Here is a 114,394-nt window from a genome sequence, read left to right as displayed (position 1 = left end):
CGCAAAAATATTAGTAGCACATCTTGCGCTGTCACACTCGGCACCATATCTCAAAAGATGCGTCCATCCGATCTTCAATCGGGGGCATGGCCGTGGGTTTTCTTTCAATTCTCTCAAGGGATCGGAATGACCGCTAAGACAATGCATTTCCGGGTCGACAATGGGGACATGATGCTCATAGTGCTCGATTCGGGAAAGAGAATTCTCGTCGATATCGACATCCGCGCGGACGCCGACGACGAAGACACCGATACGCCCGACGTGGCCGGGCAACTTCGCAAGGAACTCGAAGATCTTGGTCGCGACTCCAAGGGCCGGCTCTACGTCGACGCGTTCCTCCTGACGCATCCGGACCAGGACCACATCCGCGGGCTGAAGAACCACTTCCACCTCGGACCGCCCGAGGACTGGTCGAAGGTCGCCGACAAGATCGTGATCCGCGAGCAGTGGTCATCGCCAATCGTGTTCCGCCGTGCATCCAAGAATCACACACTTTGCGACGACGCTTGCGACTGGTCGGCTGAGGCTCGCCGCCGGGTCAAGAAATTCCGCGAGGAGGGGACCCAAGCCGACGGAAACCGCATTCTCATCATGGGCGAGGACGTCAACGGCAAGACCGACGACATCGGTTCCATTGTGATCAAGGTGGACGCGTTGTTCTCTACGATCGCCGGGTCGACCGACAATTCCTTCGAGGCCCGTCTGTTGGCACCGCTCAAGGCCGATGACGAGGCGGAAGAGGAGCTCATCAGCAAGAACGACTCGAGCGTAATCCTGCGCATCGACCTGAAGGTCTCGAATGTCGTCAAGGCCAGGTATCTGATCGGCGGCGACGCCGGCGTCGCTATCTGGGAGCGCCTGTGGAACCGCAATAAGAACCGTGCCGAGCGTCTCGAGTACGACGTCCTGGTCGCTCCGCATCATTGTTCTTGGCGCAGCCTGTCGTTCGACAGTTGGTCCGACAAGGGCGAGAAGGCGAAGGTCAACGAGGCGGCGCGCAGCGCGCTGGGACAGGCGCGCGACGGCGCACTGATCATTTCCAGCAGCAAACCGGTGAAGGACGACAAGGACGATCCGCCCTGCATCCGCGCCAAGCGCGAATATCTCGACATCCTGGATGGACCGAACGGCGAGTTCAAATGCGTCGCCGATGGATCTGGAGACAAGCCGCTGGTCATCGAGATCTCGTCAGCGGGGCCCCGGGTAAAGCGCACCGCATTCGCCGTCAGCGTGGCGGCCGGCACCGGCATCGGCAGCCAGCCGTTGGCTCACGGATGATCCGATGCCGGAGGCGACCGCGGACGAAATACCCGTACCAGTCAGACGGGCACTGCGCCTCATCGAGGCGCATCCTTCCGTCGTCCGCGTAACCGCCGACCGCGTCGAAAACTCGGCGGCGACGCTCGCCGTCGTCGAAATCCGCACAGAGATGGCGAACGCCTGGCGCGCCGCCGGAGTCAGCCCTTCCGGCGTGCGGGAGATCGAGCCGGTTTCCTTGCTCTTCACGGCGGGCTATCCGCTCGGAGCACCCGGTATCCACCTCCGAAGCGATTTCGATCGCAGTCACCCCCACATCCAACCGTCCTCGAGGGGCGGCCCTCCGGAGCCTTGCCTGGTGGCTGGTTCCCCGCGCGAGATCCTGCGAGTGCGCGGCATGGGGGGACTGTTCGAACAACTCGTCGATTGGCTCGATAAGGCGGCCATGGCGCAGCTGATCGATCCGCAGCACGGCTGGGAGCCGGTCCGGCGAGACGGCATCGACGACGTCATCGTCGCCGACGCAGGTTGGCTCACCCGCATGCCGACGCGCGACGGCGGCTGCTTGGCCTTCCCGGCTTGGTACTACTCGTACGGCACGGGCCCTATGACACACAGGATCGGGCTCTCCGAGACCGCGCCCGTCGCCTTGGGACAGAACATCGTCGCCGAATGGCGCTTCGTTCGGGTCGGTGAGACCGGCTACCGCGGCAACACTCACGCGTTGGTCGCCTGGTCCGGCAAAACCGCTGCCGGTCAGCCATTCGTCGCCGACCGATACCTTCCCGAGACCGTCTCATCCATCGACGAATTGCTCGCCAGAGCCACGGAATTGGGATGCCGTGAATTCCTGGAGCCGAAACTCGGCATCCTACAGACTCGCGTATCTGCATCCAAGCTAAGGATGGAGCAGCCAATCGCGGTCCTGCTGCTCGCCCGGCGCCCGTGCGACGTGATCGGGACGGGTTCGCCGATCGAGATTTGCCCATACGTGGTCGAACTGCGTGGCAAGGACGCGCTTGCGAAGGGCAGCGGCAAGCCGGTGCGGAGCGCGATGCACCGCGAGGAGGTCTCGCCGGAACTGCTAAGGCGCGCCGCCGGCGACAACGGGAAGGCGCTTCGGCCATGGACGCTCATCGGATGCGGAAGCATCGGCTCGAAGATGGCCGTTCACATGGCGAGATCGGGGCGGGGCCCGGCGGCCGTGGTCGACAACGGCGTTATGCAGCCGCACAATTTCGCCCGCCACGGGATCCTGCCGTCGGGGAACATGGTCGAGAGCTTCTGGGCGATCCCGAAGGCGTTCTACCTCGCGGAAGCTTTGGCACCTTTCAAGCACCAGGCGGTACCGCACGATGCGGACGTCGTCGCGCATGCGTTCGACAACCGTTCGATCACGGCCATCATGGCACCGGACAGTTTTGCCATCGTCAACACCACGGGCTCGGCAAGCGTGCGAGAGGCCCTGGTGCTGCCGGGCGTCGATGCTGACCGTCCCCACGTGGTCGAGGCCTGCATGCTGGGGGTCGGAAGCGTAGGCCTCATCTCGGTGGAGGGGCCATCCGCGAACCCGTCGACGACCGATCTGATCTGCGAGGCATACCGCTTGATCCATGCGGATTCCGTTCTGAGGGGCGAAGTCTTCAATACGGAAGCCGAGGCCATCGCGATCGGCCAGGGATGTTCCGCGATCACGATGCCGCTGTCCGACGGTCGGCTGTCGACGTTCGCGGCGCCGATGGCTGAGCACGTGCTCAGACTGCAGCGGGAAGGGCTGCCGGGCGCCGGCTGCCTGCTGATCGGTCGTCTCGACGCGGACGGCTTGAACCAGAAGTGGGCGCGCATGGAGATAGCACCGCGCGTCATCGTGGGCGATGGAAATGCAAGCGTGGTGCGCCTGAGCCCTGACGTCGACGAGACCATCCGTCGCGAGGTCGCGGCGCGGCCCGGCTCCGAGACGGGCGGAATCCTGGTCGGCCGCTATTCGGACGTCACCAACGCCTTCCATGTCGTCGGGACGATGCCGGCGCCTCCGGATAGCAGGTTTTCACGGGACGAGTTCGTGCTCGGCACCGAGGGATTGAAACCCATGTTGCAGGATCTGATCGAAGGATCGGGCGGCGCCCTGTACGCGCTCGGTACCTGGCACAACCATCTTTTCCCCAGCGGACCGTCGGGACGCGACGTGAAGACCGCGGCCAAACTTTCGATCAGCCAGTATTTCCCTCTTTTGATGCTCATCCACACGCCGACGGGCTATGTCCACTTCACCGTAGAGGCCCTATCCGCTGCCGGAAATCCGGTAGCGCCGGGTAAGGAGGGCAGGAAATGAACAATCCTCTCGATGCATACACGACGAAGGCCAGGCTTGTTCCGGCGGTCATCGCCGGCGCGCCTGCCTTCGCATTTGCCGCCATCTTCGTCTCATGGGGCAGTCTCGGACTCACGCACTTGATCGCCGGAACCGCGCTCACCGTCTTGTTCGCGGCGTTCGCCGACGTGGCGCGCAGGCGAGGCAAGGCGATCGAACCGAAGCTGATCGAACGCATGGGTGGACTGCCGACAACCACCACGCTGCGGCATCGCGACGACACCTACGATGACGATACGAAGTCTGGCTTCCATGCGTTCATCGCGTCTAAGCTCGGGAAGCCGGCTCCCACCGCATCGGACGAGGCTGCCGATCCGGCCGCGGCCGACAAATATTATGCCCGCGGCGCGACCTGGCTACGCGAGAACACCCGCGACACGAAGAAGTTCGATATTCTGCTCAACGAGAACATAAGTTATGGCTTCCGTCGCAATCTGCTCGGTCTGAAGCTTCCGGGTTTCTTCCTCAACGCCGTGATCGTCGCGATCTGCCTCGCGATCTTCTGGCATCGCTGGCCTGTCGACCTGTCGAACACCTTCGACGCGAAGCTGCTCGCCGTGGTGGTGATTGCGGTTCTGCACGCGATTTACCTCGCGCTGTTCGTCACCGAAGCAGGCGCGTTCGAGGCGGCGCGGACATACGCGCGACAGCTCCTGCTGTGTACTCAGTCGCCGCACTTGGGCGGCACTCCTAAGCCCCCTAGCAGCCCGAGATCCCGCAAACCGAAGTCTGCCTCCCAGCAAGGGAGCACGGAAAAGGCATCATCATGAAGCGGCTCGCGATCTATCTCGACGGTACCTTCAACACGCTCAACAACAATACCAACGTTTGGCGGCTGAAGAGCCTGACGGCGGAAACCAAAGACCAGCGCGTCTACTACAGCCAAGGCGTCGGTACGATCCGCGGGGAAGTCATCCGGGGCGGCGTTGCCGGTTACGGCATCGATGATGAAATCATCCGGGCCTACACGTGGCTGATCGAGAACTTCGACGACGGCGACGAGATCTTCATCTTCGGATTCAGCCGCGGAGCGTACACTGCGCGCTCGCTGTCGGGACTAATCAGCAAGTGCGGGATCCTGCGGCTCGGCGCGCCCTTGTCGATCGAGCAACTCTACGCCAGGTACCGTCTCTACGTCGCGCCGACCATCAGATCGCTGCTAGGAAAGCCACTGGCGCAAAACGCATCGCTCGAAGAACGATGGCTCACGAAGTATTCGAGGCCGACCAAGATCAAGTTTGTCGGCGTTTGGGACACGGTGGGGTCGATGGGCATCCCGGTCAGCAGCGCCGAAGCCAAGGTCCACAAGTACCGGTTCCTCGACACGCACCTTCGCCTCGACAACGAGTATGCTTTCCACGCGCTGGCTCTCGACGAACACCGCGCGGACTTCGAGGCGACCTTCTGGACGCGGACCGTCAAGACCGGAGAGGCGGGAGCGCCCGAACGTCCAATCGAACACGTGGAGCAGCGCTGGTTCGTCGGCTGCCACGCGAACGTCGGCGGCGGTTACGCCAGCGATCCGCTGTCGCAGCGTCCTCTGGTCTGGCTCATGGAAAAGGCCGGCGCGCTGGGGCTTGCGTACCGGGACAAGGTCGAGATCGATACGACGGAAGCCGCGCCGCCCATCAACGATTCATATCGCGAGTTCGGGAAGGGATGGTACCACTTCTTCTCAAAGCGGTTTTACCGCTCGGTGGGCACCCCACCTGAGAAGGGTACGGCCGCGACGACGTCGCGCATCAACGAGACCATCGACGGCTCGGTGTTCGATCGATGGCGCAGCGACTCGACCTACCGTCCGGAAAACCTGGTGGCTTGGGCGCGGGCGAAGCAGGTCGATCCCGCCGAACTTGTCGGCGCGGTCATGGCCGCCGACCCGAAGGTCGGCGTGGCATGACGCTCGACATCCTCAGGCTGACCGTCACGAAGGATCTGCTCCGCCGAATGCAGAAGGAGGAGCGCTCGCTCTTTCTCGCGCTGGGCCACGCATCGAACCAGGTCAACGCGCTCTGGAAGCTGGTCATCATCCTAACCAACGGCGATACCGAGGAACCCGTGAAGCAGAGACTGGAAGGCGCGCAGACGCAGGTCTTCGTGCGGCTCACGATCGGCGCGATGTGGGAGGCATGGCGCCTCGTCGAAGACCGCTTCCTGAAGAGGCCGCTCGGGCGCGAGTATCTCCCGTTGTTGGACGCGCCGGCCAAGGAGGCGCTGGATCGACTCAAGAAGCGGTTCGGAAAGGGAAGCGGCCTCGCGACGATCCGGAACAACTACGCCTTCCACCATCCCGATGTCGACGATATCGACGCGGCTTTCGAGAAGGCGGCCAGCGAGGCCGACAGCGAAGAAGCCGACTGGGCCGTGTATTTCAACAAAGGATTGCTGAACACGTTCTTTTTCGTTTCGGATTATGTCCTCGTCCACGGAATGTCCGAGGCGTTGTCCGAACCTAATGTCAACAAGGCGCACCGCCAGCTACTCGCGGAGATGGCTCCCGTCGCGAGCGACCTTTCGGAATTCGCCTTCGGATACGCCGCCGCTATCTTCCAACGCCACGTCGGCGCGGAGCTGACGATGAAAGTCGTGGCGAAGGTGGATGACGCGCCAGACATCGACGGCATGGGTAAAGCGCGGTGATGAACTCGGCCATGCCAAGTATGATCAGCGTGGGGAGGAATGGCTGGCTTCCGAAACTTGGCGAACTGGTTTTTGCGCCGGTCGCAACGGTCGAGCAAGAAATCCTCGCTGGCAACGCAGCTGCTGTCTCTCGCGTGCGCAGTGTCGATAGCACCCCTTTATCTCGCGCGAAGCACGCGCAGGGAGACGTAGTTTCTGCCTTGAAAAAGGCGAGCGGCCTCATTCCGTTTCTGCTTTGGATTGGATCAGGAGACCAAAGCAAAGAAAGCAACTTCGTGGTCACCCCTGATGGAGAACGAAACCTTTATATTGAAGCGATCGATCTTGGATATTGGTTCGAGTGGAAGTCAGCTCCTGGACAATCGCGATGCTGACCGCGTCGCAATTGAGTCACTGAGCGCCGGGCGCATCGGAATCGTGCAAACAATCTGGAATAGGCAATCCAGACGAGATTGCTGCTAGACTGGTGTCCCGCAAAAAGTTGCTTCGAAGCTGGCTTGCGCCACTGCTCCGCTAAGCAATGACGCTTACGCTCTTTGACTCACGCTTGCTCACCGTCTGAATGGTTGCTCGACGAGAATAGATAGGACTTGGCCGTAGACTGTCTTAGGTGTTGTCATTGATGTCATCCCAGATCCGCCCGGTAGCGATGGGGTCGAGCTTGTCTGCCTGCATCAGGGCCCATTCCTGCCAGCGTGTGATGCGATCCGGATTGATGCTTTCGGCCTGTATGGCGATGACGGTGGAGACGAGAGCCCTAATAGTCTGTGCGCGCTGGTAGTTCTCAGAGTTGTCAGTTAGGCGCTTCAAGCGGTCAGCCTCCAGCTTGATGAGCCGTTCGCGATCAGCCGTCTCGGCCTCTAGCTTTCTTTTGATTTCGGCTTGTCGCATCTCCTCACGTCGCCGGATGGAATCTTTATAGACCCACTCAAGATGGTCTACGGTATTGTGTCTCGCCGACCACGATGATTTCAGCATCGATCGTGCTGAGTTGCGCTTCCAGCGGCTGTTCGTCTGTCCACGCGATGCGATCGTCACTACCGTAATCTCGTGTGTGGATGATGACTCAATGGTTCTTGAGGCTCTGCAGGATTTCTTGGACGCCTCAGGCTTCGATGTCGCCGGATTTTCGTCGGCGGAGGAGTTTTTGGCTCTTGGTCGACTCGATGCGACATCGTGTCTGATTACAGACGTGAGGTTGGGCGGCATGTCCGGTCTCCAGTTGCAGGACCATCCGGCGAACTCGGGCTTGCGAATTCCGGTCATCATCATTTCGGCCTTCGCGGCTGACTTCGCTCGAGGGGGAACGCCACGACGACGCACCTGCGCCTGCCATCGTCCTCTCAATCTGCGAATATCCTCCAGTTCGCTAACGCGGTATTGCGCAATCAAAGTCCGCTGCCGGTGACACCTGAAGTCAAGCAGGTGAGCTATTGGGCGAACGTGTTCCCCGCGACGGTGCATGCGGCGGTAATCTGGACATTCAGCACGCTGCGCAAAAAGGGTGTCGAGAAGCCAAGCGTCGCGGTGCTGTCGCGGAGCAACTCGCTGATTTCCGAACTGTCGGTGATTCTTTCGGAACCTCGCACCTACAACGATCGGCCGCTTTCCATCGTCGAGCATGATGTTGTGTGGGATGCGGAGCTGTCGGCTGCGGCGGCGGTCGTCGTCGCATCGATCCTAGAGTGGCCAACCGGGCCAGCCACGGAGAACCTGGCGCGGACGCTTCGGGTGATCGCCGGCTTCTACAAGCTGAAGAACGCCGAAGAGCAAACCAACACGGCAGCCGAGAACGCCCGGAAATACGACGAGGCCGCCACCAAGGTGGCGAAGGGCGAAGAACCGCGGATCAAGGCCGCCAAGGCATTGGTCGCCGCTCAAGCGGCCGGTTTTACGTTGATCGGCGAGCCGGTGGCGGACTGGAAGGCGGCGCGTCGGCTGCTTCAGAATATTCCGGCGCTCAGCGAGCTGTTCCGCGAGGTGCGGCTTGTGCGCCTCTTTCGGGCAACGGATGCCTTGGCGTCGGGCTTGGAGAGCGCTGGCTCGCCTCAAGCAGTTACGCGGGCGCGAGCGATCTGGTGAAGCGCATCCTCGAGCAGGAACGCCTCATCGCCGCTGAGCGCGACTCTCAGGGCGGTTGTATCTTGATGAATATACACAAAGCCAAGGGCAAGGAGTTTGATGGAGTTGTCTTGGTCGAAGGTGCTTTTAAGTCCGGCTTCTTCGATGAGCGCAACGAACAACCGCCCTTCGAGCGCAGCCGTCGATTGTTGCGCGTAGGGCTAACTCGAGCGCGAGTGCTAGTAACAATCGTGCGGCCTACGAATGCACGATCGTTGGTGGATCCGGTAGGGCTGTAATGGCGCTTGTTCAGCCGGCTCATCTTGCTGCGCCGATATTGTGACCAATTGCTGTATCGGCAATGTTGCAACGCAGTTCGCAGTTGATCCAAGAGGACTATTCGAGAATAGAACGTTGCTCTGCCAGAGCCGCGGTCTCTCGCGGATCGTCATCCAGGTTGAGATCGGACGGTCCGATAGGGCCAGCCGTCGTTAGGCTAGACATGGGCAGTATTAGACTGAACCGTCGTGTGCGAATTCGGGGAGACTTGTTAGCCGCGGGACTGCCAAGCTGCACCTCTGGAAACAAAAAATATTTCAGTCGGTAGCTTGAAATAGTTTTTCAACAGGTGCATTTTGCTTCGACCTCAACTTTTCTACGAAGTCAAAAGGGTTGAATTGCTCGGATTGCTTATTTTCGATTGATTTTGAAGGCGAGGAGCGTCTCGTCTGTTCTTGCTACTGCGATAGGCGAGCCAACAATCCGCGCGATATGGTTGAGATGGCAATGCCTACGCAGCTTTCCATTTCGGTGGGTGCAACAGAAACAACTACTATTCTGATTAAACTAGGAACTCGATCGGTGTTCTCTCCGGAATACCTAGTCGCGGGTAGCTTGGCTGCGACTCGTGACGTTTCGTCTTCGTGTTCCAGCGAGCGCCGAACTTTGTAGATGCTAATTCTGCCGGTCAACAGGATGTAATTTGCAGCTTTAATTAATTGGGGAGGGCAACGATGGCTTCTAATTGCGTAATCGATATATCGCATCATAACGGGAGTCGTCTTCGCTTTGACAAAGCGCGAGAAGATGGGGTGCTCGGTATCATCCAAAAGGCGACGCAAGGCGAGTCCTATGTGGATGCAACGTTCAAACGGAATATGACCGCGGCGCTGGAGGCTGATCTTTTGTTTGGAGCTTATCATTTTGGCACCGGAGCGAACGGAGTATCTCAAGCTCAGCATTTCCTCGATACAGTGCAGCCAGACAAGAATACCGTAGTGGTTCTCGACTTTGAGGATAATCCGACGGGCAGTAGTATGACGCTTGAGGAAGCGAGATCATTCGTTACTCACATTCACTCGGAGCTTGGGAGATGGCCAGGGTTTTATAGCGGTCACACGATCAAAAGAGCTCTAGGGACCGCGATCGATCCTGTTCTGAAAAATTGTTGGTTCTGGCTGGCGCAATATGGCCCTACAGCAGTTGTGCCGCCGTGCTGGAATGAATGGACGCTTTGGCAATATACCGATGGAGGCGTCGGTCCGACGCCTCACAGTGTTAATGGCATTGGTAACTGCGATCGAGAATTTTACAGTGGGACAACTGCTCAACTGAAAAGCTGGTGGGGGAAATAGCACTTCCATCGATGAGTCTTCCTTCGGGTTTCCGAGAGAATAGAGGTTTTCAAAAAAACGGGGCTCGATTCTCCTTCTAAAGTTTCTTCGGAGGCTCCCTTTGGGAGCGTAAACGACGGATGTGAAGCGTCATCCCGGGACCTATGGGATGCCTTCTGTAATCGACGGCGCGGACGTCGAATTCGTTCCAGGACTATAGTCGCCTGTTTAGTCCCGCCGCGCGGTCATGTTTGGTTATAAGAGCGACCCCATGCGGTTCATTTCAGCAGGAACAGTTGTGCTTCGAAAAACGCGGGCGGCGCCGTTTCTCTTAAGCGCCATCCTCTCATCGGTATTAATCGTCAGCGGCGTCAATGCTTCCTTCGGCCAGACCTTGTCTCCGGGCAGTCCGATGAAGGTCTTTGGTCGTTTTAAGGCACCTTCATCGGACAAGCATAGTAAGCCTCGGGGCATAAGTGGGATGGGGTGTCTCGGAAAAGCGGATGATGTTCGTCGTGAGTGCTTTGTTGTCAACGACGAGGAACGCTTTGGAGAAATTGCGACGCTCACCAAAGACGGAATAAGCCCAACAGGAAAAACGGTTGCATTCGTCGAGAAAGGCGAACCTGGCAAGGCCGTGCTGGGATCAGCCCGCGATCCGAGATGTCGTGACGAGACGGGAAATGTTGCAAAAGGCAAGTTCGACGAATTGGATGGTGAAGGGGTCGCAATCGACGGAGAGTTTGTATACGTGGCAAGTTCGCACTCTTGCTCCGGTAGCGGTAGATACAAGCCCTCGAGTTATTTGCTCGCACGCTTTAAGTTGAATAGCTCGAGCAGCTTCCCAGCAACACCCTATATCGAGCGCAGCTGGCGCATTGCCGACGCACTGCTCGACAGCGAAGTTAAGGAGGCCTACGGAAAACCTAAGGGGGAAGGCACAAACATCGAAGGAATCGCCGTCATCGGAGGGCGTCTTTATGTGGGATTGCGCACACCAGTAACAAGCGAAGCATCTTTCATCCTTAGTGCTCCGACCAAGGAGTTATTCGCGCCCGGCGTCGGAAAATTGAAAGACGGTCTGACAAAGACTATCAAGGTGAAGCTCGGCGCGAATACCGGCATTCGTGACTTGGCCGCCCTGGGTAACAGCGACTTACTAATACTTTCGGGCCCTACACTCGAACAGAAGGATGTCGAGTTCAAATTATGGCTCCTTGAAAAACCCGATTCTGGCGCACAGCTACGGCCGCTAGCGACTTTCGTCAAATTTGAAACGGGCACAAAAGGTGAGATCGCCAAAGCCGAGGCCATAGCTGTCCTGAGCCACGACGCTGGGCGTCTGAAGGTTTTAGTGCTTTACGACAATATCGATGAGGCTGCCCCAATGCAGCACGAGATTTCGCTCGACGGCTATACGCGCCAGTAAGTTTGCAAATATTCAGTTCAGTTAAGATTGGAACACTGAATGAAGAACCTCACATTTGCGTTCGTTGTATTTGTTGCAGTCGTTACGAACTGCCGAGCGCGCGCCGACTGTTACACTGATTGGCAAGCCTGCAGATCGGACGCCATGGATGAACAAAATACATGCGTAAGCGACTGCAGAGGCGACTATGAATGTAGAGCGGATTGTCGCGACTCACTAAACTCGGACTTGCGCGCTTGCTCAAACAAAGCGAACTATTGCCTGCAGTCAAATCAGGTGCCGCGTCCGTATCCAGCTCCTTATCCCGGACCGGGGATGCCGGCTCCCTATCCCGGACCGGGGATGCCGGGCCCCTATCCCGGACCGGGGATGCCGGGCCCCTATCCCGGACCGGGGATGCCGGGTCCCTATCCTGGGCCGGGAACGTCCGGTCCATATCCAGGCCCGGGAATGCCGAGTCCCTATCCGGGCCCAGGAATGCCGGGTCCGCGTCCCGGACCAGGGATGGCGGGTCCTTATCCCGGACCGGGGATGCCGCCGGGTCCCGCAACACCAAAAACCCTACAGGGGCCGTGTCCTAATGAAGCGTATGAATATAAGGCGACGCGGCCGGGCAGTCCTCCAGTGAGAGTTCGGAAACCAAATGCGCCAGGATACTGCTGATGAGCCGAACTCCGAGTCTACGATGACGAATCGATCGCTTCGAAATTGGAGATCGAGTTTGATGTGGTCTAGTATGACGTCGCTCTTTCTAATGGGAGCGACTGTAGCGACCGAACATGCTCCAACAGATTTCGGTGTGGTCAGTCCGGAACGTCAGCAAAGCTGTCTCAAAGCATTTAGTGATCTTCCGATCGCATTTAGGGAGTCGATAATCGACCTAACCGACAAGGAGGAAATTTTGAGATCAGCGCCTCAACTACAAGCTTACGACGAATTTTGCTTGGAGCGCTGGGAGAGTTTACGTCCGAAAACTCGGGAGAGTTTGAAAGATATTGTGGGCTTTTTCTTTCTTGAGCAATCCGGCAGCAGGGAACTCACGTGTGCGGGATTTCGCATCAATGAAAGATACGTTGTTACCGCAGCCCATTGCCTATGGTGGAGGGGAGCTCAAATTGATCCAAAGAGACTCACCTTTCGTCTACTTTCGATTCCTGAGGTTGCCTTTGAGCCGACAGCTGTCGAAAATCCAAGAGATATCGACGATGACCGGCTTCTTACTGATCGCGAGGACTTCGCAGTATTGAGAGTCGAAACTCACGCAATCCCGCTCAACATTCCTATAAATTCCTTCCGCGAGCAGCTACCGTTTACTGATTACCTTCTGATCCCCGGCGTAAATCTTTACGATTATTGGATTCGGAACGCAAATTTGTCTGGCGACTGGCTTAAATCAGTTAGGGTCAACAAGGGGCGGTCCTGCTTTCGACATCAGTTCGATGATATTGATCAAGCTGTAGCCGCTCGATGCGTCTTTGATATTTGTCAAACTCTTGAAGCCATGAGTGGCTCAGCCATATTTGGATACGACCACGTTAGACAGATGGTTTTCATAGGGGGCATACATCTACGAGCGGGGCTCCTCGGAAATGATCCCATTATTCGCCAGCGCCGCGAATGCGGCGAACGAGAGTCATTCAACGTTGGCATCACCCTTCCAAAAGAGGTTATCGATTTAGCGGCGCAACCAGGGAAGTAGAGCATGCAGACCGCACTCCGTCTCGCAATCACAATTACGCTCGCAAACTGTTGCTTCGGATATTGTAAGGCCGACGTTACCGACAGTCCGCGGCTTTCAAGCGTGACACGCGTTCTTGCCGGTGGACGTGAAGCATGTCTAATAAACCCGCCCACCAAGCCAACCGAAACGGGACTTACAATTCTCGCCCCATTACTCGCTAGCCTTGGAAGCAAAGCGGCTGAGATTGGTTATGATGCCCTCTCCAACTACATTAGTGAGACTATAAAGGCTCAGGAGAGTTCGCTTACGGTGGCCGTTAAGAGCGCCTATTTCTATAGATTGAAGAAAGGGGCCGAAGGAAAATGGGGCGCCGAGCCAGCTTTGGACTGTATTGTCATAGCTCGCGGCCGCCCAGGGCCGATCGATGTCTTGGGTTTGAGGCTATTTGCTCAGCGCATGGATCCTCGGAGCCGCTTTAGCAAGGTTGATGAAAAGGGAGAAAGAAGTTTTCCCATTTTACAGACACTTGGATTTTCAGATTTTCCAGATCTGTATCTTGAATTCGCCTTCGAACGAGATCCTCTCGATACGGTATTTCGACTTCAGCCACGGGTTATCTATTACAAACAACCTTCCGTGAAGGCTGCTGCCGATGGCAAGCTTGATCTGAATCTTACCGTGACAATCTCACAGCCCGGATTATCTACTCCGTCTGCGGTTTTGCCGTTCAGACTAGCCGGAGTCCAAGCTGGCGCTGACGTTCCGATTGATGGCGTCAGCATCGACAATCCCTGGGCACCAATGCTCCCTCCACCAGATGAAAAATTCGCAAATAATGAGCGGGCAAAGTTGTTTTCAAGCTTGCCTAGCACTCCCTCAAACGTATCTATCACTCTGGAAGAGACCGGCTCAGCGAGTAGGTATCTTGTTTTCCTAAGTCGATTCTTGAACGCGAGCAAATCTGACATCAACAATTCTGCGACTGAACTCCTTAACCAACTAGCGGACAAGCTAGTAGCAAAGGAAGCGAAGTAGACGTTCCATAGCAGGTCGTAAGCCCGTGCTTTTCGGGGGATGCGATCGTTACCCACATCCGACACACGCACATCAAGCCCTCAGTCGATGTTTGATCCAGAGGCCGCGGACAAACGTGGCTCGAATGTGCCTTCGAGAAGGAAACGACGCCCGGATCTAGCCTACACTCGCCAACCCTCATCATCCCTCCCATGCATAAGAACGGCTAGCTGTCAGACATACTGAGCCAATTTGAGGTAATCGTCTGTGAGGACAGGTGACCGGATGGAAGAAGCTGCGTCTTGAAGGAAGGTATTCAGAATCCGACTAGCGTGAATGCGGCGTTCGAAAGATGGCCGTGCCGGCGCGCGACTACGGAGAGTTGCCAATTCGGAACTGATTAGGTCAGCCGCGGCTGCGGCACAATCTGAGGCGGAGAAGCAACCAGCAGACATGACAGCTTGTGCTAGTCCTAGTGTAGTGAGCCAACCTGCATAGATTAGCACGGCACCGTCTGTCTCATTGAGCCCAGAGAGTTCATCAATTGCAGCAGCATGGACTGGCGCCGCACCAAGAGACAGAAAAAGATCGGCTATTTCGTCACGTGTGGCTCTAGAGAGAAGGCAGCGGCCGAGGTGCGATAGGAGCGTCTCAGTCGGACCCTCGAAGATGCGGAGAATGCGAGCGTCTCGATAGATTTTAGCTACAGGCGTTCTCTCATCGTAACCACGGCCACCCAATAGTTGGACGCATTGATCAGCGACGAGGCCGCACCACTCTGACGACAACACCTTCGTTGCCGACGCAAGGTGGACGTTCGGCGCGCCGTGCGCTGAGACAAGTCGGCAGGATGCGCCCAGCATTGCCTTCACTACTTCCCGCCGGAGTACCATCCGTTCAAATAACTGCTCGACATAGCTGTTCTCAATCATGCGCAGCTTACCTATTCGACGATGGCTTGCATATGAGGCTGCGACCTGGATAGCACGCTCAAGGGCTCCAAGGCCCATAGCAGCCACACCGATACGCCCGCGGTTCATACTAGATGCTGCTGCTCCCCAGCCGTCTTGATCGCGAGAGAGCACGTAGGCACTCGGCACCTCGACATCCTGGAACTCTAGGGTATTTTGAATAATGCCACGTAGACCGAGTGTGCGATGCTCGTGCGTGACCTTTAGGCCCGGAGCCTGCCTATCAACTAGTACACAAACGAACCGACCTTTCGCATAAGGACCGGAGGCTCGCGCAAAGCAAACGATCCAACGAGCCCAGTCAGCGAGGCCGATCCAAATTTTGCGGCCGGAGATGCGAACTCTATCTTCGTGCATGAAAGCCGAAGCCTGTATATGCCGCGGGTCAGAGCCAGCTCCAGGCTCCGTCAAAGCGAAAGCGCAAAGGTCGCCGCGTGTTGCACCCCGCATGACATGCCTTTGTTCAGGGATGTGCGGTGCAGCTTCGATGCAGGGCAAGGCCAGGAAGTTATGGATGACGAGGGTAGAGGCAGCCGAGACATCGAAGGATGCGGTGGCGGAGATGAGGTCGATGGCCTCTTGCAACGGAAGAGCTAATCCGCCGTGCTCTGCTGGTGTAGTGAGCCCGAACAGTCCATGCCTTGCTAACGTGCTGTGTAGGGTCGGAGGGAATGCTCGACGGTCATCCGCGTCCGCGAAATTCAACTGACCCAGGTCATCGATCAAACTGGAATATAGCGTAGGTGCACGACCTGCAGCTGTGCGTTCCTGCGCCTCCCCAAACAGGGAGTAGATTTGACTGTTCATAGCCCCTCGAATTGTCTGGCAATATAAGGCCATAATGATTGCGCCCGCCCTTGGTGCCAATCATCCCGGTGGCTAGCTCGAGTACACATTGGTATACGGGGATGCGAGCGTATTATAAGCAGGTTGCCCCTGATCGGGATTTATCGCGAGGGCTGCGCGGGCTCACATCAAGATGCATCTTGTCTATATGACCTCTCAGAGGAAAACTCTCGTTGTAGTCAGTGACCTCCATTCTCCTCAAGATTCACGCAGAGTCATTGAGTGGTGATTCGTCCCGAAGAGAGCCTAGGGAGAGGTCCGTCATGCGCCCCATGGCCAGCAGAGTGAGATGATGCTCGCTTGAGAGGCGTTCACCGAAACGCAAGCACCTTCGCTTCTGGAGGCGCTTCGCGGCCTAGTCTTAGGAGGATATGCGATGTTCGGAAAGAAGAAGAAAATGCTGCGGAAGCACGAGACCCAGGAGGTTCAAGCCCGATTCGAGCGGAACGAGGGCGCAGGGAAGGACATTTACACCCGAATCGCTGATTTGAAGAACCTGCCGCGCGACAACCTGCCTGATGCGGTCTTTATGCTCTTCGTTGAGGCAAAACACCAAAGCGAGCTGATTCGGCAATCGATCAAGGAACGTACCCGCAATGACTTCAATTTCGTCGGGTTCGTCGTCGACGGCGATTTTGCGACCTACCTCGCTGAGGAAGCGGCGCATGCGGTCCGAGATCACGTTAGCAACCCGCAGACATTGTTGGAGGCGATGTCTGAGCAACTTCCGGATGTGCACTTCACGATCCAGCAGCAGGACGCAGTTTCAATGGTTGCTTCGATGATCCGTGTGCAGCGGCTGGAAGGCATCCTGGAAGGTCTGCGGCTTGCCGGCCTACTGAACAAAGCGCCAAACCGCCGCCGCACCAGCCCGCAGAAGAACGGGATTCTTTAGCAGGTCCATTTCAAGGCGCTTCTGGTGCCATAGCGGACACCCTCGACAAATCCGATCACGTTCGCATTTTTCTTAGTCGTCCGTTCTTTAATCGCGGAGCCGCGTCCGGCCGCGGAGCGCAAGCTGACCGGCAAGGAGGAGGCCCTGCTGGTGGCGATCGCATGCGCCAAGCCACCCGCCGGCCGCAAACGCTGGACGCTGACGCTTTTGGCCGACATGATGGTCAAGCTCACCGATCACGACAGCCTGTCGGGCGGGACGGTGCGCCGCCGGCTGGCCGAGAACGATCTCAAGCCGTGGCGCCGAGACATGTGGTGCATCCTCCAGGTCGATGGCGAATACGTCGCCCGCATGGAGGACGTGCTCGATCTCTACGCTGAAGCGCCGGATCCCGCGCGGCCTCTGGTCTGCTTCGACGAGGACCCCCGTCCAGCTGATCGGCGAGGTCCGTCAGCCGATTCCAGCCGAACCGGGACAGCAGCGCTACGATTACGAGTATCGCCGCAACGGCACCGTCAATCTCTTCGTCACCTTCGATCCGCATCGCGGCTGGCGCAACATCAAGGTCACCGACCGCCGCGCCGCCGTGGACTACGCCCAATGCATGCGTGAACTCGTCGACGTCCATTATCCCGGCGCCACTTGCATCCGTGTCGTGCAGGACAATTTGTCGACCCACAAGCCTGGAGCGCTGTATGAGGCCTTCGCGCCCGCCGAGGCCCGGCGCATCCTGCGCCGCCTCGAATTCCACCACACCCCGAAACATGCCAGTTGGCTCAACATGGTCGAGTGCGAGATCAGCGTGCTGCAGCGCCAGTGTCTCGGCCGCCGCATCGACGACCCCAAAAAGCTCCGAAAGAGATCGCACCATGGCAACGGCGGCGAAATAAAGCCAAAGCCCGCATCACAATGGATGTTCACAACCGACAAGGCTCGCGCCAAACTCGGCCGCGCTTATCCAGCCACCGCCAAAGAGTCAAAATCACTGTGATGAACCACTAGGTGGACCAGCTGCAGCCCAGAGCCCACGCGCGCGGGCCCACTCCTGACCTGTACGGAAGCGCAGCGAGAAACCTGGCTTCCCGCCAAGCCCGGAATGATCGAACTTCTCGCAAGGAGCCACATTCCATCGTGGTCTGGGAAAGGCCGAAGAAGGGTACGCTTCAGCAAGGCATTTTACCTGGTGGTCGGCGACTTGCTCAGCGCCGCCTTCACGCCGGCCTCAGCACTCATAAGGGCGAACAGCTTCGGCCCCGCACGTACACGTGCAATCGGGCGCGAGGGCCCGGCGGGTTCGGTGTGCTTGGCAGGCTCGGCAGACGAACTTCTCGCGCACGTGCTGGATCACTTTCGAACTCGGGCCTGAAAAAACTTAGGGTAGGGCTCGCCAATAATCGGCTCGTCAATATTTTTTATTGCCGGTGTGTGAGTTCGGGATGTTGGTATTTGTGTTGGTATCGGTGGGGAGGGTTAAAAAGAAATTCCTGTTAGTACAAGTAGTTGTACGTCAAAATCCATTACCTCGGACGTAATGGAATGGACGAAATTCACATGGTAGGTTTTCCACCATGAATGCACATGCTGCCACGGCGCGAGCCGAACGAACCCGGCCTCTCCATATTGGCGATCATTTGCGCGAATGGCGCCAGCGGCGCCATCTGAGCCAGCTCGATCTGGCGGGAGACGCCGAGATATCGGCCCGTCATCTCAGTTTTGTGGAGACGGGCCGCGCCGCGCCATCGCGGGAAATGGTGCTGAAGCTCGCCGAGCGATTGGAGGTTCCCTTGCGTGAACGCAACGTGCTCCTGGTCTCGGCGGGTTTTGCCCCGGCCTTTCCGCAGCGCTCGCTCGACGATCCCGCACTGAAATCTGCCCGGCAGGCGATCGATCTGGTGCTGAGGGCGCATGAGCCCAATCCGGCGCTGGCCTATGACCGGCACTGGAATCTGGTGACGGCCAACCGCATGGTGGCGCCACTGCTCGAAGGGTTGCCACCGCATCTGCTCGGGCAGCCCTTCAACATCCTGCGGCTCGCCTTTCATCCCGAGGGGCTCGCGCCGCGCACGGTCAATCTTGCCGAATGGAGCGCGCATCTTTTGGAGCGGCTGCATCGCCAGTGCGAGGCGACGGCCGATCCCGAACTGCTGAAGCTGTATCAGGAGCTGAAAGCCTATCGGATGCCGGCCCGTTCGGGGCCGATCTCGGCCGACAATGTCGCGATTCCCTTCAAGCTGCGCCACAATGGCGACGTGCTGAGTTTCATCTCCACCACCATGGTGTTCGGCACGCCGGTCGACATCACGTTGCAGGAATTGGCGCTGGAAACCTTCTTCCCCGCTGACGATCTGACTGCGGATCGGATGCGGCAGATGGCGGCCAGTTTGTAGGATGGGTGGAGCGCAGTATATCCATCAGACTGTAAGCGGGCATTGATGGGTTTCGCTGCGCTCCAACTATCCCAAATTTCTTGCGATTTACATCGCCGTGGATCCTCCGCATAAAGCATCGGCACGTCGAGCCGCATCCACGCCGCCGCGGGACCCGGCTTCTCCAGCGCGCCCTCGATCAACCGTACCGACACGTTCTGGAAGTAGCGCGCAGGCCAGCCGGTCGACCTCGCTGTCATCAGCGCGGTGGTCGCGCTGCCCTGCAGCACATCCGGCGACCACGGCCCGCCGGCATATTTGGTGGCGCGGAACAGGGGCTTTCCGGCTTGAAGGGCGCTCATTACAGCGCTCCGCGGTTCGAATCGACGCACGGAGTTCTAGAAAGGCTGGCCGTTCGCCACAATAACCGCGGAGGTGAAGTGATACGAGACATGCGGGGATCGCCCTTGTCTCCTTGTCCGATCGGACTACCTTCCGGTCATCATTTTGCGAGGACGTCCCGATGAGCACCTTAAAACCCCTCAAGATCGACATCGTTTCCGACGTGGTCTGCCCCTGGTGCTACATCGGTAAACGCCGGATCGAGAACGCGTTGGCGCTGGTGCCCGATGTTCCCGTCGAAGTGCGGTGGCGGCCGTTCTTCCTCAATTCCTGGGTGCCGCGCGAGGGCATCAGCCGCGACGAATATCTCACCGCAAAATTCGGTTCGGTCGAAGCCTACAAGGACATTGCCGGCCGCGTCGTCGCTGCCGCGGGGGAGGAAGGGCTGACCTATCGGCCGGAGCTGGTGAAGCGCCAGCCCAATACCATCGATTGCCACCGCCTGATCCATTGGGCTGAGGCCCAGGGCAGATCGGCCGAAATGAAGCAGCGCCTGATGGAATTGTACTTTCGTGATGGCGGCGATCTGACCGATGTCAACGTGCTGGTGCAGGCCGCGGCCGATGTCGGCCTCGACGCCGATGATGTCCGCAAGCGACTTGCCACCGACGAGGATGTCGCATTGATCTCCGGCCAGGCGCAGGAAGCGTCCGACAAAGGCATTTCGGGCGTTCCCACTTTCGTCTTCGCGCAGAAATATGCAGTGTCCGGCGCCCAGCCGGCCGAGCAACTCGCCCGCGCGATCCGGCAAGTCTCCGGCGAAATCAACGCGCAGGCCGCGGAGTAGCCAAGGGTTCCTTCTCCCTCGCCCCGCTCTTGCGGGGAGAGGGTCGGGGTGAGGGGCCTCTCTCCGCACAGCGCAGTGTAGCGCTTGACAGGAGTGCTGCCCCAAACAACAACAGCAAAAAACTTGGGGAGGCATCATGATCTACGAACTGCGCACCTACACCGTAAAGCCCGGCACGCTCGGCGACATGATCAAGGCCGCCAGCACGGTATCGCGCGATATCCGCAAGGACGGTTACGGCAAGCTCGAAGGCTACTGGTCGACCGAGATCGGCCCGCTCAATCAGGTCCTGCACATGTGGAGCTACAACAGTTTTGACGAGCGCGCCCGGTTGCGCGCCGAGCTTGCGAAAAACCCGCGCTGGACCGGCGAATATGTGCCGCTGATCCGCCCCTTGCTCGTACGTCAGGAAGTCCGCCTGATGAACGCGGTAAGGCCGCCGGTTGCCCCGGCATCGACGGGCAATGTTTATGAACTCCGCAACTACCGCGCCAAGGCGGCGGGCGGCCGCAAGCAATGGCTGGATGCGTTCACCGCGGTACTGCCGGAGCGCGAAAAATATTCAAAGATCGTGGGCCTCTGGACGACCGAAGCGGGTCAACCGAACGAAGCCTGCCACATCTGGGCATATCCCAGCTTGAATGCGCGTGCCGAAGCGCGGGGCAATGCGATGAAGGATCCGGCCTGGCAGGAATTCCTCGGCAAGGGGCCGGGCTTCCTCGAGGAGATGCACTCGACCATCATGCTGCCCGCGCCGCATTCGCCGCTGCAGTGAGTCGCTTACGTAGCCCGGATGAGCGCAGCGACATCCGGGACCGCTCTCACCTCACCCCGGATGTCGCTGCGCTCATCCGGGCTACAAGTCACGCCCCCTTCAGATAATAGTTCGCGCGTTTCCCCAGCGCGATCCGCCGCAATGCGCGGCGCATCGCCATCGAGGCGCGCAGCGGCTTTATCGCGCTCGTCACCGTGCGATAGAACGCCAGCTTGAGCGCATCGAGCACCGGCTGTTTGCCCGGAGGCTGCTGCGGCAGGCCGATGCCGCGCAGCATCGAGTTGAAGAAGTGCAGATCGTTCATCCGCCGCACTTCGCGTGTTTTCCAGGTGATTGCCATCGAGATCGAGTACGAACCTGCGGTGCGCACCCAGTGCGGCCATTGATACGGCACATAGCAGCCGTCGCCCGCGAACAGATGGAATTTCCTAGCCCGCGGCGCGAGACTCTCGTCATATTTGAGGTTGCGATGCTTGGTCATCGAGCGCTCGATCTCGTCGTCGGAGACGATCGAACGGTCGGTATTGTCGAAGATCGTGAAGAATTTTTCGCCGTGGATGTGCACAAAGAAATTGTCTTCGCTGTCGAGATGAAACGGCGTAGTCGAATTCGGCGAGGACACGAACAGAAAGCCCTCGACCTGCTCGAAGCCGGCATCGAGGAGGCTGTTAAAGCCGCGGGCGCGAGCAACGGACAGCAGCGTGTCCTCCAGCAGCGCCCGATATTCCGACGAATTCTCGACGCGCTTGAGCACCATCCAGGCGCCGGCGGTCTCAATACTTTTCACGACTTCGACGGGGTCGAGGTCGACGGTTGGAATCGCATCCGGATCCTGGCTGATCGCGACCTTGCCGGAATTGTATTCGATCAGGTCGCGCGGTAGTTCGGAAGCCAATTGCGCGATGCGCGGCAGCGTCAGCAGCGGATGGCCGGTGAGCTTGTGGCGGATCGCGAACGGTTTTAGCGGAAAGTCGCGGCGGAGCGCGTCATGGGCGGCCGTAATGACGGGCGCCATGGCGGTGAGCGTATTCATTAGGATTTCTCCCGATTCTTTCTTACGAAATGAATGAGACGTCGCGCCGGGTCGCGGATTGCGGATCGCAAGCCGAGCGCGGCGCGAATCAGCGCCACGACCGGATCGTTCCGCCGCAGGGGAATCAACACGTCGCCGATCGCAAGGCGTCCGCGCCAGATCGGATTGATCATCGGATGGTCGGGACTCGCGGTGGAATCCACCATGGCAATGGCTGGATCGGCGCAAAGATGCTGCGTGAGCTCCACCGTCAGTTGCACGCCCGGTGAAAACTTCGCAAAACGCTCGTCGACGCCGAGCTTGAAATAGAAGGCGCGGTCCTGATGGCGCAGCACGATCGCTGCCGCCACCGGTGTCTCGCCGGCGCGCAAGGTCACGATCTCGCACTGGCCAGTCTCGGCCAGCGCCGAAGTGGCGCGGCGGACGAACGCCGCATCGCCCTCATCCTGGCCGAGGGCAGTGCCACGCTGGCCCTTCCAGCCGCTGGCTTCGAGCACCAAGAATGTTTCGACGGCGGCGGCGATCTCGGCGGGTGTCCGCGCCACATCGAAATGGACGGCGCCGTGTTCGGCGAGGCGATTGCGCTGGCGGCGCAGTTCCTTCAGTTTTTTTGCGCCAAGCGCTTCGCGCAGCACTGTATCAGCGTCGGCGGTGGCATCGAGGCAGGCGCGGACATGCGACTGCAGCACCAGCGGCTGCATGCCGCCGCGATGCAGCACGTCGGTAAAGGCCTTCATGGCTGCGCCATCGATCGAGGTGGCGCGGAAGATCAACGCATGCGCGCCGGCCCGTCGGCCCCGCCGCAGGATGCTCGTGACGGCTTCCTCCGCCATCTCGCGATCGAGCAGCGGCGTGCAAAGCGTGCCGTAAGGATCGGCACTGACCAGAGCGGGCAGCGGGATTCTGTAGGCGCGCCACATCGAGATCACGGGCACCAGACCGATCAAGATGGATGGATCGTGCCACGCGCCGAGCGCGGCGGCATTGAGCCGCCCACGCGCCGAAGCGTTCACCGCCAATTCCCATTCGGGCAAGTAGTAGCCATTCGGCTCGGCGGCGCGTGTCGAGAGCGCGCGCCATTGGGGCACGGAGATGCCGGCAAGCGGCGTCAGCGCCTCGCCAATGCCTGGTACGTGAGCGTTAGCTGCATTGCCCGATGCACGGCGCACCATCGATGTGTCGGCAATATCTACCACTTCCCCGAACCCCCCATTCGCGATTTGTCCACCAACGACACGTCGCGGGTGCCGCTTGGCCATCGCGTTCACGGGGTGACGCTAGTGGAAAGAGGTGGAAAATCGCGGTGCTTCGAGGCTCGGATTTGAGTGATCGTGTTAACGGGTTGTTCAGTCTGATCGGAACGGCTCAGCCGTTACGCCACCTCGGCGGTCGCGACAGCGGTCAGGAATTTGGCTTCGAACTCGCTTGCCGGCATCGGCTTGCCGAAGAAATAGCCCTGTCCTTCTTCGCAGCCCATCCTGACCAGGTAGTCGGCCGTGGCGCGGTCCTCGATGCCTTCGGCGATGACCGACAGCCCGAGTTGCTTGCTCAGTCCGATGGTCGAATTGACGATCGCCGCGTCATCGGGATTGGTCAGCAAGCCCAATACGAAAGAGCGATCGATCTTGAGCCCGTCGAGCGGGAATTTCTTCAGATAGCTCAAGCTGGCAAAGCCGGTGCCGAAATCGTCGAAGGACAGGCGAACGCCAAGCTCCTGAATCTCAAGGAACGTATTCAGCGCGCCCTGCTCGTCGTGGAGCAGGATGTCTTCGGTGACCTCGAGCTCGAGGCTGGTTGGACTCAAACCGGTGCTGGCGAGCACCTGCGCGACCGAGATTGCGAGGTCGCCAGACTCCAACTGGGACGGCGAAAGGTTGACACCGACGCGGAGCTTGTGTCCTGCGCGTTCCCAGGCGGCGCCCTTGGCGCAGGCGGTTTGGAGAACCCACTCGGCGATCCGCTCGGAAATCGGAGAGGTATTGACGACCGGCATAAACTCCCCCGGCGAAACCAGACCACGCACGGGATGACGCCAGCGGATCAGGGCTTCGGCGCCGATCAATCGGCCGTCGGCCAGATGAAATTGTGGCTGGTAGAACAACTCGAACTCATTGCGTTCCGCGGCCAGCGCCAGCTCTGCTTCCAGTGTCAGGCGCGTCTCCAATTCGCGCCGGATCGAGTCTTCGAACAGCACGTGGCCGCCACGGTTGGTCGCCTTGGCGCGGCTCAGCGCCAGATGGGCGTTGCTGAGGAGTTCGTCCGCCGTTCGTCCATCGCCCGGGCAAACGGCAGCTCCAATGCTGACCTTGACGCGGAGGTGGCGGTTTCCGGCCAGCAGCGGCGCATCGAAGCCGTCGCCGATCTGTTCGGCGAAGCGGCTGAGGTTTTCTCCGATGTCGCTGGTCGGAACGGCGATGGCGAATTCGTCTCCGCTCAAACGAGCGACCAGACCCGCCGGCGGAATAGCCGCCATCAGTCGCTGCGAAATGGCGCGGAGCACGAGATCGCCACAGGTGTTGCCCAGCATGTCGTTGATCTGCTGGAAGCCGTCGATGCCGATCACCAGCAGCGCCACCTTGCGGCCGTCCGTCTCGGCCGCGGAAATCTTGGTCTCGAGCTGGGCGTGAAGCGTGTTGCGGTTGATGAGTCCCGTCAGGGTGTCGTGTTCCGCCAGATATCTCACTCTCTCGGCTTCGCGCTTGCGTACCGAGATATCGCGCAGGATCGCGCCGAATTGGAACCCGTCGGCGCCTTGCCAGCCGGAGAAGGAGGCCTCGACCGGAAACACCTCGCCATTGCGGCGACGTCCGTCGAACTCGACCACCGATCCGGCAGCCAGATGGGCAGCGCTCTTGATGGAAAAGGCGGATGTGGCGAGGGCTTCGTCAGGCGCGCAAATCTCGTCGAACGGCCGACCGATCATCTCTTCGGGCAGATAGCCGAAAATCGCGGTCGCGCCCGGATTCCATACCGTGATCAGGTAGTTGGCATCGGTACAGATCAGGCCATCGCCAAGCGACATGGCCACACGCTGAAAGCGGCTCTCGGCGACCCTGCCGAGCAGATCTCTGATGTCGATTTCGTCGAGTGCGATGGCCGCGATGTAGACGACGATCGCGATGTGAAACAGCGACGTATCCAGAATGAGCGGGAACGCCGCCTGGAGGGCAAATGCGCCTGCCTCGAGGGCGACAGCCGTTGCGCCGAGCAGGGCGACCCGCTTGCCGGCGGTAACTCGGCGCCACGAGAACAGCATCAGCAAGGCGAGCAACGCCAGGCCGGCCGCCGTAACGACGCCCGAGGTCCATTGCAGCGCGCGGTTCTGCAGCAGCGACTCCGCAGCCAGTGTCTGCAGCACGGGGCCGGATAGGATCTCGCCGTTCGGCACGCTGAAGCGGTCACCGAGTTCGAGCGCCGTGCCGCCGATGACGACCTTCTTGCCCTTGAGTTTTTGCAGCGTCGCCGGGTCGCCGCGCAGGACGTCGGCAAAGGACACTTTGGGGATGCCCGCAGTTCGGATGCTGAAGTCGATCAGGAACGGCGTGCGCGTTTCGTCGTATTGGCCGGCGAGCATGGCCGCCATCGACGGCAGGAATTTGCCATCCAGCTTCTCGCCGAACGGATAACGGCGGACGAGGCCATCACGTCCGACCTCGACATTGACCACGGCCGGCCACGAATGTTCGGCGAATTGCTTTAGCGGGCGATTGACGTGAAGCGTCGTCCTGTCGGTGCGGGGCTGCTGGAATGAGGGCAGTACGACCGATCCGCCGGCACTCTCAAGGGCTTCGGCAAAGTTTCGGTCCGACGACGCATCCGAAGGCGTGGAGAAGTCGACATCGAGTGCGATGTCCTGGACGTCCGCCTTCTGAAGCTGCCTGATCAGCTCGGCATGGAGCAGGCGCGGCCACGGCCAGACGCCAATCCTGTCGATCGACGAGGCGTCGATCGCGATCACCACGATGTCGCCACTGGTCTGCCGCGACTGCCAGGCGAACCGCAGGTCGGCCAGCGCATTGCGAAGCGAACTGTGCCAGCCGCCCGCCAGGACGATTGCCAGCGCAATCGTCACAAAAATATGCGCCCGATATCGTTTCACGTGATCACCATTCTGGTGTTTCGGGTTTGAATGGTTGTTCGGCTCCTGCAATCGATTCTGCGGTTAGCGGCCTCTTCCATGTCCGCTGTTGCCACGGCCGCTGCCGTTAGCCCCATTGCCGCTTCCGTTGGCGGCATTTTCGTTGCCGCCATTGCCGTTGCCGTTGCCGTTGCCGCTGTTGCCGTTGCCGCTGTTGGCATGGCCGCCGGCGACAGCCGCTACCGCGCTTGCATTTGCTCGACCGGCTACGCTGGCAGCGGCTCCGTTACCATTATCCCCTTGACCATTGTTGGCGGCGGCGTCCGTGCCGGGCGTGGATGAACTCCAGACCGTATTGGGCTCGGAGGCGCCCCGCGCCGCGCCGAGCGAAGCCGAACCGCCATGGGCGAGACCATTGGTGACGCGCTGGAAGTTCACCCGAACTTCGCCGATCGACGAGGAGATGCGAGTGACGCCATGCTTGGCGGGATGAGTGCTCGCATGCGTGTTCTGTCCGTTGGCCGCATGGCGCGGCGCGGAGAGGCCCGCACGCGGCACCGGCACTCGCCCGATGGAAGGTGCTCGCGGCTTGCCGTGTTCGATCGGGGCAAGCACACCAGCTCCGCCAAGCGACAGTCCGGTCTTGCCGCTCGCGAAGGCCGTGGCATGCTGCCCCGCCATCACTTGCGCGATCTGGCCTGACTTGAAATCGGCGACTTCGACCTGACCGCGGATCACGTCGACGGTGGTCTTGCCGGCGTTCACGGTGACGCGGAATTGCGTGCCCTTTACCACGGCGGCGAGATAGGGCGTTTCGACCTCGAAATGCTTGACGTTGCGCTTTTCGACGTCGAGCAGGATCGAACCCGCCTGCTGCACGATCGTGGTCGACAGCCCTTCCTTCTTCTGGACGGGCACCCCGACCACGGAATTCGGTGCAACCATGATCATTTCCTCGCCGCGCTTCAACAGGACGCGGCCGCTGCGGCCGGTACGAATGGTATCGCCCGGCTTCAACACGTCTTCCTGTTTGATCGATGCCTGCTGCACGCCGCTACCGCTAAGCCACACCTCGCCCGAGGACTTGCTGACCGTCCACTCGCCGCCATCGACCGCGTAAGCGGCAGAAGCCGTCACCAGGAAGAACATCGCCGCGAGTGTTCTCGAGACGTGAGGAAGCGCACGCATGAAACTCTCTCCGATTGCCGCTTTGTCCCGGACGCTATTGGAAATGTTTCAACATTGAGTGAGCGAAAGCCGTATTCTCCACGCAACGCACCAACGATTCGTTGACCATAATTTTCTATGAAAAATCAGATGGCTAGCGGTTCCACCTACGATCTCGGTTCCTCATCCGTACAATTACGGAAGCCGGTCTTTTCAGCTTTGTCCCGCGCAGTGATCGTCGGCCTCGGGCTATGGATTTCGGTTGCCTGCTTTTCAGCGCAGGCGCAGCAAGCGAACCAGCCCGCCTATGATCCGCGGCAGACCGAAAAGCGTTTCGAGGACCAGCAATCGCGCGAGGGCGCGAACGGGCGGCCGCGGTTGCCGTCGCCGCAATTCGCCGGGACGGAAGGGGAGGGAGACACCAGGCCGCTGTTCGTGCTTCGGCGCGTCTCGATCAGCGGCGCCGTTGCGATACCGCAGGATCGGCTGGTGACGGCGTATCAACCCTATATCGGGAAAAAGGTGTCGCAGGCCAACCTGGCGGCCATGGCAAATTCGGTCAGCGAGGTCTATCGCGCCGCCGGCTTTCACCTCAGCCGGGCGATCATCCCGCCGCAGGATGTCCAGAGCGGCGAGCTTCGCATTCAGGTCGTCGAAGGCAGCATCACGGAGCTGACATTGAAGGGAGACGGCGCTGACGAATTCGGCGTCCGGCCGATGCTCGATGCCGTACTGGCGGAACGGCCCTCGCGGCTTGCAACGCTCGAACGGCAATTGCTGCTGATCAACGGCAGGCCGGGCGTGCACGTCGTGGACACCGCGATCGAGGAGATCGGCACGACAACGGGCCATTTCCGCCTGATCGTCTCCGTGAAAACCTGGCACGTCTTCACATCGTTCGGTATAGACAATCTGGGATCGTCGTCGGTCGGACCGTGGCAAAGCTACGGAACGGCGGCGTTCAACTCCTATCTCGCGCCCGGCGACTCGCTCGTGCTGAACCTTTCGACCACGCCCGGCGATCCCAGGCAACTCGCGTTCGGCCGCCTGTCCTACGAAGTGCCCGTCGGCACCGACGGTGCGCGTATCGGTGCGTCCGGCTATTACAGCGAAGTCTGGCCGGGCGATTACCGTCATCTCTACAGTGACAATATCAAGACCGAGTCGTTCGAATTTCACGGCAGCATCGCTCCATTGCAGTCGCAGAAGTCCAGCCTGACGCTGACCGCGGCTGCGGGATTCACCAATGCCACCGAAAACGATGTGTTCGGCCCGATCTATGCCGACCGCATCCGCATCGCGAGCCTCACCTCGGACTACCGCCTGCAGGACGATTTCGGCGGCACCAATTATCTGACGGTGAATTATCGTCAGGGCCTCGACATTCTCGGCGCCTCGCACCGCGGCGACGACGATCTGTCGCGCGTCGGCGCCTCCGGGAAATTCTCCGCGCTGAATTTCTGGTTCACGCGCTATCAGACGCTGACGGATGCATGGTCGGTGAAACTCGCCGCCGCCGGCCAGGCGGCCTCGGGCCCGCTCTTCACCTCGCAGCAATTCTATCTTGGCGGCATCGCGTTCGGCCGCGGCTATGGCAGCGCCGAGATCAGCGGCGACAACGGTGTCGCAGGCACGGTCGAACTGCGCTTCGACCAGAAGACGAACCTGCAATATCTGAGCGGCTATCAGCTCTACGGCTTCGTCGACAGCGGCGTGGCCTGGAATGACGGCTATCGGCTCAGCGACGGTCTTTCGCTGACCTCGGCCGGCGGCGGCGTCCGCTTCTTCTTCGCCGAAGGCCTGCAAGCCGACATCGGCGCCGCCGTGCCGCTCAGCTACGGCGCACCGGACAATCCAGGTCGCGGGGCGCGCGTGCTGTTCTCGCTGACCAGCGCGCTCAAGCTCTGTCCGGTGCGGGCGACGACGCGGTGTTTGTAGCGCTAGACCGGCTCGTAGCTCTCGGTCGCGCCGGTATCCTCGGCTTCGACCTTTTGGCGATCGGCGATCGCGCCATCGGAAATCTCGATCCGGTAGGTCTGCGTCCCCAGCGGCTTGCCGGTCACCGAAACCACTTCGGCCTTCACACATGCGGTCCAGCCCGGTCCGCGGAGGTTCGGGCGCGGTTCGGAGACGCGAACCTGGGTAGGTTGGGAGGCCGCCACGAACACGGAATCCAGCTTCTGCCGCAGCAGCAGCTTGACGTCCGGTGGTGTCCCCAGCGCGGGTGGGTCGGGCGTCTTGCCGCGCATGAAGTCCGGCACCGGCGCGCGGACATCGGCAAAGCCGCAACCCGCAAGCGTCAGCGCAACGCCTGCCACCACCGCTATGTGAACCCCGATCCGCCGCATCGGAGGTTGTCTTACCGCAGAGACGCCGTTTCGGACAGGGGCATTGTGGTCCAGACAACATAACGATCCCGAGACTGTGATTCGCATCACTGCGCGGGATTTGGGGCCTGCAACAAGTTCGCCATTGAGTGGGGCCGCCGTCACGCCTCACATGGCGCGGCCGGCTTGAACCTTTGGCTCGGGGGCCGTGACCAATCCAAAGCCTGCATTGTCGGGAGGTGGCATCATGTTCCGTCACGCGCTGCTCAAATTGATAATTCCCGCGGCGGTTCTGCTCGGAGCCCATTCGGCTTCCGCCGAAAGTCGCCTCGCGCTGGTGATCGGCCAATCCGCCTATCGCTCGGTGCCCGCGCTGCCCAATCCGGCCAATGACGCCAAGGCGGTCACGCAATTGCTGACCGATTCCGGCTTCGAGGTTTCGACTGCCTCTGACCTTTCGCAAAACCAGATGCGCGAGGCGGTCAGCGAATTCGCCGGCAAGGTGGCGGCCAAGGGCCCCGATACGGTCGCCCTGGTGTTTTACGCCGGCCATGGGCTGCAGATCGACGGCGAGAATTTTCTGGTGCCGATCGATATCGATCCCAAGCGGGAAGCCGACATTCCGATTCAGGCGGTGCGGCTCAACGACATCCTGAACACGCTGACCTCGGTGCCGAGCAGGATGCGCATTCTGATGCTCGATGCCTGCCGCAATAATCCATTCCCCGACCTCAAGACCGCCGGCAGCGGGCTTGCGCTGGTCGATGCCAAGGTCGGCGCGCCCGGCACGTTCCTGTCGTTCTCGACCTCGCCCGGGGCAGTCGCGGAAGACGGCTCCGGCTCCAACAGTCCGTATACCACCGCGCTTCTCGCGGCCGGCAAGGAATCCGGGATTCCGATCGAGGAGACGTTCAAGCGGGTGCGTCTTGCGGTGAACAAGGTCACCGAAGGGCGCCAGACTCCGTGGGACAGTTCTTCGCTGACCGAGGATTTCCGCTTTTCCGGCGCATCGGTCGCAGGACCCAAGCCCGCCGCGCCGCCGAAGAAGACGGTTGCCGAATGGACGCGCGACCTGAACGGCAAGCCGGTCGAGACGGCGAATGAGTTGATCGTGGCCGACGGTACCGACGAAGCCTATGAGGCCTTTGCCGGCTTGTATCCGCAGACCTCGCTCGGGCGGCTGGCGCGCGAATGGCTGGTTCGGCACCGGCGCATGGTGGCGTGGAATAACGCCGTGCTGATCAATACCGCGTCCGGATATCGTTCGTTCCTGGCGAGATTCCCCGATAGCGATCTGGCCGCGACCGCGCGCAAGCTGGAGGAGCGGCTGCGCAACCGGCCCGACTTCACCCCAGCCGTCGCGGCCGCCAACGCCGCCGCGCCGCAAAACGTTGCGCTGACTTGTCCCTGCAACGTGCAGCCGCCGCGAGAGCCGCAGAAAGTCAACGCGCCGGCCCGGCGTGTCGAGCCCGATCCGCCGAAGCGGGTCGATCGCAAGCCGCCGCGTCGGCGCGAGCTAGATGACGACGTCGTGGTCGTGCGCCGTCCGCCCCCGCGCGAGGTCTACGAGCCGCCGCCACCACCGCCGGTCAGCATCGGCATCGGGATCGGTCTCGGCGGATTCGGCGGCGGCCGCGGCGGCCACTATGGCGACAGCCGCCGGGGTGGATACTGAAGCACCAATAGGATAATTGATCCCGCAAGCGTGGGTTGCGCTTGCGGGGGCAGGATGCGAAATGCGGTTTGTCTGTTCGCTTTGATCGTTGCGGTCCTCTGTGCGGGTAATCCGCTTCCTGCCTCTGCCTGGGAGCATTGGGGCGGCGATCGCGGCGGATCGCGGTTTTCGCCGCTCAAGCAGATCACGCCCGACAATGTCGGCAATCTCGTTCGCGCCTGGGAGTTTCGCACCGGCGATCTCGATCGCCGCGCGCCTGAGGTGATGAAGCGGACCAAGTTTCAGGCCACCCCGTTGCTTGTCGAGGACAGCCTGATCTTCTGCTCGCCCTTCAACGAAGTCATAGCGCTCGATCCCGGCAGCGGCGTGCAGAAGTGGCGGTATGATCCTGATATCTCGACCGCGCAACGCCCGGCCAACCGCTATACTTGCCGTGGCGTCGCCTATTGGGTCGACGACCGCGCCGCTGAAAATGCCGCCTGCCGCGCACGGATCTTCATGGGCACCAACGACGTGCGCGTGATCGCGCTCGACGCCAGGACCGGCATTCCCTGCGCCGATTTCGGCAACAATGGCGAGATCAAGTTCGCACTCGGCCCGTTGGAGTGGCCCGGCGAATTCCAGATCACGTCGGCGCCCGTCGTCGCCCGTGACATCGTCATCGTCGGCTCCGCCATTGCCGATAATCGGCGCGTCGATGCGCTGCCGGGCACGGTGCGCGCCTTCGATGCGCGGACCGGGCGTGCGCGCTGGGAATTCGATCCGCTGCTGCATGACGGCATCATCGCCGGCCACGCCAATGTCTGGGCACCGATGTCGGTCGATGAGGAGCGCGGGTTGGTGTTCTTGCCGACGTCCTCGCCGAGTCCGGACTTCTGGGGTGGCAAGCGGCCCGGCAACAACGATTACGCCAATTCGGTCGTGGCGCTGCGCGCCGAGACCGGCGAGCGGGTCTGGTCGTTTCAGACCGTGCACCACGATGTCTGGGATTACGACTTGCCGGCGCAGCCGACATTGGCGCGCATCGATACCGCCGAAGGCCAGCGCGACGTCGTGATCCAGCCCACCAAACAAGGCTTTGTGTTCGTGCTCGATCGCGATACCGGCAAGCCAATATGGCCGGTGGAGGAGCGCGCGGTGCCGCAAGGCGGCGCCGAAGGCGAACAGCTCTCGCCGACGCAGCCGTTTCCGACCCATGTCCCGGCGCTGCTGCCGCAACGGATCTCGCCCGGCGACGTGTTCGGCCTGATTCCGTTGTGGGACCGCGGGGCCTGCCGCGCGCAGGTCGCCTCTGCCCGCAATGAAGGCCTCTACACGCCGCCGTCGACGCAAGGCACCGTGGTGTTTCCAATGACCGGCGGCGGCGTGAACTGGGGCGGCGCCGCGTTCGATCCGGTCAGCCAAATTCTTTACGCCAATACGACGCGGGCAATTCACATCGTCAAGCTGCTTCCACGTGCTGCTGTGGCCGATGGCTTCAGTCCGCCGCCCGGGCACGACTTCGGGCGGCAACAGGGCACGCCGTTTGCGATGACCCGTGCGGTTGCGCTGTCGCCGCTGGGGATGTTGTGCAACAAGCCGCCCTGGGGCGAGATGGTCGCGGTCGATCTGAAGGCGGGGAAGATTCTCTGGCGATCGAGGGTCGGCACCACGGAAGATCGTGCGCCGCTCGGCATCGCCTTTCCCTTCGGCACGCCGCTCGTCAGCGGCGTCGCGATCACCGCCGGCGACCTCGTCTTCACCGGCGCGATGGACGCTTATTTGCGTGCCTTCCACGCCCGATCGGGGCGGGAGCTGTGGCAGGGCCGGCTGCCGGTGCCGGGTGTTGCCAATCCAATGACCTATCTGTGGAAGGGCGAGCAATATGTCGCGATCGGCGCCGGCGGTCATTCCGAGTCCGGCACCACGATCGGCGACAGCGTGGTCGCGTTCCGCCTGGCGCGACCGGGCGAGGCGCCCTCGCTGTGGTCGCGCACCATCGACCGGCCCGGCGGGCGATTTATGAGCGGGGCGATCGCGGTTGCGGTAGTTGTGCTGCTGATGGCGATGTTGGTGTGGCGCTGGTTGCGGAGCAGGGCGGGCGCATGAGTTTCGTCGTGCGTCATCGCGAGCGAATCTTGTAGCGCGGATGAGCGAAGCGACATCCGGGGCGGTGATAGAGTGGTCCCGGATATCGCTTCGCTCATCCGGGCTACGACTGAATACGGCTTCGCGATCTCGCGACGCATTGCGCCCGAGGTTTGCATCTTCTTTTTGCTCCCTCCAAACAGAGGGCGCAGGGAAGACCGGGTGCTTGCTGCACCCGCGATCTCGTGTGCAGAGTGCGCAAAAGAAAACGCACACGAGCATACAGGTACAGCGGGAGCATCCCGGCCTTCCCTGCGCAGTGGCTTTACGGCTTACTTCGAGCTCTCCCCGGCGAACGGCTTTCTTGCCACCGTCGCTGCGTAGGGCGTGACCCCTTGCGCAACTTGATGCCAGCACCGCGACATCAGGACCACACGACTTCGCCGTACGCTTCCTGCGCGTACGTCTTGCGCATTCAGCGTCCACCGCATCTCACCGCACGTTCGTGACGATCGCGACCCGCCCCTCAATCGGGTGAGACGGGCGGAGTCATGCCGCTGATTTGCCCGACATGTTAAGCGGAATATTTTTGATTCTTTTTGATTCCTGGGCTTGACACGATTTCGGAAAATCAGAATTGATTTGCCCGACGGGCCAATTGGCCGCAGCCGCGCATCGAATTTTCGCATCTACGCACACTGCAAATCAGCTCGCAGAACTGTAGGGTGGGCAAAGCCAACGCGTCGCGCGAATGCGCGCCCGATGACAGGCTCCGCGTGCTCACCATCACGAAGCGTGCTCGATGATAGGTTGTGGGCACGGCGCAAGCGCGCCTTTGCCCCACCTTAGGATTCTCTACAGCATCGCGAACGCGCTCGAGACCATCGCCACCGGCTTGTTGTCGGCGGCGGAAGAAAGCGTAACGCGGCCAAAACTCATGGTGCGCCCGAGGCGGACCACGCGCGCATCGGCCAGCACGTCGGAGGCGGAGACCGCGCGCATGAAATGCGTGGTCTGGTCGACCGTCGTCATTGCGCGATAGCCGCGGTTGGCGGCGAGGTTGGCGATCACCATCGCGGTGTCGGCAAACGCCATCAGCGCCTGGCCCGAGACCATGCCGCCATTGCGGCACAGTCGCTCCGAGAACGGCAGGCGCAGGATGGCGCCCGGCTGCCAGTCGGCACCATCGCCGGGCGCGGCAAAGTCAAAGCGCTCGATCGACAGGTTGAGATCCATCACCCATGGCGCAAATACCTCGCCGAGCACGCGCCTTGCTTCCGCGATGCCGAATTCCCCCGCTTGTGGCTGTTGTTGCATGAACGTCCGTTTCCTCGTCCGATCTTGTTGTCCGCGCATTGTAATGGTCACTGCGGCGAAGGGAACAGCAGCGGCAGGCGGCAGATGCGGTGCGGTCCGGAGCGATTGAGCGCTATCGCCGAAATATTGCGACACAGACGTCCCGGCGCGTCGAACCAAAGGCGAGGTCCACGCGTGCTTGGCTTGGCGGTTGCGCCGATGGTATCTTTATCGGAAATGCTGAAAGCAGGAGAGCGTCATGAGAATACTGAGCGCGGCCGCGATGGTGGTGTTGTTGACGGTGCCGGCCTACGCGCAGATGTCGACCCCCAACATCAACCTGATGCCGGAACTCCAGTCCAAATCGCCGGAGGAAAAGGAGCAGGATGCGATCAGGGAAAAGGCCTACAAGGATTCCTTGAGGAAGATTCCCGACGCCAAGACCTCTTCCGATCCGTGGGGCACCGTGCGCAGCACTGAAGCGCCCAAGGCCGCGGCGCCCGCCAAGAAGAGCAAGACCGGCAGCAGCAGCCAATAGCTCCTCGCCAAAGCGGCGGGTAGGATTCATTCGCCGTTACCCCTATATTCGACCTGTCGTCATCGTGTCTGGAGTTACGACATTGGTCTTTCGTCCGCGCGATCTCGCGAGCCGGATGGCCGGCCGGCGCAAGCCGGGCGACGGCTATCTGCGCGAGACTTTTACCTTGCCGCGCGACGAAGCAAGGGCGCGGGCGCGCGACTTCCTCAACCGTTATCCCAAGGCGGCCTATATGAGTTCGGTCGAAAGCTGGCGCGAATTGCCCAGTGGCGACATCGAATTCACCATGCGCCGGCTTGCCAGCGCCGATTAGGCGACGCGGTTCCACCCCGCCGAAATCAATATCGACTCTCCGATTTTTGCCGAATTCCGATAACCCGGTATTTAGGTGTTCCGCCTAGTATTTCGACGGACAGGAGAAATCATGGCGAGAGACCGCAAAGACCTCGGTGCCCGCAAGTTCGTTCGGGTCGACTTGCGCAAGCCGGGGTTCCTGATTCCGGCGCCCGATGCGGCCTGGATCAAGTGCTACATCCTCGACATTTCCGAGAACGGAGCATGTCTGGACGTGGGCGACCTCGCGGTTCCGAAGGTGTTCGGCCTTTCGCTCACGGCGGGTGGCGAGGTGCGGCGGGTATGCACGCTGATCTGGCGCAGGGGCGAGCTGGTTGGCGTCCGCTTCATCTCTGCCCGGGAGCTACGCCAAGGCGTCGCGCCGCCAAGTGAATCCGATACTGCTTCCCGGAAGGCGCACGCTGACTAATCTACCGATTGTTTAATCGGTACCCTGCAGGGTCTCGGCTACGAGGCGAATCCGGAATACCGGCGTTTTGGATTCATCCAGCAATTCCATCTGCCACTCGGCATTTTCAGCCAGTTTTCGGGAAACATCCGCGATCATGTCGCCGCAGACCCCGGTCATTTCTTTCCACGCCGCGTTGTGATCGACAAATTCCGCACCGTCATTGCTGACGCATGCATCCTCGCCATGTCGAACGCTGAAGAAAAAGATCGGCATGGCAAGCTGACCAACAATAAAATGGGCCGCCGTTGGCCCCGAAATCCCTATCCCCCGAGAGTGGATTCCTCGCCTTTCGAAAGATCAACTCCGGGTTTTTACGGGCCCAAGCACGTCGCCGGGCACATAAACCCGGTTACCGTTTAGCTCTAACCTGATGTAGTTGCTGAGAACTTCCCTGGAAGGTCAGCGGACGACGCCGGGGAACGGATTATTCCCGTTCGGCTTTTTTCAGCTCCCGATCAATCCGAAGTTGGACCCGCCGGATGGCAAGCAGATTGAGCTTGGCTTCGGTCTTGCCTGTAACGACCCTGTCGCCGATGCGGAATTGCCATTTCCAGATGCCCGGAGCGACCGCCGTCACGGTGTATTCAACGCCCTTGTGGATCATATAAAATCCCGCTGCGGCTCCCGACCGCGCCAAATCCAGACTTCTTACTTAAAATTGTAACAATTAATCAATGCAACTACGAGAGGCGATCGTGCGCCGGTTGGACCGCCGGTAGGAGCGGGAGGGATCGGGGTGTTCGCGCGGACCCCAATCAGGGCGTCACTTGGCGTGCCGCATGCTTCAGCTCGCGATCAATCCTCAATTGGACGCGGCGCATCGCCAACAGCGCTAGCCTCGCGTCGGTCTTGCCCGACCTGACGAGATCGCCGATCCGAAATTGCCACTTCCAGATCCCGGGGTTCCCGGTCTGGCGAGCGTATATTCTAAGCCTTTGTGGTTCATGGAAACCTCCCGCATCTACTGCAATAACGGGAGTGGAACCGCAAAGTTCCATGTTCCAGCTGCTGACAATGCCTTCGCCGCGACGCGCCCGGCCGAAATCCGCTCCCTTCCCATTGGGTTTCAACCCCCATTGCGCGTGGCCGAATTCCCTTGCCGAGCCCATTTTCCACCGCGGGCAAAAGCACTGCGCCGCGCAAGCGGAGTATGGTCGCTTGGCGGCGCAGGCCTATTCCCCGAGTGATGCAATATCCCAGGCAAGAAATTTGTCGGGGCGACATGAAAAAGGTTCAACGCGCCCGAGACAAATTTGCCGGGCGATTTGCACGCTGAAACGGGGGCTTGCGGGGACGTATCTGCTCGCGAGGACGGGGAGCCTCTAGATTTTCCCGCGTCGTCAGCGACCTCGCTGGATGGTCCCATGCGGCGGGGTCGTTTGGCTCGGCGTCGCCGACCGCGCGCCTCGGCGGACTCCATTCCGGTCCTACCTCGCCGGCGTGGCCGCCCGGGATGCCAGAGCCCGGCCGCTATTCCTGGCGCGATGGATAAGGCTGCCGCGGTGGAAGATGGGTTCTCGACGGCGCGTCCGGCCGGACGGGCTGCGGGACCCTTGAGGGCTCTGGCGTGCGGCTGAGGTTCAACAACCGTGTGAGGAGATAAGCGCCATGCTGTTGAAGCAGCAGCAGGATGGGTTCGTAGGCAGCGACGCTCACAGGGGCGGTCATGTGTATCTGCATGCCGCTAGGCATAGCGTGCAGTGCCTTGACGGAGGGTTCAGATGGAACTGCAAGCACGGATAAAATTGTAAGCGACGTCACCCGCGTCTCGATTTGCCCTCGATAACGATGAGGCCGCCCGTTCGGCGGCCTCATCGCGAGAGCTAGCTTTCCGGCTGCTCTACATCAGGCGCCCGGGGGCTGGCGTCGGGCGCCTCTTCACTCCTGGCCGAAAGGTCGGCGGCCTTGTCGAGAAAGCCCGCCGCGACGTCCGGATCCGTTGTGGCCATTGCGAATTTGAGAAAGGTCGCCGCTTGTTCCGTGAGATATTTCTTGCCCGGCACAGTTCTGGTTCCCCGTCACTACCCTTTGTCGCACCCGATGCGATTACGCACTGCGGCGAAATCCGTTCCGAAGAAAAGTACAAAAGTGTACTTAAGGCGGTGCGCTTGCGCCGATCGTGCGGTCGGCCTTGTTCGAGCGGGGGCGGCGAAGGTGCCAGCCCCACCGGCAGGGCGGTGCCGTCAATCCTCGCCCAAAGCTTCCCGGTTTCGTATGGATGAAATGAAGCCGGGTGCAGGCGAGGCAGACCACGGACACATGCGAATTGGGCTCGTCCTCCGGCGAGCTCGCCGGAAGCCAATGCTGTACCTTCGTGCCCAGCCGTGGGCATGTGAACAGGAGATGTCGACCGGTCACAGGCCGGAATACGCAAAGCCTGCGTGCCGGGTCAGCTCCGGACGCTTGCATAGTTCTGGGGTTGTCCGCGCAGCAAAGGCGAGGAGCGGGGCCATTCCCGTCGGGGCGCACCGTGGAGATGGAGATCGGAGATTCCCGAAGTTCCGGTATGGGAACACCGTGGTGTTACGGACTCCAAAAGTGCATATGGATAATTATGCTGGCTGTCGCCGGGGCTGCTTTTCATTCCGAACCAATTTGTACCGGCTGGGGGCCGCCGAGAGGCGGCCCTTTCAATTTGCGCGGGCGAGGCTTTTCGGCAGGCCGGCAAACAGAAGCGGCCTCTTGGGCGCTAACGGTAGCCCTTGCACTTTGTCTCTTCTTTATACTCGCCGTTGCGCTCCCATTTGCGTTTGATCTTGCAGGGGCCTCGGTAAAACTCCTGCTTGTACTCGCGTGCTTCGTTGTAGCTGCGACCATAGTAGCCGCCGCGATCATAGCCCCAGCGGCCCTTACCGCTTTCATCTTTCCACGGGTCGGCCAATGCCGGATTGCCGAGCATCGTTACACCGACGACCACTAAGGCCCATTTCATTGCCGTTCCTCTCCGGGGTACGGGCAATGTTAACCAGGCGGGGATAAATTGGTTCGAATATAAAAGGGGACCACCCTCCAAAATCAAAAGTGACCGCTAACTTTGGCTGGGGACGGAAAGGGACCAGCACCCATCTCGCAGTGCTGGCTAAGTAGGACACTCGGTACTGGCAGAAATAGGCCACTCGCAGATTCAAAGTGAGCCACTGTGAAAACGACAACGCCACCGAGCTGAATATTGCTCAGTGGCGGTGTTGCGTAGCTGGGCATTGCAATCCCCCAGCAAGGGTATGTCTGCGCACGTCGTGCAAAGGTTCAAAGGCCACTCGCAGAGTCCTTTGATTGGAATAAAAGCAGAGTGCGCCCCTTGGTGTAGTCGGGTGCGTTCCGCCGACTGAGCGCTCCGACCTAGAACGGCCTCAGATGTCCCCGAGCTGGGGCCGTTTCTCAAAGTGACGATGGATGGCGACCGCTTGCAGGCGATTGCAAATGTCGATGCCAAAGGTGCTCGCAAGTTGCTCAAGGCCATTCTAGCAAATCTCGATTTGCCAGGGGATGACGAAGAAGAGGCCGCCAACTGAGGCGGCCTTAATGCCTGTGCCGTTTAACCTCGAACGTGCACAAGACCATTAGGACTGGCCCTTTCTCGTTCCGAACCTCGATTGCCATCCGGTGACCCACACCTTGGCGGCGCGTGCGGACCGCATCGCGCATCATGTCCGCCAGTGAGTGGGCGGCCTCCACCTGCACGGCCTCAATTGTGGTGAGCTCCAAGCCTTCGTCATCAGGGGTGACGTCGTCCCCCTCGCGGATATCGAAATAGTAGCGGGGCACTGGCAGTGGCCTTCGTTAACAAGTGCCCAACGAGGCATCGCCGAAATCGTTGCCGTCAGATTAGGCCACTGCAAAAATCAAACTAAGCCACGGAGGTCGGAAACAGGCCAGTACCCGGACGCTCGAAAAGAACATATTGCGAACATAGAACAAAGGTGGTACATAGCTTCCTAGACGAAATCGAATCCCAAAGCCGCTCACCGCCGTTTTCCCGCTCGCGAATCCCCGCCATAAGGAGCACGTATTATGTCCGCTACTGCCCTGCGTATCGTTGAAGGATCCTCCATGGATAAGACCAAGGCCCTGTCCGCCGCGCTCTCCCAGATCGAGCGCCAGTTCGGCAAGGGCTCGGTGATGAAGCTGGGCAAGAACGATCGCTCGATGGATGTCGAGACGGTGTCCTCCGGCTCGCTCGGGCTCGACATCGCGCTTGGCGTCGGCGGGCTGCCGAAGGGGCGGGTGGTGGAAATCTACGGGCCGGAATCCTCCGGCAAGACCACGCTGGCTCTGCACACAGTGGCGGAAGGGCAGAAGAAGGGCGGTATCTGCGCCTTCATCGACGCCGAACACGCGCTCGATCCGGTCTATGCGCGAAAACTCGGCGTCAACATCGACGAGCTCCTGATCTCGCAGCCCGATACCGGCGAGCAGGCGCTGGAAATCTGCGACACGCTGGTGCGCTCCGGCGCGATCGACGTGCTGGTGGTCGATTCGGTGGCGGCCTTGGTGCCGAAGGCCGAACTCGAGGGCGAGATGGGCGATGCGCTGCCAGGCCTGCAGGCGCGGCTGATGAGCCAGGCGCTGCGCAAGCTCACCGCCTCGATCAACAAGTCCAACACCATGGTGATCTTCATCAACCAGATCCGCATGAAGATCGGCGTGATGTACGGCTCGCCGGAAACGACGACCGGCGGCAATGCGCTGAAATTTTACGCCTCCGTTCGTCTCGATATCCGCCGCATCGGCGCGATCAAGGAGCGCGACGAAGTGGTCGGCAACACCACCCGCGTCAAGGTGGTGAAGAACAAGCTGGCGCCGCCCTTCAAGCAGGTCGAGTTCGATATCATGTATGGCGAGGGCGTCTCCAAGATGGGCGAAATCCTCGACCTCGGCGTCAAGGCCGGCATTGTCGAAAAATCCGGCGCCTGGTTCTCCTATGACAGCCAGCGGCTCGGCCAGGGGCGCGAGAACGCAAAGGCCTTCCTCAAGGCCAACCCGGACATGACCGCCAAGATCGAGATGGCGATCCGCCAGAACTCCGGCCTGATCGCCGAGCAGATCTTAGCCGGGCCCGCCGAGCGCGACGCTGACGGCGAGGAGCCGGCGGACGACGAATAAGTTTTAGAAGTGCTTCAGGGGTTAAGGCCTGAAGTGACGGACGGGCGCTGCGGACGTTGAGTTGCCGACGTTCTCAGCGCCCGTTTTGTTTGCTGGTGTGGGTGGGTGGGTGCGATGAAGCCTCTGATCATGATCGGCTGGCCGATCCCGGAATTCACCAAGTGGCAGGCCTCGCCGAGGAACTGCGCACGCTCGACCGCAAGAATTTGCCGGACCGGCATACGGCTTACCTGCGAAGCGAGCTGTCGATCACCGAGTTCGGCAGGGCTGTTCTTGCCCGCAAGGAGGACTTCAGCCGTCACAACCCGATCGACCGTTGGTGGGGCGGCGCCAGGCTCACCAACGATAATTTGTGGCGCTCGGATCCGGCGCTTGTCGCGCCGTAGCGGCGCGACTGTGATCGTAGAATGGGTAGAGCCCCCGGGTCCGGCATTTGGCCGGACCGATGATAAACCCCGCGAAACCCATCGCGCCTATCACCGCAGATGCGGCGCGATGGGTATCGCTTCCGCTCCACCCATCCTACGAAGCTACTCCGCCGCCTGGGCGTAATCCGCCACCGGCGGGCACGAGCACACCAGGTTGCGGTCGCCATAGACGTTGTCGACGCGGCCGACCGGGCTCCAATATTTGTCGGTGCGCGAGACGCCATCGGGGAAACAACCCGTGGCGCGGCTATAGGCACGGTTCCACCCGTCATCAACAATGTCGTGCACGGTGTGCGGGGCGTGGCGGAGCGGCGAGGCTTCGACCTTCCAGCGGCCGATCTCGATCTCCGTGATCTCGCTCCTGATCGCGATCATGGCGTCGCAGAAGCGGTCCAGCTCCGCCTTGGATTCCGATTCGGTCGGCTCGATCATCAGCGTGCCCGGCACCGGAAAACTCATGGTCGGGGCGTGGAAGCCGTAATCGATCAGGCGCTTTGCGATATCATCGACGGTGACGCCGCTCGTCGTCTTCAGCGGACGCGGATCGACGATGCACTCATGCGCGACACGTCCCTTGGCGTTCCTGTAGAGCACCGGGAAATGCGGATCGAGGCGGCCTGCGATGTAGTTGGCGTTGAGGATCGCGATCTCAGTGGCGCGCCTCAGGCCTTCGCCACCCATCATCAGGATGTAGACGTAGGAGATGGTCAGGATCGAAGCCGAGCTGAACGGCGCCGCCGATACCGGCCCGACGGAAGCCGGCACCGCGCCGTCAGTTGAGGGATGGCCGGGCAAATAGGCGGCGAGATGCGCCTTGACGCCGATCGGTCCCATGCCCGGGCCGCCGCCGCCATGCGGGATGCAGAAGGTCTTATGCAGATTGAGATGCGAGACGTCGGCGCCGTAATCGCCGGGCCGCGACAGCCCCACCTGCGCATTCATGTTGGCGCCGTCGAGATAGACCTGGCCGCCATGGCTGTGCACGATGTCGCAGATCTCCGTGATGTGCTCTTCGAATACGCCGTGCGTCGAGGGATAGGTGATCATCACGGCGGCGAGATTTTTCGAATGCTTCTCGGCCTTGGCGCGGAGATCGTCGACGTCGACATCACCTCTGCTGTCGCAGGCGGTCACCACCACCTCCATGCCAGCCATGTGGGCGGAGGCCGGATTGGTACCGTGCGCGGAGGAGGGGATCAGACACACCTTGCGATGCGGCTCGCCGCGGGCCGTGTGATAAGCGCGGATCGCGAGCAGTCCGGCATATTCGCCCTGCGCGCCGGAATTCGGCTGCAGCGAGATCGCGTCGTAGCCAGTGATTTCGCACAGCCACTGTTCGAGCCGCTTGAACAGCGCGTGATAGCCGGCCGCCTGTTCTGATGGAGCGAACGGATGCAGGCTGCCGAACTCGGGCCAGGTCAGCGGGATCATCTCCGTGGTCGCGTTCAGCTTCATGGTGCAGGAGCCGAGCGGGATCATGGCGCGATCGAGCGCGAGGTCGCGATCGCTGAGCTTGCGCATGTAGCGCAACAGCTCGGTCTCGGAGCGGTGCGTATGAAACACGGGATGGACGAGGAAGGCGCTGTCGCGCTTCAGTTCGGCGGGCAACGTTTCGCGCGCGCCAAGTTCGACATCCGCATAGGACAGCTTGCCGCCGAACGCGCGCCACACCGCCTCAATCGTTGCGGGCGTGGTGGTCTCGTCCACCGCGATGCCGAGTGCGCCGTCTCCGATGCGTAGATTGATCTTCTCAGCGAGCGCCCGCGCAACGATCTCGCTCTGCTTGGGGCCGGCTGCGACCGTGATCGTATCGAAAAACGCCGGCGACGTCGGCGCAAAGCCGAGTCTTGTCAGTCCCGCCGCCAGTACCGCTGCGCGGCGGTGGATGATGCGCGCGATGTGTGTCAGCCCCTCTGGGCCGTGGTAGACCGCGTACATCGAGGCGATCACCGCCAGCAGCACCTGCGCGGTGCAGATATTGGAAGTGGCCTTTTCGCGGCGGATGTGCTGCTCGCGGGTCTGCAGCGCCAGACGGTAGGCAGGCGCTCCCCGCGAATCCACCGACAGCCCGACGATGCGGCCGGGCAGCGAGCGCTTGTGCGCATCGCGCACCGACATATAGGCCGCGTGCGGGCCGCCATAGCCCATCGGCACGCCAAAACGCTGCGCCGAGCCGATGGCGATGTCCGCGCCGAGTTCGCCGGGCGAGGCAATCAGCGTCAGCGCCAGCAGATCGGCGGCGGTGACGGCGAGCGCGCCCTTCGCGCGCAGCGCCGAGATCGCCGGCCGCAGGTCGCGCACCGCGCCGGATGTACCCGGATATTGCAGCAGGCCACCGAACACATCGGTGCCTTCGAGATCGGCGAGAGGATCGCCGACGATCAGATTCCAGCCCAACGGCTCGGCGCGGGTGCGCAGCACCGCGAGCGTTTGCGGATGCACTTCCGCATCGACGAAAAACGATTTTGTCTTCACCTGCGAGGCGCGCTCGGCCAGCGCCATCGCCTCCGCCGCGGCGGTGCCTTCATCGAGGAGGGAAGCATTGGCAACGTCGAGACCGGTGAGGTCGCAAATCATGGTCTGGAAATTGAACAGCGCCTCGAGCCGGCCCTGGCTGATCTCCGGCTGATACGGCGTATAGGCGGTGTACCAGGCCGGATTCTCCAAAATGTTGCGCTGGATCACCGTGGGCAAAATGGTGCCGGAATAGCCTTGGCCGATCAGCGAGGTGAACACCTGGTTTTGCGACGCCAGCTCCCGCATATGCGCCAGCGCCTCGGTTTCGGTCAGCGGGGGGCCGAGATCGAGCGGCGTCTTCTGCCGGATCGAGGAGGGTAGCGTCTGGCTCATCAGCTCGGTGAGGCTTTTCGCGCCGACGCTCTCCAGCATCGCGGCGATGTCGCTGGGCGAGGGGCCGATGTGCCGCCGCACGAAATCGGTGGCGGCTGCGGCGGTGGTCTTGAGCGGCGCATTCATGGGTATGTCCTCGTTATTCGTCGTCATGCCCCGCACTGGTCGTCATACTCCGCGAAAGCGGGTATCCAGTACGCCGTAGCGATTGAATCGAGAATTCCCGGCATACTGGATCGTCCGCCTTCGCGGACGATGACAGCGAGTATGAGATTGCCGGTCGCTTCATCATCTCAAGCCGTATGGGCCTCGTACGCGGCCTCATCCATCAGGCCGCCGAGCTCGCTCTTGTCCGCAATCTTCAGCTTGAAGAACCAGGCCTTGCCGCCGGCGTCGGAATTCACCAGCGCGGGTTCGGCGGCGAGCGCTTCGTTGACTTCGATCACCTCGCCGGAGATCGGCGCGTAGACGTCGGAGGCGGCCTTGACCGATTCCACCACCGCAGCGGCCTCGGCCTTCTTCAGCGTGCGGCCGACTTTGGGCAGTTCGACGAACACGACGTCGCCGAGCTGCGACTGCGCGTAGTCGGTGACGCCGATGGTAGCGACATCGCCGTCGATGCGGAGCCATTCGTGGTCTGATGTGAACAACGTCGTCATGAAACTTCCTTTAGCGTTTGCAAGTTCAGCGTTTGTAAGTGTTGGGAACGAAAGGCATGGCTGCAACCTGCAGCGGCAGGCGCTGGCCGCGCACTTCGGCAAACACCTGCGTGCCATTCTCCGCGAGCGCGGTCGGCAGGTAACCCATTGCCAGCGGCGTATTGAGGCTCGGGCCGAAGCCGCCTGACGTGACCTTTCCGATCGCCTCGCTCGAAGCGGAATCTACGAACAGAGGCGCACCTTCGCGCACCGGCGCACGGCCCTGCGCGCGCAAGCCGACGCGGCGGCGCGAGGCGCCTTTTTCAAACTGAGAGAGGATTTTTTCAGCGCCGGGGAATCCACCCGCGCGGGCGCCGCCGGCACGACGGCTTTTCTGCACCGACCATTCGAGCGCCCCCTCGACCGGCGTCGTCGTGGTGTCGATGTCGTGACCATAGAGACAGAGGCCGGCCTCCAGCCGCAGGCTGTCGCGCGCGCCCAATCCGATCGGCAGCACATCGGCGTTATCGAGCAGCGCCGTCACCAGCGCCTCGGCATGTTCGGCCGGAACCGAAATCTCAAACCCGTCCTCGCCGGTATAGCCAGAGCGAGAGACGAAGCAGTCGAAGCCGGCGACCTGGCGGGGGCCGCTATCCATGAACCGCATCGCCGACACGCCTGCACAAAGTTTCGCCAGCGCCGATTCCGCTTTCGGCCCCTGCAGCGCGATCAGCGCGCGCTGGCTAAGCGAATCGATGACGCAGGTCTCGGAGAGATGCGCGCGCAGATGCGCCTCGTCCTCGGTCTTGCAGGCGGCATTGACGACCAGAAACAGGTGATCGCCGAAATTCGCCACCATCAGATCGTCGAGAATGCCGCCGTCGTCCTTGGTGAACTGCGCGTAGCGCTGCCGTCCCGGCGGCACCGCCACGATGTCCTGCGGCACCAGCCGCTCCAGTGCCAGCGCCGCATCCTCGAACTTGCCGGATTTCGCCTGCAGCGCGAGCTGACCCATATGTGAGACGTCGAACAGGCCGGCGGCGCTTCGCGTATGCAGATGCTCCTTGAGGACGCCGGCCGGGTATTGCACCGGCATCTCGTAGCCCGCAAACGGAACCATCTTGCCGCCGCGCGCCACATGAAGCGCGTGCAATGGGGTGCGTTTTAGGGGAGATTCGTCGCGTACCAGCATCGTTAAGGCCCTCAGCGGGTTCCGGGGACCAGCCCCCGAAGAACCCAAAGAAAGCCCCATCTGTCGCTGTGCCTGAGAGTATTATCCCGTCGGCGGACGCCCCTTGGCCAATGCCTTCGGCGTCTCTTTCCAGATGCTATCTGTCACGCGGTCCGTTTGCCTGAGAGTTTCCGGGGCGGTTGCTCCTTCGGCGCCGGCGCTTAAGCCGATCTCTCCCGACGTGACGTCTTACAGATAAGAGGGAAACACAGGCCTGCCAAGCCTGTCAACGCGACCGCAGCATTATCAACGGGATGTGCGCGCCCATCTTGTGTGCTGCGGCAAGCCTATGATCCGCCTGCACAGTTTCTGGACACCGCAGGCCGCCTTGTCTAAAAGCGTTCCGCCGGAAGGTTAAGGGCCAGTTGCAGCCCGACCCGGCCCATTTCCGATTGGATGAACATGAGCGGCGTCAACGAGATCAGGTCGAAATTTCTGGATTTCTTTGCGGAGAACGGTCACGAGATCGTGCCGTCGTCGCCGCTCGTGCCGCGCAACGACCCGACCTTGATGTTTACCAATGCCGGCATGGTGCAGTTCAAGAACGTCTTTACCGGCGTCGAGAAGCGGCCCTACCAGCGCGCCACCACCTCGCAGAAATGCGTTCGCGCCGGCGGCAAGCACAACGACCTCGATAATGTCGGCTACACCGCGCGGCATCACACGTTTTTCGAGATGCTCGGCAATTTCTCGTTCGGCGATTACTTCAAGGATCGCGCGATCGAGCTCGCCTGGAACCTCGTCACCAAGGAATTCGGCCTGCCGAAGGACAAGCTGACCGCGACCGTCTATATCGACGACGACGAGGCGTTCAATCTCTGGAAGAAGATTGCGGGTCTCCCGGAGTCGCGCATCATCCGCATCGCCGGCTCCGACAATTTCTGGCAGATGGGCGACACCGGCCCGTGCGGCCCGTGCTCGGAAATCTTCTACGACCACGGCGACAAGATCTGGGGCGGCCCTCCCGGCTCGGCGGAGCAGGACGGCGACCGCTTCATCGAGATCTGGAATCTCGTGTTCATGCAGTTCGAGCAGCTCGAAGGCGGCGTGCGCAATCCGCTGCCAAAACCCTCGATCGATACCGGCGCGGGTCTCGAGCGCGTCGCGGCCGTGCTGCAGGGCGTGCATGACAATTACGACATCGATCTGTTCGTCGCGCTGATCCGGGCAATCTCGGATTTGACCGGCGCCGACCCGCAAGGGCCGCAGAAGGCCTCGCTGCGCGTGATCGCCGACCACCTGCGCGCGTCGTCGTTCCTGATCTCCGACGGCGTGCTGCCGTCGAACGAAGGCCGCGGCTATGTGCTGCGCCGGATCATGCGACGCGCGATGCGCCACGCGCAGCTGCTCGGCGCGCGCGAGCCCTTGATGCATCGCCTGGTCTGGGCGCTGGTGCGCGAAATGGGCCAAGCCTATCCGGAGCTGGTGCGCGCCGAAAAGCTGATCGAGGAAACGCTGCGCCTGGAAGAGACACGCTTCCGCAAGACGCTGGAGCGCGGGCTTTCGATCCTCGACGAAAAGAGCGCGGGCCTGAAGCAAGGCGACATGTTCGACGGCGACACCGCGTTCACGCTGTACGACACCTATGGCTTCCCGCTCGATCTGACGCAGGACGCGCTGAAATCGCGCGGCATCAGCGTTGACCAGGCGGCGTTTTCAGACGCGATGGAGCGCCAGCGCGAGAAGGCGCGCGCATCCTGGTCCGGCTCGGGCGATAGCGCCAGCGAGACCGTCTGGTTCCCGCTGCGTGAGAAGCTCGGCGCGACCGAGTTCCTCGGCTACGACACCGAGAGCGCCGAAGGCGTGGTGACGGCGCTGGTCAAGAACGGCAAGGATGCCGACAGCCTCAAAGCCGGCGAGAGCGGCGCGATCGTGCTGAACCAGACGCCATTTTATGCGGAGTCCGGCGGTCAGGTCGGCGATACCGGCCTGTTGACGGGAGAGGGCATCAAGTTCCGCGTCACCGATACCCAGAAGAAGGCCGGCGATCTCTTCGTGCACATCGGCACGGTGGAGCAGGGTACGCTGAAGGTCGGCGCTGCCTTGCAGCTCGAGGTCGATCACGCACGCCGGTCATCGATCCGCGCCCATCACTCGGCGACGCATCTGTTGCACGAAGCGCTGCGCCAGGTGCTCGGCGACCACATCGCCCAGCGCGGCTCGCTCGTTGCGCCCGACCGTCTGCGCTTCGACTTCGTGCATCCAAAGCCGATCACGGCGGAAGAGCTCGCCCGCGTCGAAGACATTGCGAACGAGGTGGTGCTCGAAAACGACGAGGTCACGACGCGGCTGATGGCGGTCGACGATGCCCGCGAAGCCGGCGCGCGTGCGCTGTTCGGGGAGAAATACGGCGACGAAGTCCGCGTGGTCTCGATGGGCAAGCAGGCCCGCGCCCACGGTCAGAACGCGCTCGGCTGGTCGGTCGAATTGTGCGGCGGCACCCATGTGCGCCGCACCGGCGACATCGGCCTGATTTCGGTGACCGGCGAAAGCGCGGTGGCCTCAGGCGTCCGCCGCATCGAGGCGCTGACCGGGCGTCATGCGCGCAAGCACGCCAATGACACGATGGCGATTGCACGGACCGCGGCACTGGAACTGCGCACGTCGGTCGACGATATGCCCTCGCGGATCGCGGCGCTGATGGAAGAGCGCAAGAAGCTGGAGCGCGATCTGTCGGATGCGCGCAAGAAACTCGCGATGGGCGGCGGCGCGAGCGTTTCCGGTTCGCATCGCACCGAGGATGATTTCCGTGAAGTCCAAGGCGTCAAGCTGATGGCGAGAAGCGTTTCGGGCATCGAGATGAAGGATCTGAAAAGCCTCGCCGACGCTGGTAAGAAGCAGCTTGGGTCAGGCGTGGTCGCGATCATCAATGTCGGTGACGATGGCAAGGCCGGCGTGGTGGTCGGAGTCACGCCCGATCTCACCTCGCGCTTCAGCGCTGTCGATCTCGTCAAGGTCGCGTCCGAAGCGCTCGGCGGCAAGGGCGGCGGCGGCCGGCCCGATATGGCGCAGGCCGGCGGGCCCGACGGCGCCAGGGCCAACGCGGCGCTGTCGGCGATCGAACAGGCCATGGCCGGGGCGTAGGCGCGGACAAATGCCGCATGCCCGCGGATGAGCAGCTCGCGCGATTGAATGAACAGCTTGCAAAATTGGAGCGCGATGCAGAAACGCCGCGGTCCGTCGGGTTGCGCGACGTCGTCATCATTGTAGCCACGACCGGGCGACCCAGTGCGGACGCCAGGTCGCGATACTGCGGTGCACCGTTCTATTGCGCGACCGGTTGCTGGCAATTCGGCCCCAGGGCGAGCATAGTTGCGGGGTCACAATTCCGGATAGGTTCATCGGCGTTGATGATATGGACTCTCGGTCAACGCTGTGATCCGCGGTTCGGACAACCGGAGTCCCGCCATGTCTCTTACGGTTTCCAGCGAAACACACCGCCAACGCAGCTTCAATTCTGCTGAAATGGGCGCCATCGCGCATCTCTACCGGGGCGAAGTCTACCGTTCGACGATCTGGAGAACGCGGCTCGACAACACGACCAACTGGGCGATCGTCACAATGGGCATCGCCCTGTCAACGACCTTTTCGAGCCCGGAGGCCTCACCGCTACCACTCCTGCTCGTAGGCCTGCTCATTGCCGTGTTTCTCGGCATGGAGGCGCGGCGCTATCGCTACTTTAATGTGTGGCGCGCCCGAGCCCGGTGGATGGAGACGAACTTCTACGCGCCAATGTTCACCGGTGAGGCCCGCGACGATAGCTGGCAGGCGGTGCTCGGGCGCGACTACACCGCGCCCCGTCATCACATTTCGTTTGCCCGCGCGGCTGGACGGCGGCTGCGTCGCAACTACGTCTGGATTCTCGCCGTCCAGGTGATTGCCTATTACGGCAAGATAGCGATCCATCCGACGCCTGCGTCAAGCTTGGCGGAATTTGTCGAGCGCGCCGCAGTCGGACCGATTCCCGGCTGGGTCGTTCTGATGGTTGGCTTTGCCTACAATTTCGGCTGGCTGGCGTTCGCGCTCGGCACGATGTGGCTCGACCAACGCGAGCACGGGGGCGACAAGGTAGCGATGGGTTAGCGGCAGCGCGAAGCGATATTGATTGTGGACCTGGACAGACGTCACAACGTGCGGAGTGGCGCTCAGGCCGTACCGGGCCCGGTAGCCGCTACAATCGCCGTCTGCCCGTGCATGGATGGCGACGCCGCGACAAAGAAAGCGGTAAAGCATGCGGCAATTGTTGTAACGCGCGCTCAAGTCTGGCGGCGGCATTAAGGCGGCTTAAACGAGCGCATCGCAAACCGGTTGTGCTCGTAGACTGCTTTCGTGATGGCCAGCGATGTCACCACCGCACCCAGCCTTTCGCGTCGGATACGGGATTCTGGCGGCCTTCGCGGAACCCCGGCCCTTAGCCGGCCGCTGTCGCAGCCATGCCAAATGCGATGAAAATGTCCTCGTGCACGGCACTGTGTGCAGACGCATCGTTGGCTAAGAGTCGACAGCCCCTCGCGTCACCACGAACACAGCGCATCGGTGGGCGGTAAGCTCGAAATAAACAGCCTCTGAATTGCCCGTTCCGGCCGCGTTCATATCAACCCGTTAAGGTCTCCACCCAGGAACTAAAAGCTAGTGAGCCCAGAGACGTAGTTCCCAGCTGCGCAAGCTACTCCAGCCGCTCAGGGCTCTACGCAGGGACAAAATGGAGGAGCCATATGGAGAAGTTTCTTATCTCGGCTGCAGCCATAGCAATCATGACCGGCGCTGCCTACGCTCAGGCGGAGTTTTATGTTGTGCAAGATACCTCCACGAAGAAATGCTCCATCGTGGACAAGAAGCCGACCACCGCCACCACTGTCGTTGTTGGCGACGGCAAGGTGTTCAAGTCGCGCACGGCAGCTGAAACCGGGATGAAGACCATGAAGGTCTGCGCGAACGGAAGGTGATGGCGGCGAGAAGCGTAACGCCCGCTCCGTCCGCTCGCATCGAAAAGTGAGAGGTCGTCGAAGCGGCCTCTCTATTCACCGGCATATATCAACAGGAGGTTCACACGATGTCGAAAGCAATGCGCAACTATGCGTTCGTCGCCGCAGCGGCAACCGCTCTTTTCGTATTTCCGATCTCGGCCTTCTCCCAATCCATTGAGGTTGGACCGGGAGGCGTCCGAGTGTACGACGGTCGAGGAGGGCAATGCGAGCAATTGCGGCGTGCTTGTGAAAACAAGGACGCGCTAGGGGAGCGGGGTGAAGGAAATTGCCGCAGATACCGGGAGACCTGCCAAAGACCGGTTCGCAGGGATGTGTGCGCCGAATTGAGACAAGCCTGCCTCTACAAGAACGAGTTGGGCGAACGAGGCGAAGGAAACTGCCGCAGGTATCGCGAGACTTGCAGAGGCCGCTTGTAAAGGTCGCCAATTTTTGGTGTGCAGAGTGGACCGGCATCGCTCGGACCGCCCCGCAACCCTGTCACCCCGAAGGCCGCCTCGGTTGGCGGCCTCGTTCATATGAGGACGAGCCTGCGACGTTGCCCAGTTGGCACATCGCGTTATCTCACCGCGCTGCGGAATTTGGTCGAGCACTAGCGGACCTCGATTGAGGTTGCAATTAAGCTCGATTTGTCAGTGCGCACCCTAGTTCGTTCGAAGGTCGCTATATCGGGGCAAGAGCGCGAAGCGCGTCTTCGCGCCACGTGTCCCGGCCATGATGGAGATGCGTTCAGCCTTTGCGCAGGAACACGTAGTCCGCGGAGTAGGGCACGTTGCAATAGGTCCCTGCCTTGTCGCAATCGCCTTCGAGCTTGCCGCCGGCCGTGTTGATCCGCTGCACGGTGGTGACGCCCGAGAGGATGCCGGTGCCGCGGCCCGACGTCACCTCCAGCTTGAGCCAGGGGATGTCGTTCGCCGTAGCGCCGGGCGCATTGCCGACCGCCTTGCCGACGACGGCGCTGCTGTCGATGTGTTCCCAGTTCGGGCCGGTGTAGTGGCGGCCCACGGTCTTGCCGTCGAGCAACAAGGTCGCGATCGGTTCACGGAACGCCCAGGCCAGTTTGCCGTCGCTGCCGGCCTTGCATTCGTAGACCTGCGCGCCTTCGGCGTGGAGCGTGAGCACCGTCTTTTCTCCCGGCGCCGCGATTGCGTCGGGAAGCGGCGTCTTGGCATGCACGCTCAAAAGCGTCGCCGATGACAAAAGCAGAGCGAGAGCGGTGTTTCGGACAATCGGCATCGCAAATCCACGGTGTTGGCCCCGAAGGACCAACACCATCGTCAGCCAATTATGCCGCCATCGCCTTCTCAAGATTGGCGGCGACCTTGTCGATGAAGCCGGTGGTCGACAGCCAGCGCTGGTCGGCGCCGACCAGGAGCGCGAGGTCCTTGGTCATGTAGCCGTCTTCGACCGTCTGCACACAGACCTTTTCCAGCGTGTCGGCGAATTTTGCGAGCTGCGGGTTGTTGTCGAGCTTGGCGCGATGCGACAGGCCGCGGGTCCAGGCGAAGATCGAGGCGATCGAGTTGGTCGAGGTCTCCTTGCCCTTCTGGTGCTCGCGATAGTGCCGGGTCACCGTGCCGTGGGCGGCTTCGGCTTCGACGGTCTTGCCGTCGGGCGTCAGCAGCACCGAGGTCATCAGGCCGAGCGAGCCGTAGCCTTGCGCCACCGTGTCGGATTGCACGTCGCCGTCGTAGTTCTTGCAGGCCCAGACATAGCCGCCGGACCATTTCAGGGCGGACGCGACCATGTCGTCGATCAGGCGGTGTTCATAAGTGAGCCGCTTGGCCTCGAACTCCTTCTTGAATTCGCGGTCGTAAATGTCCTGGAAGATGTCCTTGAAGCGGCCATCATAGACTTTCAGGATGGTGTTCTTGGTCGAGAGATAGACCGGGTAGCCGCGGAGCAGGCCGTAGTTCAGCGAGGCGCGGGCGAAGTCGATGATGGAATCGTCGAGATTGTACATTTCCATCGCGACGCCGGCGCCGGGAGCCTTGAACACTTCTTTTTCGATGACGGTACCGTCCTCGCCGACGAATTTCATCGACAGCGTGCCCTTGCCCGGGAACTTGAAGTCGGTGGCGCGGTACTGGTCGCCATAGGCGTGGCGTCCGATGATGATCGGCTTGGTCCAGCCGGGAACGAGGCGCGGCACGTTCTTGCAGATGATCGGCTCGCGGAAGATCACGCCGCCGAGGATGTTGCGGATGGTGCCGTTCGGCGACTTCCACATTTCCTTGAGTCCGAATTCCTTCACCCGGGCCTCGTCGGGGGTGATGGTGGCGCATTTGACGCCGACGCCGACCTTCTTGATGGCGTTGGCGGCGTCGATCGTGACCTGATCGTTGGTCTGGTCGCGGTGCTCCATTCCGAGGTCAAAATACAGAAGCTCGACATCGAGGAACGGGGTGATCAGCTTGTCCTTGATGTACTGCCAGATGATCCGGGTCATCTCGTCGCCATCGAGTTCGACGACGGGGTTGGTCACCTTGATTTTTGCCATGACGGAAGGGGCCTTTTCTCGGAAAACCGCGCATTTCGGGCGGGGTGGGATGATTATAGGCGGCCTATAGCACTGCAAACCGGCGGGCGAAAGCCAAGCCGCTATGCAGTTTCAGCCGATCTTTTGGATCAAACCGCCGCCTGCGTGGCCGTGCCCGCCACCACGTACCAGGTCACGAACAGTCCGCAGATCAGGGCGCCCGGCAGGCTTGAGCCGGTCCGTCGCCAGGTGAAGGTCGCGATTACGGCGCAGATCGCCAAGAGCGGCACGAACTGGATGGCGACGATGGTCGAGAGCGGCACGAAGCCGGGATCGGGCAGCGGGTTGAACAGCTTTCCGGTGAGCCAGAGCACGGCGTATTGCCCGCCCACGAGCACGATGAAGCCGAGCGTCAGGGCGAGGATATTGGTCAAATAGAGCGCGGCCCGGCCGGCGGCCATGGTCGAGAAATTGCGGTGCAGGACATGCAGCGCGATCACGAAAAACGCCGTGAACGGGACCACATAGATCAGGAAGATCAAAAACTGCTTCGCGCTCATCAATTTCACCGCGACCGTCCAGAAGCGGAAGTCGATCTTGAAGGCGAGGTCGGCGAGCCAGAGCGCTGCATAGCCGATTGCTACCGAGGCGATGGCGATCACGACCGACTGGAGGACGACGCCCGGCCGGCTGGCGCGTTTGGGCGCGAAGCGCATCAGCGCCAGCGCGATCAGGCCGTTGGTGGCGGCCCAGACCAGGATCTGGTTGGTGATGCCCTGCGGCAGCAAGGCGGACGGTTTTACGAAGGTCGCGCCCAGCGCGAACGCCGGATAATAGGTCAGTGCGGGGATGAAGGCCGACAGGATGAAGGCCGCGGTCCAGCGGCGGCCGCTCGCCGCGGTATGCTCCGGCATGGTGCCATCGGCTATTTCTGGCAGCCGCAGGCGGGAATACATCGGGGCTTCCAGGAGCGCGTCGAAGGCGCCGATCAAGAGCGCCACGAAGCCGATCAACGCGACCAGCGTGCCGATCTCCTTGCGGAACCAGATCTGGTCGTCGACCGGGCGCGGTGTGCCGCCCTGTAGCGTTTTGGCGAACCAGTCGAGGCTGTAGCCGATGGCCTCATGGGAAATGTGTTCGGCCGGATGGGTGATGGCGGGGGTATGGAGCACGCGCGCCGTTCCTTGTGTGACGTCGCCATAGACTTTGCCCGGTTCCACAGGGCCTTGGGTGCCAAACATCGCCCATAGCTTCGGGCTCTGGGTGACGTCGCGGGCCTTATCGATGCCCCACATCAGGGTGGAGAACTCCTCATATTTGGCGAACACCAGCGCGACATTGCGCGGCCAGCTTGGCGTGCCTTCGGCGGCGAACGGCTTGCCGGTCGACGACCCCTCCAGCACCATCGACTTGTAGTCGTTGGGCGCAGCGGTGGCCGCTGCCAGCACCGTCCAGCCGCCCATCGAGTGGCCCTCAAGGCCGATATTGGTCTTGTCGACGAATTCGAGGCTGCGCAGGTAAGCGAGCCCGTCGGGGCCGCCGAACCCGTTGGCAAAGGCGGGCGGGTCGCTATAACCATGACCGGTCTGGTCCAGCGCCAGGACCACATAGCCGCGGCGGGCGAATTCGATCGCAAAGCCGTCCTGGGTTTCGCGCGAATTGATGTAGCCGTGGACCGCGAGAATGCCGGGGGCTGGGATCTGTGGCGTGGCGCTGGGCGGGGTGTAGAGCAGGGCGCTCATGGTGTTGCCCTTGGCGCCCTTGAACCTGACATCCTCGATCCGGATGCCGCCCGCCGTCTGGGTGAAGTGGGCGAGCAGACCGCCCGCCAGGATCAGGATCACGCCCAGAATCGCCAACGACCACCTGCCGCGCATCGGACGTCTCTCCTGGATTCCCTCGCCGTTGAACTCGGCTTTGGGGCTGGTTTGCAGCTTCGCTTTGTTTGTGATTGTTAGCCTATCCGAAAGTCTAATGCGCGCAAGCGACGTTCCAGACGAGGCCCAATTGAGGCTTTGAGCGAACTAGCGAAAACGCTACTAACCCGATTCCCAGGCTCGGGAATTCCGGCCGCCTTTCTAAAACGGGCAAACATGAGAGTGTGAATCGTGCGCGCATCGCGCGCGGATTCAAATGTTCAGAAGTTGAATCAACTTCGGAAGTCGAATCAGAAAGTGAAGTGGAGAATGTCCGGCACCGATAAAACCAAGACTGGTTTGGACTTAGCCGGACCAATTGTGATCCTCGTCGAGCCGCAGCTCGGCGAGAACATCGGCATGGCCGCGCGCGCGATGGGCAATTTCGCGCTGTCGCGTCTGCGGATCGTCAATCCGCGCGACGGCTGGCCGAACATCGCGGCGCAGCGCTCGGCGGCCGGCGCGGACCAGATTCTGGAACAGGCCGAACTGTTCGACACCGTCGAGCAGGCGGTAGCCGATCTGACGCTGTTGTTCGCCACTACCGCCCGCGCCCATGACCAGGCCAAGCCGGTGGTCGCGCCGGAACAAGCGGCAGCCGAGCTTGTGGCCCATGTCGGAGGCGGCGGCGGGGCCGGCATCCTGTTCGGCCGCGAGCGTTACGGACTCCAGAACGAGGAGGTGGCGCTCGCCAACCGGATCATCACCTTTCCGGTCAACCCCGGCTTCGCCTCCCTCAATCTGGCGCAGGCGGTACTCTTGATCGGCTACGAGTGGTTCAAGCTGTCGACCGGGGGCGCCTTGCCGTTCGCGATGCCGGAGCGGTCCGAGCCGGCTTCGCAACATCAGATGCAGGCCTTCTTCGACAATCTGGTCCGGGAACTCGACAAGGTCGAATTCCTCCGCCCGCGGGAAAAGCGGGAGACGATGCTGGTAAACCTGCGCAACATCTTCACCCGGATGGACCCGACCAAGCAGGACATGCACACCCTGCACGGGGTGGTGATGGCGATCGCGGAAGGCCGCAAGGGCCCGGCCAAGGGCGGCGTGCTCGACGGCGAACAGGCCACCAGGCTCCGCGCGTTATTGGCCGAGCACGGACAGGGGCCGGCGGTTCCCGGCGACAGCTCGACCGTGCGCGGGCTGGCCCGGCTGCTCCGGCGCAACCCGACCGACGCCGAGCGCATCCTGTGGCAGGCGCTGACCCGCGACCGCCGCTTCGCCGGCCAGTTCAAGCGCCAGACCCCGGTCGGGCGTCACATCCCTGATTTCGTTTCCTTCGTGCATCGGCTCGCGATCGAACTGGTCAACCCGAACGAGTCGGACACAATCGTCGCCGACCGCGCTGGGCGGAAGGCGTGGCTGGAGGCGCGGGATTACCGCGTGATCGAGATGCGGGTTGCCGATGTCGAGGGCGATCTGGCGGCGGAACTCGATCGGCTGGAAAAAATGGTCGGGTGGGCAAAGGCGCGTTAGCGCCGTGCCCACCATCTATGCCGTCCCGCTACAATGTTATGGTGGGCACGCTTCGCCCACTCTACGATCGCTGTCCCTTGAGGGACAAACGGAGTAAGCTCATCTCGCTAGGACAGCACGTCGCAAGACGCCAATCGTGGCGATTGCTTTTGACCGCGATCTGGTCCCGCTCGCATTGATCGAGCATTCGACGCCCAAGGAGCAATTGAAGCGGCTGCAGTCCGATCGACAACGCAAATCGGAGGTGTGTGCGATGGCTACATCTGACTGGCGTCTCGAAGGCGAATGGATCAAGAACTGCAATTGCGCGTTTGGCTGTCCGTGCGATTTCAACGCGCGGCCGACCCAGGGCTATTGCAAGGGCCTGGTCGGCATGAGGATCACTAAAGGGCACTTCGAGAAAACAAATCTCGATGGCCTCGTCTTCGCGGCCACCGTCCATTTCCCTGGCGCGCTGCATGAGGGCAACGGCCAGCTGCAGCCGATCATCGACGAGCGGGCGACGCCTGAACAACGCGACGCGCTTTTCAAGATCATGTCGGGCCAGAACTCCGCCGAAGGCACGCTGTTCCAGATTCTGAGCCTGATCGTAACCAAGATGCATGAGCCGTTGTTTGTGCCCATCGAGTTTTCATTCGACAAGGATGGACGCGTGGCGCGCGTCGTGGCGAAGGGCGTGCTCGAGACCGAGGTCGAGCCGATCAAGAATCCGGTGACCGGAGAGCCTCATCGCATTCAGGTCGTGATGCCCGAGGGCTTCGAACACCGGGCTGCCGAGGTCGCCTCGGCCAACATCCGCTCGACCGGCGCGATCGAGTTCGACACCACGGGATCGCACAGCTCGCTGGCGAACGTCGTCCAGACGCCGGAGGGCGTCGCGGCCTGATGCGGGATTGGAGACGGCATTTCGACGTGCCGTTTCGGTGGCGGAGGTTAAGTCCATGTCCGGGACCTCTGCGCTTGAACAGACCTTGCGCCACGATCGTCTGATCGTGGCATTCAGCGTGGCTGCCGTGGTCGCCTTCGCCTGGGGCTATCTGGTCGCGGGCGCCGGCATCGACATGAGCATGGCCGACATGCCCATGGACCCCGAGCCATGGTCGCCCTCGCAGGCCGCGCTGATGTTCGCGATGTGGTGGGTGATGATGATCGCAATGATGGTGCCGAGCGCGGCGCCAATGGTGCTGTTGTTTACGGCGATCAAACGCAGGCGTGCGACGGACAATCCCATCATCTCAAGCTGGCTCTTTCTCGCCGGCTATCTCTTGATATGGGCCGGCTTTAGCCTGGTCGCGGTCGCGGTGCAGTGGGCACTTGAACAGGCCGGACTGCTGTCCAGCATGATGGCGAGCACCAGCACCATGCTCGCTGGGACCATCCTGCTTGCCGCGGGGCTCTATCAGCTCTCGCCGATCAAGCGCGCCTGCCTCCACTACTGCCAGAATCCGGTATTGTTCCTGAGCCGCTATTGGCAACCGGGCGTCATGGGCGCGCTGCGCATGGGTTTTCGGCACGGCAGCTACTGCGTCGGCTGTTGCTGGTTTCTGATGGCGCTGCTGTTCGTTGCCGGCGTGATGAACCTGGTGTGGATCGCCGCGGTGGCGATCTATGTCGCCTTCGAAAGACTGCTGCCGGGCAGCCAATGGCTCAGCCGCGCCGCGGGCATTGGTCTGATTATTGCCGGCGGAGTTGTCCTCGCGCACGGCCTGACTGTCACGGCTTCCGCGTCCCTGTAGCTCTTAGACAGCGACTAGCTCCGCAGGGTTACCGGCTCTTTTCGTCTTCTTCACTTTGGCAGGCCCGAACAGATTACCCGCGGCAAGACCTGCGGTGTCGGCGACGCCGGGATCGCGCGAGACCATGGCGGCGATGATGGCGCCGTCGATCAACAGCGCGAGCTGGTGGGCGAGCACCTGCGGCTCGGCGGCACCCATTTCAGCGACGAGCCTTTCGATGTGCGCCAGCACCACCTTCTTGTGGCGCAGCGCGATGTCGCGGAACTGCTTGGCATCCTTGTCGTGCTCGGCGACCGCGTTGATGAAGGGGCAGCCGTAGAAGCGCTCCTCCGCAAACCAGCGCCTCAGCGCCGGAAAAATCCGCTTCAGCTTCGCCTGCGCATCGCCACCGCCATCCTCCATCGCGCCGATGAACCATTCGCGCCAGGCCTTGCCTTCGCTTTCCAGCACGGCGTTGACGAGATTGGTTTTCGATCCGAACAGTTTGTAGAGCGTGGTCTTCGCGGTGCCGGCTTCGTCGATGATCGCGTCGATCCCGGTGGCGTTGATGCCGTTCTTGCAGAACAGATGCGTCGCCGCGCTGAGCAGGCGTCCTCGCGCGGATTCCTTATCGCCTGCGGCCGACGCTCCCGGCGGCTCGTCGACGATGTAGGGCGCGAGGTTGCGGATGTAGATTTACGAGCAGTCGATGAATTCCGGCTTCGGGCAGTCCTGCCGCGGCTATTACCTGCTCACCATGCTCGGCTATCCCAAGGTCAAGGTGCTGCATGGCGGTTACGATGCCTGGGTGGCGGCCGGCCTGCCGGTGACCAAAGACGTGCCGTCGCCAGTGAGCACGTCGTTTTCGGTTCTGCCTGAAGCGGGCGACATCCTGATCGATGCCAAGACCATGCTTGCCGCCGTTGGCGAGCCCGGTATCGCCTTGCTCGATGTGCGCGACATCGACGAGTGGATTGGCGAGAGCTCGTCGCCGTACGGCAAAGACTTCTGCCCGCGCAAGGGACGCATCCCCGGCGCCGTCTGGCTCGAATGGTACCGGATGATGAAGCCGACTGCGGAAGGGCCGCGCTTCAAATCCAAGAACGAGATCCTGGCGGAATGCGCCACCGTCGGCATTACCCAGAGCACGCCGGTCAATCTCTACTGCTTCAAGGGCGCGCGCGCTTCGAACACCTTCCTTGCGCTGAAGAACGCCGGCGCGAAGGATGTGCGGATGTATTTCGGCTCCTGGAACGAATGGTCGCGCGATCCGTCGCTGCCGATCGAAGAGGGCCTGCCGATGGAGGCCAAGCTGACCAAGGCGGCATAACGACGCGTCAGAGGTTGCAGTCTGATTCCGGCGAATTGGACTCCAACAAGGCGGCCTGCGATTCTTGAAGCGATGGCGCGAACTGATGGAACCGCGCCATCGCTCCGCTCTGGCGTTCCGATCTGCGATGCGTATAATCGCGGCGCAGGTGGTGGTCGCGCGGATGTCGATGTTCTCAGGCAGATTAAGTTTCGCATTGGTCGCGGTGATGCTGTGCCTGGGCGCGCGAGCGGCCCACGCCCAGGCCTCGCCGGTGAATTACTGGATTCCCGGCTGGCCGATGGGTTTTAGCGGCGATGGGGGCGAGAGCCCGAACGCTTACGGGAGCTTTCCGAGTTTCGACTTCCGCGACGTCGGAAACGGCTCTTCCTATGCACGCTACAATTTTTCGAACGGTTGTCGGCAGTCAGCGTAGCAATTTGGGTTTCAACGGCATCAGCCAGAATGCGTTCGGCGGTTTCGGCTCGCTCTATAGTGAGGGCGTGCAGTTCGGCTACAGCCTCAAGAATAGCGGCTTGCCCGTCACCTTCTATGCCGGCTTCGATACGCTGAAATACAATACCGGCATCGGTGGCCCGTTCGCGCCGTTCGACTCCAAATCCGGCACGCTGCCGATCTCCAGCGTGAATGCCGGCGTCGAATTCCAGGCGACGTCGAACCTCAGCCTGTCGCTTGGGGTCGGCTACGTCCAGCAGTCGGGCCGGATCGACAGCGAGATCAATTCGCTACCCGGCGCCTCATCGTTCGCCGTCGGCGGCCGCCGCTACTAAGGCATGAACTCCTAACTAGGTCAGGTCCGCTTTACTCTCCGAAGGCGATTGTCAGCCAACATTAATGCATTCGCTTTTGGGGCCATGAGGAGACATCCCATTGGCTCCTCTGCGCAGCCAACCGCGCTGCCACTCGGCTCCCCCGCTGCAAGCACCATTCCGGCGCAAAGGTCCTTTATTTGCGCAATGAAGTTTCAGCCATCTTCTTGTCGCCTCATTGCTCGCGAACGCCAGCTTTTCTGAGTCCCTCGACGATGTCGTCGTACTCACGACGAAACTGCGGATTGCTGGAACGTGCGTAGCCTATTCGCTGGAACCACTGGACCGTGAAGTCCGGCCGGATTGCGTTCAATTCGGCCAACATTTGCTGGGCCATTTCCAACTGGCCGGTGGCTCCATAAGCTGAAATCAGATCCGCATACGGAAACCAGTCCAATTTGTTCAAATTGATCGAGCGCCTACATTCCTCAATGCCTTCGTTATATTGGCGAAGATGCACGTGAGCATGACAGAGGAAGAAGCGCCAAGTGCCAGCGGCCGGATCTTTGGGGCTTAGGCGCAAAGCGATCTGAACTGGGGAGAACGCTTCGCGCGCGCGTCCCGCCGTGAGAAGTCCGATTCCCTTTGATGCGTACGCGACCGGCGAGTTAGGGTCGATTTCCAAAGCTGCATCGTATTCAGGTAGCGCTCCCTCGGGATTTCCGTGTTGCAAAATGCTTCCCTTGGCTATGTGCGCGCTTGCGGTCGCCGGGCGCTTTGCGAGAACCTGATCAATTAGTTTGATCGCCGTCTTCTTGTCCTCGACCACGGACGTTGACCATCCGTTTATCACGCCACTGGCTATGCAAAACGCTTTCCCGAGCATCGCATCAATGTTATCCGGATCGAGGCGCAGCGCGCTATCGAACAAGTTGTTTGCCTGCGCGTTTGTTACCTTGGTCCGCGGCTCATAGAGCTTTGCCCAGCCGCGCATGTTGAAATCCACAGCATCTGGATTCGTTGACTGGTCCATTTGGCTGCGCCGGCTTTCGGCCTGGACGAGTTCGACGTTGAGAGAGCGGGCGAGCCGCGCCGTGACCTGCTCCTGCAAGCCTGCAAGATTTGTCCGATCACCGTCAAAGCGGTCCGACCAGACGTCTCGGCCAGTCGACAGGTCGGAAAGTGACACATTCATACGGACTTGACCTCCGGCCCGCTGCACCGCGCCCTGTATGGCCCAGCGAATGCCAAGCTCCTTGCCGAGCGTCTTAAGATTGACCTGCTTGTTCTTGTAGGTAAAAGCCGTCCCGCGCCCAATCACGAATGCACCGGGCATCTGTGCGAGGTCGGTCGTCAGGTCAGTCGTAATACCGTCCGCGAAATAGTCCTGCTCCGGATCGTTGTTGAGGTTCGCAAAGGGCAGGACGACAAGAGACAAGCGGGGAGCGATATCGGGCCGGGCCGCTGCCTCTCTCTGTGTCTTTTGCCCTTCCCGCAAAACGTCAGTGCGGACCGTCTTCAAGACGACGAGGCCACCGGCCACCGCACCGACGACTGCAATTGAGGCAAGCGCGCCGCCGACAGGTGTCAAACGCGCTCGGATCCGATTCATAGAACGACGAGGCGTTGAAAGCGCGCCTTGTCTTGCGCGTTCAGTCTGGGTGGCCGGGCCAGGTCCATCCCTGACCACGCTATAGGCCCGCACCGAGCGGTCGATATTCTTGAGATTCTGCTCGCCTAGATCGGCGAACTCAACGCCGACCTTGCCCTGGACTTGATCGTAGGCAGAAGCCGAGATGCAGATGCCGCCCGGTTCTGCGATACCCTCCAACCGCGCCGCAATGTTAACTCCGTCTCCAAAGATGTCGTGGGGCTCGACGATTACGTCGCCAATATTGATGCCCACACGGAAAGCAATGCGCCTATCTTCAGCATCTCCGATTGTCAGTTCGCCAACGCGGGTCTGGCACTGTACAGCCCCTCGAACCGCTTCGACTGCACTTGGAAACTCTGCCAACAACCCGTCGCCGGTATTCTTCACGATGCGCCCGCCGTGTTCGGCAATTGCGGGGTGGACAGCCTCCATTAGGAGAGCAGTCAGTTTGGCATGCGTGGCCTCTTCGTCTTGGTGCATGAGCCGCGAATAGCCAGCCACGTCGGCGACTAAGATCGCCGCCAACCTGCGCTCGACCCGGTCTGGCCGCTCTTGCATCATGCCTGCGATCCAACCTAGACGTGATCTTGTACAACAGGTCACATGGGATGCCCATACTGTCGCAATTGGGTAATAAGCCGCCGATCACGGTCAAGCCGCACGCCTTCCGCTTTGCCGTGGGAAGCCGACATGCCCCAATTAGCCACCCGAGCCGCGCGCGTTCGCAATCCCCAGCGCCTTGATGCGAGAAGCCAGCGTGGTCGGCCTGATGTCGAGCATTTCCGCCGCGCCGCCGGGGCCGAACACTTTTCCGGAGCAGGCCTGCAGCGCGGCGAGAATGTTGGCGCGCTCGTGGGCGCGCATTTCCGCTGATGTCATGACCACGGGGTGGCTATCTGCTTTCGCGCGTGCCGCAGCGGGGGAGGGCTGCACGCTTGGCGCGTCCGGCAGGTCGATGCGCAAACGGCCGTTCTGCGCCAGGATCGCCGCGCGTTCGATCACGTTCTGCAGTTCGCGGACGTTGCCGGGCCAGTCGTAGCGCGAAAGCTTGCGCGCATCGCCCTCCGACAACCGCAGCTCTGATTTCAGCGCCTTGCTCTCGCGCGTCAAGAAATGCTGCGCCAGGAGCGGAATGTCCTCGCGCCGCTCGCGCAGCGGCACCGATTCCACCGGAAACACGTTGAGGCGGAAATAGAGGTCCTCGCGAAACCGGCCGCGCTGCACTTCCTGCTTGAGGTCGCGGTTGGTGGCGGCGATCAGGCGCACGTCGACGGCGCGGGTGCGCTCTTCGCCGACGCGCTCGAAATTGCCCTCCTGCAGCACCCGCAACAGCTTGCCCTGCAGTTCGAGTGGAATTTCGCCGACCTCGTCGAGGAACAGCGTGCCGCCGTCGGCAAGCTCGAACCGCCCGATGCGGTCGCGCATCGCGCCGGTGAAGGCGCCGCGGACGTGGCCGAAGAACTCGCTCTCGAACAACTCGCGCGGGATCGCCGCGCAATTGACCCGGATCAGCGGCCGGTCGCGGCGGCTGCTGGCCTCATGGATGGCGCGCGCGATCAGTTCCTTGCCGGTGCCGGACTCGCCGGTGATCATGACCGCGGCCGTCGTCGGCGCCACCAGCTTGACCTGGCGTAGCGTCTTCTGGATCGCCTCGCTCTGGCCGATGATGCCGCGCGGATTGGTCTCGATGCGGATTTCTTCCTGGAGGTAGGCGTTTTCCAATTCGAGCCGTTCGCGCAGGCGGTCGACTTCGGCGAGCGCCGCATGCAGCTTCTCGTCGGCCTCGCGCCTTTGGCTGACGTCGCGGAACACGATCACGGCGCCTACCACGACGCCACGATCGCGGATCGGCGTCGAGGTATATTCGACCCAGACCGGCGTGCCGTCTTTGCGCCAGAATACCTCGCCATCGACCTGATGCACGGCGCCATCGCGAAACGCGGCGTAGATCGGGCAGTCGTGATCGGGGTAGTGCCGCCCGTCATGGTGGGTGTGATGAACGATTGGGTGGATTTCCTTGCCGACCAATTCCTCAGCGGACCAGCCCAGCATCCGCTCGGCCGCCGGATTGACGAAGGTGGTCTTGCCCTCGGCGTTGACGCCGTAAATGCCTTCGCCGGCGGCGCGCAGGATCAACTGGTTTTCCCGTTCGATGTCCTGAAACACGCGCTCGACCCGCTGCCAGGTCGCAATGCCGCCGCGCATATGGTCTTCGGCCGCCGCGTCGACATAGCGGCGGCGGCGCGCATCGAGATCGCTCATGGTGAGCAGCACCAGCGAGCGGCCGTCGCTCGGCAACAGCGAGCCGGCATATTCGAGGCGCAGGCTTTGTCCGGTGGCGTGCCGCGGGGTCAGCGCGTTGGTCCAGTAGGCGCCTTTGTCGAGCACGGCCTGCGTGAAAACGATCAGTGCGGGCAATTGTCCGCTGTGGAGCGTGCTGACCTTGGTCTGCCGCAGCAAGGCGCGATCATAACCGAGCAGGGTGCAGGCCGCCGGATTGGCGTCGAGGATCTGGTCGGCATGGGGATCGAGCAGCAGCGCGGGCTCCACTGAGAATTCGAACGCGGCGGCGCGCAGTTCGATGTCCTGCGGCGGGGCGGTTGAGCCGAGGGCCAGATCCATCCGGTCGGTACTCCGAAATCTCGTAATTCAACTACGACATTTCGTGTATCACGAATTTTCGTAGCCGCCAACGTCAGCAGAATCCCTGCGATCTCAGAGCTATCGCCGCAGAACGGGGCTGGCATGTGCCTTGCTTAATTAGGGTGCAACGTCGCGCAGGAGGGCTGATGTCTACCTTCGACAACCCATTCGATCCCAATCGCCGTCTTCATGCCGGTGGCTGTTGCTGTGGCCAGCATGTCAGCGAGGCCGAGCACCAAGCCGCCCAACTGCAGGTCCAGTCCGCCATCGAGAGCGAGCAGAAGCGCTACGAAGGCGCGGTCGCCTCCGCCGTAATGCGCGCGATGTTCCCGCAGGATGTCGCACGGCGCGCGTTCCTGAAATCGGTAGGCGCGGCAACCGCCGCGGCGGCGCTGTCGCAATTCTTCCCGCTCAAGACGGCGACGGAAGTGTTCGCGCAAGGCGGGCCGCTGGAGAAGAAGGACCTCAAGGTCGGCTTCATCCCGATCACCTGCGCGACGCCGATCATCATGGCGGCGCCGATGGGGTTCTATGCCAAGAACGGCCTGAACGTCGAAGTGATCAAGACCGCCGGCTGGGCCGTCATTCGCGACAAAACCATCAACAAGGAATACGACGCCGCCCACATGCTGTCGCCGATGCCGCTCGCCATCACCATGGGCGCCGGCTCCAATCCGATTCCCTACACCATGCCGGCGGTGGAAAACATCAACGGGCAGGCGATCACGCTGTCGATCAAGCACAAGGACAAGCGCAATCCGAAGGACTGGAAGGGCTTTAAATTCGCCGTGCCCTTCGACTACTCGATGCACAATTATTTGCTGCGCTACTATCTCGCCGAGCACGGCATCGATCCCGATGCCGACGTGCAGATCCGCGCGGTGCCGCCGCCGGAAATGGTCGCCAATCTGCGCGCCGACAATATCGATGGCTTTCTCGGGCCCGATCCGATGAACCAGCGTGCAGTATTTGACGGCGCAGGCTTCATCCACATCCTGACCAAGGATATCTGGGAAGGACACCCGTGCTGCGCCTTCGCCGCGTCGAAGGAATTCGTCACGTCGATGCCGAACACCTATGGCGCGCTGCTCAAATCGATTATCGAAGCCACCGCGTACGCGCACAAGGCGGAGAACCGCAAGGAGATTGCCGCGGCGATCGCGCCGGCCAACTATCTGAACCAGCCGCCGATCGTGCTGGAGCAGATCCTGACCGGCACCTTCGCCGATGGGCTGGGCAACATTGTCCAGCAGCCGAACCGCGTCGATTTCGATCCGTTCCCGTGGCAATCCTTTGCGGTGTGGATCATGACCCAGATGAAGCGCTGGGGGCAGATCAAGGGCGAGATCGACTATGCCGGTGTTGCCGCGCAGGTCTATCTTGCGACCGACGCGACGCGGCTGATGAAGGAGGCCGGGCTGACGCCGCCCACGGCGACGACCAAGAGCTTTTCGGTGATGGGCAAGATGTTCGATCCGGCGAAGCCGGAGGACTATCTCGCAAGCTTCAAGATCAGGAAGGCGTCGTGATGGCGGGCGCGCAACTACATTTGCTTCTGTCGTCCCGGCGAACGCCGGGACCCATACGCCGCGTCGCCTCTTTTGGGCACGATGTCAGAGGCCTTCCTTCATTACGAACGCCGCGGAGTATGGGTCCCGGCGTTCGCCGGGACGATGGGCTGAGAGACTATCCCCAATGACCTCATCACTTCGCTTCCGCGCCGCCGTCGTCTCGATCGTGCTGTTCGCGGCGTTCCTCGGCATCTGGCATCTCGCCACCCGTTCGACGGGCGCTGTCGGCAACATGTCGCCGGAATACGCCAAGCTGATGGGGCTGACGGCGACGCAGGGCAAATCGGCAATGCCGGGCCCGCTCGATGTCGGCGCCAAATTGTGGGAGCACCTCAGGCAGCCGTTCTACGACAACGGGCCGAACGACAAGGGGCTCGGGATCCAGCTCGGCTACTCCATCGCGCGCGTCGGCCTCGGGTATTTGCTCGCGGTGATCGTCGCGATCCCGCTTGGCTTTCTGATCGGCATGTCGCCCTTGATCAGCAAGGCACTCGATCCGTTCATCCAGGTGCTGAAGCCGATCTCGCCGCTCGCCTGGATGCCGCTTGCGCTCTACACCATCAAGGATTCAAGTATTTCCGCGATCTTCGTGATCTTCATCTGCTCGGTTTGGCCGATGCTTTTGAACACCGCGTTCGGCGTCGCCGCGGTGCGCAAGGAATGGATCAACGTCGCACGCACGCTGGAAGTCGGCACTATAAGGCGCGCGTTCACGGTGATCCTGCCGGCCGCGGCGCCGACGATCCTCACCGGGATGCGGATTTCGATCGGCATCGCCTGGCTCGTCATCGTCGCGGCCGAGATGCTCGTCGGCGGCACCGGCATTGGCTACTTCGTCTGGAACGAGTGGAACAACCTCTCGATCACCAATGTCATCATCGCCATCCTCATGATCGGCATCGTCGGCATGCTGCTCGACCAGATCCTGGCGCGGTTCACGCGCATGGTCACGTTTCCGGAGTAGGTGATGACCGACAAATTCATTTCCATCGAGGGCATCGCGCGGCGCTATCCGGGCGCCGGTGGCGGCGAAACCACCATCTTCGAGAATCTCTGGTTATCGATGAACCGCGGCGAGTTCGGCTGTGTGATCGGCCATTCCGGTTGCGGCAAGACCACGGTCTTGAACATCCTGGCCGGCCTCGACCAGCCGAGCGAAGGCGCGGTCATCGTCGACGGACAGGGCATTGAAGGCACGAGCCTCGACCGCGCCGTGATCTTCCAGAGCCACGCGCTGTTGCCGTGGCGCACGGTGCTCGGCAACGTCGCCTATGCCGTGAGCTCGAAATGGCGCAAATGGGACCGCGCCAAGGTGAAGGCGCATGCGCAGAAGTTCATCGACTTGGTTGGTCTTACCGGCTCCGAGCACAAGCGCCCATCTGAACTGTCGGGCGGCATGAAGCAGCGGGTCGGCATTGCGCGGGCGCTCTCGATCACGCCAAAGATCATGCTGATGGACGAGCCGTTCTCGGCGCTGGATGCGCTGACCCGCGGCACGCTGCAGGACGAAGTGCGGCGCATTTGTCTCGAGACCGGGCAGACCGCTTTCATGATCACCCATGACGTGGACGAGGCGATCTATCTCGCCGACAAGATTTTTCTGATGACCAACGGTCCCGGCGCTGTGCTCGCCGAGATCGTGGAAAATCCGTTGCCGAAGGACCGTGGCCGCATCGATCTGCACCGCCATCCGCTCTACTACGCGCTGCGCAACCACATCGTCGATTTTCTGGTCAGCCGTAGCAAGACGTTCGCCGCCACCGGACCGATCACGATCCGCGCAACGTGCCGGTTGTGCGGCCGGGCAAACCGGAACTCATCATTACATCGGCAGACCAGGATTCCATAGAGGCCTCATGGCCGGGCTTGTCCCGGCCATCCACGGCTTCCTAGGGAACGCGAAACAAGTACGTGGATGTCCGGGACAAGCCCGGGCATGACGGGTGATAAGGAGACGAACATGAAACGTGAAGACCTCACAGAAAAGCTGCTCGACATCAAGCGCGAGAAGGGCTGGAGCTGGAAACATATCTGCGGAAAGATCGGCGGCTATTCGGAAGTGCTGATCGTAGGCGCCATCATGGGCCAGATGAAACTGACCAAGCCGCAGGCCGCCAATGCTGGCGAGCTGTTCGGCCTGTCGAAAGCGGAAATCGCGATGCTCAACGAGGTCCCGATGCGCGGCACCGGCACGCCGATGCCGCCGACGGACCCCTTGATCTATCGCTTCTACGAAATGGTGATGGTCAATGGCCCGGCCTGGAAGGCGCTGATCGAAGAGGAATTCGGCGACGGCATCATGTCGGCGATCGATTTCGACATGGCGATCGACCGCGTCGCCAATCCGAAGGGCGACCGGGTCAAGATCACGATGTCAGGGAAATTCCTGCCGTACAAATACTACGGCGCCAGCGGGAACGTGCCGGAGTATGGGTTTAAGGAGGAGTGACGTTACCGTCGCGACGTGACGGCAACGTCATTCCGGACGACGCGAAGCGGCGATCCGGAATCTCGAGATTCTAAGGTGCGCAATTGCGCACCATAGTTCGATGCTTCGCATCGCCCCGGAATGACGGGGGGATCACCCGAACGCCGCCCGCAGTTCCCCGATTGGCGCCATCTCGCGCACATAGGTGAACGCACCCCGCTCCTTCATCTCGCGGGCGCATTTCAGGAACGCCGCCAGCGCGTAGCGCTCCATCGCGCCGCCGACGCTGATGCGCTTGACGCCGGCCTCGGAGAGTTGCGGAAGCGTCAGCATCGGATCGGCAAATCCCATCACCAGGTTGAATGGCTTGCCGACCGACGACACCGCTGTGCGGATCGTGTCGATGTCGTAAAGGCCGGGCGAGTACAGGACATCAGCGCCAACCGCCTCGAATGCCTGCAGCCGCTTGATGGTGTCGTCGAGATCCTTGCGGCCGTGCAGGAAATTCTCTGCCCGCGCGGTCAGCATGAACGGAAAGGGCAGGGCGCGGGCCGCTTCGACCGCCGCTTGCACGCGTTCGACCGCGAGCGAAAAGTCGTAGATCGGCTTGCGCGGATCGCCGGTCGAATCCTCGATCGAGCCGCCAACGGCGCCAGCTGCCGCCGCACGCGCGATCGCCTTCGCTGCGGTTTTCGGATCGTCGGCGCCGCAGTTCTCGAGGTCGGCGCTGACGGGAAGGTCGGTTGCTTCCGCGATCACCCGGCAGTTCTCGATGATGGCATCGAGGCTGACGGTCGCGCTGCCGAGCGTGTTGGCAAGGCCGAGGCTCGTGGTCGCGAGCGCCTCGAAGCCCATGGCTGTAAGCAGTTTTGCAGTGCCGGCGTCCCAGGGATTGGGAATGATGAACGCGCCCGGGCGCGCATGCAGCGCGCGAAAGAGTTCTGCCTTTTGCATCTGAGTTCGCATCGTAGCTCCGCTTGGGTTATCGGCTGGTTCTGGTTGGCAGCGAAACTAGCGACCTGGCAGGCATCAGCCAAATTTGTTATTTCTCTGGACATCATCAGCGTTTTGCATGGACGGAAGATGGACAGCGATGCGCTCAATACGTTCCTGACGGTTCATCGCCGCGGCGGCATCTCCAATGCCGCAAAAGTCCTGCACCGCTCGCAGCCGGCGATTTCGCGGCGTATCGCATTGCTTGAACAGGAGCTCGGCCTGCCGCTCTTCGAGCGGATCGCGGGGCGGACCACGCTGAGCGATGCCGGCAGGGTGATGGTGCCTTACGCGGAGCGCGCGGTCGCCGCCGCCCAAGATGCGGAGAATGCGGTCCGCGCGCTGGCGCGGCCGAACTCAGGTCCGGTCGCGCTGGCCGTGGTCGGTACGCTCGCCGGTGGGCGGCTGTCGGCGATTCTAAAGCGCTTCGCGGCCGAGCACCCGGAAATCGAATTGAGCCTGCGTACCGCGACCAGCGCGGAGGTCAGCGACATGGTCCGGCGCGGCGAGGTGACCATCGGGCTGCGTTATGACCGCGACCGCTCGCGCGATCTCGACTGCGAATTGCTGGTCTCCGAACGGCTGCAGGTGGTATGCGCGCTGGATCATCCACGCGCCGGCCGCCGTGTCGCCAAGCTCGCCGATCTGCGCGGCGAGCGCTGGATCGCATTTCCGGTAGTGCCAGGCAGGCGCGAGATCACGGCCGCGCATGTGTTTGCACTGTTTCAGACACATGGATTGGGTGAAATCGACTGGACGCCAGTCGACAGCCTGACCGCGCAGAAGCGGTTGGTCGAGGCGGGCCTCGGCATTGCGCTGCTATCGGAAAGCAATGCCGCCGAGGAGCTGCGACACAAGACGATTTCGACCATCGGCGTGCGCGATCTCAAGGCAAGCCACGACGTGGTCACAGTGACGCGCCGCGGCGGGTTTTTGAGCGCGGCGGCGCGACGATTGATCGAGATTGTGCGGAAGGAATACCGCGGGATAAAGGCGCTCGGATTTTAGCGCCGTCATTCCGGGATGGTCCGAAGGACCAGACCCCAGGGGTGCAATTGCACCCCGGGGAATTTCGAGATTCCGGGTTCGCCTCTTCGAGGCGCCGCGGAATGACGCTGCCGCCCTTAGGTCCCCGCCTTCACCTGGGCGATGGCCTGCGCCATCAGTTCGTCCATCTTGGCGCGCACTTCCGGGGCTGATATGGCGATGCCCTTGGCGGCAAAATCCTTCACCACCTTGTCCTGGACGTCCTTGTCGCCGGCTTCCTCGAAATCGGCCGCGACCACGTCCTTGGAATAGGCGGTGGCGGCATCGCCCGAAAGGCCGAGCTTTTCCGCTGCCCAAAGACCGAGCAGCTTGTTGCGGCGCGCCTCAGCCTTGAACTTCTGCTCCTCGTCGAGGGCGAATTTCTTCTCAAAACCTTCCTCGCGCTTGTCGAAAGTGCTCATTCTTCGGTTCCAATCCCCGCAAATGGTAAATAAGGCCGCGTTGTCGCGGCCCGATGGACTACCTAGATAAAGGGGGCGAATCGGTAAAACAACGGTCCGTTAAGCCGCAGGCAATCGGGATAAGTTGGGCCCAATCGGGCCGGGTCGATTGTGCTGGATGGGCCAATCGGATAGGTTGCCATCAGGCGAGGTTCTTGTTCTGTTTCCGGTCGCTTTGTTCAGGACCTGGCCTTCACGGCAGCTCCGTCGTGGTCGCAAACCCTTGTCATCCGGAGCACACCAATTTCATGGATTTCAACAAAACACGGTACATCCCAATGAGCCGTCGACGCCGTATTTATGAAGGCAAGGCCAAGGTCCTGTATGAAGGTCCGGAGCCGGGAACCCTGATCCAGCACTTCAAGGACGATGCGACCGCGTTCAATGCCAAGAAACACCAGGTGATCGAGGGCAAGGGCGTCCTCAACAACCGGATTTCGGAGTACCTGTTTCAGCACCTCAACGATATCGGGGTGCCGACCCATTTCATCCGCCGCCTCAACATGCGCGAGCAGCTGATTCGTGAGGTCGAGATCGTGCCGCTGGAGGTGGTGGTGCGGAACGTCGCGGCCGGTTCGCTGTCGCAGCGCCTCGGCATCGAGGAGGGCACGCAACTTCCCCGCTCGATCATCGAATTCTATTACAAGAACGACCAGCTCAACGACCCCATGGTCTCCGAAGAGCACATCACCGCGTTCGGCTGGGCGACGCCGCAGGAAATCGACGACATCATGGCGCTTGCCATCCGCGTCAACGACTTCCTCACCGGGCTGTTTCTCGGCATCGGCATTCGTCTGGTCGATTTCAAGATGGAATGCGGCCGGCTGTTCGAGAACGAGATGATGCGGATCATCGTCGCCGACGAAATCTCGCCCGACTCATGCCGGCTGTGGGATATCAAGTCCAACGAGAAGCTCGACAAGGACCGCTTCCGCCGTGACCTCGGGGGCTTACTTGAAGCCTATACCGAAGTGGCGAAACGTCTGGGCATTCTGATGGAGAACGAGCGTCCGGCCGGTTCGGGCCCGGTGCTGGTGAAGAGCTGAGAAGAACTGGGGCAAGTCTCGTGAAGGCACGCGTTACCGTTACGTTGAAATCCGGCATCCTCGATCCGCAAGGCAAAGCCATCGAAGGCGCGCTAAAGTCGCTCGGCGTCGATGGCGTCGCCAGCGTCCGTCAGGGCAAGGTATTCGACATCGAACTGTCCGGTTCGGACAAGGCCAAGGCGGAAGCGGCATTGAAGGATGCCGCCGACAAGCTGTTGGCGAACACCGTGATCGAGAATTACGCTATCGAGGTGAAAGCCTAGGAACGACCAGATGGCTGATGTAACGCCCGAACTCATGTTTGAAGTCCTGAAATCGCTGCAGGCGCCGCTGGCGCAGGTCGATGGCAAGATCGATGAATTCAAACAGGAGATGCAGGCGTCGCGCACGTCTCAGAACCGCATTCGCCGAGAAATCACGGGCGCCTTCCAAGAGATTTCAGGAGTTCATGCGACACTGGTCCGGCACGAAGACCGTCTGGATCGTATCGAGCACCGCCTCGAGTTGAATGACGCTCCGACGTTGTAAGATCTGCCGCCAGCTCACAGCCACCCCGTGCGGCGGAATCGCCAGTACAGTCCGGTGCAGGCGGTGAGCATCAATCCAAGCACCAAGAAATATCCGTAGTCCCATTCTAATTCAGGCATGTGCTTGAAGTTCATCCCGTAGATTCCGGCCAGCGCCGTCGGGACAGCGATGATGGCGAGCCATGAGGCCAGCTTCTTGGAGACCGCCGTCTCTTGTGCCTGGCCGACCAGCAGGCTTGCCTCGAACGCGAACGCCAGCACCTCGCGCATTGAATCGGTGCGCTCCTGAATGGTCCTGACGTGGTCAGTGACATCGCGAAACAGCGGCTGCATGGTCGAGCGCACCATCGGCAGATTGTCGTGTTCGAGCCGGCGGCAGACCTCCACCAGCGGGCCAATCGCGTTGCGCAGCCGCAGCAGATCCCGGCGCAGCATGTAGAGACGTTCGATCTGGGCCCGCGTGATGGTATGGGCAAGCACGTAGTCTTCGATCTCCTCGACCTCCTCGTGGATCGCGTCCAGCACGGGGGAATAGTTGTCGACGATGAAATCGAGGATGGCGTAGAGAATATAGTCCTCTCCGCGCGCCAGCGCGCGGGGGCAGCTCTCGCAGCGTTCGCGCACCGGTGCATATGACGTCGATGCCCCATGCCGCACCGAGACCAGGTAGCCTTCGCCGACGAACAAATGGGTTTCGCCGAATGCGATCCGGCCCTGGATCATTTGCGCGGTCCGCGCCACGATGAACAGCCCGTCGCCATATTGCTCGATCTTGGGGCGCTGATGGGCGTGGTTGGCGTCCTCGATCGCGAGATCGTGCAGGTCGAACTGCTGCTGCACGCTGGTCAGGAGTGCGAGATCAGGCTCGTAGAGGCCGATCCAGACGACGTGACCAGGCTTGCGGCGCCAGCTCGACGCCTCCTCGATGGCAATATTGGCGATGCGGCGGCCATCGACGTAGACGCCGGCCGCGACGACGCCTTCGGAGCTCATCGGTTCGGTCGCAGATGTCGCCCGCGACGGGACATTCATGGCTTCCATCCCTGCGCGATTGTTGTTGAGTGTGGCTGCAATGCAGGCCGTTTTGGCGACGCTAGCACTGGAAAAACCGGCGTCAAATGGTTATGTCTTTGCTGCGTCGGCACTTCTGCCGACGATTCTCGTTGTCCAGCCGGGAACCACCATGAAATCCGCCGTCCTCGTCTTCCCGGGAATCAATCGCGAGCGCGACATGGCTCGGGCGCTCAAGCTCGCCTCGGGGCAGGAGGCGGCGATGGTGTGGCACGCTGACACCGCGCTGCCCAAGGGGACCGATCTCGTGGTCGTGCCCGGCGGCTTTTCCTATGGCGACTATCTGCGCTGCGGCGCCATCGCGGCGCGGGCGCCGGTGATGGATGCCGTGCGCAAATTTGCCGCTGGCGGCGGTCTCGTGCTCGGCGTCTGTAACGGTTTCCAGATCCTGTGCGAAGCCGGCCTGTTGCCGGGCGTCCTGATGCGCAATGCGCGGCTGAAATTCGTCTGCAAGGACGTGCATCTGCGGGTCGAGCGCTCGGATACGCCGTTCACCCGCGGCTACAATGCCGGTCAGGTCATCCGCGTGCCGGTCGCCCATGGCGAGGGCAACTACGAAGCCGATGAGGAGACGGTGAAGCGGCTCGAAGACGAGGGGCGGGTGCTTTATCGCTATTGCTCCGCAGAGGGCATCGTCGATGAGGAGTCCAACATCAATGGCGCCGCGCAGTCGATCGCCGGCATCGTCAACGAGGGCGGCAATGTGCTCGGCATGATGCCGCACCCGGAAAATCACGTCGAAGACATCATGGGCTGCACCGACGGCCGCGGCCTGTTCGCGGGCCTTGCCGCGCATCTGGAAAAAGCCGCGTGAGGTTCTTCGTGTCTCGCCTGACGATTGTCGTTGTGGCGCTGCTATGCGCCGTGGCAGCCCGCGCGCAGGATTATCCCAAGCGTCCCATCACCATGATCGTGCCGTTCGCGGCCGGCGGCACTTCCGACGTGATCGCGCGTGTGGTTGCCGAGGAGATGGCCAAGTCGCTCGGGCAGCCGATCGTGATCGAGAATATCGCGGGCGCCGGCGGCTCGACTGCGCTGACGCGTGCCGCGCGCGCGGAAGCAGACGGCTATACCATCGCGATCGGCAATGCCGGCACCAGTGCCGCGACCTATACGATCTATCCGAAACTGCCGTTCACGCCGGAATCCTTCGTGCCGATCGCGGTCGTTGCGAAAACCTTCGGAATCGTGGCGCTGCGCAAGGATTTCCCCGCGAAGAACCTGCAGGACTTCATTGCTTACGCGAAGAAAAATCCCGGCAAGGTCAACCTCGGCCACGCCGGCGTCGGCTCCTCGAATTTCCTGATCTGCAAGAGCTTTGTGCAGGCGGCCGGCATCGACGTGACGCTGGTCGGCTATCGCGGCGCGGCGCCGGCGTTGACGGACGCGATCGGCGGCCAGATCGACGGCGTCTGCGACGCGGCCGCGTCGGTGTCGCAGGCGATCGATGACAAGCTGGTAAAGGGCCTCGTCGTCGGCTCAACGGTGCGGCTTGCAACTTTGCCCGATCTGCCGACTTCCTCCGAGGCTGGCCTTCCCGAATTCGAGGCGCAGGGCTGGAACGGCCTGTTCGCCCCAAAAGGCACGCCGCCTGCGATCATCGCGAGACTGAACGCCGCAGCCAAGACCGCTGTCGAGGGCGAGACGGTGAAGAAGCGTTTTCACGATCTCTCCACGGTTGCCCCCGACGCCAACGAGCATGCGAGCGAAGTGCTCGGCCAGTTGGTGACGCGCGACGTCGAGAAATACAAAAAGCTGCTGGAAGACAAGAAATAGCACCCAGCGATCATGCAATGAAAAAGCCCCGCCGAGCGGGGCTTTTTGTTATCGGCCGGTGGTCGAACCCGGACCTGTCGGCGACAAGGTTGAACCGCTCGGTGAGGGGTTGATATGAGTGTTCCCCGACGGGTTCACTGGACTGTTTCGGCCGGCTGCGGCGCTCCCGGCATCGTTGGTCATGCCGGTGGTGGAATTTCCGCCTGCTCCACTGCCGGCGGTCGTTCCGCTGGTGGAGGATCCTGCCGCACCACCTGCCGCCGCGCCGCCCGTGCCCGAACTTCCGCCGGCGCCGCTGCCGCCGGCTTGCGCCAGGGCGAAGGTGCTCGTGATTGCCAGCGCCATGGCCAATCCCATTGTTGCGAGTTTCATGATTGCTCCTGTTCTGGTTGCATAACGGCGCAACACCGTGCGCTCGCATGCGTTCCTGTCTGTCAATCACAGTTCGTTGCTGTTCCGCCGTGATCACCACTGGCCACGAATGTGGAATCGGAGCGATATGTTTCGTGCTCAAACCACAACTGAATCGGCCGAGGGCCATCTACTCTATGCCCGCGCTTTAGCCGAGGTCGGACGCGAGGCACTCGACGAATACCATGCGCTCGTCGCCTATTTCCCCGGGGCCGAGGCCAGGTGCTTTACGGCATGCTGCTGCGCATGGCGGGACGTACCGCCGAGGCCAGGATTGTCTTCAACGAATTGCTGCTGCAGATGCGACGCGCGCCGAAATATTTGCGCGAAGCGCAAGCTGAGTGGCTTGCGATCCGAAACAATTATTGGGCTGATTCACCGATGGCCTTCATCCGGCTTTCGGCTTGCCGCGCAGGCGCTCGATCCATTTGCGATAATGGTCGCGCGGGATGGTCATCGCAGCGACGCCCGCCATCACGAGGATGAGGCCGAGCGCCAGATTCGGCGGCACGGGTTCGCCGAGCAGCAGGACCGACAGGCCGACGCCGATCGGGATCCGCAAGTATCCCTGCGCATTGGTCGTGAGCGTGCCGAGCCGCGTCAGGCACATGTAGAACAGCATCAGGCCGAAGGCGCTTGAGAATATTCCCATCGCGGCGATGGCCACCAGCGCCTCGGCTGTCGGCCGCAAGGTCCAGGGATGATCGACGATCAGCGCGAGCGGCAACAGGACGGTGCCGCCGAACAAGAGCGAGCCCGCCGCAACCACCATCGGGTCGTAGTCGGTCAGCTTGAGCCCGAAGATCGTGGCGCAGGCGAAGGAAACGGTCGCGATCAGGATGACCATTTCGGCGAACAGGTTGCTGGAGAGCCCGCCGAGCGTATCGAGGCCGATGGTCACGGCGGTACCAGCCAGGCCCAGAATGGCGCCGATCAGCTTGAGCGGCGTCGCCGGTTCGTGCCGGGTGACGGCCCAGGTGATGAGGAAAGCGAAGATCGGGGTGGTCGAGGCCAGCACCACGGTCGGCGCTGCCGCCACATATTGCTGCGCCCAGGTGATCATCAGGAACGGAATGGTCGAATTGATGGTCTGCTGGAACGCAAACAGCTTCCAGGCCTTGCCGTCCGTCGGCAACCGTAAGCCGCGGGCACGCAGGATCACGAGCAGAAAGCCCGCCGCGATCAGCGAGCGCGCCGAGATGAAAGTGACCGGCGGGATTGAGCCGAGGCCGATCTTGGTCAGCGGATACGTCGAGCTCCAGCAGCACGCCAGGGCGAGCAGCAATCCATAGTCGCGCCAGCCGCGACGGGCATGTGGGTCGTCATGTGGCAACGGCGCCGGTGCCAGTCGGCTTCTTCCACTTCACGCGCTTGATGGTACCTGAGAAGGTGAACAGCGACCGCTCGCCGGATTTCAGCATGCCGCGCAGGAAGATCAGCGAGCCGCCGGCGCGGGTGATTTCACCTTCGCATTCGACCAGTTCGCCCTCGCGCGCTGCGTCGAGAAATTCGCAGGCAAACGATACCGTCACGCCCGGCCCCTCCAGCACGGAAGAGGCAATCGCAAACAGGCAATAGTCCGCGAACGACATCAAGCAGCCGCCATGTACGTTGCGCATGCCGTTGAGGTGCTTTTTCTCGACCCGGAACGCGCAGCGTACCTGGCCGTTTTCGTCCATTCGGTGCCAGAAAGGGCCGTTATGGGTCTCGAAACTGTCGCGGGTCCAGGTCCGCCAGCCCGCAAATTCGCCCTTGGTTTCGACGTGCAGATCGGGGCGGTGGTGGAATGCGTTTTTGGGAAGTTCGTTCACTAAAAATGGCCTTCAATTGGATGCTTGAGCCCTTAAATCCGATCCGGGAACGATGTGCAAACACCGATACCGCAAGGCTCCCTTCGCAAAGCTCTGGACAGGGCGGAAATGCCCCATAAAAGGCCTTTTCGCCCCCCGTCGATCTTCCTATTAAGGCACCCATGAACGAGCCCCAGATCACCCCCGAACTCGTCGCCAGCCACGGGCTGAAGCCCGACGAGTATGAGCGCATCCTCAAGCTGATCGGGCGGGTGCCGACATTCACCGAGCTCGGGATTTTCTCGGCCATGTGGAACGAGCACTGCTCGTACAAATCCTCCCGAATCCACCTGCGCGGCTTGCCGACCAAGGCGCCCTGGGTGATTCAGGGGCCGGGCGAGAACGCCGGCGTGATCGACATCGGCGACGGCCAGGCTGTCGTCTTCAAGATGGAGAGCCACAATCACCCGAGCTACATTGAGCCCTATCAGGGCGCGACCACAGGCGTCGGCGGCATTTTGCGCGACGTATTCACGATGGGCGCGCGGCCCATCGCCTGCCTCAATGCACTCTCGTTCGGTGCGCCGGAGCATCCGAAGACGCGCCATCTGGTATCGGGCGTGGTGGCCGGCGTCGGCGGCTATGGCAATTCCTTCGGCGTGCCGACGGTGGGTGGGCAGGTGCGTTTCCACACCCGCTATGACGGCAACATCCTGGTCAACGCCATGGCGGTCGGCCTCGCCGAGACCGACAAGATTTTCTATGCGGCGGCATCCGGCGTGAACATGCCGATCGTCTATCTCGGCTCCAAGACCGGCCGTGATGGCATCCATGGCGCCTCGATGGCGTCGGCCGAGTTCGACGAGAATTCCGAGGAAAAGCGCCCGACCGTGCAGGTCGGCGATCCCTTCGCCGAGAAGCTCTTGCTCGAAGCCTGCCTCGAGATCATGGAAAAGGGCTGCGTGATCGCGATCCAGGACATGGGTGCGGCGGGCCTGACCTGCTCGGCGGTCGAAATGGGCGCCAAGGGCGACCTCGGCGTCGATCTTGATCTCGACGCGGTGCCGACCCGCGAAACCGGGATGAGCGCCTACGAGATGATGCTCTCGGAAAGCCAGGAGCGCATGCTCATGGTGCTCAAGCCCGAAAAGGAGAAAGAGGCCGAGGCGATCTTCAAGAAATGGGGGCTCGATTTTGCCGTGGTCGGCTACACCACGCCGACCAAGCGCTTCGTGGTGAAACATGGCGGCGACGTCATGGCCGATCTGCCGATCAAGGAGCTCGGCGACGAGGCGCCGGTGTATGACCGGCCGCATGTCGCATCCGAAGCCTTACCGGTGGTGCACGCGCGCGAAGTGAAGCCGCCGCTCGGCATTTCCGCGGCGCTGGAAAAGCTGATCGGCACGCCCGAACTGTGCTCCAAGCGCTGGGTGTGGGAGCAATACGACCACGTCATTCTCGGCAATACCGTGCAGCGCCCCGGCGGCGACGCTGCCGTGGTGCGCGTCGGGGACGGGCCGAAGGGGCTTGCGCTCACCGTCGACGTCACGCCGCGCTATTGCGAGGCCGATCCGTATCAAGGCGGCATACAGGCCGTCGCCGAAGCTTGGCGCAACATCACCGCGGTCGGCGGCCGGCCGCTCGCGATCACCGACAATCTCAATTTCGGCAATCCGGAACGGCCCGAAATCATGGGCCAGTTCGTCGGCTGCCTGAAGGGCATCTCGGAAGCCTGCACCGCGCTCGATTTCCCGGTCGTGTCGGGCAACGTCTCGCTCTACAACGAAACCAACGGCCGCGGCATCCTGCCGACGCCCTCGATCGGTGGCGTCGGACTGCTCGACGATTTCACCAAATCGGCCACGTTGGCGTTCAAGGCCGCCGGTGAAGCGATCCTGCTGATCGGCGACACCCAGGGCTGGCTCGGACAGTCGGTCTACCTGCGCGATGTCTGCGGGCGCGAAGAGGGCGCGCCGCCGCCGGTCGATCTCGCGGCCGAGAAGCGCAACGGCGACGTGGTGCGCGGCATGATCCACGCCGGCACGGCGACTGCGGTGCATGACGTCTCCGACGGTGGCTTGCTGATCGCGCTGGCCGAGATGGCTATCGCCAGCGGCATCGGCGCGCAGCTATTGGCGGCGCCTACATCGATCGTGCCGCACGCGTATTGGTTCGGCGAGGATCAGGCGCGCTACATCGTGACGGTGCCGCCGGCCGACGCCGGCCTGGTGCTGGCCAAAATGAACGGCGCGGGCGTGCCGTGCGCGCGGATCGGCACCACGGGTGGCGACGCGATCGCGGTGGCCGGTGAAGCGCCGGTCGCGGTGAGTGCGCTGAAAACGGCGTTCGAGCATTGGCTGCCGGCCTATATGAGCGGGAAGGCGTAGGCTCTTGTAGCCCGGATGGAGCGTAGCGAATTCTGGGACCGCTGCCTCCGTGAATCCCGGGTTGCGCTGCGCTCCACCCGGGCTACGGACCGATGACAATCAAAGCACCTTCGTCGCGCCCGGAATCTGCCTCAACGCTCGCGTCAACGCCCAGCTCGCCGCGACTGTCAGCACCAACCCGATCGCGGCCTTGGCTATCGCTGGCAGTTCGTAGTCGAACAGCCAGTATTGCAGCCAAAGCGCGATCGGGTAGTGCACCAGGAACATACCATAAGCGTCCGCCTGCATCGGATCGAGCAGCATGGCCGAGCCCGAATGCCTGAACCTCTGAAAAAAGGCCAGGATCAGGAACATGATGGCTACGCTGAAGACAGTGAAGCAGACGGCATAGATGCCCTCATACCAGTTCGGCAACGGCGACGGATTCCCCAGAATTTCGCGCTTGATGAAGATCAACCCCCACAGCAGGCAATATGGGACGATCGCGAGCACCATCCAGTCCCAACTGACTTTCGCCATCCGGCCGTCTGCCGCGAGCAGCCCGCGATCCAGCTCCCGGACGCCGATGCCGGCCCCGAAAAAGAAGTAGCTCGCATAGAGCATCACGCGTCCGTGCTGGACCGAGAACGGCCCGAACTCGAACCAGTTGCTTGGTCCATAACGCATCAGCCCGGGAACATAGAACGCTGCGGTGACGGCAAGCATGACAGCGAAGAACACGGCGGGCCGGCGGCGGCCGTGCCGCGAGAGTCGGTTGATCGGATCGAGCAGGTTGGGCGACAACCGATACAGGATGCAAGCAACCACGTCGAAGCCGAGCAGGACCCAAAGAAACCAGATCGGGCCGCTTGGCCAGGGCCCGACGGTGATGGTTTTCCACCAGTACTCCGCGAAGCCGACCTCGGGATGCTGCCGGAGCGAGATGGCGTAATAGGCGAGCGGAATGACCGTAAATGCGCAGATCACGAACGGCAGGCCGAGCCGAAGCAGGCGATCTGCCAGATAGTTCAGCGGTCCCTTGCGGGCGATGCCCGACCACGCGAACAGTCCGGACAGGAAAAAGAACATCGCCATGAAGAAACTGTCAGTGGCGAGGACGATCATGTCGAAGCCGAAGAATGACGTCGGATCGGTATGACCAAAATAAGTATAGGGGATCACCGCATGGTGGAGCAGCACCACCAGCGTCAGGAAGGTGCGGGCGCGATCAAGCGAAAGGTTTCGCGATTTGGCTTCGGGCACTGCGCTCACGTCGGCACGTCCCACGGTGGAAATCGATGTCATGCGGGCCTCCCGGCCAGGCTATCTGGTCAAATGTTGCAGCGGGGAACCCGATTCAGCAAGGACGAATTGTGCCCGACACCTCCGCATCGTCGTGCCGGGTTGGTGCGGAACCCGCGACGCAACCCGCAGTTAGGACCAGTGGATGGATTGGCCGCCATGGGCGCGGCCATGAAGGTCGCGGAGCACGCAATGACAATTCTGAAATGGGCGCTGATCTTCTTCCTGGTGTCTGTTGTCGCCGGCATTCTCGGCTTCACCGGCATTTCGGAGGCCTCCGCCGACATCGCCCGCTTCCTGTTCTATGTCTTCGTCGTGATCTTCCTGGTGCTCCTGATCCTCGGGCTCACGATATTCAGGGCGTAGCTCCCCGCCGTCATTCCGGGCTAGCTCTCACCGTCATTCCGGGACGGCGCAAAGCGCCAGACCCGGAATCTCGAGATTCTCAGGTGTGCAATTGCGCACTGCAATTCGATGCTTCGCATCGCGCCGGAATGACGTTCTCCTCTATTACGCCGCTGCTCTACTACGCCACTTCCTCGATCGTCACCTTGTCTGGATAGAACGCCAGATGGCCGGCGATCTCAGCCATGGCCGGGAATGGCTTCTCATAGGTCCAGATCGAATTTTCGAGGCTCTTGCCGTTGGCGTTGATGCTGAAGTAGTTCGCGTCACCCTTATAAGGGCAGTGCGTGGTCCGCTCGGTGCGGGACAATAGCGCCATGTTGGCGTCCTCGCGCGGCACATATTGCACCGCCGGATAGCTGGCTTCATTCAGGGTCAGCGCGCGGGTGGTATCGGCAATGACCACGCCATTTGCCGAGACCCGGACGCGCTTGGGGTTTGTCGTAATCGTGATCGGATGGTCGGGACCGGGCAATTTCATGATTTTGAGCCTCTTTTTCGGTCAGCCCGAATGATCGGGCGCGACGGGATCTCGCGGTGTCAAACGGTTCGGCCCGGAATATAGTGCCGCCAGGCGTGACCTAGAAGGGCGTACGCGCTAGGTTTGGCCGTCACGGTCGCGCGAGCCGGCCGTGATTCGAAAACACCTGAGGAGACATGCTGGAATGCCGATGGATGCCCACGATATCGAGTCGATGATCAAGGCAGCTATCCCCGATGCCGAGGTGACGATCCGCGATCTCGCAGGCGATGGCGACCATTACGCCGCGACGGTGATCTCGGAGTCGTTCCGCGGCAAGTCGCGCGTGCAGCAGCACCAGATCGTCTATCAGTCGCTCAAGGGACAGATGGGTGGCTTGTTGCATGCGCTGGCGCTGCAGACCGGGGTCCCTGGCGGACCCGGAGTGCCGGACAGCTAGTCCCCGACGGGCGGCTGGGCATCGATGGCAGACAACACACACGGCGCGCTGTTTCGCCCGATCGTGCCGCACCAGCATAGCCGCGTCACTTACGCGGAGCTGTTCTTCGACCTCGTCTTCGTCTTTGCCGTCACGCAAATTTCGCATACGCTGCTGGCTCACTTTACGCCGCTCGGTGCGTTGCAGGTCACGCTGCTGTTTCTCGCGGTCTGGTGGGTATGGGTCTTCACCTCCTGGATCACCAACTGGCTTGATCCCGAAAAGACGCCGGTCCGTCTCCTGCTGTTCGCGATGATGCTGGGCGGGCTGGTGCTGTCGACCTCGATTCCGGCGGCGTTTGAAGCGCGGGGATTGTGGTTTGCCATCGCCTATGCGGCGATGCAGGTCGGCAAGACGATATTTCTGTGGTTGTCGACGCCGCCGTCGCGGCCGCGGACACGCATGAATGCAATCCGGATCGCCGCCTGGCTTTCGGTGTCGGCCGTCTTTTGGATCGCCGGCGGAGTAGTGGAAGGGCAGCCGCGGCTGATGCTGTGGGCCATTGCGCTCGTCATCGAGTATATTTCGCCGGCGGTGCGGTTCTGGATTCCCCGCTACGGCGCGTCGTCCGTCGCGGACTGGATGATCGAAGGCGGCCACATGGCCGAGCGCTGCGCGCTGTTCATCATCATTGCGCTCGGCGAATCTATCGTGGTCATCGGCGCGACCTTTGCCGAACTCACCTGGACAACCGAAACCGTTCTGGGATTTGTCTCGGCCTTCCTCGGCAGCCTCGCGATGTGGTGGATCTATTTCCATGTCGGCGCCGAGGCCGGCTCCGAACAGCTCTCAAAATCGAGCGAGCCGGGGAGGCTGGCGCGGCTCGCCTATACCTATCTGCACATGCCGATCGTGGCCGGCATCATCGTCGCGGCAGTGGCGGACGAACTGGTGCTGAAGCACCCGGGCGGTCATTCCGATCTCAAGACGGTAACGAGCGCGATCGGCGGTCCCCTACTGTTTCTGTTCGGGACCATCCTGTTCAAGCTGAGCTTTCGCGGCTTCCTTCAGCTCTCGCACGGGGCGGGCATCATCGCGCTTTGCGTGCTCGCCTGGTTCGCAAGCGCATGGTCGCCGTTGATGCTGTCGATCCTGACCACCGCGATCATGATCGCGGTCGCGGTGTGGGAATCAGTTTCGCTGCGATCCGATCCGGCAGGATAGTGTCTTTAATCCAGCCTGGGCCGCCTCACCGGCACCAATTGCGGTGAGCTGTGCTGATCGACGACATTTCTGAGAACGAGATTTGACAGTTGGACGACGAGAGCGCGAAGCCTCGCATTTTCCTCGCGAAGCGCCACCCGCTCGGTGTCTACTCCCTCGTCCCAGCCCGTCTCCGTATTATTGTGAACAGACGACGATCCCGAATGTTGCCTGTGGTTGCTGGACGCTGGATATGCGTTGCCCATGACTGAAATCCCCTGGCACGAACTCACCCCAAGCCATGCTGCCGCGGAGGCTCGGCTGAGTCCGCGTCAAAAATTGGACATTTCGAAGGGGAAACGACAGCGCAGATGGACCGTTTTGCGGGCGGGGTAATAAAGATGAACACTTGTTAAGAAGTTTGGTTATACTAAGCCCGGCAAGGTGCGGAGACGCGCGGCGGCGTAGCACCTTCCATCAAACCTTGACCAGCGCGATCACTCAGTGCCTACGGGGGAGCCGTGGCTGGGAATACGCGCCTATGAAACAAAGTGAAGCAAGAGTACGCATCATTCAAGAGTGGGACCGCTGGATATTGACGCAGGCGATCGAGCCGGACGGACCGACTGGAAAAGACTCGTTGAAGTTCTTTCACGAACTGCAGGACGCAGGATCTCCGCTACTGGATTTCCAGTCTCGCGGACAGGACAAGTGGCGGATCATTCACGCCTGGCTGTTGGGTGCAGACCGATTGTCCGACGACTGGATATCTGTCGCTCCCCGGATTGCGCCAACACGCAGACCACGGCCGGACCGCAGGCGGTCCGTCTGCAAGACGTGAACCGCAAAGCCCGTCGCCAATTCTCAGTCCGACGCCACCAACGCGTGAACGGAGAACATCTGGTCGCGATCGGTCCAGGATTCCCGCACCGACCAGCCCGACTCGCGCGCCAACACGGCGAAGCGGTCGAGGCTATATTTGTAACTAGACTCAGTGTGGATGCTCTCGCCGGGACGGAATGAAAAATTCCGTCCCAGGATGCGCACGCTCTGCGCCCTCTTGGAAATCAAGTGCATCTCGATGCGGTGGCGCTCGCGATTATAGACTGAGCGGTGCATGAAGGCGGAGACGTCGAAATTGCCGCCGAGCTCGCGGTTGATGCGGACCAGGACGTTGAGATTGAATTTCGCGGTGACGCCGGCAGCGTCGTTATAGGCGTCATAGAGCACGCGCTCGTTCTTCTCGAGGTCGACCCCGATGATCATCTGCGCGCCTTCACCCAGAATGTCGCGTGCGCTATGCAGGAAGGCGCGCGCTTCGTGCGGCTCGAAATTGCCGAGCGTCGACCCCGGGAAAAATCCGACCTTGGGCTGGTCTGCGATTTCGGCCGGCAGGTCGAACGGCGCGGTGAAGTCGGCGGCCACCGGATAAACGCCGAGGTCGGGAAAATCCTTGCGCAAGCCGCTGGCCTGCGCGTTCAGGAAATCGCCGGAAATATCGACCGGGACATAGGCGGAAAAATCGCAACGCTCCAACAGCAGGCGGACCTTGGTGGTTGCACCGGCGCCGAATTCGACCAGGGCCGCGCCCTTTGGAATGGTTGCGGCGATTTCGTCGCCGCGGCTCCGCAGAATGCCGAGCTCGGTGCGGGTCGGATAATATTCCGGCAGTACCGTGATCTGCTCGAACAGCTCCGAGCCTGCGGCGTCGTAAAAATATTTCGGCGACAGGCGCTTGGGGAATTGCGACAGGTCGCCGATCACATCACCGGCAAAGCCGGACGTCTGCTCATCGAACGGGTGCGTTTGGGCCAAGGCGGCGGCATGCAAATTCATGATACTCTCCCGAACGCGCTTTCCGGCGCGCTTCGATGATCGAAAATGTCAGGCGTAGTCGGCGAGGCGTAGCCCCGTGAATTGCCAGCGGTGGTGCGGGTAGAAGAAGTTACGGTAGGTGATACGGCTGTGCCCGGCCGGAGTCGCAAGCGACGAGCCGCGCAGCACCAGTTGGTTGACCATGAACTTGCCGTTGTATTCCCCGAGAGCGCCCTCGATGGCGCGGTAGCCGGGGTAGGGGGAGTAGGAGCTGCGGGTCCACTGCCAGACGATGCCGAAGGCATCGGTGAGCTGGCCGGCGCGGGCGGCGACCTCCCACTCCATCTCGGTCGGCAGATGACGGCCGGCCCAGCGCGCGAACGCGTCCGCCTCGTAGTAGCTGACATGGCAGACCGGGGCGGCCGGATCGATCGGCTGCAAGCCGCCGAGAGTCATGATCCGCCATTCGCCGTCGACCTGGCGCCAGTGGCCGGGGGCCTGCCAGCCCTCATCGGCGACCGCGGTAAAGCCGTCCATCAGCCACAGCGTGGCGGTGCCATAGCCGCCGTCCTGCATGAAGGCGAGCCACTCGGCATTGCTCACGAGGTTGCGGGCGAGCCTGACCGGGCCGACCAGGGCACGGTGCGCGGGCTTTTCATTGTCGAAATGGAAGCTGTCGTCGGTGTGGCCGACGGTGTGGATGCCCTCGTTGAGGGTGGTCCACTCCTCTGCTGAGCGATGCGGCGCCGGGAAGCGCCAGGATGGATCGTAGGCCGGCGGGATTGGGTTCTGGGCAAAGGCGTGCAGGATGTCGGTCAGCATCAATTCCTGATGCTGCTGCTCGTGGTTGAGACCAACCTCGACGAGTGGGACGAGCTTGGCGAGGCGCTCCTCGCCCGCGGTCTGGAAGAATTTTATCACGGCGGCATCGACATGCCGGCGATAGGCGGTGACCTCGTCCGCGCTCGGGCGGGTCAAATGGCCGCGCTGGTGACGGGCGTGCCGCGGCCCGGCGCTGACATAATAGGAATTGAACAGAAATGCGTAGTCGGGGTGAAAGGGCTGGTAACCCTGGCAGTGCTCGCCGAGCAGGAATTGCTCGAAGAACCAGGTGGTATGGGCGCGATGCCATTTGGCCGGGCTGGCGTCCGGCATCGACTGGATGAGCTGGTCCTCGGGGCTAAGGGGAGCGGCCCGGCGCTCGGTCTGGCCGCGAACAGCCAGATAAGCTTCCACCAAATTCTGGGCGAGGGTGCCGGAATCTGAGAAAAGTGACGGGGCAGGGGTGGCGAACGCGGCGGCGGATACTGGTTTCGTCACTGGTGTCTCCGGTCAGCATGGAGAACGTTAGTCTGGGAAACTGGTTCCCGACGGGCGGTCCGTCCTAGATAGGGGTTCCGGTCCGGGAAAAAAGCCTTCCCCCGCTATGATATTGATGCCGTCAGACTATAGGCTGCGGTCGCACGAGGTGCCCCGAGCCGGCCCCGCGCATGCCAGCTCTTCGCCATTTTGCTTTGGATGCACAACGGTTTGGGCTACATATATGGCAAGTATCCGGGTTACATGGACGAGCCGGCCCGTTAGGCGACGCCGCAGGGGGCTCAGCCCCAAAAGGAAGCAAATATGAGCATCGAACAATTCATCGACAACGAAGTGAAGTCGAACGACGTCGTGCTGTTCATGAAGGGCACGCCGCAGTTTCCGCAGTGCGGCTTTTCCGGCCAGGTGGTGCAGATCCTCGACCACGTCGGCGTTGGCTACAAGGGGCTGAACGTCCTGGAATCCGCCGAGCTTCGCAACGGCATCAAGGAATACTCGAACTGGCCGACCATCCCGCAGCTCTACGTCAAGGGCGAATTCGTCGGCGGCTGCGACATCATCCGTGAGATGTTCCAGGCCGGTGAATTGCAGCAGCTCTTTGTCGACAAGGGCGTCACCGTCAACGCGGCGGCTTCCGCCTGAGCGGGCTGGCGCGCCAGGTCGGCCAGGCGCGGCTGGAAGTCATTGTTGCCGACATTACGACACTGCGCGTTGACGCCGTCGTCAACGCCGCGAACTCGTCGCTGCTCGGCGGGGGCGGCGTCGATGGCGCGATCCATCGTGCTGCGGGGCCGGAACTCCTAGCCGAGTGCCGCACGCTCAATGGCTGCGAGACCGGCGACGCCAAAATCACCAAGGGCTATCGGCTCAAGGCAAAGCACGTGATCCACACGGTCGGACCTGTGTGGAACGGCGGCACCCTCGACCAGGACGATCTGCTCGCCTCCTGCTATCGCCGCTCGATGGAGCTCTGCCAGAAGCACGGGCTCGCATCCGTCGCCTTTCCAGCGATTTCTACCGGCATCTATCGCTTTCCTGCCGACCGCGCCGCCGGCATTGCGGTCGCTACTATTGTCGATGCGCTGGCTGCTGCACCTGCCGTGACAAGGGTTATCTTCTGCTGCTTCTCTCCCGACAGCGCTCGGCTGCATGAACAGGCACTGGCGGCCTTTGGCAGCCCTTGCGCCGACTGACGCCGCAGCTACACTCCTCTCCGAATTCCGGAGGGGGGTTCCAATGAACTCACGTCGATTGCGGCGCGCGCTCACCTGCGGCGCGCTGATGCTAGTGGCAGGGCCACAAGTCCGTGCCGAGGGCACATTCGATATTCCCGCCGGCGCGCATTTCAACAAGAACAAGCTTGCGAAGGTCACCGAGTTCTTCAGGAACGAGGTGGCGACCGGCAAAATCGCCGGCGCGAACGTCTTGATCCAGCAGCACGGCAAGCCGATCTATCACGAGACCTTCGGCGTTCAGGACGTGGAGTCCAAGAAGCCAATCACTGACAAGACCATCTTCCGCCTGTTCTCGATGACGAAGGCGATCACGTCGGTCGTGGCCATGCAATTGGTCGAGGACGGCACGATCAAGCTCGACGATCCCGTCTCAAAATACATTCCATCCTTCGCGAATGTGAAAGTCGGTGTCGAGAAGAAGAACGAGGACGGCACCAAGACGCTCGAGCTAGTGCCACCGAACCGGCCGATGGCTGTCCGCGACCTGATGCTGCATACGTCGGGGATCACCTATGGCTTCTACGGTGACAGTCTGGTCCGCAAGGCCTATGCGGCCGCCAACATCTATGAGGGCGATTTCGATCTGGCCGAGTTCGCCGAGCGGATCGCCAAACTGCCGCTGCACAATCAGCCCGGCGCGCTATGGCAATACGGCCATTCCACCGACGTTCTGGCACGGGTGATGGAAGTCGCGTCCGGAAAATCCCTGCTTACGATCATGCGTGAAAGGCTGCTCGATCCGCTCGGCATGGTCGACACCGGCTTCTACATCACCGATCCGGAGAAGCAGAAGCGGATCGCGCTGCCGGTGCCGAACGACAGCAATTTCCGCGTCGGCCGCGACACCAACCCGACTAACGTCAAGAAAGTGGAGTTCGCGAGCGGCGGCATGTACTCGACCATGGCGGACTACCGGCGATTTACGCAGATGCTGCTCAATGGCGGCACGTTCGAGGGCAAGACTTATTTGAAGCCCGAGACGTTCAAGCTGATGACGACGGACCACATCGGCCCCGGGTCGGGGGTCGATCGCGACTATTTCTACTTCCCCGGAGACGGCTTCGGCTTCGGGTTCGGGCTTGCGGTGCGCACCGATCCTGGCAACGCCAAGCCGCCGCCGCCGGGCTCTCTTGGCGAATTGAAATGGGATGGCGCCAGCGGCTGCTATTTCGTGGTCGACCGCAAGCAGGATATGTTCTTCGTGCTGCTCGAGCAGACGCCGACGGAACGCCAGCGCATCCAGCGGACGCTGAAGCAGTTGGTCTATGAAGCGCTGGAGAACTGAAGGCGCGATCGGGCGCTGCCTTGCTGCGGCAGCGCTCGCGCTGCTTTTTCTCGGCAGCTCACCGCATGCGTTGGGGAGCGAGAAGGCGCCAGACGCGCCAACTTTTTCACGCGCGGCCCTCGACCGGATCGCTGACTATGTTCGCAACGAAGTTACGACCGGCAAGATCCCCGGCGCAGTCCTGCTGATCCAGCAGCACGGCAAGTCGGTCGACCTTGAATGTTTCGGCGTGCGGGACCCCGCCACCAAGCAGCCGATGACGCCGGACACCATCTTCCAGATCTATTCGATGTCGAAAGCTGTCACCTCGGTCGCCGTGATGATGCTGGTCGAAGACGGCAAGCTGGCCCTCGACGATCCCGTATCGAAATACATTCGCGCCTTTGCGGATGCAAAGGTCGGCGTCGATCTTTCCGATGAGGCAGGAAAGTATCCGCTCAAGCTCGAGCCGTTGAAGCGCCCGATCACGATCAGGGATCTGCTGCGGCACACGTCGGGTATCACTTACGGCTTCTTCGGCGAAACCGCGGTGCAGAAACTCTATGCCGATCCCAAGCTTTACGCCGGCGATTTCGACAATGCCGAATTCGCCGACCGGATCGCGACACTGCCGCTCGCCGATCATCCAGCAACGCGTTGGAACTACAGCCATTCAACCGATGTGCTCGGCCGTGTCGTCGAGGTGGTGTCAGGGCAAACTCTGTTTCAATTCGAGAAGCAGAGATTGTTCGATCCGCTCGGGATGTCTGAGACCGAATACTATGTCGCAGATAAAGCGAATTGGCCGCGCATCGCCCAGGCATTTCCCGTCGATCGCTTTCGGGTGGCCGGAATCAAGGATCCGACAGAGCCGCGGCGCTGGGAATCCGGCGGGGCAGGCCTGGTCTCGACGGCCGGCGACTACGCCAGATTCCTGCAAATGCTGCTGAATGGCGGCGAATTGGACGGCAAGCGGTATCTCAAGCCCGAGACAGTCGCGCTGATGACCTCGGATCAGATCGGTCCGGAAACCAAGATTATTCACGACCCCTTTTATTTCCCCGGTCCGTCCAGCGGTTTTGGTCTTGGCTTTGCCGTGCGCACCTCGCCGCCGCCAAATACGACCTGGCCGCTCGGCGAATACCGGTGGGACGGCGCGGGCGGCAGTTTCTATTTTGTCGATCCGCAGGACGACATGCTCGTTGTCTTCATGGTGCAGGCCCCTACGCAGGGCGGACGAATCCAACTGGCGCTGAAGACGATCATGTATGAGGCGCTCGGCAAGGGTCTGCGCAAGGATTGACAATTGCCTGACTACGCCACGGCGTTCCGCGCGATCGTCTCGCGATAGAACGAGGCGCTCAGCTTGGGCGTACGACGCTTGGTGTCGAAGTCGACGTGGTAGATACCGAAGCGCTGCTCATACCCATCAGACCATTCGAAATTGTCCATCAGGCTCCACAGAAAATATCCGAGCACGGGCACGCCCTCGGATGTCGCGCGCTGCAACTGCGTCAGATAATTGCGCAGATACATGATGCGGTCGACGTCGTAGATGGTCCCGTCCGCTGCCGGCTGATCGCTCGCCGACGTTCCATTCTCGGTGATATAGATCGACTTTACATTCCACAGCTTGGCCACATGGCGCGGCACCCAGTACATCGCCTCCGGGCCGGGCCTGAGCCAGCTCGCCTTCATGTGCGGAAACGAGGCGGGAAACGGCGCCAGCGAAAAGCCGCGCTCGTTGTCGGCGGCAACAACATAATGGTCGGGCGTATAGACGTTCAGCCCGACGAAATCGATCGGAGATGAAATGACGCGCAAATCATCGGCGGTGAATTTCGGCGCGTTGTTGCCGGCCCGCGCCAGATGCGCCTCGGGGTATTTTCCCTCCATCATGACAGTCAAATAGCCGGCGTTGAGTTCGCGCGTCGCGATCTCGGCGGCGTGGATGTTAGCCGGCGTTTCGATGGCTGGGATGCAGCTCACGGCATTTTCCGCCGGACCGACCCTGGTCCCGGCGCGTCCATGAGCCCGGATCGCCTGAACCGCAAGGCCGTGTCCCAGCGCAACGTGGTGACGGACCTGGTTCAATCCTGACTGAGGTAGTTTGAGGCCCGGCGCATCGGCGCCAAGGCCGTGGCCGAGGTGAACGAGCCGGGAGCATTCGTTGATGGTGAAGAAATGCTTCACGCGGTCACTCAAGCGGGCAGTGACGTGGGCGGCGTAGTCCGCGAATGCCTTTGACGTGTCGCGCGAAGTCCAGCCGCCGAAGCGATCCTGCAGCGCCTGCGGCAGATCCCAGTGATAGAGGGTTGCAAACGGCTCGATGCCGTTCGCCGACAACTCGTCGACAAGGCGGTTGTAGAAGTCGAGGCCTTTCGGATTCGGCGAGCCGACACCTTGCGGGAAGACGCGCGGCCAAGCAATCGAGAATCGATAGGCCTTGGCGCCCAGCGCCTTCATCAACCGGATGTCTTCCTTGTAGCGACGATAATGGTCGGTCGCGGTGTCGCCATTGCTGCGATCGGAGATGGCGCCGGGCGTGTGGGCAAAGCGGTCCCAGATCGATGGGCCGCGGCCGTCCGCGTTGACGGCACCCTCGACTTGATAGGACGAGGTCGCCGTACCCCATAGAAAACCATTCGGAAAGCCCAAGACCTTTTGATTCTGTATTCCGGTCGCTTGATCCGATTGAGCCATACTAGATCTGGCTGACAGCATCGAGATCCCAAGCGCGGACCAGCTTGCGATCCTGGCAAATTGGCGCCGGGAAAACCGTTTGAATGGCATCACTTCACTCACTGGGGCTGGAATCAATTTTGCGTAAACGCCATCGACTTTTAATGCTTCGTGTTTGAAGCGTCTTCACTATCACCGCTTCTGTATTGCGGCGCAATTGTGCACACGGCTGCATCGGCGGTCGACATGCCTGCGGCGCAGAGCTAAATAGGCTGATCTATTCGCCTATTTGGGAGCAGGACCAATCGGCTTTCGCACGCCGCTGGCGCTTTTTTTTCTATCGCTCGGCACCGTTGTCGCGGCGTGGTGGTGGCTGGCCACGCCGGTGGCGCTGACGCGCGCGCCAATCGATGATGCGGCGAAGCTGGAGTGCGTTTCCTACGCGCCATTCCGCAACGATCAGACGCCGCACGATCCGACGCTCATCGTAAGCCCGGAGCAGATCGCGGAGGATCTGAAGGAGCTTGCCAAGGTCTCCAAATGCATCCGCACCTATTCCATCGACAACGGGCTGGACAAGGTGCCCGAGCTTGCGTCCAGGGTCGGATTGAAGGTTCTGCTCGGCGTGTGGATCGGGCGTGATCGCGCGAAGAACGCTCAACTCTGCGACATTGCGGTCTCGCTGGTGAAGGAACATCCCGGCACGGTCGCGGCGCTCATCGTTGGCAGCGAAGTGCTGCTGCGCGGCGACATGACGGTGGGCGACCTTCGGGAAACCATTCGCTCGGTCAAACCGCGCGTGGACATTCCGGTGACCTATGCCGATGTCTGGGAATTCTGGCTGCGCTACCGCGAGGTCGGCGGCGATGTCGATTTCATCACCGCCCATTTCCTGCCCTACTGGGAAGACGTTCCGCCGCGCGCCGAGCATGCGGCCGCGCATGTGGATGATGTCCGCAAGCAGGTCGTCGCGGCCTTTCCCGGCAAAGAAATTTTGATCGGCGAAACCGGTTGGCCAAGCCACGGGCGGATGCGCCACGGCGCCCTGGCTTCCCGCGTCAATCAGGCACGTTTCATCTCCGAGATTCTCGAGCGGGCAAGGCGGGATAATTTTCGCGTCAATCTGTTCGAGGCGTACGACGAGCCGTGGAAGCGTCGCTGGGAAGGCACGGTGGGTGGCTATTGGGGACTGTTCGATGGGGCCGAGCGCAAGCTGAAATATCCAGCCGGCGTGGCCATCAACAACTATCCGTTCTGGAAGTTGCAGATGGCAGGCGGGCTGCTTCTTTGCATCTGCATATTCGCGGTTGGCTGGTTCACGCGGAAGCGTCAGGTGGCGCTGCCGCCGTTGGCATCGTGGGCTGCGGTCGCCATCTCCGCGTCCGTTGCCGGGATATTGCTGGGCGTGAGTGCCGACAAGATGCTCCACGAGAGCTACGGGCTCGGCGGTTGGCTGGTGCAGGGTTTTCTGTTGGCAGCGGCCGTGACAGCGCCGCTGCTGTCTACCCACGCGCTAATGTCGGGGCGGCCGCTTCCGGCGTTTCTTGAGGTGTTGGGACCGCGCAAGGGCCTGACCCCATTGTTCATGAGCAACATGCTGGGCGTTACGCTGATGGTGACGACGCTCATCGCCGCGCAGACCGCGCTCAGCCTGATATTCGACGCGCGTTGGCGCGATTTCCCGTTCGCCACGCTGACCATGGCCGTGGTGCCGTTCTGGACGTTGGCGTTTCTCAACGGTTCGAAATCCGGCGAACGGCCGCTTTCGGAGGCCGTGTTTGCAGGATTGTTCGCCCTGGCGGCGATCTATATCGTCTTCAACGAAGACTTCGAGAACTGGCAGGCCATGTGGACCAGCGCGATCTATTTGCTGCTCGGCAGCGCGCTGTGGCGGGCGCGCACGCCTGCCGCTGCCTGAGTTCACGGCCCCGGACTAACGCCTCTCACGCCCCGCGCACGATCTCGCGCACCAGCCCGACCGTCTCTTCGATCATCGCAGCACTGACGTCGAGATGCGTACAGGCGCGGATGCGGCCATCCATCGTCGCGAGCAGCACGCCCCGCTTGCGCAAGGCATTGACCATCCTGTCGCCGGCGACGCCAGCTCCGTCAGGCCTGAAGAACACCAGATTGGTCTCGGGCTCTTGCACCTCCATGCCCTTGATCTGCGACAGCCCTCGCGCCAGCGCCCGCGCATTGGCGTGATCGTCGGCGAGCCGATCGACGTGATGGTCGAGCGCATAGACGCAGGCCGCGGCGCAAATGCCGGCCTGTCGCATCGATCCGCCGAGGCGCTGCTTCCAGCGCCAGACATCGTCGACGAAAGCGCGCGATCCCGCAATCACGCCGCCGATCGGCGCGCCGAGGCCTTTTGAGAAATCGATCCAGGCCGAATCCCAGCCCGCGGCCATGTCGCGCGCTGATATTTTCGTGGCGACGCAGGCGTTCAACAGCCGCGCGCCATCCATATGGGTGATCAGCCCATGCGCCTTGGCGATCTCGACGATCTCATCCAGCGCCGCTTTCTTCCAGATCGTGCCGCCGCCGATATTGGCGGTCTGCTCGACGCTGACGACGGTCTGCGGCGGCTGGTAGCGCGAGCGGGGGTGCAGCGCGGCGCGGAACGTTTCGGGCGTGAACTGCCCATCCTCGCCCGGCAGCGGCGTCATCTGGAAGCCGCCCAGCGCTGCATGCGCGCCGCCTTCGCGCGCGATGATGTGCGCGCTGGCATGGGCCAGAACTTCATCGCCCGGCCGGCAATGCGCGAGCGTCGCCGCGACGTTGCACATGGTGCCCGAAGGCATGAACACGGCGGCTTCCTTGCCGAGGAGGTCGGCGACGCGCTCGCACAGCTGGTTCACCGTCGGATCGTCGCCGATCTGCTCGTCGCCAACCTCGGCCCGCGCCATCGCCTCGCGCATCGCCGCCGTCGGTCGCGTCTGCGTGTCCGACAGCAAGTTGATGCGGATGGGATCCGCCTTGGGATCGCGCGGGGCAGGGGTGTAGTGCATGGGGGAGTTCCTTCTCGCTCGTATTGTTATGGCCGGGCAAAAGGGCGCGTCCGGCGCCTCACGTCAAGAAGTAGGGCTGGAATCTTAGTGTGTATTTATACACTTGAAATTACATATCGAAGTGTGTGTGAATACTCATCAATTCTAGGGACATAATCTCCGCCTCGAAGGCGGATGGCTGGTGCAGGTCGCCCAAAAAGGAGGTCATGTCCAGTTCAAGCATCCGACCAAACCGGAGCGGGTGACGGTGCCTCACCCGCGGAGAGGTATACCGACCGGAACGTTCAGAGGCATCGAAAAGCAAGCCGGTCTGAAGCTGAAATAGACGAAATAGGAGTGGGTCCAGCGACCCGCCCTGCCATCAGCAGAGGACGAAAAGAAAAATGCGACAGTACATCGCCTTGATCCACAAAGAGACCGACAGCGATTACGGCGTATCGTTTCCGGATCTTCCCGGCGTGATCAGCGCCGGAAAGACTCTGGATGAAGCCCGCGATATGGCCGCCGAAGCCTTGGCACTGCATCTGAAAGGCTTGGCAGCCGATGGTGAAGCCGCGCCAGAACCGAGTTCTCTGGAAGAGATCATGAGGGACGCTCAAAACAAGGATGGCGTTGCCGTGCTCATCGCAACACCAGCCGCTGAAGTGAAGAGCGTTCGGATCAACGTGACGATGCCAGCCGACGTACTCGATCAAATCGACCGCTACGCCGAGCGGGAAGGGTTCACGCGCTCGGGCTTCCTTGCCCAGGCGGCAAAGAAGGCAATGGCGGTCTAGACTAGTAGAAAAGTTGCGGCCTGATGTCTTAGGTGGCAACTCGCTTCTGGGCGGCGGCCAAAATGTCGTCGGGCCTATCCGTGGTGAAGGTGCTGCAATCGATATGGTTGAACAGCTCTTGGTAGCGGCGCACGTGTTCGTCCCGGGCAAGGTCGGCCCAAGCAGCAAGCTCGGCTTCGGCCGGTCCGGCCGAGGGCATGAAGCGGGCGGGTTTGTCGGTCGTCTGCGACATCAGGTAGTTGTAACATGAAAAGGCCCCGGCAAACCGGGGCCTTTGATATCTCGGAATTGAAAACCGATCAGCGCGAATAGAATTCGACGATCAGATGCGGCTCCATCTGCACCGCGAACGGCACGTCCGACAGCGCCGGGATGCGGCTGAACTTCGCCGTCATCTTGGAGTGATCGGTTTCGATGAAGTCGGGCACGTCGCGCTCGCCGAGCTGGCTTGCTTCCAGCACAGGGGTGAGCTGCTTGGAGGATTCCTTGACCTCGACGACATCGCCGGGCTTGAGCTTGTAACTCGGAATGTTGACGCGGCGGCCGTTCACCTTGATGTGGCCGTGGTTGATGAACTGGCGCGCGGCAAACATGGTGGCGACGAACTTGGCGCGATAGACCACGGTGTCGAGACGGCGCTCCAGCAGGCCGATCAGGTTCTCACCGGTGTCGCCCTTCATCCGGCCGGCCTCGACATAAATGCCGTGGAACTGGCGCTCGGAAATATTGGCGTAGTAGCCCTTCAGCTTCTGCTTGGCGCGGAGCTGGACGCCGAAGTCGGACAGCTTGCCCTTGCGGCGCTGGCCGTGCTGGCCGGGGCCGTATTCCCTGCGGTTCACGGGGCTCTTGGGGCGACCCCAGATATTCTGGCCCATACGGCGGTCGATCTTGTATTTCGCCTCACTGCGCTTTGTCATCGCGTCCTCTGCTTAAGAGTTTGAGTTTTGAGGAAACGCGCCCTCCTGTGCACCGGGGTTGCCGGGGCCGACAGGTCCGCCTCGAAAGCTCGGGGAGGACCACGGGTCGCGAAACGCATCGCGGGCCGAAACCGGCCCGCGAGCAAGCGGGTCTTAGGGAGAAACCGCCGTTCTGTCAACGAAAAGGGCCCTCAGGCACTGTCATTCCGGGATGGTCCGCGGGACCAGACCTCAGATGCGCAATGATTCCGGATCTGGTGCTAACGCACCATCCCGGAATGACGCACAGGACCCGTCAGGTCGCGACTGCCCGGACCGGTTTGGGCTCGGTCTGCTGCCGATTGGCCCGCAATTCGGCTGATATTTCGCCGTTCAGCACCTGTTCCAGCCGGTTCAGCGCCTTGGCCATGGGGGCGGCATCGGAAATCCGGTGATCCCAGCGCAATACGACATCGATGCTCTGGTCGGGCTTTTCCACCCCATAGCTCAGGACCAAAGGTCCGGGGCTGATCGCATGGAGCTGGCCGGCGCCATAGGCGGCCACCGAGGTCACGCCAAAACTGCCGAAATAATTCGCCCGCTGGCGGCCGAAATTCAGGCCGATTGCCCAGAACAGCCGCCGCAGCGGCAGCGGCAGCCGCGTGGTCCGCAGGATCTTCCGGAATGCCGGCACCTCGTCGATCGGCGCTACCTTGGCGTGCCGGATCAGCGCGTCGACCTCGGCAAGGGGCATTTCGTCGGGCGCCGCGATCTTTTGCGGCAGGACGCAATCCTGGCCGTCCTCGACCCGGGCGATCGCCACCATCGCGACGCTGCGCGGCAACTCGTAGAAGGCCGGCATCGGCCATTTGACGTAGAGGGTGCGCAGGATCGGCTGTTCCTTCGCGACCAGCGCGAATGCCTTGACGAAAATCGCGGCCCAGCCCGGCCGCTGGGCGGCCTGCGTGCGGGCTTCCTGCAGGGCGCGGATATGAAGCGGCCGCGCGAGCGAAACAAAGGGCACGCGAATCGAGGCGTGCATGAGGTCGGCGACCAGGCGGCGCGGCAGTGTGATTTTTCGAACCGTTCCGCGCATCGCTCCGCTCAGGGTTTCGAAGGTAGGCAAATCAGAAAGCCGACAGGCCGCCTGGACCTGCCAGCACCTCATCTAGCACGAACAAGGCGTTTTGACGCCAGTAGGTTCGCGCCCGGATGGCGGGTCAACCGGCGTGGCGGCCCGCCAGCGGGGACGTGAATTTCAAGGATTTTGAGGGGTTTGCCGCCGTCTCGGAACCTATCGCTTGACCCCCTCGAAGCTGGCCGCGATGCCGCGCTGGAACAGCGACCAATCGAAGCCGAGCGCCAGCGCGACGTAGCCGCGGTCGATCATCTTGTTGGCCTGCTCGGCGGTGCGCGCGACGCCGCCGATCGGCACGCCGCTCCTAAGAATGCCTTCCTCGGCACGCTTCATCAGCGCCATCACCTCGGGATCATCGAGCAGGCCGCGCTTGTTGATGGAGGTGGCGAGGTCGCCGGGGCCGATCACCGCGAGGTCGATGCCGGGGGTTGCCATGATCTCGTCGATGCGCTCGACCGCCTCGACATGCTCGATGGTGATCATGCAGATCATGTCGTCGTCCGCAGCCGCCATGTAATCCGGCATCGATACGCCCCAGCGGAATGGCGCGTGGAAGGGGCCCCACAGCCGGTCGCCTTTCGGCGGGTAGCGCACGCTGCGCACGGCCTTTTCGGCATCCGCGCGGCTGCAAATCATCGGAAAGTTGATGCCGAGGGCGCCCAGGTCCATCGGCGCCTTCGCAAGCCAGGGCTCGTTGGCGGCAATCCGCACCATCGGCACGCAGGGCGTGCCAGAGGTGGCGGTAATCATCGCATGCGCCGAGCCGAGATCGATCGGCCCGTGCTCAAGATCGACAATGATCCAGTCGATCCCGGAACGGGCCATGATCTGTACAGTCTGGATCGAGGGAATGGTCGCTATCGCGCCAAAGGTCGGGCGGCCTTCGCGCCAGAGCTGTCGGAGGCGGTTGAGCGGCGCAGGTTTTGCGGAGGTCAAGCGGCATCTCCCTCATCAAAATGATCGATTCAAAATTCGGCGCTCGGCATCATATGGATAAATTCGCAGGCCATCGAGCCAGCTGTTTTTTGCGCGTCGCATTCGGCCCACCATGCATGCCGATACCTGCGTCAACCTCACAACTATATGTTAATACCTTGCCCGCAAAAATTGCGTTTACAAGAATGAGCGTGCCAGGGCGTTATGCGGACATTCTATGGTGTGCAAGCCATGCGCGGCGTCGCGGCGCTGGCTGTCGTCTGCGGGCACGCGGTAACCGCTCGCTCTGATTTGGGGACCCAAAGTGCCGCTGAAGGAGCGCACACCATCCTGGCGAGCGGTGTCGACATCTTTTTCGTCATTTCCGGGTTCATCATTGCGACTACGGCCGCGTCGCAAACCGACGTGCTGAATTTCGCTTTTAGAAGGGCCATTCGAATCTATCCGATGTATTGGCTCGTATTGCTTGGGGCGTTCATCAGTTCGTACTGGATCGCACCTAGCCCGGGAGATCGCGCTGCGCTGGACCTCGGCCACATCTTCGTGTGGGACTATCCGAACTGGTATATCCCACCCGCCTGGTCGATCGCTTTTGAAATGCACTTCTACGCTGTTGTCGCGGTGATACTTGCCATTGCACCGCGCCGTCTTTTCGAGCTCTTGTTCGCGGCGCTCGGCGTTGCGGTGGTCGCGATCATTTTTCACCTGCCTTTCGGGATCTATTCGCATCCCCTGATTTTAGAATTCGGCGCTGGTGTCTTTATCGCGTACCTTGTCCGGATGAAGGGAAAGCTGCCTATTTTGCCATATAATACCGCTATCTCGGCAGCCTTATTCGCTGCGGGCTGGTACTGGATTTTCGTCCACGGATCGAGCAATCCTCAACTCGCACGTGTGCCGACCTATGGTCTCGGTGCGGCGCTCCTCATCTACAGCGTCGTCTCGGCCGAACTCCACGGCGCTTCCTTTTCGCGCATCCTGCAATGGTTCGGCAGCATCTCCTATTCGCTCTACATCTCACATTATTTGCTGATCAGATGGATCGCGAACTTCCCCGAACTGTGGCAGATTTCTCCGGCCGGCGTCATCGTCGCCAGCATTTTGCTTTCGATCGGCATCGCGGCGGTCTTGCACCTGCTTGTCGAAGCGCCGGCGCTCAATTGGGGTCGCAAGCTCAGCCTGACGCGCGGGGGCGGCGGAGTCCCGCTTACCTTCGCTGGCGTGCGCGATCTTCAGAAGCCCTGAACGGGCTGATCAATGCCCGGCACTCTACGCCGGCACGCGGCCGCCGAAAAACGGCATCAGCGCCTGGCTCAACGTATGCGGTCGCCTGGACGTAAATATTATCTTCGCCCTGGCCTCATCGCTTTCGCGGCCGGGAGACCCCAGGAGCTCGGACACGCGCCGGGCGATCGCGGCTGCCGGATCGATCCAGTCGACCGGCCACGGCGCGAGCCTCGTCAGGCGGTCGAGCAGCAGCGGATAATGGGTGCAGGCCAGCACGACCGTGTCGGTGCGATTCTCGCCACTGCCGACAAAGCAGGGGGCAAGTTCCGCCGTGATATCCTCGTCGCACACGTCGTTTCCGCTGAGCGCGGATTCGGCCAGCGAGGCGAGCTCGGCCGATCCTACCAGCGTCACCTCGCAGCCTTGCGCGAAATCATCGATCAGGCGCCTGGTGTATTCGCGGTTGACGGTGCCCTTGGTGCCGAGCACCGACACGCGTTTGGTCTTCGAACTGGCGCAGGCCGGCTTGATCGCCGGCACAGTGCCGACGAACGGCACGCTATAAGCGCTACGCAGATGCGACATCACGAGCGTGGAAGCGGTGTTGCAGGCAATCACCACCAGGGCAGGGGCGTGGCGGGCGACCAACTCGCCGACCAGCGGCACCACGCGCGCGATGATCTGCTCCTCGCTGTGGTGGCCGTAGGGAAAGAACGCGTCGTCGGCGACATAGACGTAGTTCGCGTCGGGCCGGGCGTGGACAATCTCGCGCAGGACCGTGAGGCCGCCAAGGCCGGAGTCGAAGACGAGGATTGTGGGCGGGGATGACACGTTGCGACCTTAGCCGATCCGTGGTTACCGTTAGGTTGCTTCGAGGGTGCCGGCGGGGTCACGGAGCTCGTCGACGGCCAGTGTGACAATTTGGAACAATTCAAATCCGCTTGACAAGGCCGGAAAACTGCTGAGGTGGCTATCGGCGCCCAACGCGCAGGGTTCGACCGACGCGCGAGGGAGCCTTGTCAAACGCTTGCATCGTTTAGAACTTCTCCAATTTGGAACGGCGTTTTGCCCCTTCACGGCGTGGTGTCAGGCAGCGTATGCCAACCGGATAACGCCAGCCATATTGGAAACCCAGCATGTCTTTCTCGCCTATGCTCTCGAAGCTCTCTTTGTTTGCTGCCACGGTGCTTGTCGCGGCTGCCGCCGTCGGCGCCGCCCACGCGCAGAGTGCGACCGAGATTCAGCTCAGCTACAAGGACAAGAAATTCGACCCGGCCGAAATTAGCGCGCCTGCCAACACGCCGATCGTGATCAAGCTGAAGAACCTCGATGCCAAGGCGATGGAGTTCGAGAGCAAGACCCTGAAGGTGGAGAAGGTGGTCGCCGGCTCCACCGACGCTACCATCAATGTCCGCGCCCAGAAGCCGGGCCGCTACGAATTCTTCGACGAGTACAACGAGAAGGTTGCGCGCGGCGCACTGGTCGTGAAGTAGGAAAAATAAGCAACAGCCGTGATCGCAGCACTGATCATCGTCTTCCGTGAAGTCTTCGAGGCCGGCCTGATCGTCGGCATCGTGCTCGCGGTCACGCGCACGGTGCCGCACCGCAACGCGTGGATCGCCGGCGGCGTCCTCGGTGGCGTTCTCGCGGCTTGCGTGGTCGCGGTCTTTGCCGGCGCCTTGTCGAACCTGTTCGCCGGCATGGGGCAAGAGGTCTTCAACGCCGCGATCCTTGCGCTCGCCGTCGTGATGCTCACCTGGCACAATGTCTGGATGGCCCGCCACGGCGCCGAACTCGCGGGCGAATTGCGGGAAGCGGGAAGGGCGGTGGTCGAGGGATCGAAATCGCTGCTGGCGCTCGCGATCGTGGTGGGTGTTGCGGTGCTGCGCGAGGGCAGCGAAGTCGTGCTGTTTCTCTACGGTGTCCTGGCCGGCGGCAACGACAGCGGATTAAGCGTGGCGCTCGGCGGTATTGCCGGGATGGTGCTTGGCGCACTCGTCTGCATGCTGACCTATTTCGGCCTGGTGAAGATTCCAACGCGCGCCCTGTTCACGACCACGACGGTCCTGATTGCGCTATTGGCCGCCGGTATGGCGGCACAATCCGCGGCATTCCTCGAAAAGGCCAATTGGCTGACGGCGCTGGATAACGTGGTCTGGGATTCGGGCTGGCTGCTTTCCGATTCAAGCCTGCTCGGCAAGGCGCTGCACACGCTGATCGGCTACACCGACCAGCCGACCGCGATGCAGGTTGTGGTCTATCTCGCAATCCTGGCCGCGACCTTCGCGCTGATGCGGCTTTACGGTACGCCGGCGAAGGCTGGCGCGCCTGCGCCGGCGGAATAATCAGCTTTCGCCGAACACCCGTTTGAAGATCGTGTCGACGTGCTTGAAGTGATAGCCGAGGTCGAACTGCTCCTCGATTTCGGCATCCGTCAGGTGCTTCTTCACATCAGGATCTTTCTTCAGCAGCGTCTGGAAGTCGCCTTCGCCGCGCCAGACCGGCATGGCGTTGCGCTGGACGTATTTGTAGGCGTCCTCGCGGCTGGCGCCTTTCTGGGTTAGCGCGATCAACAGCCGCTGCGAATGCACGAGGCCGCCGAGGCGGTCGAGATTCTTCTGCATGTTAGCGGGATAGATCAGCAGTTTCTCGATCAGGCCGGCGAGCCGCATCAGCGCAAAATCGAGCGTCACGGTGGCATCCGGCCCGATCATGCGCTCGGCCGAGGAGTGCGAGATGTCGCGCTCGTGCCAGAGCGCGACATTTTCCATCGCCGGCATCGCATAGGCGCGCACCATGCGCGACAAGCCGGTGAGATTTTCCGACAGCACCGGGTTGCGCTTGTGCGGCATCGCCGACGAGCCCTTCTGGCCCTCGGAGAAAAATTCTTCGGCCTCCAGCACCTCGGTGCGCTGCAGGTGGCGGATTTCGATCGACAGCCGCTCGACCGAAGAAGCGATCACGCCAAGCGTCGCAAAATACATGGCGTGGCGGTCGCGCGGGATCACCTGGGTCGAGATCGGCTCCGGCACCAGCCCCATCGCTTTGGCGACATGCTCTTCGACGCGCGGGTCGATCTGGGCAAAGGTGCCGACGGCGCCCGATATCGCGCAGGTCGCAACTTCCTTGCGGGCGGCGACCAGGCGCTCGCGGGCGCGGGAAAATTCCGCATAGGCATAAGCGAGCTTGAGCCCGAACGTCACCGGCTCGGCGTGGATGCCGTGGGAGCGGCCGATGGTCGGCGTCAGCTTGTGCTCGAAGGCGCGCTTCTTCAGTGCGGCCAGAACCTTGTCGAGATCTGATATCAAGAGGTCGGCGGCGCGGGCGAGCTGCACGTTAAGACAGGTGTCGAGCACGTCGGAGGAGGTCATGCCCTGGTGCACGAAGCGGGCCTCCGGGCCAACGATTTCGGCCAGATGGGTCAGGAAGGCGATGACGTCATGCTTGGTCTCGCGCTCGATCTCGTCGATCCGCGCCACGTCGAAGATCGCATTCTTGGCCTTGGCCCAGATCGTCTTCGCCGCCTCCTTGGGGATGACGCCGATTTCCGCCAGCGCATCAGCCGCATGCGCCTCGATCTCGAACCAGATCTTGAAGCGGGTCTGGGGCTCCCAGATGGAGGCCATTTCCGGGCGAGTATAGCGGGGAATCATCGAAAACTCCGGACGAGCAGGGGCGGGGGCGGAAGGCTGTCCCCGGCCGATTTGTTTTTACGCCGCGCTTTAGCAAATCGTGTCGGGCGAGGCCACCCGTATGGGGCGCGGAGATGAGAAACCGGGTGCTCTGGCAGGACCGAACCCGCTCGGCGCGGGGCGCCCCGCCACTACAGGCTGGCCAGCCCGCACTCCACGGCCAGGCGGACAAGCTGCGCGTCCGTCCGCATGCCGGTCTTGGTCTTGATCAGATAGTGATAGTTCTGCACGGTCTTCATGCTGAGATTGAGGTTTGAGGCGATCTGCTCCGTGGTCGCGCCGGCGGCCAGTTGCCTGAGGATCTCGATTTCCCGCTCTCCGAGCTGATCGAGCACCGATCCCGAGGGGGAGAGGCTTTCCAGCGCCAGCACGCGGGCGATGTCGTCGCTCATCGCCTGTTCGCCGCGGACAAGCGAACGGATCGCCCGGATCAGCGCTGATGGGTCGGAGCCCTTCGTGACATAGCCGTTCGCCCCGGCGTTGAAGGCGGCCTTCACCTGCGTGGCCTCGCAGTGCATGCTGAAGACGAGAATGCGCGCGTCGGAGGAGCGGGCGCGAATGTTCCTGATCGCCTCGAGCCCGCTCGCGCCCGGCATCGATATGTCCATGACCACGACGTGAGGAGCATGCGCCTTGAACGCGCGATAGGCGTCCGCCGCGTTGTCGGCCTCGGCCACCACCTGGAAATCACCCTGGTGCTCCAGCACGCGCCGGTAGCCTTGCCGGACCACGGGATGGTCATCGACCAGCAGGATCGAAATGCCTTCGGTCTGCGAAGCGGTCATCAGGCTGCAAGCGGAATCGTGGCGGCCACGCTCACCCCGCGGTTCGCGTCCGCAATCGACAGCGAGCCGCCAAGCGCGGCCACCCTCTCGCGAATGCCGGTCAGGCCAAAGCCGGGAGATCGGGCCACTTTGGCCGCATCGCCCCCGCCGTCGTCCTCGACATGGACCAGCAGGGCGTTCTCCGCGCCGGTGCGCCGCTCGATCCGCAGCACGATCACCCGCGCCGAACTGTGCCGCAGCGAGTTGGTCAGGCACTCCTGGGCGACCCGGTAGGCGGTCGCAGCGACGGCGCCGCGGACGCCGGCGAGGTCGCCCTTGAGGTCGAGCTGGATCATCGGCTGCGCCGCGTTCCGCGAGCGCCAACTATCGACGAGATCGACGAGGCAGGCCTCAAGCCCGAGCTCCTCGGCGGGCGGATGGCGCAAGCGGTTCAAGGTATCGCGCAGACACGCCATGATGCGGTGGGTGGCTTGCGAGATCATTCGCGCGTCCTGCGCGACCTCGCTGTTGTCCTTTTCCTGCGCGCTGGTCGCTTCGATCGTGTTGGCGAAAGCGAGAATCGCCGTCAGGTTTTGTCCGAATTCGTCGTGTAGTTCACGGGCAAGCGCCCGCCGCTCGTCGCTGCGGATTTCGAGCAGGCGTCGGGTCAGCGCGGCGCGTTCCTCCATGGCCCGCGCGAGGCGGTCGCCGAGATCGCTCACGGCCCGTCCGATCATGGCAAGTTCCATCGATCGGAAGCGGGGCAGCGACGTGCTGTATTGCCCGCGCGCCATCCGCTGCAGCGCGGCGACGATCTGCTGCGCCGGCGCAAGCGTATGCGCAATCGCGAGTGAGGCAAGCAGCGCGATTGCCACCGCCATCAGCAGGGCGACGTGGATGTTATCGAGGATGTGCTGCCAGGCGAGTGCGATGGCGGCATTTGGATCGGCGGCGGCCGAGACGCTACCTGCGTTGGCTGCGCGCATGCTGATAGATCGCACGACCGCAGCGTGATCCCCAAGCAGGGTCTGTACCAAAGCCGCGAACCAGCGCGGCGGAGATTGGCCGATCCCCTTGCTCTGGCCGCAAAGCGGTTTTTCGAACGCGCCTGCCGGCTCGAACCGGACGCAGATGCCCGGCGAGATCAATCCCATCGTTTCGATGGTGCGCCATTCCGGCACCGGCAGCAGTTGCTCGCGCGTTCTGTTGCTGCGCAGCAGCAATTCGCGCCAGTAGAGCGCTTCCAGCGCCAACGAGACACGCTCGGCGGAAGCCGCCGTGGCACGATCGACGCTGCGATGGGCGTCGATCGTCGCCCAGACGGTTGCCGCTCCCAGGCACAGGATGACCACGACAAACAGACGGGCGACGAGCTGTAGCACGAGGCGCATGCGATCACTCCCGAACGTGCGGATAAGCGTAACAGCACCGCCAATTGGTGCCAATTGCAAGCCGGGCGGTGAGGTCCAATTCGGGAAAATTTCCCGACCAACCGTGGGCATATATCTTTGGACGCGGCCACGACCGCTGATTTATCAAAGCCTAGGGGCCTGTTTGCAGGCGGCCTTTGGGCGCGGCGCGCCTTTCCAGGGAGCTGACGCAGCATGAGTGCAACGGCTGGCGCGAAGACCGCATCATCTGGCGCGGATGAGTCGGAACGCAGCGTTCTCCTGTTATGGATGATTTTCACCGGGCTCTCGGTGTTCGCCGTGGTGCTGTTATGGCGATACGGGTTGCTCCATCTGATGGTCAGCTCAGACCGCACCTACATTTCGAGCGTCATTGCCGTCCTCTATATCGTCACCTGCTTTCATTGCTTCTGGCGGACGCGCGCGATCGCGCGTGAAGGCGAGATCACGCGACGCTGCCGCGCGATCCTGTCGGTTCGGGGCGGCGCCAGGGGGCTCGACGAGGATGCGCGCGCCCTGCCGGGCGGGCTGGTAACGGATCACATCCGCAGCCTGGTGCAGAAGGCGAGGGCGCAGGCCGCCGGGCGCATCGACCAGACGCTGCTGCTCCGCTCGCTGGCCGACCGGCTGCGTGGCTCCAACGGATTTGGCGCGTTCGTGTCCGACACACTGATGAAGCTGGGGCTGCTCGGCACCATCATCGGCTTCATCATCATGCTGGCGCCGATCGCCACTCTCGATGCGGCCGACAAGGTCGCGATGAAATCATCGATGGGCCTGATGAGCGACGGCATGGCGGTCGCCATGTACACGACGCTGGCCGGCCTGATCGGCTCGATCCTCGTCAGAATCCAGTACTACATGCTGGATGCCGCGACCCAGCGGGTGTTTTCCGATGCCGTCATGCTGACCGAGACGCACGTCGCCCCGGCCTTGGAACGTCATCTTGGAACGCCGGCATGATGGACGATTTCGGTCTCTATCCGCGCGAGGAGGCCTTCGATCCGCTCGGCGTCATGCTGTTCAAGGCGCTGCAGGTGATCGCTTTCCTGTTCTTTCTGGCGCTGCTTGCGGCCTCGCCTGACGCGAAGGACGGCAAAATCGATTCCAAAGCCGAGTTCATCATCACGATGGACTGGCCCGATAATCATCCCGATGACTTCGATCTGTTCGTGCAGGACCCCGCCGGCAACATCGCCTGGTATCGCCACCGCGAAGCCGGTTTCCTCACGCTCGACCGCGACGACCGCGGCGGCGCCAACGATTTCATCGTCGTCAACGGCAAAAAGATTGCGTCGCCGATCCGGGAGGAGATCGTCACCGTGCGCGGCATCGTCGCCGGCGAATACACCGTCAACGTCTCGCACTTTCAGGCGACGACGGGGCAGCCCGTCGCCGTGAACGTGAAGGTCCAAAAGCTCAATCCGACGGCGCAGGTGATCTTCGATAACAAGCTCACGCTCGATCACACCGGCGAGGAAAAGACCGCGCTGCGGTTTTGGCTCGATGCCGAAGGCAAGGTGGTTGATGTTCAGCAGCGGCAGAAATCGCTGATGGAGACGTTCCGTAATGTTGGCGCCAATGGCGCGGATCTCGATCCGAAAACCGGCGTCAGGATGCGCCGTGAGTAACCTGCAATCGGTCGTCCTCACGCTTTCTCTCGGCTATGCGCTGATCGGCGCGCTGTTGCTGATTGTCCTGGTCTATGCGCGCGTGCCCTGGTCGGCCAAGGCGGTCGCCGTGGTGGTAACGAGCGCGTTCTACATTGCGAGTTTTGTCGGCGTGCGCAGCCTGTTGGGTTGGGCCAGCGTCGACAGGCTGCCCGCAAGCTTCAAGCTGTTGCAGGCCCGTATCGTGGAGCCGCACTCTCTGGAGGGCGATCCGGGCTCGATCTATCTCTGGGTCGAGGCGCTCGATGACGGCAATCGGCCGAGCGGCGTGCCCCGCGCGTTCCGCATTCCCTACAGCGACAAACTCGCGCAAAAGACCGACAAGGCGGCCGGTGAGATCGCCGCCGGCCGACCCCAGGGCGGCCGCGCCGCCGATTTCGGCGATGGCGGGGGCAGCCTGCTCCAGGCCGCCCGGGAGTACATCACGCCTGGCATGATCATGGACACTTCGGGCGGTGATCCCTCGACCGGCGGGGGATTGGTCGCGGCGCCCCGCGATGGCGACGGGGTATCATTTACCCCGCTGCTCCCGCCGCGGATGCCGCCCAAGGACGAGCAGTAGGCCCCGGAGGGGGACCTCGGGAGACCGGTCAATCACGGGTTATTGACTGACAGATATTGAAATCTGTCAGCAAGACATGCTATATCCATTGCCGACGCCGGTATTGGGTGTCCCCCGGCTCGTTGGTTTGAGCCGGGTACTTGCAAAGGACTACGCCATGACGACCCATCTCATTCATCTCACCGCCCAAATCCAGCGCTGGCTCAACCAGAGCGTCGCCCGCCATCTGGCCGCCCAGGCCGAGCGGCTGGAACCGGTGAAACATTAATCCGCCAAAGGGATTACAAGGGAATTACAAGGGGGATTAGATGACCACCCGTCCCATCGTTTCGCAGGTGCGCGCATGAACGAAGTCGTGGTTCTAACCCCCGAACGGATTCTGGAGGTTACCGAGGACGTTTTGCGCCGCTATGGGCTCGCCAAGGCAACGGTGGTGGATGTCGCTCGCGCATTGGACGTCAGCCACGGCAGCGTCTACCGCCATTTCCCCAGCAAGGCCTCGCTGCGCGAGGCCGTGGCAAAGCGCTGGCTCGACCGTCTGAGCGCGCCGCTGCTGAAAATCGCTGAAAGCGCCGGCCCGGCGCCGGCGCGGCTGGACAAATGGCTGCGCACGATGTTTTCGATCAAGCACAAGCGGCTCGGCGACGATCCCGAGATGTTTGCGACCTACCTTACGCTGGCGCGCGAGGCCTGCAAGGCCGTGAACTGCCACAAGGACTGTCTGGTCGATCAGATTGCCCTGATCCTGTCCGATGGCGTGAAGCAGGGCGCGTTCCAGGTCGCCGACGTCAAGGCGACCGCGCGCGCCATTTTCGACGCCACCAGCCGCTTCCATCATCCAGCGCATGCCGAGGAATGGAACGAGCCGGGTGCCCCGGCGCGGATCGACGCGCTGCTCGCACTGCTGCTCAAGGGGCTGGAAGCGCCGCGCAAGCGGTGACGATCCTTCTGAAACCGAGTTGTAAGGCCAAGCTCTTTGTCCCGTGAGACGTGATGTCTGATCTTGGGGGCCCGCTTCGGCGGGCCATCGCTTTTCTCGTGGGCCGATCCTCGCGAGGCGAGGTCTGAGACAGGACGCAGTCGATGTCCCCGACGAATGTCAGAATAAAAACCCACTTTCCAGGTGGGGGACCCTTGAACTCAGCGTGGAGCCATCCATATGCCATCCAATCAGATGGTTTATATGTATGGGAGAAATTCGTGATGAGTAATGTACGGGAACTTCGACCGAAGCCACCTGAAACAGAAAAAATCACGATCAATCTTGGCTATGTCGACCTTGGTCACGTCGATCTAATGGTTCAGGAAGGGTTCTACTCTAACCGTACCGATTTCATCCGTACGGCGGTCAGGAACCAGCTCGAACGTCACGCCGACGTAGTAAGGCAGTCAACGGCCCGGAAAAGTCTGGACCTCGGACTGCGAAACTACACGCGCGAGGATCTCGAAGCGGTGCAGCGAGCCGGCGAGACGCTGCACATCAATGTTCTGGGCCTTGCCAGCATCTCCCAAGACGTCACGCCCGAGCTCGCTCGCGCGACCATTGCCTCAGTCTCCGTGCTGGGGGCATTGCACGCCAGTCCGGCGGTCAAGGCCGCCCTCGCCGACAGGATACGGTGAAGGCGATGCTGAACCAGGACATCATTCGGGAGGCGACACGCCTCACGCGCGCGGGCCAACTCGTTGAGGCTACTGGGCTCCTTCAGCGCATGCTTCGCGGTGAGAGTGCTGCAGACGCGCGATCGCGTACCGGCAGTCATATCGCCCTTACAGAACGCGAACCGCTAATCATTGAGGCGAAGGCCAATCCTATTGAGGAGACGGATAGTCATCCTCAATCAAGGCAAGCAAATTCCGCGCAACCGGGCGCGCACCGGGCGTTACTGGATAGCAAAAAGGGGCGCTCCGGGATCGGACTGCGAGGTGTGATTAAGCGCGCCCCGCCGTCCACGCCGGACATCGTGCCGGAGGGCGCCCGGTTCATCGAAGGCATGTACAGCAGTCCCGCGGGAAGTCGTGCCTACAGGCTTTTCATCCCGAGCCGCTATCAGGAACGACCGCTTCCTTTGGTCGTCATGCTTCACGGCTGTACCCAGTCGCCGGATGATTTCGCCGCCGGTACGAGGATGAACTTTATCGCCGAGGAACAGGATTGCTTCGTGGTCTATCCTGCTCAGCCCAGCCAGGCCAACCAGGCGAAATGCTGGAACTGGTTTCGCACAGCCGACCAGCAGCGAGGCAGAGGTGAACCCTCACTTATCGCGGGTATTACTCGCCAAATCATGCGCGACTACTCAGTTGATCGAAAGCGCATCTACGTTGGTGGGCTGTCGGCCGGAGCCGCCGCCGCGGCTGTCATGGGAGCAACATACGACGATCTGTACGCGGCAATCGGTATACATTCTGGCCTCGCGTGCGGGGTTGCCACGGATCTTCCCTCTGCGCTTGTCGCGATGCGACACGGCGGCTCCGATCACAAGGTCATTTCAGGTGGCCGGACACCCGTTCCGACCATTGTTTTTCACGGCGATCGCGACACTACCGTTCATCCAAACAACGGCGGTCAAATTCTTGAGCAGTCCGTGAGAACGATCAGCACACAAAAAAAGGTGCATCGCGGGCAAGTACCCGGAGGGCATGCCTATACCCGAACGATCCTGAGCGACGCGAGCGGACGTGCAATGTTGGAGCACTGGAATATTCACGGAGCCGGACACGCATGGTCCGGAGGCAGCGCTGCGGGCTCCTACACTGATCCGCGAGGACCGGACGCAACAAGGGAAATGCTTCGTTTTTTCCTCGAGCATTCGCTCCCAGAGGAGTAGGGCCGCTCGATCGGATCAGCCTGACAGGGCAGCAGGCGCACCCGGCCTGATTGCACGTCACAAGCGGCTGTTGTTTGATATCCCTCAACACGGGCGCAGGCACGGGCGCGATGATGGATGCGGAGGAAACGTGCGTCTTGCCATCTTTGCCGATATCCATGCCAACCGGCAGGCGTTCAGCGCGTGTCTCGATTTCGCGCGTGCCCGCGGCGCGGAGCGGATCATCTGCCTCGGCGATATCGTAGGCTACGGCGCCGATCCGGAATGGGCGGTCGATACGATGATGGGCCTCGTCGATGATGGCGCGATTGCCGTCATCGGTAACCACGACCACGCCGTCAGCACCCCGTCGGAAAGCATGAATGCCGTGGCCCAAGCCGCGATCGAGTGGACGCGCGGCAGGCTGAGCGCGCCGCAGCGGCGTTTTCTGGCGGAGTTGCCGCTGACGCTCCGCGACGACAATCGCCTCTACGTGCACTCCGAAGCCTCGCACCCGGCGCGATGGCACTATGTGCGCGACACGCCGGATGCCGCGCGCAGCATCGAGGCCACCGATGCCCATATCACGTTCTGCGGACACATCCATCGGCCGGCGCTCTATTCGATGTCGTCGGCGGCGAAGATGACAAGCTTCATTCCGACAACAGACGTCCCGGTGCAATTGCTCGGCGGCCGGCGCTGGCTCGTCGTTCTTGGTTCGGTCGGGCAGCCGCGCGACGGCGACCCCGCGGCGGCGTTTGCGATGCTTGATACCACCTCTCGCGAGATCACCTATTGCCGCGTGCCTTACGATGTGCAGGCCGCAGCTAGCCGGATCCGCGCCAACGGCCTGCCGCATTGGCTGGCCGATCGCCTGCTGGTCGGGAGGTGAGGGGAATGGCGAAGCCCGCCATCGCGCCGGGTGCGGAGCTCGACGGCTTCACGGTCGGGGAGTGCGTCCACCAGGGCGGCATGGCGACGCTGTGGACGGTGACCCATCCCGGCATCACCGTGCCGCTGTTGATGAAGATCCCGCGGGTTGCCGAGGGCGAGGATCCGGCGGCCATCGTCAGCTTCGAGATGGAGCAGATGATTCTGCCGCGGTTGGCGGGCCCGCACGTGCCGGGCTGTTTCGGCGCCGGCGATTTCGACCGGCAGCCCTATGTCGTCATGGAGCGCATTCCCGGCAACACGCTCTACAGCCGGATCGAGAAGCTGCCGGCCGCTTACGAAGAGGCGAGGGTGATCGGGGGAAAGATCGCCACCGCGCTGGCCGACCTGCATCGGCAGAACGTCATTCACCACGACGTCAAGCCGAGCAGCATCATGTTTCGTCCATCCGGCGAATGTGTGCTGATCGATTTCGGATTGTCGCATCACAACCAATTGCCTGATTTGCTGCAGGAAGAATTTCGTCTGCCCTACGGGACCGCGCCCTACATGGCGCCGGAGCGCCTGCTCGGCGTCCGCGACGATCCGCGCAGCGATCTGTTTTCGCTCGGCGTGCTGTTGTATTTCTTCACCACCGGGGTGCGGCCGTTCGGCGAGAGCGAAACGCTGCGCGGTATGCGGCGAAGGCTGTGGCGCGATCCCTATCCGCCGCGCAAGCTCAAGCCCGATTACCCGCCCTGGCTGCAGGAAATCGTGCTGCGCTGCCTCGAGATCGAGCCGGTCTGGCGTCATCCAACGGCTTCCCAACTGGCGTTCGAGCTGGCCCATCCCGACCAGGTCAAGCTGACGGCGCGCTCAGAGCGGCTGCAGCGTGACCCGCTCAGCACGGTCTGGCGCCGCCGCTTCAACCGCGGCCTGACGCAGCCGAAGCCGAAATCCGACGTCGCGGCGCAACTCGCTTCGGGACCGATCGTGGTCGTTGCGATCGATACCGAGGAGGGGTCGGGGGCGCTCAACGAATGCCTGCGCCGGGCCGCCGCACAGCTACTCTCAACATTGCCGTCGGCGCGGCTCGCCTGCCTGAACGTGCTCAAGCTCGGCCGCATCACCATCGACAGGACGCTGGACGAACAGGGCAACAACAAGCATATCGACCGCATGGTCGCGCTGCGCCATTGGGCGCAGCCGCTTGGGCTCGACGAAAGCCGGCTCACGGTGCACGTGCTGGAAGCGATCGATCCCGCCGCCGCGATCCTGGAATTCACTGCCGTCAATCATGTCGATCACATCGTGATCGGCGCGCGGCAGAATTCGATGCTGCGGACGTTGCTAGGCAGCGTCTCGGCCAAGATCGCGGCCGAGGCCGCATGCACCGTCACCGTTGTGCGCCCGCCGCGGCTGGCTTTGGCGCCGGTGCAGGACGGCGGCAAGGGGTAGCGCCGCGATGAGGCGGCGCGTGCCCTCAATCGAGGGGCTGCACGGGCGGCAGCGTTGTGGCGGAGCGTGGCGGGTTCGGCACGGGATAACTGGTGACACGGCCACTACGTTCGGCCTGGCCTGCAGAATTGGATGTGGCGCCTACGACTTCCGCCCTGGCGCCTCGCACGCTGTCCCTTGAAGAGTGCCTGCGGTGCCGTGACGACCGCGAGCCTTCCAGTCCCCACGAGCGCGAGATCGAAGGCCCTGCCGTATAGCCGACGAAGGCGCCGGCCACGGCTCCGACCGGGCCCAGCACG

Annotated in this window: 106 protein-coding genes, 5 pseudogenes and 1 riboswitch (1 of these 112 running past the window's edge); of the genes and pseudogenes, 69 read left to right on the top strand and 42 right to left on the bottom strand. The window is 61.9% G+C overall.

All coding sequences use genetic code 11. From position 1 onward, the window contains the following. The first annotated feature begins 126 nt into the window (after positions 1–126). From mblB to HCN58_RS05460, 6 genes are all read left to right on the top strand, one after another. Positions 127–1,278, top strand: a complete 1,152-nt coding sequence (gene mblB, locus HCN58_RS05485) for an anti-phage 6A-MBL system MBL-fold protein (protein ID WP_171578330.1) — start codon at positions 127–129, stop codon at positions 1,276–1,278. 4 nt (positions 1,279–1,282) lie between these two features. Further along, entirely contained in the window at positions 1,283–3,589 is a 2,307-nt protein-coding gene (gene cap2-3 / locus HCN58_RS05480) for an anti-phage 6A-MBL system cap2_3 protein (RefSeq protein WP_171578329.1), read from the top strand. A 119-nt stretch (positions 3,590–3,708) separates the two neighbouring features. Then, on the top strand, positions 3,709–4,398 hold the full coding sequence (locus HCN58_RS05475) for a hypothetical protein (RefSeq protein ID WP_210265873.1): 690 nt from the start codon (positions 3,709–3,711) through the stop codon (positions 4,396–4,398). Beyond that, a complete protein-coding gene (locus HCN58_RS05470; protein ID WP_171578328.1) occupies positions 4,395–5,528 on the top strand; it encodes a T6SS phospholipase effector Tle1-like catalytic domain-containing protein in 1,134 nt (377 codons plus the stop codon). Before HCN58_RS05475 ends, HCN58_RS05470 begins: the two co-directional genes overlap by 4 nt. Continuing rightward, positions 5,525–6,268, top strand: coding sequence for a hypothetical protein (locus tag HCN58_RS05465; RefSeq protein WP_171578327.1), 744 nt, complete (start codon positions 5,525–5,527; stop codon positions 6,266–6,268). The genes HCN58_RS05470 and HCN58_RS05465 overlap by 4 nt, the downstream gene beginning before the upstream one ends. A gap of 11 nt (positions 6,269–6,279) precedes the next feature. Further along, the gene (locus tag HCN58_RS05460) at positions 6,280–6,642 is read left to right on the top strand and encodes a hypothetical protein (protein ID WP_171578326.1); all 363 of its coding nucleotides are present in this window, start codon (positions 6,280–6,282) and stop codon (positions 6,640–6,642) included. Between the two features lie 232 nt (positions 6,643–6,874). On the opposite strand, the gene HCN58_RS05455 is transcribed toward HCN58_RS05460, so the two are convergent. Next, a complete protein-coding gene (locus HCN58_RS05455; RefSeq protein WP_171578011.1) occupies positions 6,875–7,306 on the bottom strand; it encodes a hypothetical protein in 432 nt (143 codons plus the stop codon). A gap of 31 nt (positions 7,307–7,337) precedes the next feature. Here HCN58_RS05455 and HCN58_RS37370 point away from each other — a divergent pair. From HCN58_RS37370 to HCN58_RS05425, 7 genes and pseudogenes are all read left to right on the top strand, one after another. Then, a pseudogene (locus HCN58_RS37370) lies at positions 7,338–7,499 on the top strand (response regulator); the annotation flags it as partial. Between the two features lie 149 nt (positions 7,500–7,648). Next, the gene (locus HCN58_RS05445; RefSeq protein WP_235983393.1) at positions 7,649–8,350 is read left to right on the top strand and encodes a hypothetical protein; all 702 of its coding nucleotides are present in this window, start codon (positions 7,649–7,651) and stop codon (positions 8,348–8,350) included. Continuing rightward, complete coding sequence (locus HCN58_RS35570) at positions 8,347–8,628, top strand: ATP-binding domain-containing protein (protein WP_311966776.1); 282 nt, start codon at positions 8,347–8,349, stop codon at positions 8,626–8,628. Before HCN58_RS05445 ends, HCN58_RS35570 begins: the two co-directional genes overlap by 4 nt. A gap of 714 nt (positions 8,629–9,342) precedes the next feature. Continuing rightward, positions 9,343–9,963, top strand: coding sequence for a glycoside hydrolase family 25 protein (locus tag HCN58_RS05440; RefSeq protein ID WP_171578324.1), 621 nt, complete (start codon positions 9,343–9,345; stop codon positions 9,961–9,963). Positions 9,964–10,213: 250 nt separating this feature from the next. Then, complete coding sequence (locus HCN58_RS05435; protein ID WP_171578323.1) at positions 10,214–11,371, top strand: DUF3616 domain-containing protein; 1,158 nt, start codon at positions 10,214–10,216, stop codon at positions 11,369–11,371. Between the two features lie 736 nt (positions 11,372–12,107). Continuing rightward, complete coding sequence (locus HCN58_RS05430; protein WP_171578322.1) at positions 12,108–13,070, top strand: trypsin-like serine protease; 963 nt, start codon at positions 12,108–12,110, stop codon at positions 13,068–13,070. 3 nt (positions 13,071–13,073) lie between these two features. Next, positions 13,074–14,087: a hypothetical protein gene (locus HCN58_RS05425; RefSeq protein ID WP_171578321.1), complete on the top strand. Its 1,014-nt coding sequence runs from the start codon at positions 13,074–13,076 to the stop codon at positions 14,085–14,087. 212 nt (positions 14,088–14,299) lie between these two features. Here HCN58_RS05425 and HCN58_RS37365 read toward each other — a convergent pair whose 3' ends face one another. Further along, the gene (locus HCN58_RS37365; RefSeq protein WP_171578320.1) at positions 14,300–15,844 is read right to left on the bottom strand and encodes an acyl-CoA dehydrogenase family protein; all 1,545 of its coding nucleotides are present in this window, start codon (positions 15,842–15,844) and stop codon (positions 14,300–14,302) included. Between the two features lie 415 nt (positions 15,845–16,259). Here HCN58_RS37365 and HCN58_RS05415 point away from each other — a divergent pair, with 415 nt between their 5' ends. The 5 genes and pseudogenes from HCN58_RS05415 (at position 16,260) to HCN58_RS05395 (ending at position 21,108) form a co-directional block, all read left to right on the top strand. After that, a complete protein-coding gene (locus HCN58_RS05415; protein ID WP_171578319.1) occupies positions 16,260–16,778 on the top strand; it encodes a hypothetical protein in 519 nt (172 codons plus the stop codon). Between the two features lie 87 nt (positions 16,779–16,865). Further along, a pseudogene (locus HCN58_RS05410) lies at positions 16,866–17,769 on the top strand (IS630 family transposase); the annotation flags it as partial. 577 nt (positions 17,770–18,346) lie between these two features. Continuing rightward, positions 18,347–19,165, top strand: coding sequence for a helix-turn-helix domain-containing protein (locus HCN58_RS05405; protein WP_171578318.1), 819 nt, complete (start codon positions 18,347–18,349; stop codon positions 19,163–19,165). 502 nt (positions 19,166–19,667) lie between these two features. Next, entirely contained in the window at positions 19,668–20,333 is a 666-nt protein-coding gene (locus HCN58_RS05400; RefSeq protein ID WP_171578317.1) for a DsbA family oxidoreductase, read from the top strand. 136 nt (positions 20,334–20,469) lie between these two features. Then, positions 20,470–21,108 (top strand): NIPSNAP family protein, encoded by a 639-nt coding sequence (locus HCN58_RS05395; protein ID WP_171578316.1) that lies wholly within the window; start codon positions 20,470–20,472, stop codon positions 21,106–21,108. An 88-nt stretch (positions 21,109–21,196) separates the two neighbouring features. Here HCN58_RS05395 and HCN58_RS05390 read toward each other — a convergent pair whose 3' ends face one another. From HCN58_RS05390 to HCN58_RS05375, 4 genes are all read right to left on the bottom strand, one after another. Beyond that, entirely contained in the window at positions 21,197–22,141 is a 945-nt protein-coding gene (locus HCN58_RS05390) for a cupin-like domain-containing protein (protein ID WP_171578315.1), read from the bottom strand. Further along, on the bottom strand, positions 22,141–23,337 hold the full coding sequence (locus HCN58_RS05385; RefSeq protein ID WP_311966775.1) for a GNAT family N-acetyltransferase: 1,197 nt from the start codon (positions 23,335–23,337) through the stop codon (positions 22,141–22,143). Before HCN58_RS05385 ends, HCN58_RS05390 begins: the two co-directional genes overlap by 1 nt. A gap of 176 nt (positions 23,338–23,513) precedes the next feature. Continuing rightward, on the bottom strand, positions 23,514–26,240 hold the full coding sequence (locus tag HCN58_RS05380; protein WP_171578314.1) for an EAL domain-containing protein: 2,727 nt from the start codon (positions 26,238–26,240) through the stop codon (positions 23,514–23,516). 63 nt (positions 26,241–26,303) lie between these two features. Next, positions 26,304–27,407, bottom strand: coding sequence for a FecR domain-containing protein (locus HCN58_RS05375; protein ID WP_171578313.1), 1,104 nt, complete (start codon positions 27,405–27,407; stop codon positions 26,304–26,306). A 129-nt stretch (positions 27,408–27,536) separates the two neighbouring features. Here HCN58_RS05375 and HCN58_RS05370 point away from each other — a divergent pair, with 129 nt between their 5' ends. After that, positions 27,537–29,324, top strand: coding sequence for a ShlB/FhaC/HecB family hemolysin secretion/activation protein (locus HCN58_RS05370; RefSeq protein ID WP_171578312.1), 1,788 nt, complete (start codon positions 27,537–27,539; stop codon positions 29,322–29,324). Between the two features lie 2 nt (positions 29,325–29,326). Here HCN58_RS05370 and HCN58_RS05365 read toward each other — a convergent pair whose 3' ends face one another. Then, positions 29,327–29,734: an LPS-assembly lipoprotein LptE gene (locus HCN58_RS05365; protein WP_171578311.1), complete on the bottom strand. Its 408-nt coding sequence runs from the start codon at positions 29,732–29,734 to the stop codon at positions 29,327–29,329. Between the two features lie 226 nt (positions 29,735–29,960). Between HCN58_RS05365 and HCN58_RS05360 the strand changes: the two genes are divergently transcribed. Together HCN58_RS05360 and HCN58_RS05355 are read left to right on the top strand one after the other, a co-directional pair. Next, a complete protein-coding gene (locus HCN58_RS05360; protein ID WP_171578310.1) occupies positions 29,961–31,388 on the top strand; it encodes a caspase family protein in 1,428 nt (475 codons plus the stop codon). Positions 31,389–31,442: 54 nt separating this feature from the next. Continuing rightward, positions 31,443–33,476: a pyrroloquinoline quinone-dependent dehydrogenase gene (locus HCN58_RS05355; RefSeq protein ID WP_171578309.1), complete on the top strand. Its 2,034-nt coding sequence runs from the start codon at positions 31,443–31,445 to the stop codon at positions 33,474–33,476. Positions 33,477–34,310: 834 nt separating this feature from the next. Here HCN58_RS05355 and HCN58_RS05350 read toward each other — a convergent pair. Then, on the bottom strand, positions 34,311–34,772 hold the full coding sequence (locus HCN58_RS05350) for a PaaI family thioesterase (protein WP_171578308.1): 462 nt from the start codon (positions 34,770–34,772) through the stop codon (positions 34,311–34,313). Positions 34,773–35,010: 238 nt separating this feature from the next. Here HCN58_RS05350 and HCN58_RS05345 point away from each other — a divergent pair, with 238 nt between their 5' ends. The 3 genes from HCN58_RS05345 to HCN58_RS05335 all read left to right on the top strand — a co-directional run bounded on the left by HCN58_RS05345 (position 35,011) and on the right by HCN58_RS05335 (position 36,052). Continuing rightward, complete coding sequence (locus HCN58_RS05345) at positions 35,011–35,289, top strand: hypothetical protein (protein WP_171578307.1); 279 nt, start codon at positions 35,011–35,013, stop codon at positions 35,287–35,289. A gap of 82 nt (positions 35,290–35,371) precedes the next feature. Continuing rightward, positions 35,372–35,602, top strand: coding sequence for a hypothetical protein (locus tag HCN58_RS05340; protein ID WP_171578305.1), 231 nt, complete (start codon positions 35,372–35,374; stop codon positions 35,600–35,602). Between the two features lie 111 nt (positions 35,603–35,713). Then, positions 35,714–36,052: a PilZ domain-containing protein gene (locus tag HCN58_RS05335; protein WP_171578304.1), complete on the top strand. Its 339-nt coding sequence runs from the start codon at positions 35,714–35,716 to the stop codon at positions 36,050–36,052. Positions 36,053–36,064: 12 nt separating this feature from the next. On the opposite strand, the gene HCN58_RS05330 is transcribed toward HCN58_RS05335, so the two are convergent. From HCN58_RS05330 to HCN58_RS05315, 4 genes are all read right to left on the bottom strand, one after another. After that, positions 36,065–36,307, bottom strand: coding sequence for a DUF6894 family protein (locus tag HCN58_RS05330; RefSeq protein ID WP_171578302.1), 243 nt, complete (start codon positions 36,305–36,307; stop codon positions 36,065–36,067). A gap of 211 nt (positions 36,308–36,518) precedes the next feature. Then, the gene (locus HCN58_RS05325; protein WP_057846810.1) at positions 36,519–36,698 is read right to left on the bottom strand and encodes a hypothetical protein; all 180 of its coding nucleotides are present in this window, start codon (positions 36,696–36,698) and stop codon (positions 36,519–36,521) included. A 1,219-nt stretch (positions 36,699–37,917) separates the two neighbouring features. Then, complete coding sequence (locus HCN58_RS05320; RefSeq protein ID WP_171578300.1) at positions 37,918–38,097, bottom strand: hypothetical protein; 180 nt, start codon at positions 38,095–38,097, stop codon at positions 37,918–37,920. 686 nt (positions 38,098–38,783) lie between these two features. Next, on the bottom strand, positions 38,784–39,026 hold the full coding sequence (locus tag HCN58_RS05315) for a hypothetical protein (RefSeq protein ID WP_171578298.1): 243 nt from the start codon (positions 39,024–39,026) through the stop codon (positions 38,784–38,786). 457 nt (positions 39,027–39,483) lie between these two features. Between HCN58_RS05315 and HCN58_RS36715 the strand changes: the two genes are divergently transcribed. Further along, positions 39,484–39,606, top strand: a complete 123-nt coding sequence (locus HCN58_RS36715) for a hypothetical protein (protein ID WP_283814532.1) — start codon at positions 39,484–39,486, stop codon at positions 39,604–39,606. A 7-nt stretch (positions 39,607–39,613) separates the two neighbouring features. Here the strand turns inward: HCN58_RS36715 and HCN58_RS37360 are convergent, their stop codons facing one another. Continuing rightward, entirely contained in the window at positions 39,614–39,859 is a 246-nt protein-coding gene (locus HCN58_RS37360; protein WP_376701148.1) for a DUF6894 family protein, read from the bottom strand. A gap of 246 nt (positions 39,860–40,105) precedes the next feature. Here HCN58_RS37360 and recA point away from each other — a divergent pair, with 246 nt between their 5' ends. Beyond that, complete coding sequence (gene recA / locus HCN58_RS05310) at positions 40,106–41,197, top strand: recombinase RecA (RefSeq protein WP_171578296.1); 1,092 nt, start codon at positions 40,106–40,108, stop codon at positions 41,195–41,197. Positions 41,198–41,358: 161 nt separating this feature from the next. Beyond that, entirely contained in the window at positions 41,359–41,583 is a 225-nt protein-coding gene (locus HCN58_RS05305) for a hypothetical protein (protein ID WP_311966774.1), read from the top strand. A gap of 144 nt (positions 41,584–41,727) precedes the next feature. On the opposite strand, the gene gcvP is transcribed toward HCN58_RS05305, so the two are convergent. The 3 genes from gcvP to gcvT all read right to left on the bottom strand — a co-directional run bounded on the left by gcvP (position 41,728) and on the right by gcvT (position 46,305). Beyond that, positions 41,728–44,601, bottom strand: coding sequence for an aminomethyl-transferring glycine dehydrogenase (gcvP, locus tag HCN58_RS05300; protein WP_171578294.1), 2,874 nt, complete (start codon positions 44,599–44,601; stop codon positions 41,728–41,730). Between the two features lie 167 nt (positions 44,602–44,768). Further along, entirely contained in the window at positions 44,769–45,134 is a 366-nt protein-coding gene (gene gcvH / locus HCN58_RS05295) for a glycine cleavage system protein GcvH (protein ID WP_171578293.1), read from the bottom strand. Between the two features lie 25 nt (positions 45,135–45,159). Next, on the bottom strand, positions 45,160–46,305 hold the full coding sequence (gene gcvT, locus HCN58_RS05290; RefSeq protein ID WP_171578292.1) for a glycine cleavage system aminomethyltransferase GcvT: 1,146 nt from the start codon (positions 46,303–46,305) through the stop codon (positions 45,160–45,162). Positions 46,306–46,443: 138 nt separating this feature from the next. After that, positions 46,444–46,534: riboswitch (glycine riboswitch) on the bottom strand. A gap of 212 nt (positions 46,535–46,746) precedes the next feature. On the opposite strand from gcvT, the gene alaS reads away from it, so the two are divergent. The 3 genes from alaS (at position 46,747) to HCN58_RS05275 (ending at position 51,290) form a co-directional block, all read left to right on the top strand. After that, a complete protein-coding gene (alaS, locus tag HCN58_RS05285; protein WP_171578291.1) occupies positions 46,747–49,428 on the top strand; it encodes an alanine--tRNA ligase in 2,682 nt (893 codons plus the stop codon). Between the two features lie 324 nt (positions 49,429–49,752). Beyond that, positions 49,753–50,427: a DUF2270 domain-containing protein gene (locus HCN58_RS05280; protein ID WP_235983391.1), complete on the top strand. Its 675-nt coding sequence runs from the start codon at positions 49,753–49,755 to the stop codon at positions 50,425–50,427. A gap of 632 nt (positions 50,428–51,059) precedes the next feature. Continuing rightward, complete coding sequence (locus HCN58_RS05275) at positions 51,060–51,290, top strand: hypothetical protein (RefSeq protein WP_171578290.1); 231 nt, start codon at positions 51,060–51,062, stop codon at positions 51,288–51,290. Between the two features lie 768 nt (positions 51,291–52,058). Here the strand turns inward: HCN58_RS05275 and HCN58_RS05270 are convergent. From HCN58_RS05270 to HCN58_RS05260, 3 genes are all read right to left on the bottom strand, one after another. Continuing rightward, a complete protein-coding gene (locus HCN58_RS05270) occupies positions 52,059–52,565 on the bottom strand; it encodes a DUF3455 domain-containing protein (RefSeq protein ID WP_171578289.1) in 507 nt (168 codons plus the stop codon). Positions 52,566–52,614: 49 nt separating this feature from the next. Then, on the bottom strand, positions 52,615–53,829 hold the full coding sequence (locus HCN58_RS05265; protein WP_171578287.1) for an NADP-dependent isocitrate dehydrogenase: 1,215 nt from the start codon (positions 53,827–53,829) through the stop codon (positions 52,615–52,617). A gap of 128 nt (positions 53,830–53,957) precedes the next feature. Beyond that, positions 53,958–55,685 carry an alpha/beta hydrolase family protein gene (locus tag HCN58_RS05260; RefSeq protein WP_235983389.1) on the bottom strand — a complete coding sequence of 576 codons (1,728 nt, stop codon included), beginning with the start codon at positions 55,683–55,685 and terminating at the stop codon, positions 53,958–53,960. 309 nt (positions 55,686–55,994) lie between these two features. Between HCN58_RS05260 and HCN58_RS05255 the strand changes: the two genes are divergently transcribed. The 3 genes from HCN58_RS05255 (at position 55,995) to HCN58_RS05245 (ending at position 58,936) form a co-directional block, all read left to right on the top strand. Then, positions 55,995–57,200, top strand: a complete 1,206-nt coding sequence (locus HCN58_RS05255; protein ID WP_171578286.1) for a TrmJ/YjtD family RNA methyltransferase — start codon at positions 55,995–55,997, stop codon at positions 57,198–57,200. 253 nt (positions 57,201–57,453) lie between these two features. Then, positions 57,454–58,086, top strand: coding sequence for a DUF1326 domain-containing protein (locus HCN58_RS05250; RefSeq protein WP_171578285.1), 633 nt, complete (start codon positions 57,454–57,456; stop codon positions 58,084–58,086). A 55-nt stretch (positions 58,087–58,141) separates the two neighbouring features. Further along, the gene (locus HCN58_RS05245; RefSeq protein WP_171578284.1) at positions 58,142–58,936 is read left to right on the top strand and encodes a DUF2182 domain-containing protein; all 795 of its coding nucleotides are present in this window, start codon (positions 58,142–58,144) and stop codon (positions 58,934–58,936) included. 3 nt (positions 58,937–58,939) lie between these two features. Here the strand turns inward: HCN58_RS05245 and HCN58_RS05240 are convergent, their stop codons facing one another. Beyond that, the gene (locus HCN58_RS05240; RefSeq protein ID WP_171578643.1) at positions 58,940–59,584 is read right to left on the bottom strand and encodes a TetR/AcrR family transcriptional regulator; all 645 of its coding nucleotides are present in this window, start codon (positions 59,582–59,584) and stop codon (positions 58,940–58,942) included. A gap of 25 nt (positions 59,585–59,609) precedes the next feature. Between HCN58_RS05240 and HCN58_RS05235 the strand changes: the two are divergent. From HCN58_RS05235 to HCN58_RS05230, 3 genes and pseudogenes are all read left to right on the top strand, one after another. Next, positions 59,610–60,245, top strand: a pseudogene (locus tag HCN58_RS05235) (sulfurtransferase); the annotation flags it as partial. A 127-nt stretch (positions 60,246–60,372) separates the two neighbouring features. Then, positions 60,373–60,660 (top strand): hypothetical protein, encoded by a 288-nt coding sequence (locus tag HCN58_RS37030; RefSeq protein WP_311966773.1) that lies wholly within the window; start codon positions 60,373–60,375, stop codon positions 60,658–60,660. Next, positions 60,617–61,015 (top strand): hypothetical protein, encoded by a 399-nt coding sequence (locus HCN58_RS05230; protein WP_311966772.1) that lies wholly within the window; start codon positions 60,617–60,619, stop codon positions 61,013–61,015. The genes HCN58_RS37030 and HCN58_RS05230 overlap by 44 nt, the downstream gene beginning before the upstream one ends. A 214-nt stretch (positions 61,016–61,229) precedes the next feature. On the opposite strand, the gene HCN58_RS05225 is transcribed toward HCN58_RS05230, so the two are convergent. After that, entirely contained in the window at positions 61,230–63,209 is a 1,980-nt protein-coding gene (locus HCN58_RS05225; protein WP_171578283.1) for an adenylate/guanylate cyclase domain-containing protein, read from the bottom strand. A 138-nt stretch (positions 63,210–63,347) separates the two neighbouring features. Next, a complete protein-coding gene (locus tag HCN58_RS05220) occupies positions 63,348–65,270 on the bottom strand; it encodes a sigma 54-interacting transcriptional regulator (protein ID WP_171578282.1) in 1,923 nt (640 codons plus the stop codon). 167 nt (positions 65,271–65,437) lie between these two features. On the opposite strand from HCN58_RS05220, the gene HCN58_RS05215 reads away from it, so the two are divergent. The 4 genes and pseudogenes from HCN58_RS05215 (at position 65,438) to cynS (ending at position 69,311) form a co-directional block, all read left to right on the top strand. Continuing rightward, on the top strand, positions 65,438–66,820 hold the full coding sequence (locus HCN58_RS05215; RefSeq protein WP_171578281.1) for a CmpA/NrtA family ABC transporter substrate-binding protein: 1,383 nt from the start codon (positions 65,438–65,440) through the stop codon (positions 66,818–66,820). Between the two features lie 166 nt (positions 66,821–66,986). Then, positions 66,987–67,826: a nitrate ABC transporter permease gene (gene ntrB / locus HCN58_RS05210; protein WP_171578280.1), complete on the top strand. Its 840-nt coding sequence runs from the start codon at positions 66,987–66,989 to the stop codon at positions 67,824–67,826. A gap of 3 nt (positions 67,827–67,829) precedes the next feature. Continuing rightward, positions 67,830–68,755, top strand: a pseudogene (locus HCN58_RS05205) (ABC transporter ATP-binding protein). A gap of 67 nt (positions 68,756–68,822) precedes the next feature. After that, a complete protein-coding gene (cynS, locus tag HCN58_RS05200; protein WP_171578279.1) occupies positions 68,823–69,311 on the top strand; it encodes a cyanase in 489 nt (162 codons plus the stop codon). A 132-nt stretch (positions 69,312–69,443) separates the two neighbouring features. Here the strand turns inward: cynS and HCN58_RS05195 are convergent, their stop codons facing one another. Then, positions 69,444–70,256: an isocitrate lyase/PEP mutase family protein gene (locus tag HCN58_RS05195; RefSeq protein ID WP_171578278.1), complete on the bottom strand. Its 813-nt coding sequence runs from the start codon at positions 70,254–70,256 to the stop codon at positions 69,444–69,446. 117 nt (positions 70,257–70,373) lie between these two features. On the opposite strand from HCN58_RS05195, the gene HCN58_RS05190 reads away from it, so the two are divergent. Beyond that, positions 70,374–71,291, top strand: a complete 918-nt coding sequence (locus HCN58_RS05190; RefSeq protein WP_171578277.1) for a LysR family transcriptional regulator — start codon at positions 70,374–70,376, stop codon at positions 71,289–71,291. A 116-nt stretch (positions 71,292–71,407) separates the two neighbouring features. On the opposite strand, the gene HCN58_RS05185 is transcribed toward HCN58_RS05190, so the two are convergent. Then, complete coding sequence (locus HCN58_RS05185; protein ID WP_171578276.1) at positions 71,408–71,731, bottom strand: DUF1476 domain-containing protein; 324 nt, start codon at positions 71,729–71,731, stop codon at positions 71,408–71,410. Positions 71,732–72,048: 317 nt separating this feature from the next. Here HCN58_RS05185 and purC point away from each other — a divergent pair, with 317 nt between their 5' ends. The 3 genes from purC to HCN58_RS05170 are packed head-to-tail and all read left to right on the top strand — an operon-like array spanning position 72,049 to position 73,344. Then, on the top strand, positions 72,049–72,816 hold the full coding sequence (purC, locus tag HCN58_RS05180; RefSeq protein ID WP_008974302.1) for a phosphoribosylaminoimidazolesuccinocarboxamide synthase: 768 nt from the start codon (positions 72,049–72,051) through the stop codon (positions 72,814–72,816). A 20-nt stretch (positions 72,817–72,836) separates the two neighbouring features. Continuing rightward, entirely contained in the window at positions 72,837–73,079 is a 243-nt protein-coding gene (gene purS, locus HCN58_RS05175) for a phosphoribosylformylglycinamidine synthase subunit PurS (protein ID WP_171578275.1), read from the top strand. A gap of 10 nt (positions 73,080–73,089) precedes the next feature. Beyond that, positions 73,090–73,344: a hypothetical protein gene (locus tag HCN58_RS05170; RefSeq protein ID WP_171578274.1), complete on the top strand. Its 255-nt coding sequence runs from the start codon at positions 73,090–73,092 to the stop codon at positions 73,342–73,344. Between the two features lie 14 nt (positions 73,345–73,358). Here the strand turns inward: HCN58_RS05170 and HCN58_RS05165 are convergent, their stop codons facing one another. Continuing rightward, positions 73,359–74,375, bottom strand: a complete 1,017-nt coding sequence (locus HCN58_RS05165) for a magnesium and cobalt transport protein CorA (RefSeq protein WP_171578273.1) — start codon at positions 74,373–74,375, stop codon at positions 73,359–73,361. A 151-nt stretch (positions 74,376–74,526) separates the two neighbouring features. Here HCN58_RS05165 and purQ point away from each other — a divergent pair, with 151 nt between their 5' ends. The 3 genes from purQ (at position 74,527) to HCN58_RS05150 (ending at position 76,587) form a co-directional block, all read left to right on the top strand. Then, complete coding sequence (gene purQ, locus HCN58_RS05160) at positions 74,527–75,228, top strand: phosphoribosylformylglycinamidine synthase subunit PurQ (protein WP_171578272.1); 702 nt, start codon at positions 74,527–74,529, stop codon at positions 75,226–75,228. Continuing rightward, on the top strand, positions 75,225–76,190 hold the full coding sequence (locus HCN58_RS05155; RefSeq protein WP_376701147.1) for a tripartite tricarboxylate transporter substrate binding protein BugD: 966 nt from the start codon (positions 75,225–75,227) through the stop codon (positions 76,188–76,190). The genes purQ and HCN58_RS05155 overlap by 4 nt, the downstream gene beginning before the upstream one ends. 118 nt (positions 76,191–76,308) lie before the next feature. Then, positions 76,309–76,587 carry a hypothetical protein gene (locus tag HCN58_RS05150; RefSeq protein WP_171578271.1) on the top strand — a complete coding sequence of 93 codons (279 nt, stop codon included), beginning with the start codon at positions 76,309–76,311 and terminating at the stop codon, positions 76,585–76,587. A 402-nt stretch (positions 76,588–76,989) separates the two neighbouring features. Here HCN58_RS05150 and HCN58_RS05145 read toward each other — a convergent pair whose 3' ends face one another. Next, a complete protein-coding gene (locus HCN58_RS05145) occupies positions 76,990–77,934 on the bottom strand; it encodes a DMT family transporter (RefSeq protein WP_235983387.1) in 945 nt (314 codons plus the stop codon). Then, entirely contained in the window at positions 77,924–78,412 is a 489-nt protein-coding gene (locus tag HCN58_RS05140) for a PaaI family thioesterase (protein WP_171578270.1), read from the bottom strand. The genes HCN58_RS05145 and HCN58_RS05140 overlap by 11 nt, the downstream gene beginning before the upstream one ends. Positions 78,413–78,573: 161 nt before the next feature. Here HCN58_RS05140 and purL point away from each other — a divergent pair, with 161 nt between their 5' ends. Continuing rightward, positions 78,574–80,778, top strand: coding sequence for a phosphoribosylformylglycinamidine synthase subunit PurL (gene purL, locus HCN58_RS05135; RefSeq protein ID WP_171578269.1), 2,205 nt, complete (start codon positions 78,574–78,576; stop codon positions 80,776–80,778). A gap of 99 nt (positions 80,779–80,877) precedes the next feature. Here purL and HCN58_RS05130 read toward each other — a convergent pair whose 3' ends face one another. Further along, positions 80,878–82,062, bottom strand: coding sequence for an acyltransferase family protein (locus HCN58_RS05130; protein ID WP_171578268.1), 1,185 nt, complete (start codon positions 82,060–82,062; stop codon positions 80,878–80,880). A gap of 189 nt (positions 82,063–82,251) precedes the next feature. On the opposite strand from HCN58_RS05130, the gene HCN58_RS05125 reads away from it, so the two are divergent. Then, positions 82,252–82,425: a DUF1328 domain-containing protein gene (locus tag HCN58_RS05125; RefSeq protein ID WP_171578267.1), complete on the top strand. Its 174-nt coding sequence runs from the start codon at positions 82,252–82,254 to the stop codon at positions 82,423–82,425. Between the two features lie 160 nt (positions 82,426–82,585). Here HCN58_RS05125 and HCN58_RS05120 read toward each other — a convergent pair whose 3' ends face one another. Beyond that, positions 82,586–82,945 (bottom strand): DUF427 domain-containing protein, encoded by a 360-nt coding sequence (locus HCN58_RS05120; protein ID WP_171578266.1) that lies wholly within the window; start codon positions 82,943–82,945, stop codon positions 82,586–82,588. Between the two features lie 184 nt (positions 82,946–83,129). Between HCN58_RS05120 and HCN58_RS05115 the strand changes: the two genes are divergently transcribed. Continuing rightward, positions 83,130–83,384: a BolA family protein gene (locus HCN58_RS05115; protein WP_065728623.1), complete on the top strand. Its 255-nt coding sequence runs from the start codon at positions 83,130–83,132 to the stop codon at positions 83,382–83,384. 24 nt (positions 83,385–83,408) lie between these two features. Then, on the top strand, positions 83,409–84,587 hold the full coding sequence (locus tag HCN58_RS05110) for a low temperature requirement protein A (RefSeq protein WP_171578265.1): 1,179 nt from the start codon (positions 83,409–83,411) through the stop codon (positions 84,585–84,587). Between the two features lie 843 nt (positions 84,588–85,430). On the opposite strand, the gene egtD is transcribed toward HCN58_RS05110, so the two are convergent. Beyond that, positions 85,431–86,402, bottom strand: a complete 972-nt coding sequence (egtD, locus tag HCN58_RS05105; protein ID WP_171578264.1) for an L-histidine N(alpha)-methyltransferase — start codon at positions 86,400–86,402, stop codon at positions 85,431–85,433. A 48-nt stretch (positions 86,403–86,450) separates the two neighbouring features. Continuing rightward, complete coding sequence (egtB, locus tag HCN58_RS05100) at positions 86,451–87,701, bottom strand: ergothioneine biosynthesis protein EgtB (protein WP_171578263.1); 1,251 nt, start codon at positions 87,699–87,701, stop codon at positions 86,451–86,453. Between the two features lie 303 nt (positions 87,702–88,004). On the opposite strand from egtB, the gene grxD reads away from it, so the two are divergent. From grxD to HCN58_RS05080, 4 genes are read left to right on the top strand one after another with little or no spacing between them, the layout of a single operon-like run. Next, the gene (grxD, locus tag HCN58_RS05095; protein WP_057843761.1) at positions 88,005–88,343 is read left to right on the top strand and encodes a Grx4 family monothiol glutaredoxin; all 339 of its coding nucleotides are present in this window, start codon (positions 88,005–88,007) and stop codon (positions 88,341–88,343) included. Then, on the top strand, positions 88,340–88,894 hold the full coding sequence (locus HCN58_RS05090; protein ID WP_171578640.1) for an O-acetyl-ADP-ribose deacetylase: 555 nt from the start codon (positions 88,340–88,342) through the stop codon (positions 88,892–88,894). Before grxD ends, HCN58_RS05090 begins: the two co-directional genes overlap by 4 nt. A gap of 43 nt (positions 88,895–88,937) precedes the next feature. Next, a complete protein-coding gene (locus HCN58_RS05085) occupies positions 88,938–90,221 on the top strand; it encodes a serine hydrolase domain-containing protein (RefSeq protein ID WP_171578262.1) in 1,284 nt (427 codons plus the stop codon). Next, positions 90,202–91,503, top strand: coding sequence for a serine hydrolase domain-containing protein (locus HCN58_RS05080; RefSeq protein WP_171578261.1), 1,302 nt, complete (start codon positions 90,202–90,204; stop codon positions 91,501–91,503). The genes HCN58_RS05085 and HCN58_RS05080 overlap by 20 nt, the downstream gene beginning before the upstream one ends. A gap of 11 nt (positions 91,504–91,514) precedes the next feature. Here HCN58_RS05080 and HCN58_RS05075 read toward each other — a convergent pair whose 3' ends face one another. Further along, a complete protein-coding gene (locus HCN58_RS05075; RefSeq protein ID WP_171578260.1) occupies positions 91,515–92,993 on the bottom strand; it encodes a GH1 family beta-glucosidase in 1,479 nt (492 codons plus the stop codon). Positions 92,994–93,171: 178 nt separating this feature from the next. Here HCN58_RS05075 and HCN58_RS05070 point away from each other — a divergent pair, with 178 nt between their 5' ends. Further along, positions 93,172–94,800, top strand: a complete 1,629-nt coding sequence (locus HCN58_RS05070; protein ID WP_171578259.1) for a glycoside hydrolase family 17 protein — start codon at positions 93,172–93,174, stop codon at positions 94,798–94,800. Between the two features lie 25 nt (positions 94,801–94,825). Here the strand turns inward: HCN58_RS05070 and HCN58_RS05065 are convergent, their stop codons facing one another. Continuing rightward, positions 94,826–95,893: a threonine aldolase family protein gene (locus HCN58_RS05065; RefSeq protein ID WP_171578258.1), complete on the bottom strand. Its 1,068-nt coding sequence runs from the start codon at positions 95,891–95,893 to the stop codon at positions 94,826–94,828. 137 nt (positions 95,894–96,030) lie between these two features. Between HCN58_RS05065 and HCN58_RS05060 the strand changes: the two are divergent. Next, a pseudogene (locus HCN58_RS05060) lies at positions 96,031–96,218 on the top strand (type II toxin-antitoxin system HicA family toxin). A 58-nt stretch (positions 96,219–96,276) separates the two neighbouring features. Next, positions 96,277–96,669, top strand: a complete 393-nt coding sequence (locus tag HCN58_RS05055) for a type II toxin-antitoxin system HicB family antitoxin (protein WP_171578257.1) — start codon at positions 96,277–96,279, stop codon at positions 96,667–96,669. A 28-nt stretch (positions 96,670–96,697) separates the two neighbouring features. Here the strand turns inward: HCN58_RS05055 and HCN58_RS05050 are convergent, their stop codons facing one another. The 4 genes from HCN58_RS05050 to HCN58_RS05035 all read right to left on the bottom strand — a co-directional run bounded on the left by HCN58_RS05050 (position 96,698) and on the right by HCN58_RS05035 (position 99,639). Beyond that, a complete protein-coding gene (locus HCN58_RS05050; protein WP_171578010.1) occupies positions 96,698–96,901 on the bottom strand; it encodes a hypothetical protein in 204 nt (67 codons plus the stop codon). 67 nt (positions 96,902–96,968) lie between these two features. Beyond that, positions 96,969–97,586, bottom strand: coding sequence for a 30S ribosomal protein S4 (gene rpsD, locus HCN58_RS05045; RefSeq protein ID WP_171578256.1), 618 nt, complete (start codon positions 97,584–97,586; stop codon positions 96,969–96,971). 295 nt (positions 97,587–97,881) lie between these two features. Further along, positions 97,882–98,661: an acyltransferase gene (locus HCN58_RS05040; protein ID WP_171578255.1), complete on the bottom strand. Its 780-nt coding sequence runs from the start codon at positions 98,659–98,661 to the stop codon at positions 97,882–97,884. A gap of 198 nt (positions 98,662–98,859) precedes the next feature. Next, positions 98,860–99,639: an HpcH/HpaI aldolase family protein gene (locus HCN58_RS05035; protein ID WP_171578254.1), complete on the bottom strand. Its 780-nt coding sequence runs from the start codon at positions 99,637–99,639 to the stop codon at positions 98,860–98,862. Positions 99,640–99,843: 204 nt separating this feature from the next. Here HCN58_RS05035 and HCN58_RS05030 point away from each other — a divergent pair, with 204 nt between their 5' ends. Further along, positions 99,844–100,884 carry an acyltransferase family protein gene (locus HCN58_RS05030; protein WP_376701146.1) on the top strand — a complete coding sequence of 347 codons (1,041 nt, stop codon included), beginning with the start codon at positions 99,844–99,846 and terminating at the stop codon, positions 100,882–100,884. 24 nt (positions 100,885–100,908) lie between these two features. Here HCN58_RS05030 and murI read toward each other — a convergent pair whose 3' ends face one another. After that, positions 100,909–101,697 (bottom strand): glutamate racemase, encoded by a 789-nt coding sequence (gene murI, locus HCN58_RS05025; RefSeq protein ID WP_171578252.1) that lies wholly within the window; start codon positions 101,695–101,697, stop codon positions 100,909–100,911. 305 nt (positions 101,698–102,002) lie between these two features. Between murI and HCN58_RS05020 the strand changes: the two genes are divergently transcribed. Together HCN58_RS05020 and HCN58_RS05015 are read left to right on the top strand one after the other, a co-directional pair. Then, positions 102,003–102,359, top strand: coding sequence for a cupredoxin domain-containing protein (locus tag HCN58_RS05020; protein WP_235983385.1), 357 nt, complete (start codon positions 102,003–102,005; stop codon positions 102,357–102,359). A gap of 18 nt (positions 102,360–102,377) precedes the next feature. Beyond that, a complete protein-coding gene (locus HCN58_RS05015; RefSeq protein WP_171578251.1) occupies positions 102,378–103,211 on the top strand; it encodes an FTR1 family iron permease in 834 nt (277 codons plus the stop codon). Here the strand turns inward: HCN58_RS05015 and purB are convergent, their stop codons facing one another. The 3 genes from purB to HCN58_RS05000 form a co-directional block, all read right to left on the bottom strand. Then, positions 103,212–104,519, bottom strand: a complete 1,308-nt coding sequence (purB, locus tag HCN58_RS05010) for an adenylosuccinate lyase (RefSeq protein WP_171578250.1) — start codon at positions 104,517–104,519, stop codon at positions 103,212–103,214. Positions 104,520–104,689: 170 nt separating this feature from the next. After that, entirely contained in the window at positions 104,690–105,343 is a 654-nt protein-coding gene (locus tag HCN58_RS05005) for a response regulator (protein WP_171578249.1), read from the bottom strand. Further along, positions 105,343–106,713, bottom strand: coding sequence for a sensor histidine kinase (locus tag HCN58_RS05000; RefSeq protein ID WP_171578248.1), 1,371 nt, complete (start codon positions 106,711–106,713; stop codon positions 105,343–105,345). The genes HCN58_RS05005 and HCN58_RS05000 overlap by 1 nt, the downstream gene beginning before the upstream one ends. 213 nt (positions 106,714–106,926) lie before the next feature. On the opposite strand from HCN58_RS05000, the gene HCN58_RS04995 reads away from it, so the two are divergent. The 8 genes from HCN58_RS04995 (at position 106,927) to HCN58_RS04960 (ending at position 114,095) form a co-directional block, all read left to right on the top strand. Continuing rightward, on the top strand, positions 106,927–107,694 hold the full coding sequence (locus tag HCN58_RS04995) for a MotA/TolQ/ExbB proton channel family protein (RefSeq protein ID WP_171578247.1): 768 nt from the start codon (positions 106,927–106,929) through the stop codon (positions 107,692–107,694). After that, positions 107,691–108,362: a DUF2135 domain-containing protein gene (locus HCN58_RS04990; protein WP_171578246.1), complete on the top strand. Its 672-nt coding sequence runs from the start codon at positions 107,691–107,693 to the stop codon at positions 108,360–108,362. The genes HCN58_RS04995 and HCN58_RS04990 overlap by 4 nt, the downstream gene beginning before the upstream one ends. Then, complete coding sequence (locus HCN58_RS04985; protein WP_171578245.1) at positions 108,355–108,963, top strand: hypothetical protein; 609 nt, start codon at positions 108,355–108,357, stop codon at positions 108,961–108,963. Before HCN58_RS04990 ends, HCN58_RS04985 begins: the two co-directional genes overlap by 8 nt. 343 nt (positions 108,964–109,306) lie before the next feature. Further along, complete coding sequence (locus HCN58_RS04980) at positions 109,307–109,903, top strand: TetR/AcrR family transcriptional regulator (RefSeq protein ID WP_171578244.1); 597 nt, start codon at positions 109,307–109,309, stop codon at positions 109,901–109,903. Between the two features lie 263 nt (positions 109,904–110,166). Next, positions 110,167–110,583 (top strand): ribbon-helix-helix domain-containing protein, encoded by a 417-nt coding sequence (locus HCN58_RS04975; RefSeq protein ID WP_171578243.1) that lies wholly within the window; start codon positions 110,167–110,169, stop codon positions 110,581–110,583. A 5-nt stretch (positions 110,584–110,588) separates the two neighbouring features. Further along, positions 110,589–111,788 (top strand): extracellular catalytic domain type 1 short-chain-length polyhydroxyalkanoate depolymerase, encoded by a 1,200-nt coding sequence (locus HCN58_RS04970; RefSeq protein WP_171578242.1) that lies wholly within the window; start codon positions 110,589–110,591, stop codon positions 111,786–111,788. Positions 111,789–111,918: 130 nt separating this feature from the next. After that, entirely contained in the window at positions 111,919–112,659 is a 741-nt protein-coding gene (locus HCN58_RS04965) for a metallophosphoesterase family protein (RefSeq protein ID WP_171578241.1), read from the top strand. Between the two features lie 5 nt (positions 112,660–112,664). Beyond that, positions 112,665–114,095, top strand: coding sequence for a serine/threonine protein kinase (locus HCN58_RS04960; protein ID WP_171578240.1), 1,431 nt, complete (start codon positions 112,665–112,667; stop codon positions 114,093–114,095). Positions 114,096–114,120: 25 nt separating this feature from the next. Here HCN58_RS04960 and HCN58_RS04955 read toward each other — a convergent pair whose 3' ends face one another. Beyond that, positions 114,121–114,394, bottom strand: partial view of a hypothetical protein gene (locus tag HCN58_RS04955; RefSeq protein ID WP_376701145.1) — the 3' portion only. It continues 185 nt past the right edge of the window; 274 of the gene's 459 nt are visible here — the last part of the coding sequence; the start codon falls outside the window, past its right edge; it ends in the stop codon at positions 114,121–114,123.

Source organism: Bradyrhizobium australiense (genome assembly GCF_013114825.1).
GTDB lineage: Bacteria > Pseudomonadota > Alphaproteobacteria > Rhizobiales > Xanthobacteraceae > Bradyrhizobium > Bradyrhizobium australiense.
Note: the sequence above shows the minus strand (reverse complement) of the source record. Positions and strands in the feature narration are given on the sequence as shown.

Bases quoted from the DNA above. Each gene is read 5' to 3' on its own strand.
- mblB (WP_171578330.1), top strand. From the start codon at position 127: ATGACCGCTAAGACAATGCATTTCCGGGTCGACAATGGGGACATGATG.
- cap2-3 (WP_171578329.1), top strand. From the start codon at position 1,283: ATGCCGGAGGCGACCGCGGACGAAATACCCGTACCAGTCAGACGGGCA.
- HCN58_RS05470 (WP_171578328.1), top strand. From the start codon at position 4,395: ATGAAGCGGCTCGCGATCTATCTCGACGGTACCTTCAACACGCTCAAC.
- HCN58_RS05465 (WP_171578327.1), top strand. From the start codon at position 5,525: ATGACGCTCGACATCCTCAGGCTGACCGTCACGAAGGATCTGCTCCGC.
- HCN58_RS05460 (WP_171578326.1), top strand. From the start codon at position 6,280: ATGCCAAGTATGATCAGCGTGGGGAGGAATGGCTGGCTTCCGAAACTT.
- HCN58_RS05440 (WP_171578324.1), top strand. From the start codon at position 9,343: ATGGCTTCTAATTGCGTAATCGATATATCGCATCATAACGGGAGTCGT.
- HCN58_RS05435 (WP_171578323.1), top strand. From the start codon at position 10,214: ATGCGGTTCATTTCAGCAGGAACAGTTGTGCTTCGAAAAACGCGGGCG.
- HCN58_RS05430 (WP_171578322.1), top strand. From the start codon at position 12,108: ATGACGTCGCTCTTTCTAATGGGAGCGACTGTAGCGACCGAACATGCT.
- HCN58_RS05425 (WP_171578321.1), top strand. From the start codon at position 13,074: ATGCAGACCGCACTCCGTCTCGCAATCACAATTACGCTCGCAAACTGT.
- HCN58_RS37365 (WP_171578320.1), bottom strand. From the start codon at position 15,844: ATGAACAGTCAAATCTACTCCCTGTTTGGGGAGGCGCAGGAACGCACA.
- HCN58_RS05415 (WP_171578319.1), top strand. From the start codon at position 16,260: ATGTTCGGAAAGAAGAAGAAAATGCTGCGGAAGCACGAGACCCAGGAG.
- HCN58_RS05405 (WP_171578318.1), top strand. From the start codon at position 18,347: ATGAATGCACATGCTGCCACGGCGCGAGCCGAACGAACCCGGCCTCTC.
- HCN58_RS05400 (WP_171578317.1), top strand. From the start codon at position 19,668: ATGAGCACCTTAAAACCCCTCAAGATCGACATCGTTTCCGACGTGGTC.
- HCN58_RS05395 (WP_171578316.1), top strand. From the start codon at position 20,470: ATGATCTACGAACTGCGCACCTACACCGTAAAGCCCGGCACGCTCGGC.
- HCN58_RS05390 (WP_171578315.1), bottom strand. From the start codon at position 22,141: ATGAATACGCTCACCGCCATGGCGCCCGTCATTACGGCCGCCCATGAC.
- HCN58_RS05375 (WP_171578313.1), bottom strand. From the start codon at position 27,407: ATGCGTGCGCTTCCTCACGTCTCGAGAACACTCGCGGCGATGTTCTTC.
- HCN58_RS05370 (WP_171578312.1), top strand. From the start codon at position 27,537: ATGGCTAGCGGTTCCACCTACGATCTCGGTTCCTCATCCGTACAATTA.
- HCN58_RS05365 (WP_171578311.1), bottom strand. From the start codon at position 29,734: ATGCGGCGGATCGGGGTTCACATAGCGGTGGTGGCAGGCGTTGCGCTG.
- HCN58_RS05360 (WP_171578310.1), top strand. From the start codon at position 29,961: ATGTTCCGTCACGCGCTGCTCAAATTGATAATTCCCGCGGCGGTTCTG.
- HCN58_RS05355 (WP_171578309.1), top strand. From the start codon at position 31,443: ATGCGAAATGCGGTTTGTCTGTTCGCTTTGATCGTTGCGGTCCTCTGT.
- HCN58_RS05350 (WP_171578308.1), bottom strand. From the start codon at position 34,772: ATGCAACAACAGCCACAAGCGGGGGAATTCGGCATCGCGGAAGCAAGG.
- HCN58_RS05345 (WP_171578307.1), top strand. From the start codon at position 35,011: ATGAGAATACTGAGCGCGGCCGCGATGGTGGTGTTGTTGACGGTGCCG.
- HCN58_RS05335 (WP_171578304.1), top strand. From the start codon at position 35,714: ATGGCGAGAGACCGCAAAGACCTCGGTGCCCGCAAGTTCGTTCGGGTC.
- HCN58_RS05330 (WP_171578302.1), bottom strand. From the start codon at position 36,307: ATGCCGATCTTTTTCTTCAGCGTTCGACATGGCGAGGATGCATGCGTC.
- HCN58_RS05325 (WP_057846810.1), bottom strand. From the start codon at position 36,698: ATGATCCACAAGGGCGTTGAATACACCGTGACGGCGGTCGCTCCGGGC.
- HCN58_RS05315 (WP_171578298.1), bottom strand. From the start codon at position 39,026: ATGAAATGGGCCTTAGTGGTCGTCGGTGTAACGATGCTCGGCAATCCG.
- HCN58_RS36715 (WP_283814532.1), top strand. From the start codon at position 39,484: ATGGATGGCGACCGCTTGCAGGCGATTGCAAATGTCGATGCCAAAGGT.
- recA (WP_171578296.1), top strand. From the start codon at position 40,106: ATGTCCGCTACTGCCCTGCGTATCGTTGAAGGATCCTCCATGGATAAG.
- gcvP (WP_171578294.1), bottom strand. From the start codon at position 44,601: ATGAATGCGCCGCTCAAGACCACCGCCGCAGCCGCCACCGATTTCGTG.
- gcvH (WP_171578293.1), bottom strand. From the start codon at position 45,134: ATGACGACGTTGTTCACATCAGACCACGAATGGCTCCGCATCGACGGC.
- gcvT (WP_171578292.1), bottom strand. From the start codon at position 46,305: ATGCTGGTACGCGACGAATCTCCCCTAAAACGCACCCCATTGCACGCG.
- alaS (WP_171578291.1), top strand. From the start codon at position 46,747: ATGAGCGGCGTCAACGAGATCAGGTCGAAATTTCTGGATTTCTTTGCG.
- HCN58_RS05280 (WP_235983391.1), top strand. From the start codon at position 49,753: ATGTCTCTTACGGTTTCCAGCGAAACACACCGCCAACGCAGCTTCAAT.
- HCN58_RS05275 (WP_171578290.1), top strand. From the start codon at position 51,060: ATGGAGAAGTTTCTTATCTCGGCTGCAGCCATAGCAATCATGACCGGC.
- HCN58_RS05270 (WP_171578289.1), bottom strand. From the start codon at position 52,565: ATGCCGATTGTCCGAAACACCGCTCTCGCTCTGCTTTTGTCATCGGCG.
- HCN58_RS05265 (WP_171578287.1), bottom strand. From the start codon at position 53,829: ATGGCAAAAATCAAGGTGACCAACCCCGTCGTCGAACTCGATGGCGAC.
- HCN58_RS05260 (WP_235983389.1), bottom strand. From the start codon at position 55,685: ATGCGCGGCAGGTGGTCGTTGGCGATTCTGGGCGTGATCCTGATCCTG.
- HCN58_RS05255 (WP_171578286.1), top strand. From the start codon at position 55,995: ATGTCCGGCACCGATAAAACCAAGACTGGTTTGGACTTAGCCGGACCA.
- HCN58_RS05250 (WP_171578285.1), top strand. From the start codon at position 57,454: ATGGCTACATCTGACTGGCGTCTCGAAGGCGAATGGATCAAGAACTGC.
- HCN58_RS05245 (WP_171578284.1), top strand. From the start codon at position 58,142: ATGTCCGGGACCTCTGCGCTTGAACAGACCTTGCGCCACGATCGTCTG.
- HCN58_RS37030 (WP_311966773.1), top strand. From the start codon at position 60,373: ATGCGTATAATCGCGGCGCAGGTGGTGGTCGCGCGGATGTCGATGTTC.
- HCN58_RS05230 (WP_311966772.1), top strand. From the start codon at position 60,617: ATGCACGCTACAATTTTTCGAACGGTTGTCGGCAGTCAGCGTAGCAAT.
- HCN58_RS05225 (WP_171578283.1), bottom strand. From the start codon at position 63,209: ATGATGCAAGAGCGGCCAGACCGGGTCGAGCGCAGGTTGGCGGCGATC.
- HCN58_RS05220 (WP_171578282.1), bottom strand. From the start codon at position 65,270: ATGGATCTGGCCCTCGGCTCAACCGCCCCGCCGCAGGACATCGAACTG.
- HCN58_RS05215 (WP_171578281.1), top strand. From the start codon at position 65,438: ATGTCTACCTTCGACAACCCATTCGATCCCAATCGCCGTCTTCATGCC.
- ntrB (WP_171578280.1), top strand. From the start codon at position 66,987: ATGACCTCATCACTTCGCTTCCGCGCCGCCGTCGTCTCGATCGTGCTG.
- cynS (WP_171578279.1), top strand. From the start codon at position 68,823: ATGAAACGTGAAGACCTCACAGAAAAGCTGCTCGACATCAAGCGCGAG.
- HCN58_RS05195 (WP_171578278.1), bottom strand. From the start codon at position 70,256: ATGCGAACTCAGATGCAAAAGGCAGAACTCTTTCGCGCGCTGCATGCG.
- HCN58_RS05190 (WP_171578277.1), top strand. From the start codon at position 70,374: ATGGACAGCGATGCGCTCAATACGTTCCTGACGGTTCATCGCCGCGGC.
- HCN58_RS05185 (WP_171578276.1), bottom strand. From the start codon at position 71,731: ATGAGCACTTTCGACAAGCGCGAGGAAGGTTTTGAGAAGAAATTCGCC.
- purC (WP_008974302.1), top strand. From the start codon at position 72,049: ATGAGCCGTCGACGCCGTATTTATGAAGGCAAGGCCAAGGTCCTGTAT.
- HCN58_RS05170 (WP_171578274.1), top strand. From the start codon at position 73,090: ATGGCTGATGTAACGCCCGAACTCATGTTTGAAGTCCTGAAATCGCTG.
- HCN58_RS05165 (WP_171578273.1), bottom strand. From the start codon at position 74,375: ATGAATGTCCCGTCGCGGGCGACATCTGCGACCGAACCGATGAGCTCC.
- purQ (WP_171578272.1), top strand. From the start codon at position 74,527: ATGAAATCCGCCGTCCTCGTCTTCCCGGGAATCAATCGCGAGCGCGAC.
- purL (WP_171578269.1), top strand. From the start codon at position 78,574: ATGAACGAGCCCCAGATCACCCCCGAACTCGTCGCCAGCCACGGGCTG.
- HCN58_RS05130 (WP_171578268.1), bottom strand. From the start codon at position 82,062: ATGACATCGATTTCCACCGTGGGACGTGCCGACGTGAGCGCAGTGCCC.
- HCN58_RS05125 (WP_171578267.1), top strand. From the start codon at position 82,252: ATGACAATTCTGAAATGGGCGCTGATCTTCTTCCTGGTGTCTGTTGTC.
- HCN58_RS05120 (WP_171578266.1), bottom strand. From the start codon at position 82,945: ATGAAATTGCCCGGTCCCGACCATCCGATCACGATTACGACAAACCCC.
- HCN58_RS05115 (WP_065728623.1), top strand. From the start codon at position 83,130: ATGCCGATGGATGCCCACGATATCGAGTCGATGATCAAGGCAGCTATC.
- HCN58_RS05110 (WP_171578265.1), top strand. From the start codon at position 83,409: ATGGCAGACAACACACACGGCGCGCTGTTTCGCCCGATCGTGCCGCAC.
- egtD (WP_171578264.1), bottom strand. From the start codon at position 86,402: ATGAATTTGCATGCCGCCGCCTTGGCCCAAACGCACCCGTTCGATGAG.
- grxD (WP_057843761.1), top strand. From the start codon at position 88,005: ATGAGCATCGAACAATTCATCGACAACGAAGTGAAGTCGAACGACGTC.
- HCN58_RS05085 (WP_171578262.1), top strand. From the start codon at position 88,938: ATGAACTCACGTCGATTGCGGCGCGCGCTCACCTGCGGCGCGCTGATG.
- HCN58_RS05080 (WP_171578261.1), top strand. From the start codon at position 90,202: ATGAAGCGCTGGAGAACTGAAGGCGCGATCGGGCGCTGCCTTGCTGCG.
- HCN58_RS05075 (WP_171578260.1), bottom strand. From the start codon at position 92,993: ATGCCATTCAAACGGTTTTCCCGGCGCCAATTTGCCAGGATCGCAAGC.
- HCN58_RS05065 (WP_171578258.1), bottom strand. From the start codon at position 95,893: ATGCACTACACCCCTGCCCCGCGCGATCCCAAGGCGGATCCCATCCGC.
- HCN58_RS05055 (WP_171578257.1), top strand. From the start codon at position 96,277: ATGCGACAGTACATCGCCTTGATCCACAAAGAGACCGACAGCGATTAC.
- HCN58_RS05050 (WP_171578010.1), bottom strand. From the start codon at position 96,901: ATGTCGCAGACGACCGACAAACCCGCCCGCTTCATGCCCTCGGCCGGA.
- rpsD (WP_171578256.1), bottom strand. From the start codon at position 97,586: ATGACAAAGCGCAGTGAGGCGAAATACAAGATCGACCGCCGTATGGGC.
- HCN58_RS05040 (WP_171578255.1), bottom strand. From the start codon at position 98,661: ATGCGCGGAACGGTTCGAAAAATCACACTGCCGCGCCGCCTGGTCGCC.
- HCN58_RS05030 (WP_376701146.1), top strand. From the start codon at position 99,844: ATGCGGACATTCTATGGTGTGCAAGCCATGCGCGGCGTCGCGGCGCTG.
- HCN58_RS05020 (WP_235983385.1), top strand. From the start codon at position 102,003: ATGTCTTTCTCGCCTATGCTCTCGAAGCTCTCTTTGTTTGCTGCCACG.
- purB (WP_171578250.1), bottom strand. From the start codon at position 104,519: ATGATTCCCCGCTATACTCGCCCGGAAATGGCCTCCATCTGGGAGCCC.
- HCN58_RS05005 (WP_171578249.1), bottom strand. From the start codon at position 105,343: ATGACCGCTTCGCAGACCGAAGGCATTTCGATCCTGCTGGTCGATGAC.
- HCN58_RS05000 (WP_171578248.1), bottom strand. From the start codon at position 106,713: ATGCGCCTCGTGCTACAGCTCGTCGCCCGTCTGTTTGTCGTGGTCATC.
- HCN58_RS04995 (WP_171578247.1), top strand. From the start codon at position 106,927: ATGAGTGCAACGGCTGGCGCGAAGACCGCATCATCTGGCGCGGATGAG.
- HCN58_RS04990 (WP_171578246.1), top strand. From the start codon at position 107,691: ATGATGGACGATTTCGGTCTCTATCCGCGCGAGGAGGCCTTCGATCCG.
- HCN58_RS04980 (WP_171578244.1), top strand. From the start codon at position 109,307: ATGAACGAAGTCGTGGTTCTAACCCCCGAACGGATTCTGGAGGTTACC.
- HCN58_RS04975 (WP_171578243.1), top strand. From the start codon at position 110,167: ATGAGTAATGTACGGGAACTTCGACCGAAGCCACCTGAAACAGAAAAA.
- HCN58_RS04970 (WP_171578242.1), top strand. From the start codon at position 110,589: ATGCTGAACCAGGACATCATTCGGGAGGCGACACGCCTCACGCGCGCG.
- HCN58_RS04960 (WP_171578240.1), top strand. From the start codon at position 112,665: ATGGCGAAGCCCGCCATCGCGCCGGGTGCGGAGCTCGACGGCTTCACG.